Raw genomic sequence first — 113,630 nt, 5'->3', positions numbered from 1 at the left:
GCCCGGCCGGGCCTGGGAGCGGGTGCGTCAGGCGTGGGTGCGGATCGCGCTGGACGGGGCGACGGCGATCGCCGCCTTCGTCCTCGCCCAGCTGATCCTGCGCCAGCCCGCTCCCATCTTCGCGCCCATCGCCGCCGTCGTGTGCCTCACCGACGCTCCCGCCGCCCGCGGTCCGCGGGCGCTGCGGCTGCTCCTCGGGGTGGTGGCGGGAGTCGTGGTCGGCGAACTCGCCAAGGTCGTCCTCGGCAGCGGGTGGCTGCAGGTCGGGGCGGCGGTCGTCGTCGCGATGCTGGTGGTGTCCCTGGGCAGCATCAATCCGCTGGCGCTGCTGCAGTCCGGGATCGCCGCCCTGCTCGTCGTCGGGATCGGCTCGTCGCAGGCGGGCTGGACGCGCCTGGCGAGCGCCCTGATCGGCGGGGCGCTCGCCCTGGTCGTCAGCCAGGTCCTCGTCTCGCCGAGCCCGACCCGCCAGTTCGGCGACGCGGCCGCGACCGCCCTGCGCCGGCTCGCCGACGGCCTGCACGACGTCGGGTCCGGGCTGCGGTCGGGCTCCCCGGACGCGCTCCGGGAGGCCGCGGAGGGCCTGCGCGGCGGGCACGAGGACGTCGCCGCCCTCCTCGACGCCCGCACCACCTCCGACCGGCTGGCGCGCACCACGCTGCGCGGTCGCCGGGAGCGTCCGGCGCTCGCGGCGATGCAGCGTCGGTACGAGGGGCTGGAGTACGTCCACGCCGGGTCGGTGCTGCTCGCCCGGACCGCCGCGGAGGTCGTCGACCGCGGCGACGACGTCCCCGCGCGGCTGGTGGACGGGGTCGAGGAGATCGCCGCCGTGGTCGGCGCGCTGGCCGACCACCCGCGCGACGTCGACCCGCGCGCCGAGGAGGGCCCGCGGTCGGCGCACGAGGTCGCCGAGGGGCTCGCGGGGACCGACCCCGAGTCGTGGGACTCCGGCGCCGCCCGGCTCGCGACCCAGCTCCACCTGCTCGCGCAGGACGTCGACGCCCTCACCGATCCGCGGCGCTCGCACGTCGCCACCCGGGTGTCCTGACGGCGGGTGCCCGACCGGGCAGGATGCGGGCATGGCGGAGGAGGCCCCGGAGTTCGAGGACGCCGCGGACGAGCTCTACGGGCTGCACCCCGACCGCTTCGTCCCGCGGCGCACGGAGCTGGTGAAGGCCGCGAAGGTGGTCAAGGACAAGGAGACCGCGACCGCGATCGGCGCGCTGCGCAAGCCGTCGCTCGGGGCGTGGTTGGCGAACGTCCTGGCCCGGGAGTCACCCGACGAGGTCGGCGCACTGGAGGAGCTGGGCGGGCAGCTGCGGCAGGCCCAGGAGACGCTCTCGGGGGACGCGCTGCGGGCGTTGACCTCGCAGCGTCGGGAACTGGTCGGCGCCCTCGTGGCGCGGGCGCGCAAGCTCGCGCGGGAGGACGGCGAGAAGGTCGGCGACGCGGTCGCGCGCGACCTCGAGCAGACGATCGCCGCCGCGCTGGCCGATCCGGAGGCGGCGCGGGCGTTCGCGGCCGGACGGTTGACGACCGCGCTCGAACCCGGCGTGGGGTTCACCGGTGGGTCGACCGCGCGCGCGGCGGGCGGCACGACCCGCCGGCCCCCGCCGCGGGGAGCGTCCCAGACGCGCCCGGCACCCCGTCGTCGGGACCCCGGACCGGAACCGGAGCCCGACGGGCCGGACCCGGAGGAGGAGGAACGCGAGCGGGCACGGGAGGCGGCCGAGCGGGCCGTCGAGCGGGCTCGGGAGGAGCGCGACGACACCGCCCGGGCGGCCGAGCGGGCGCGGCACCGCGCCGAGCAGGCCGCCTCCGACCACGACGAGGCGGCCGCGGCGGCGCAGTCGTTGCGCGAGCGCCTCGCCCGCGCGGAGGCCGACGAGACCGCCGCGCGGGAGGCGCTCGACGCCGCGCGGCAGGCCGCCGAGGAGGCCGACACCGCCGCCGACGAGGCCCGCCGCGCGCTCGACCAGGCCGAGGCGGAGCGGGCGGACCTGGAGTAGCCCCTCTCCGGTGGCAGGAAAGCGTCGTTGCTGTCATCTGGTGGCAGCAACGACGCTTTCCTGCCGAGGGGGGCTGGGGGTCAGCCCGCCGCCGCGTACGGCATCAGCGGCGGCTCGGCGAACACCCGGGGATAGGTGGCGACCTGGTAGCCGGCGCCTGCGGCGTAGGTCGCGAACCGGGCGGGCCCGGTCACCGGGTCGACGCCGGGCTGGAACGGCTGCACGCACACGGTCTTCGGGATCCGCGCGGCCGAGGCGAGCCCGCCGTGGTCGAGGGCGTCGATGACGAGGGCGTAGGCGACCGGGTCGATCGAGCCCATCGACAGGTGGTCGGCGACGTGGCCCGGACAGACGTCGAACGTCGAGATGTTCGCCCGGCCGCCCGCGCCGGTGTTCAACCGCGAGCTCTCCGCCGGCGGGAGGTTGGGGAACACGACCTCGTCGGTCGGGGTCCACATCGAGGTGTAGTTGATGCCGGCGAAGGTCTCGCCCCCGGCGTTGAGCGCGCCGAGGAACCGCGAGAACGTCGCCTGCTGCCAGATCGACGGGGCGCAGCCGACGGTGCACACCGGATAGGAGTCGAGCGTGCCGTGGTTGGAGGGGTCGATCGCCACGTACTGGCCGACCTTCGACCGGGTGTCCGACCAGTACTTCAGCGCCCAGCGTCCGATCATCCCGCCCTGCGAGAAGCCGACGAGCGCGACCTTCTGCCCGCTGCGTGCCTGCACCGCGCGGATGGCGTTGACGACGTACTCGGCCGAGACCTGGATGTCGCTCATCGCGTGGTTCGGCAGTTCGACCGAGCAGTACGGCCGACCCGCGGCGCGGAACGCCCGGAAGTAGTTCCAGGAGAAGTTCTCCTCGGGCGTGAGGGTCGTGCCCGGGATGAACAGGGCGACCGGCCGCGACGTGTTCGTCGTGTTCGGCCCGCACGCGACGGCCGCGTCGAGCGTGCCCTGCGGCACCGTGAAGGCGGGACCGGCCGGGGCGGGATCGGCGGCGGCCGGGGCGGCGAGTCCGGCCGCGAGGGCCAGCCCGATCGCGCCGGCGGCGAGCGCCCGGGCCCAGCGGCCTGTCGTCGGGAACGGACGCATGTGTGTCTCCTGCCGACCGCGGTGTCGAGTCGCGGGAAGTAGACCTCACAGGTCGTTCACGACGACGGGCGGGGTACCTCCGGTCGGACGGCCCGCGGCGTCCGACTGGGGGTCGGCGCGCCGAGGGCCCGGGAGATGCCCCGGGCGGCCGCGCGGACGGCGGGGACGAGCGTCCGGGGCTCGATCCCGCCGGGCGACGAGGGGGAGGGGACGACCACCGAGATCGCGGCGACCACGGAGTCGGCCTCCCCGCGGACCGGGGCGGCGACCGACAGCGACGCGAGGTCGATCATCCCGTCGCAGACCGCCACCCCGTCGCGCCGGATGCCCGCGAGCGTGCGGCGCAGGACGGCGGGGTCGGTGATCGTCCGCGTGGTGAAGGACGTGAGCGGGGAGGCCAGCACCGACTCCTGGACCACGGGCGGCGCGAACGCGAGCAGCACCTGGCCGACACCGGTGCCGTGCAGCGGCCAGCGCCCGCCGACGCGGGAGAAGAGCCGGACGGCCTCGGGGTGGGCGAGCCGCTCGACGTAGACCCCCTCGTGGCCGTCGCGCACCGCGAGCTGGACGTTCTGCCGGGTCGCCTCGTAGAGGTCCTCGAGGAACGGCATGGCCCGTTCCCGCAGGCCGACGCTGCGCGGGGCGAGCGAGCCGACCTCCCAGAGCCGCAGCCCGATCCGGTAGGCGCCGTCGGGTCCGCGTTCGAGGGCCCCCCACGCCGCGAGCTCCCCGACGAGGCGGTGCGCGGTGGAGACCGGCAGCGACGCGGCCCGGGCGATCTCGGTGAGGGTCAGCGCGGAGTGGTCGTGGTCGAACACCTCGAGGATCGAGAACACCCGCCCGGTCACGGTCTCGCCGCCGGAGCGCCCGCTGCGGCGGGCGACGGAGGATGTGAGGCCGCTCCCGGTGGGCAGTCCCGGGCGGCGGGGGCGGCCGACCGGTCGGGCCGGGCCGGGCTGGGTGGCGTCCGTGGTCACCGGGGGCTCCTTTGCTTCCGGTGGGCGGAAGCCAGCCTCTCGCACGACGGGGATCCCCGCCACCCTGAGCCGCGTGAGCCCAGCAGCACCCGAGCGACGCCGCACGGAGCAGGACGAGGTCACCGACGCGATCCGCGCGGCCGCCGCCGTCGATCCGCAGCGCGGCGGACACCCCGACCGTGCGTACGCGCCCTACCGCTCGACGGGCCTGCGGGCCCCGTCCCAGCCGCTCGTCGTCGCGCCCGCGAGCCTCCTCGAGCAGACGGCGCCGGTGTTCGGTGCGAAGGACGTCCGCCCCACCGACGCCGACCTGACCGTGCACTCCACGGGGGAGCCGCTGGGGGAGCGCATCGTGGTCACCGGCCGCGTGCTCGACCGGGACGGCCGGCCGGTGCGCAACCAGCTCGTCGAGGTGTGGCAGGCGAACGCGTCCGGCCGCTACGCCCACGACGGCGACCGGCACCCGGCCCCGCTCGACCCGCACTTCACCGGTGGGGGTCGCTGCCTCACCGACGACGACGGCCGCTACCGCTTCGTGACGATCAAGCCGGGTGCCTACCCGTGGCGCAACCACCACAACGCCTGGCGCCCCGCGCACATCCACTTCTCGCTGTTCGGCACGGCGTTCACCCAGCGCCTCGTGACGCAGATGTACTTCCCCGGCGACCAGTTGTTCCATCTGGACCCGATCTTCTCCTCGGTCACCGACGAGAAGGCCCAGCAGCGGTTGATCGCCACCTACGACCACGACACGACCGTTGCCGAGTGGGCGCTGGGCTACCAGTGGGACATCGTCCTCGACGGCCCCGGCGCGACCCCGCCCGACCCGGACGAGGTGTGAGATGACCCTGGACCCCTCTCCGTCCCAGACCGTCGGACCGTTCTTCGCGTTCGGACTGCCCTTCGACGGCGGCGGCGACCTCGTCCCGCCCGGCACGGCCGGCGCGATCTCGCTGCACGGCACCGTCCGCGACGGCGCCGGCGCCCCGGTCCCCGACGCGCTGCTGGAGTTCTGGCAGGCCGGCCCCGACGGCCGCATCCCCTCCCGCGCGGGCTCGCTGGCGCGCGACGGGCGCTCCTTCACCGGCTTCGCCCGCGTGCCCACCGACCGCAGCGGCGACTACACCGTGCGCACCCTGCGGCCCGGGCCGATCGCGCACTCGCCGGAGGCGCCGCACCTCGCCGTCACGGTGTTCGCCCGCGGGCTGCTGCACCACCTGTTCACCCGCGTCTACTTCCCGAACCACGTCGAGGCGAACGCCGCCGACCCGCTGCTCTCGGCACTGCCCGAGGAGCGCGCGGCGACGTTGATGGCCGTGCCCGACGGCTGGTTCGGCGGCCCCGGCTACCGGTTCGACGTCCGCCTGCAGGGGCCGGGGGAGACGGTGTTCCTGGACCTGATCGGAGGGTCGGAATGACCGTTCCCGACCGCACGACCGTCGCGATCGTCGGCGGCGGCCCGGCCGGCCTGATGCTCGCCCACCTGCTGCGTCGCCGCGGGGTCGACTCGGTGGTGCTGGAGTCGCGGCCCCGCGAGCGGGTCGAGTCACGCCAGCGCGCGGGCATCCTCGAGCACGGCACCGTCGACGCGCTGCGCGAGGTCGGCGCGGACGCCCGGATGGACGAGTCGGGCCTGCCGCACGACGGATTCGCCTTCCACGTGAACGGCGAGCGCATCCACGTCGACATGCAGGCCCTCACGGGGCGCAACGTGATGATCTGGGCCCAGACCGAGGTCGTGAAGGACCTGATCGCGTTGCGCCTCGAGCAGGGCGGGCCGCTCCTGTTCGACGCGGAGGTCACCGCGGTCGCCAAGGTCGACGGACCGCTGTCCCGCGACGGCGAGGCCCTCGTGCGCTACACCCACGAGGGCGTCGAGCACGAGCTGCGCGCCGACGTCGTCGTCGGGGTCGACGGCTTCCACGGGGTGGCACGCCGGGCGATCCCGCCGGAGGCCGTGCGCACCTACGAGCGCGTCTACCCCTTCTCGTGGCTCGGGATCCTGGCCGACGCGCCGCCGTCGTCGGACGAGCTGATCTACGCCCGCCACGAGCGCGGGTTCGCGCTGCTGTCGATGCGCTCGCCCACCGTGACCCGCGCCTACATCCAGGTCCCGAACGACACCGACCCGTCGTCGTGGTCGGACGACGCGATCTGGGACGAGCTCGAGGCGCGGACGGCGCTCGGCGACGGCTCGTTCACGCTGAACCGCGGCACGATCACCGACAAGAGCGTGACCCCGATGCGCTCCTTCGTCGCCGAACCGATGCGCCACGGCCGGCTCTTCCTCGCCGGCGACGCCGCGCACATCGTGCCGCCGACCGGGGCGAAGGGGCTCAACCTCGCCGTCGCCGACGTCCGGGTGCTCGCGGAGGCGATCGCCGCGTGGGCCGCCGACGGCTCGCAGGAGCTGCTCGACGCCTACTCCGACACCGCGCTCGCGCGCGTCTGGCGGGGGGAGCACTTCAGCTGGACGATGACGACGATGCTGCACACCGTCCCGGACGCGGACCCGTTCGACGAGCAGCTCGCCCTCTCGCACCTGCGGCTGGTCGCGCAGTCCGAGGCGTACCGGACGACGATCGCCGAGAACTACCGCGGGGTGCCGTTGGCAGGTGAGCACTAATCCGTGCTGGAGCACGGATTAGTGCTCACGAGACCGGAGGTCACATGCTCGTGAACCGGTCCACCAGCCCCGACGTCGCGACCATCGTGGTGAACCGCGCGACGCCGGGGATCTGGGCGAGCGTGCGCCGCAGCAGCACGTCGAGGGCGTGCACGTCGGCCACGTCGATGCGCAGCAGGTAGTCGACGTCGCCGGTCACGTGGTGGCAGCTGACCAGGCCGTCGAGGTCGACGATCCAGCGCTCGAACCGGCCCACCGTGTCGGCCGTGTGGTCGACCAGCACCACCGACAGGTGGACCACGAGCGCGCGGCCGATCGCGTCCGGGTCCAGCACCGCCCGGTACCCGCGGATCACGCCCTCGGTCTCGAGGCGCCGCAGCCGTCGTTGGGCGGAGCTCGCCGAGACCGACACCGCCTCGGCGAGGTCGGCCAGGCTGGACCGCCCGTGGTCGACGAGGTGGGCCAGGATCAACCGGTCGATCCGGTCCAGCTGGGTGCTTCGCTCAGCGGTCGGGCTCGTCATGACGGAATGATGCACCCGGAGGGCCGGTGCTCGCCGAAGTCGCCCGGCATCGCCCACCATGATCGACGCACGATGGATCTCATGACGAGGAACGTGGCCCTGCTGGCGATGGTGGTCGCCGGTGCGGCGTGGGGAGCGGTGTTCGTGGCGCCCGGGTTGGCGCCGCTCGCCCCGGCCCTGCTGCTGGCGACCGGACGGTTCGTGGCGTTCGGGGCGGTCTCGCTGCCCCAGATCCGCCGGGTCCTGCACGCCGACGTCCCCTGGGGCCGCGTGATCGCCCACGCGTTGACCGGCTCGGTGCTCTACTACGCCCTCGTCGCCGTCTCCGTGCGCCTCGCGGGGCCGACCGTCGCCGTCGCCACCATCGGCCTCGTCCCCGTCGTCATGGCCCTGGTCTCGGCACGGGGCACCGGCCGGGTCGCCGGGCTCGTGCCCGCCCTCGGCCTCGTCGCGCTCGGGCAGGTGCTGCTGCACGTCGGGCCCGGGCAGGACTGGTCGCTCGAGTCCCTCGTCGGCCTCGGCCTCGCCGTCCTCGCGCTGGTCTCGTGGTCCTGGTACGGCCTGGACTCGCACAAGCTCCTGCACGAGCGGCCCGACATCGCCCCCGTCCTCGCGGCCGCCCAGGGCCTCGCCGCGGGCGCCCTCGCCCTGCCGGCCGCTGGCGCGCTGCTCCTGATCGACGGGGCGCCGGCCCAGCCGCTGCGCGCGCTCGCGGTCGTCCTGTTCCTCGGGCTCGTGTCGTCGTGGCTCGCGGTGCGGCTCTGGCACGCCGCCGCCGGGTACCTCTCGCCGGTCCTGGTCAGCCAGCTCATGGCGCTCGAGACGGCCTGGGGCTTCGTGTTCGCCGCGGTTGCCGACGGCGCCGTCCCCGCTCCGCTGCAGCTCGCCGGCGAGATCGCCCTCGTCGGTGGGGTGGTCCTCGCGGTCCTCGTGGACGCGAGCCGCTCCCGCCGGGCGGTCCCGGCTCCCGAGCCCGACGACGGGTCGGTGCCGGAGTGCGTGGGAGCCGCGCGCTCCTGACCGAGGACGGTCGGACTCCGGTGGCACGGGGTGGCCCGGGTGTACCCGGTGCCACTGCGAACCACCGGCACCGACCCGACGTCGGGAAGGCCTTTCTCGATCATCAGGATTCCTGTTAATGTCGCCGACATGAGCACGCCGACGCCGCCGTCGTTCGAGACCGTCGCGATCGAGCTCGGGGAGGGACCCGAGGAGGCCGGCATCGGCTGGCTCTTCTTCGACCGGCCCGACAAGCGCAACGCGATGAACCCGACCCTCAACCGCGAGATGATCGCGGCCCTGGACTGGCTCGAGGCGGCCGAGGAGGTGCGGGTCGTGGTGCTGACCGGCCGCGGCCAGGCGTGGTCGGCCGGCATGGACCTGCAGGAGTACTTCCGCGAGGTCGACGCCGGGCCGCCGAGCGTCGAGATCCGCGCGCGCCGCGACTCGGCGGAGTGGCAGTGGCGCCGCCTCATCCACTTCGCGAAGCCGACGATCGCGATGGTCAACGGCTGGTGCTTCGGCGGTGCGTTCACCCCGCTCGTGTGCTGCGACCTGGCGATCGCCGCCGAGGACGCGTCGTTCGGGCTCTCCGAGGTCAACTGGGGCATCCCGCCGGGGGGCCTGGTGTCCCGCGCGCTCGCCGAGACGATCCCGGCGCGCGACGCGCAGTGGTACGTGATGACCGGCGAGCGCTTCGACGGACGGCAGGCCTCGGCGATGCGGCTGGTCAACGAGGCCGTCCCGGGTGACCGGCTGCGCGCGCGCACCGTCGAGGTGGCGGGGAAGCTGGCCGGCATGAACACCCACGTGCTGCGCGCGGCGAAGGTCGGGGTGAAGAAGGTGCGGCAGATGTCGTGGGACGTCGCCGAGGACTACCTCTACGCCAAGCTCGACGCGGCCACCGGCCACGACCCCGAGCAGGGCAAGCAGCAGGGCCTCACCCAGTTCCTCGACGCCAAGACCTACCGCCCCGGCCTGGGGGCGTACGAGCGGTCATGACCCCGCCGCCCGGCCTCGGCACCTGGACCGCCCGCCGCGCCCGCAACTCCCCGGAGCGCGTGGCGCTGGTGGCCGGCCCGACCCGCGTCACCTACGCCCAGCTCGACGACCGCGTCCGCCGGCTCGCCGCCGGGCTGCGCGGCCTCGGGGTCGGCCCGGGCGACCGCGTCGCCTACCTCGGCCCCAACCACCCGGCGTTCGTCGAGACGATGTTCGCGACGACGGGTCTGGGCGCGGTCTTCGTGCCGCTCAACACCCGGCTCGCCGCCGCCGAGATCGCGTTCGCGCTGGCGGACACGACGCCGCGGGTGGTGGTCACCACCGATGGCAGGAAAGCGTCGTTGCTGCCATCCGACGACAGCAACGACGCTCTCCTGCCGCTCGAGGTGGGGGGCGACTACGACGACCTGATCACGACGAGCGACCCCGCCGACCTCGTCGACGCCGACCCCGACGCCCTCGCCGTCCTGATGTTCACCTCCGGCACCACGGGTCGGCCGAAGGCGGCGTGCCTGACCCACGCGAACCTGACGTGGAACGCCATCAACGTCGTGGTGGACGTCGACCTGCGCTCCGACGAGGTGTGCCTGCTCTCGGCGCCGCTGTTCCACGCCGCCGCCCTGGGCATGACGTGCCTGCCGGTGCTGCTCAAGGGCGGCACGCTCGTGCTGGAGCCGGCGTTCGACGTCGACCGCACGCTGGACCTCGTCGAGTCCGAACGGGTCACGGTCATGTTCGGGGTCCCGACGATGTTCGCGACGATCGCCCGCTCGCCCCGGTTCGCCGACGCCGACCTGTCGAGCGTCCGCTACCTGCTCTGCGGCGGCGCTCCCGTGCCCCCGGCCCTGCTCGAGGTCTACGCGGCGCGCGGCCCCGCGTTCCTCCAGGGCTACGGCATGACCGAGGCCGCGCCCGGTGTCCTGCTGCTCGACCCGGCGCACGCCCGCTCCAAGGTCGGGACGGCGGGCCGGCCGCACTTCTTCAGCGACGTCGCGCTCTCGGACGTGGGCGAGATCCTCGTGCGCGGGCCGCACGTGGTCGCGGGCTACTGGCAGCGCCCGGCCGAGACCGCCGCCGCGTTCGACGCCGGCTGGTTCCGCTCCGGGGACGTCGCCGAGGTCGACGACGACGGCTTCCACCGCATCGTCGACCGGGTCAAGGACCTCTACATCTCCGGCGGCGAGAACGTCTCGCCCGCGGAGGTCGAGGGCGTGCTCGGCGGCCATCCCGAGGTCGTCGACGTCGCCGTCGTCGGGGTCCCCGACGACCGATGGGGCGAGGTCGGGCACGCGTGGGTCGTCCTCGCGGACGGTGCGGCCAGCACGCCCGCGGACCTGGTGGGCTGGCTCGACGGCCGACTGGCCCGCTTCAAGACGCCCCGCACCGTCGAGGTCGTCGACGCGCTGCCCCGCAACCCGACCGGCAAGCTCGACAAGCCCGCGCTGCGTCGCTCACTCGGCCAGTGAGGCGCGCGCGGTGTTGAGGTAGGCGCGGAACCGCTCGCGGTCGTCGTCGTCGAGACCCCGCACCATCCGCTCCTCGATGTCGGCCACCGGCGCTGCGTACCGGGCGAGCAGGTCGTGGCCCGCCGGGGTCAGCGAGATGAGCAGCTGGCGGCGGTTGTGCGGGTTGCGGTGTCGCACGATGAGCTCGCCCCGCTCGAGCGCGGTGACGAGGTCGGCCATCGCCTGCGGCGTGACGAAGGAGTTCCGGGCCAGCTCCGCCGACGTGAGTCCGTCGCGGGTCGCGAGGACGGTGAGCGCGGTGTACTGCAGGGCGGTCACCCCGGACTCGCGCAGCAGCTCGTCGAGGCGCGCGCGGACGATGAGCTCGACCTGCTTCACCGCGTAGAGCAGCGACGGCCGCGGCTGCGCGGCGGGCACCTGGCTCATCCGGCGCATGATGGCACGTCCGGCGTCCGCGGGAGGTTCCGCGCGCGCCGGACACCGGTCGCGTGAGAATGTGCGGCGCTCCCCCACGGTGATCCGGAGGTCCGACGGTGCCCCTGCTGCGTGCGCTGCTCGACGGCGGCCTCGACGATCCCGACGCGGTCCGCATCGCCGACACCGCGTTCTCCGGCCCGGAGCTGCTGGGTGCGGCCGCCGTCGTCGCCGACGAGATCGCCGCCCGGAGCGCACCGTCCTCCCCGGTGGCCGTGGGGGCGACGCCGACCGCGGAGACCGTGGTGGCGGTCGTCGGGTGCCTGCTCGCGGGGGCGCCGGTGGTGCCGGTGCCGCCCGACTCCGGGCCCGCCGAGCGCGCCCACGTCCTCACCGACTCCGGCGCGACCACCTGGTTCGGCGAGAAGCCCCGGGACGTGACCCTGCCGGGACGTCGGGTCGACCTCTCGCGCCGCGCCGGGCACGCCGTCACCGAGGCGTCCGGGGACGGGCCCGCGCTGATCCTCTACACCTCCGGGACCACCGGTGCGCCCAAGGGCGTCCTGCTCTCCGCCGACGCGATGGCCACCGGGCTCGACGGCCTCGCCGACGCGTGGGCCTGGACCGACGCCGACACCCTCGCCCACGGCCTGCCGCTCTTCCACGTGCACGGCCTGGTGCTCGGGGTGTTCGGGGCGCTGCGGACGGGGTCGCGGCTGGTCCACACCGGTCGTCCGACGCCGGAGAACTACGCCGCGGCCGTCGCCGAGCACGGGGGCTCGCTGCTGTTCGGGGTGCCCACGGTGTGGTCGCGCATCGGGGACGACCCGACGTCGGCGGCCGCGCTGTCCGACGCCCGGTTGCTGGTCAGCGGTTCCGCGCCCCTGCCGGTGCCGGTGTTCGAGCGCATCCGGGAGCTGACCGGGCAGGCGCCGGTGGAGCGCTACGGCATGAGCGAGACCATGATCACGCTGGCCGTCCGCGCCGACGGAGAGCGCCGCGCGGGCTGGGTCGGTGTGCCCGTCGAGGGCGTGGAGGCGCGCCTGCGGGCGGTCACCGAGGACGAGTCGGGCGAGCCGGTCACCACCGACGAGGACGTGGCCGCCGACGGGGAGTCCATTGGCGAGCTGCAGGTCCGCGGCGCGTGCCTGTTCGACGGCTACCTGAACCGCCCCGAGGCGACCGCCGGGACCTGGACCGACGACGGGTGGTTCCGCACCGGCGACGCCGCGGTCGTCGACGCCGGCGGCTACCACCGCATCGTCGGGCGCCGGTCGGTCGACCTCATCAAGTCCGGCGGCTACCGCGTGGGCGCGGGCGAGGTGGAGACGGCGCTGCTGGCCTACGCGGGCATCAGCGAGGCCGCCGTGGTGGGAGAGCCCGACGACGACCTCGGGCAGCGCATCGTCGCGCACGTCGTCTGCCCCGACGGGGCCGTCGACCCGCAGGCCGTCATGGACTTCGTCGGCGAGCGCCTGTCGCGGCACAAGCGTCCCCGTGAGGTCGTCGTGGTCGACGAGCTGCCCCGCAACGCCATGGGCAAGGTGCAGAAGGCGCGGCTGCGGCGCTCCTGAGCCGGCGGGGGCGACCCCACGTCCAGCTCACGGGCGGGCGGCGCACACTGGAGACGTGTCCGACGAGGAGCTGATCGTCGCGTTCGCGCTGACGCGCCTCGACCACCCCGACCTCGATCTCGAGGAGATCGCGGCGCTGCTGGTCCGCCGGCTCGGTCCCGATCGCACGCTCGACATGGCGCAGCAGAACCTCGCCGACCGTGGTGAGCTGCGCGGATCGCTGTTCGCCGCCGCCGTCGAGCGCGTGATGCGGGTGGTGCTGAACCTCCGCGACGCGGCGCCCTAGCCGGCCGCCTCCGTCGCCCGCAGCTTCTCGAGGCGCTCGGGGCGCGGCCACCGGACGTTCCACGCCCAGCCGAGCTTCTCGAAGAGCCGGATCGTCTCCGCCGACAGGTCGAGCTCGAAGCGGCCCACGCCGTGGCGTGCCGACGTCGGGTCGGCGTGGTGGAGGTTGTGCCACGACTCGCCCATCGACAGCACCGCGAGCGGCCAGACGTTGGTCGACCGGTCCCGCGCCTTCCACGGGCGCTCGCCGACCATGTGGCAGATCGAGTTCGTCGACCAGGCGACGTGGTGGGACAGGCAGATCCGCACGAGCCCCGCCCAGAAGAACGCGGTGAACGCGCCCCACACCGACCAGGTGGCCAGCCCTCCGATCGCCGCCGGGACGAGGAACGACGCCGCGGTGATCCAGCCGAACGCCCTGCTCACCCGCACCACGTCGGGATCGGCCAGCAGGTCCGGGCAGTAGCGCTGCTGGTCGGTGAGCGAGCGCTCGAGGATCCAGCCCATGTGCGCGTGCCAGAAGCCCTTGGCCAGCGCCGCCGGGGAGGTGCCGTAGCGCCAGGGGGAGTGCGGGTCGCCCTCCTTGTCGGCGAAGGCGTGGTGGCGGCGGTGATCGGCCACCCAGTGCAGCACCGGGCCCTGGACGGAGAGCGAGCCCGCCACCGCGAGGGCGATCCGCAGGGCCCGTCCGCACCGGAACGCGCCGTGCGTGAAGTACCGGTGGAACCCGACGGTGACGCCGAGCATCGAGATCACGTAGAGCCCGACGGCGAGTCCGACGTCGAGCCAGGACAGGCCCCAGCCCCAGGCCAGCGGGACGGCCGCGAGCAGCGCGAGGAACGGCACGGTGACGACGAGGTAGGTCATCACGTGCGGGGCGAGCGGGCGGCGATGGACATGGATCGTCGTCGTCATCGGTTCCTCACGCTACGGGCGGCGGGTGGCCGGCGCGGGTCGCAGGCGGAGCATCCCGGGGGACGGGAAGTGACCCGCGTTTCCCGCTCGTGCTCGACGGCAAACGGCGTGCGACCGGTCCTCGACGTTCTACCGCACCGATTCGCCGTCCGAGGGGCAGGGCGGTCACCATCGGTCGATGACCGCCCGCACGGCGCCCCTCGTCCTGGCTCTCGTTGGGCTGATCGGCCTGTTCCTGGCGTCCGCCTGCTCCCCGGCCCCTGCGCCTGCCGTCGGGACCGTGACCTCCGTCGCAGCGACCGTTCCGGGGTCGGACTCCGGGCTGCCGGTGCGCCCGCTGTCCGACCTGCCCGCGCAGGCCGCGGACACGGTCCGGGCGATCCGACGGGGCGGCCCGTTCCCCTCGAGCCGGGACGGGATCGTCTTCGGCAACCGCGAGGGCCTCCTCCCGGCGCAGCGGAGCGGCTACTACCGCGAGTACACCGTCCCGACGCCGGGCTCGTCGGACCGCGGCGCCCGACGGATCGTCACGGGATCGCAGGGCGAGTACTACTACTCCAATGATCACTACGGGAGTTTCGTCGTCGTGGACGTGAGTCGATGACCGACCTGCACGCGGCCACCACGCGGGCCCGGGACCGGGCGCGGACGGTCGGCGTGGTCGCCGAGGCCGCCGACAAGCAGTCCACGCTCGCCGCCATCGGGCGGGCACTGCACTTCCCCGACTACGTCGCCCCGAACCTCGACGCCCTCGAGGAGAGCGTCCGCGACCTCTCCTGGCTGCCGGTGGGTCCGGTGGAGCTGGTCTGGGCCGACGGCCTGCTGCGCGCCGCCGACCCGCCGACCCACCGCGTCATCGGGGAGATCCTCGACGGGGCGAGCAGCACCGAGGGCGAGCGGCCCTTCCGCGTGACGCGTGTAGGGTGATCGTCGTGCAGCGCTGGTACCGGTTTACGTGCTCGGCCCGGGACGGGTCGGCGGGTAGACCGCTGCGCTAGACCCCGTCCGCGAGCCGATCCCGGCTCGCGTGTCACGACGGCGGGTCGGGCCGGCTCCTGTTCCTCCTGGAGCCCCGCCATGACCACCCTGGTCGACCACCGACCGCTCGACGGCGCCCGCACGGCGGCCGTCACCCCGCTGCCCTCGCCGGCGCTGCTGCGCCACGAGCTCCCCGCCTCCGACCGCGTCGCGGCCGCCGTACGCCGTGGCCGGGCCGGGGCCGAGGCGATCCTGCGCGGCGAGGACGACCGCCTGCTCGTCGTCGTCGGCCCGTGCTCCGTCCACGACGTCGACGCGGCCCGCGAGTACGGCGCGCGCCTGGCCGCGGAGGCGGAGCGCCACGCCGACCGGCTGCACGTCGTCATGCGCACCTACTTCGAGAAGCCGCGCTCGACGGTGGGGTGGAAGGGTCTGATCAACGACCCCGGCCTGGACGGGTCCTTCGACGTCGCCCGCGGGCTGCGTACGGCCCGCTCGCTGATGCTCGACCTCGCGGAGGAGGGCCTGGCGCTCGGCTGCGAGTTCCTCGACCCGATCACCCCGCAGTACCTCGCCGACCTCGTCTCGTGGGGGTCGATCGGGGCCCGGACCGCCGCGAGCCAGGTGCACCGCCAGCTCGCCAGCGGCCTGTCGATGCCGATCGGGATCAAGAACGGGACCGACGGCGACGTCGGGGTCGCGGTGGACGCGGTCGGGGCGGCGGGGGCGCCCCACGCGTTCATGGGCGTCACGCCGGAGGGCCTCGCCGGGCTCATCACGACGACGGGCAACCGCGACGCCCACCTCATCCTCCGCGGCGGATCGACCGGTCCCAACTTCGACGCGACCTCGGTGGCCGCCGCGTGCGCCGCGCTGACGGCGAAGGGGCACGGCGGCCGGGTCGTGGTCGACGCGAGCCACGGCAACTCCGGCAAGGACCACCGCCGCCAGCCCGCCGTCGTCGCCGACCTCGCCGCGCAGCGCGCGGCCGGGGGACCGGTCGCGGGCGTGATGATCGAGAGCTTCCTCGTCGAGGGCCGCCAGGAGATCGGCCCGGACATGGTCCGCGGGTGCAGCGTCACCGACGGCTGCGTCGGGTGGGACACGACGGTGTCGCTGCTCGACGAGCTCGCCTCGGTGTCAGCGGTGGCCCACCGCTGACACCGGACGTCAGCCGTGTGCCACCGCTGACGCCGGCGGCCCAGGTCTGCACCGATTCCGTGACGCAGGCCGTCGTGGGATGAGCCATCGGTGGGGAACCGGTCCGGGCTGACCGTTCTACGATCCCCGCCATGACAGCACCCGAGGCGCCCGAGCAGCTCGTGCTCGCGGGCGAGTTCGCGACGCCGACGCGCGACGCCTGGCGGGAACTCGTCGCGGGCGTGCTCGCCAAGTCGGGCCGTGAGGTCGACGCGGCCGAGGCCGAGCAGGCTCTCGCGACCGCCACCGACGACGGCTTCGCGATCGCCGCGCTCTACACCGCCGACGACGCCCCCGGTGTCCCCACCGGGGCGCCGGGGCTCCCGCCGTTCACGCGGGCGTCCCGGCCGGAGGGGCACGTCGCCGACGGCTGGTACCGCCGCCAGCGGCACGCCTTGACCGACCTCGACGGCGCCCACGACGTCGTCATGGCCGAGCTGGAGAACGGCGTCTCCTCGCTGTGGCTGGTGCTCGGCGAGGCCGGCGGTCCGCCGGTCGACTCGCTGCCGCGGCTCCTGGAGGGCGTGTTCCTCGACCTCGCCCCGATCGCGCTCGAGGCCGGCCGGGACACCCCCGACGCCGCCGCGGCCCTGCTCGCCCTCGCAGCCGAGCACGGCGTGACCAGCACCCTCGGCGGGTCGCTCGGCTACGACCCGCTCCTCGCCCGAACCAGGGGCGGGTCCCCGCTGACGGACTCCTATGGGGAGAAGCTCGTCGAGCACGCCCGGACCGCCGCCGAGAAGCACCCGCACCTCGCCACCGTCGTCGCCGACGGCCTGCCGTACCACGAGGCCGGTGGCTCCGACGGCCAGGAACTCGGCGCCGCCCTCGCCGCGGGCCTCCACGCGGTGCGCCTGCTCAACGACGCCGGGCTGTCGGTCGACGACGCCTTCGCCCGCGTTGAGTTCCGCCTCGCCGCGACCGCCGACCAGTTCGCCACCCTCGCGAAGCTGCGGGCCGCCCGCCGCTGCTGGGACCGCATCGGGTCGGTCGCCGGGGCGTCCGACCCCGCCCGCGCGATGCGCACCCACGCCGTGACCTCGCCCGCGATGCTCACGGGCCGCGACCCGTGGGTGAACATCCTGCGCACCACGGTCGCCGCGGTCGGGGCCGGGCTCGGTGGCGCGGACGCCGTCACGGTCCTCCCGTTCGACTCCGTCCTCGGCCTGCCCGACGACTTCTCCCGCCGCGTCGCCCGCAACACCCAGGCGCTCCTGCTCGAGGAGTCCCACCTCGCGCACGTCATCGACCCGGCGGGAGGCTCCTGGTACGTCGAGTCGCTGACCGACGCCCTCGCTAACGCCGCGTGGGACGTCTTCACTGGCATCGAGCGGGACGGGGGCATCGAGCAGGTTCTCGATGACGGCTCGCTCGCGTCGGCCCTCGAGGAGACCTGGACCGCGCGCGCCGACCGGATCGCGCACCGGAAGGACCCGATCACCGGCGTCAGCGAGTTCCCGAACCTGCACGAGACCCTGCCGACCCGCACCGCCCCCCTATCGGCGTACTCGGTTGCTCTGTCGGGAACGGGGGACGCCGAGGGCGGCCTGCCGCGGCGGCGCTACGCGCAGGTCTTCGAGGAGCTGCGTGATCGCGCCGACGCCGCGTCCACCCGGCCGACCGCCTTCCTCGCGACTCTCGGGGCGCTCGCGCAGTACACCGCGCGGGTCTCCTTCGCGACGAACCTGCTGCACGCCGGCGGCATCGACGTCACCGAGGGCCCGGGCGGCACCGACGTCGACGAGATCGTGTCCGCGTTCCGGTCGGCCGGGACATCCGTCGCCGTGATCGCCTCCTCGGACAAGGTCTACGCCGAGCACGCGACGCCACTCGCGCGGGCGCTGGCCGCGGCCGGGGCGACGCGGATCGTGCTGGCGGGGTCGCCGAAGACGCTGGAGGAGGACGCCCTGACCGGGTACCTGTACACCGGGTGCGACGCCGCGGCGCTGCTCACCGACCTGCTCGACGAGCTGGGAGCCTGAACCATGAGCATCGGATCGTTCGCCGACGTCGAGCTCGGCACGCCGTCCGGGGACGGGGACTGGACCGCAGCCCTGCAGGAGGCCACGGGCAAGGACGTCGACGACCTGCTCTGGGAGACCCCGGAGGGCATCGGCGTCAAGCCGCTCTACACCGCCGCCGACACCGAGGGCCTCGACTTTCTGGCGACCCTGCCCGGGCTCCCGCCGTTCCTGCGCGGGCCGTACCCGACGATGTACCGCACCCAGCCGTGGACGGTCCGCCAGTACGCCGGGTTCTCCACCGCCAAGGAGTCGAACGCCTTCTACCGGCGCAACCTCGCCGCCGGGCAGAAGGGCCTGTCGGTCGCGTTCGACCTGCCGACGCACCGCGGCTACGACTCGGACAACCCCCGCGTGTCGGGCGACGTCGGCATGGCCGGCGTGTCGATCGACTCGATCCTCGACATGCGGCAGCTCTTCGACGGCATCCCGCTGGACCGGATGTCGGTGTCGATGACCATGAACGGGGCCGTGCTGCCCGTGATGGCGCTCTACGTGGCCGCGGCGCAGGAGCAGGGCGTCGCGCCCGAGCAGCTCGCCGGGACCATCCAGAACGACATCCTCAAGGAGTTCATGGTCCGCAACACCTACATCTACCCGCCCAAGCCGTCGATGCAGATCATCTCGGACATCTTCGCGTTCACCTCGCAGAAGATGCCGAAGTTCAACTCGATCTCCATCTCCGGCTACCACATCCAGGAGGCCGGGGCCTCGGCCGACCTGGAGCTCGCGTACACCCTCGCCGACGGCGTGGAGTACCTGCGGGCCGGGCGGGACGCCGGGCTCGACGTCGACAAGTTCGCGCCGCGGCTGTCGTTCTTCTGGGGCATCGGCATGAACTACTTCATGGAGATCGCCAAGATGCGGGCCGCGCGCCTGCTCTGGGCGAAGCTCGTGAAGGGCTTCGGCGCGAAGAACGACAAGTCGCTGTCGCTGCGCACCCACTCGCAGACCTCGGGCTGGTCGCTGACCGCGCAGGACGTCTACAACAACGTCGTCCGCACCTGCATCGAGGCGATGGCCGCGACCCAGGGGCACACCCAGTCGCTGCACACCAACGCCCTCGACGAGGCGCTCGCGCTGCCGACCGACTTCTCCGCGCGGATCGCGCGCAACACCCAGCTGCTGCTCCAGCAGGAGTCGGGGACCACCCGGACCGTCGACCCGTGGGGAGGCTCGGCGTACGTCGAGCGGTTGACCCGGGAGCTGGCGGGCCGGGCGTGGGCGCACATCGAGGAGGTCGAGAACACCGGCGGCATGGCCAAGGCCATCGACGAGGGCCTGCCGAAGATGCGCATCGAGGAGGCCGCGGCCCGCACCCAGGCCCGCATCGACTCCGGCCGCCAGGCGCTGATCGGGGTCAACAAGTACCCGCTGCTCGGCGGCGAGGACGTCGAGGTGCTCAAGGTCGACAACGCCGACGTGCTCCGTCAGCAGGTCGCGCGGCTCGAACAGCTGCGTTCCGACCGGGACGCCTCGGACGTCGAGTCCGCGCTGAACGCCCTGACCAACGCCGCGCAGTCGGCGCAGGACGGTTCTCGCGGCTCCGACCTCGACGGCAACCTGCTCAAGCTCGCGATCGACGCCGCCCGGGTGCACGCCTCGGTCGGCGAGATCTCCGACGCGCTGGAGAAGGTCTACGGCCGGCACCGCTCGGACGTCCGGACGATCTCCGGGGTCTACCGTGACGAGGTGGGCGAGAACTCCGCGGTCGAGGCGGCGCGGTCGGCGGCCGCGGCGTTCGAGGAGGCCGAGGGCCGGCGCCCCCGCATCCTCGTCGCGAAGATGGGCCAGGACGGCCACGACCGCGGCCAGAAGGTCATCGCCACCGCCTTCGCCGACCTCGGCTTCGACGTCGACGTGGGCCCGCTGTTCCAGACCCCCGAGGAGGTCGCGCGCCAGGCCGTCGAGGCCGACGTGCACGTCGTCGGGGTGTCGTCGCTCGCCGCCGGGCACCTGACGCTGGTGCCGGCGCTGCGCGACGCGCTGGCCGAGCTGGGCGCGGAGGAGATCCTCATCGTGGCCGGCGGGGTCATCCCGCCCGGGGACTACGACGAGCTGTACGCGGGCGGCGCCGCAGCGATCTTCGGGCCGGGCACGGTGATCGCCGACGCCGCGACGGAGCTGTTGGGGTCGCTGCGCGAGAAGCTGGGGCACGCCTCGTCCTGATCCGGCGTGAGGGGAGCTCTCGTGCCACAAGAGCGCTCGAATCCTCCCCTGATGGCTATCAGACCGGCTGCTTTCCCCGACGGCGGGTCGGGCTGGACCGGTAACCACGGGGGGTACACCGGGTCAGTCAGTAACGGTCCTACTCCTCGCCGGCGGCCAGGCCCTCGTCGTCATGGGCCCCGGTCCAGCCCTTGTGTCGGGAACCCGAGGTTCGGGTTCAGGAACGCTAGGACTGTCCGACCTTCGAGTAGTCGGTGCGGTCCCATGCGTTGACGAACTCGGTCTCGCCGAGCCGGGTGTTCCACACCCGGCGCGTGCTCGGGCGGAGCTGGGTGATCCGATGGGGTTGGGTCGCGTCGAACCACGCGAACGTCTCGACCACAGCGCGCCCGAGGTCGAGCGCTTCATCGAGGGCGGGCGTGAGGTCGGTGTCGTGCGAGGCGAGGATGACGAGGTCGGTGTCGTCGCGCTGGGTCTCCCGCACGAGCGCGAGTGCGCACAGGACGTCGATGCCCTTTTCCTGCTTGCGCTCCAGGACCCGATTGCCGCTGCTGTCGAGGATCAGGGCACCCATGCGGTCGCGCCGCCAGCGGTACTTTAGCTGGCGGTGGTGGACGCTTACCCGCGCGTCCCGCTCCCATTGCGCCTGCTGAGCCTGGTTGCGGGCGTGCGGCACCGGATCGTGCGCCGGGGACGGCTGACCGCGGTAGACCAGGACCCGCCGCAGCGACGCCAACGGGAAACCGTCCTTCTGAGACCGGTTCCGAGCCTGGATCAGCTGGTTGGAGAAGTGCAGCGGGTCAACGAGCGACTCGTGCTGCAACAGGCCCCGGCTGGCCGCGAAGAGGTTGTGCGCCACAAGGTGCACGTTCTGGTAGTCGATGACCACCGTGGCGTGCAGGTCTGGCCGGTCACGCTGCTCGGACATGAAAAAGCCCCGCCAATCCCGGAGGACGGCGGGGAACTAGGGCTCCTAGTGTGCCACGCGCCGTCATGTCGGTCCACGTCAGGTCCAGGGCGGTCCGTTCGTCTCAACCCCGCGGAGAAGGTAGCAGACAAGGTGAACGCGGTCCAGTTGTCATCTCGCTGTACACACAAACCCTGTGTACTGTCACTGCATGCCTGATGCGCCCGAAGATCTCCTGACGTCGGCCGAGATCGCCCGTCGAGTCGGTGTCGGGCGCGCAGCAGTGACGAACTGGCGCACCCGCTTCCCGGACTTCCCCTCGCCCGTGACGTCCGGACCGAGCCCCCGCTTCACGTGGAGCGCCGTCGCACGGTGGATGGGCGAGAACGGCAAGAGCACCCTGCTGGCCGCGTACGAGCCGAGCAACGCCGAGGTCTCGGCGCGGGCGGCCGAGGACGAGACCACGCCAGCCAACGCGGTCGACGACCTTGAGGGTGGAGCTGTCGAGACCTTGGCTCGCGCGATGGTTTCGCTCCTGCGGGACTCTCCCGATCTGGAGGAGTACGAGGGTGCTGATGAAGCCGAGGACGAGCGCGGCTCCGGACAAGTTGCCGAGTTCGTGGACACCGACGAACCATGGGAGACCGATCGACCGATCGTCCTCGATCCGGCGTGCGGGGCCGGCGAGAGGTTGCTCGCCGCGGCGGATCGGTTCCGCGATGAGGTCGCCCTTATCGGTCGGGACGACGATGAGGAGTCGGTCGAGTTGGCACGCCGGGCGCTGCGGCTGCACCCGTTCGCGGAAGGCTACGACGTCGCGAGGACCCGACCTACGGCACGAGCTCAAGCGGTCGTCTGTCTCGCGGGCGATCGACCGCCGCGCGGAGCTGCTACCGAGGACGCCGTCGGCGCATGGGCCCTCCGGTGTCTCGAGCTGCTCCGACCCCACGGCACCGCAGTCGTGGCCGTCCCGGCCTACGCGGCCACGCGGTCGTCGGGAAGCGCCGTCCGCGCCGACCTGGTCCGGCGCGGTGCCCTCGACCGCGTCATCGGGCTGCCATCGATCCCCGGAGCCCCGAACCTCCACGTGTGGGTGCTGCGGCAGACTCCGCGGCGGGGGGAGGACGTCTGCATGGTCGATGTCTCGGCGGTGGCCGATCCCGCCGACCTACCGATGTCGCGGGAGGCGTGGGACCGGCTCGTCGACGACGCGGACCCGGCGCTGGTGCGTCGGGTCCCGCGCGTCGCGTTGCTCGACGGCGTCACCGAGCTCGATCCCGCCCGCCACGTCGGGGCAGACCCGGCATCGACCGCCCAGGGGCTCGCAGACCTGACCGCACGCCTGCGCGCGCTCTACGAGCAGGTCGGCGCCGTGCTGCATGCCCCGGTGACCGCAGCCACCCTCGGTGCCCGTGACCTCGTGGCCCTCTCGGAGCTCGAACGGCGCGGCGCACTGACGATCGTCCCGCGGAGGTCCGCCTCTCACGAGGAGAAGGGCCCCGCGATCCACAAGGGTGACGTGCTGGTGAGCGGCCGAGGACAATCGCCGTCGGTCGCACGCCATCGCGCGGATGCGGGCGCCGAGACAGCACATGTCCTGGCCATCAGCGCCGAGCACCTCGACGCGCACTTCGTCGCCCTGTTCCTGCGCCCCGAGGTGGCGGCGCTCCCGGCCGCGACCTTGCATGGCGGCCCGAGCCGCTCTGACCTGCGTCGATGCCGGATTCCCCGTCTCCCGCTGCGCGATCAACGGCGCTACGGCGACGCCTACCGGCGCCTCCTCGACCTCGATCAGCTCACGTCCCGGCTCGCCCGTACGACGGCGACCGTGCTCGACCAGACCGTCCACGGCCTGACGACGGGCGCGCTCCGCCCCGTTGGAGCGGCTCGGCCCCGAACCCAAGGAGAACCTGCGTGACGACGAGTGCCCCCAGCCACGCGTCAATGGCGGCGGCCATCTGGTCGGTCGCCGACCTGCTGCGCGGCGACTACAAGCGGCACGAGTACGGCGGCGTGATCCTGCCGTTCACGTTGCTGCGCCGCCTCGATGCGACTATGGCACCGACGCGCGAAAAGGTCCGCGACCGGGCCGAGAAGTTCAGCGAGGTGCAGAAGAAGGACCTGCTGCTCCGCAAGGCATCGGGCGTTCCGTACTACAACGTTTCGGACCAGGACTTCGCCTCGGTGGCCGGCGATTCCGGCAACGTCGCCAAGAACCTGCGCGACTACGTGTCCGGGTTTTCGCCCGACGTGCAGCGCATCTTGGGGAACTTCGAGTTCGACGCCGTCATCACCCGGCTGGTCGGCAATCGGCTCCTCTACAAGGTGGTCGCCCGGTTCCAGGAGATGACGGACCTGGAGAAGCTCTCGAACCACGACATGGGGTACGTGTTCGAGCACCTCATCCGGAAGTTCGCGGAGGACTCCAACGAGACCGCCGGTGAGCACTTCACCCCTCGCGAGGTCATCCGCCTCATGGTCCGATTGCTGCTCGACTCGGAGTCGCTCGCCGGTGAGGGCCAGGTGGTCAACATCCTCGACCCGGCCTGCGGGACCGGCGGCATGCTCGCGGCAGCTGACGACGCGATTAAGGAGGTCAACCCGAACGCCGAGGTCTACCTGTTCGGCCAGGAGGTTAACGCCGAGTCTTGGGCGGTCTGCCAGTCGGACATGCTCATGAGCAACCGGCGCGGCGAGATCGCCCACGGCAACTCGTTCAGTCACGACGCGTATGGCGGCCGGACCTTCGACTACATGCTGGCCAACCCCCCGTTCGGCGTGGAGTGGAAGAAGATTAAGAACGAGGTCGACGCTGAGGCCGAGCTCGGCTTCGCAGGGCGGTTCGGCGCAGGTCTGCCGCGGATCAACGACGGTTCGTTTCTCTTCCTCCAGCACATGATCTCGAAGATGGAACGCTCCGAAGAGCGCGGCTCCCGGCTCGCGATCGTCTTCAACGGCTCGCCACTGTTCACTGGGGCAGCGGGGTCGGGGGAGTCGCGCATCCGACAGTGGATCCTGGAGAACGACTACCTCGAGGGCATCGTCGCCCTGCCCGACCAACTGTTCTACAACACGGGCATCTCGACTTACTTCTGGATCCTCGCCAATCGCAAATCCGAGGCGCTGAAGGACCGCGTTATTCTGCTTGACGCCCGCGACCAGTGGGTGAAGATGCGTAAGTCGCTCGGCGACAAGCGCAAGGAGATCAGCGAAGAGCAGATCGCCCACATTGCCAGTGTCTACGACGACGCCGTGGCGATTGCTGCGGACGCCGACCACCCCGACCATGACAAGGTCAAGGTCTTCCGCACCCGCGACTTCGGCTACCACCGGATCACCGTCGAGCGCCCGCTTCGCCAGCGCTTCGAGATCACCGACGAGACCCTGGCCGCGCTGAAGGTCGCGAAGCCACTCGCGAGATGGGAGCCGCGCGACGCCTTCGTCGACGCGCTGCGTCCGCTCCTCGGGCAGGTGTGGTGGACGAAGAACGACGCCTTGACTGCATTGCGCGCTGCGGCGAAGGAGGTGGGCGTGCTGTGGCCGAGCAGTGCGCCGGTGCAGAAGGCTATCTGGGGGGCAGTGGCCGTCTCCGACTCAAATGGTGAGTTGCAGAAGTTCAAGGGCGCGCCACTGCCTGACGCTGACTTGCGCGACTACGAAAATGTCCCGCTCCACGAGGACATCGATGAGTACTTCCAGCGAGAGGTCGTGCCACATGTGCCAGACGCATGGATCGACGTCGCCAAGACCAAGGTTGGGTACGAAATTCCTTTGACGCGGTACTTCTTCCGTTACCAGCCGCCCCGCTCTCTGGTTGAGATCGACACTGAACTCAAAGACCTGGAAATGCAGATTCAGAAGCTCTTGAGCGAGGTGGCTCGATGAAGACCCTTCTTGGTTGGGCACCCCAAATTCCCAACCACTGGAGAGTCGTGCCACTAAATTCGGTCGCGAGAATGGGGACCGGACACACTCCAGACAGGTCGAACCCAGACTTCTGGAGACTTTGCAACATCCCATGGGTGACAATTCCTGACGGGGCGCGCTCCGCGAATACCCTGGAACCGCTGATCGACACAGAGCAGAAAGTGAGTGCTCTCGGTGTCGCCGGAAGTTCTGCCAAAGTCCATCCGGCGGGGACTGTAATGCTTTCGAGGACTGCGTCTGTTGGATACACCCTTCGGGTGGGTGTCGCTGCGGCGACAACACAGGACTTCGTTACGTGGACTTGTGGACCGTCGCTCAACTCGATTTACCTTCTCGGGGTCCTGCGGTCGATGGCCCCTGAATGGAGAAGATTAGCGTTCGGTTCGACTCATCGCACGATATATATGCCCGATCTAGACAGCATAAGAATCCCGCTCCCTCCCTGGAGCGAGCAGTGCAAGATAGCGGATGCGATTTTGTCCGAGTCTTGCCGTGCACAGAAAGCCGAGAAATCGTTAAGTCGTTTGTATTCTCTCGCGTCTGAGCGTGTAGATGCTCAGATTTTGCAATTGATCGGATTGGCTCGGCTCGATCGTGATGATAAGGACGGGGTTGTACCGATCAAGCGTGTGCTTCAGAAGGTGACCAGACCTGTCATGAATGAGGGTCAGGTCGTGACGGCGTTTCGGGACGGCCAAGTAACGGCCCGAAGCATGAGGGCCACTCGTGGTTATACTGAGAGTGCGAGCGCTAACCCTCAGGGACAGGGCGTTAGAGTGGCCGATGTCGTAATTCACGGACTTGATGGATTTGCTGGCGCGATAGGAGAGGCTGAGACGGATGGTAACTGCAGCTCGGTCTATCATGTCTGCACGGCAATCGGCGAGAATTCGGGGAAGTTTCACGCCAGACTTCTCCGAATTCTCGCCACAAACGACTACCTTCCATTGTTTGCTACGAGCACGCGAGAGAGGGCGGTGGACTTCAGGAACTGGGGTCTTTTTGGATCCATCCCTATTCCAGGTGTGGCGATCCGGACGCAGCTTGAGATAGCAGAACAGATAAGTGCACTTGCTCCCCTAAGTGCGTTGGTAAGCAAGTCCTCGTATCTGTTACGGGAACGCCAGCGCGCATTCGTAACGGCTGCTGTCACCGGGCAGATCGACGTCTCTACCGCGCACGGAGATGAGTCATGAGTCCTGGACTGCACACCGAGAAGGCGTTCGAGGATCGGGTAGAGCAGGAGCTCGTCGAGCACGGCTGGGAGAAGGCGTCACCTGGGTTCTTTCGGACGGACTTGGGGCTTGACACCGGCGCTCTTGTCGAGTTCATCGGCCGCACACAGCAGCAGGCGTGGGATCGGCTGATCGAGATCAACGGTAGCCAGGATCTCGCGCAGCGTCGATTCGTCGAGCGCGTGGCGGTGGAGATCGACGCTCGAGGAACGCTCGATGTCCTTCGGCACGGCGTGAAGGATCGCGGGGTCCAGGTCGACCTCGCCTACTTCCGGCCTGGCCACACGCTGGCGAAGGACGCGCTGCGCGAGTACGAGGGCAACGTCCTCACGGTCGCGCGCCAGCTGTACTACAGCGCGAAGGCGCCGAAGAACTCCCTCGACCTCGCGCTCTTGGTGAACGGTCTACCAACCGCGACGATCGAACTGAAGAACCCGATGACCGGGCAGGGTATCGAGCAGGCCAAGGAGCAGTACCGCAACCGCGACCAGCACGACCTGATGTTCGCCAAGCGCGCCGTGGTGCACTTCGCGGTCGACCCCGACGAGGCCGCGGTGACTACCCGGTTATCCGGCCGGGACACCCGGTTTCTGCCCTTCAACGTCGGGAGCAACGGCCCCGGGAAGAGCGGGGGCAAGGGCAACCCGCCCCCTGCCGACGGCTCGTACGCCGTCGACTACCTGTGGCGCGACATCTGGCAGCGTGATGCGTGGCTAGAGATCCTGCAGCGCTTCCTGCACGTGCAGGACGTCGACGCGAAGGGCAAGAAACTCAGCCCGCACTCGGCCGAGCGCATCTTTCCGCGCTACCACCAGTGGCACGCCGTGACGCGGATGGTCGAGCATGCCCGGCAGCACCGGGCCGGCCACAGCTACCTCGTCGAGCACTCGGCCGGTTCTGGAAAGTCGAACACGATTGCCTGGCTCGCCCACCGCTTGTCGAACCTGTTCGACATCGACAACCAGCCGGTGTTCCACAAGACGATCATCGTCACCGACCGCGTGGTCCTCGACCGTCAGCTCCAGCGCACGATCTACCAGTTCGACCACGAGCCCGGCGTCGTCCGGAAGATCGACGAGGACTCGAACCAGCTCGCGGCCGTGCTCACCGACTCCACATCGAAGATCGTCATCTCGACGATGCAGAAGTTCCCGTTCGTGCTCGACAAGATCGAGGGCAAGGGACTGGGCGACCGGCGCTACGCCGTCGTCATCGACGAGGCGCACACCTCTCAGGGCGGCGACGCGGCGCTGCGGATCAAACAGGCCGTCGGGGCCAACGCCGTCCGTGGGGAGGACGAGAGCGAGGCCGCCTATCTGATCCGGGCCCGCGGGCGGCAGCCCAACCTGTCGTACTTCGCCTTCACCGCGACGCCCACGTCGCCGACGCTGAAGCTGTTCGGCACCAAGGACCCCGCACGCGTGGACCAGCGCACGGGCGAGCCGGTCTACGAGCCGTTCCACGTCTACTCGATGCGCCAGGCGATCGACGAGGGCTTCATCCTCGACGTCCTCGCCAACTACCTCACCTACGAGACCAAGTGGCGGCTGCGCAACGCCGCCGTCGAGAACCAGGAGTCCGACACCGGCAACCCGGAGGTCGACGAGCGCAAGGCCAAGGCGAAGCTCGTCCGGCTCGCGCAGGCCCACCACGAGTCGCTCGGGCAGAAGGCCAAGTTGATCGTCGCGGACTTCGTCGAGAACATCGAGGAGCGCCTCGGCGGGCGGGCGAAGGCCATGGTGGTCACGGACGGCCGGCAGCGGGCGCTCGACCTCTACCAGGCGATTCACCGGCACCTTCACGACGACGTCGGTCGTCCGGACCTGGGCGCTCTGGTCGCCTTCTCCGGGACGCTCAAGGACGAGGCGACGGGCGTCGAGCGCAGCGAGGCGATGATCAACGGGTTCCCGGAGGTCGAACTGCCCCGCAAGTTCGCCTACACCAAGGCCGACGACCCCGACGCCACGAAGCGCGAGCAGACCGAGTTCCGCCTGCTCGTCGTGGCCGACAAGTACCAGACCGGGTTCGACCAGCCGCTGCTCTGCGCGATGTACGTGGACAAGGCCCTCACCGGCGTCGCGGCGGTCCAGACCCTGTCGCGGCTCAACCGCACCCATCCGCTCAAGGACCAGGACGACGTGCGCGTCCTCGACTTCGCGAACACCCCTGACGCCATCAAGAGCTCGTTCGCGCCCTGGTTCGAGACCACGCTGACCACCGAGGGTGACCCGAACCTGCTCTACCGCAAGCAGCGGGAGGTCATGGATTTCGGGTTGCTGCACCCCTCGGAGATGGAGTCGTTCATGCGGGTCCTCGAGGAGGCCCCGACCGGTCGGCAGGCACCCGCCGTCGAGAAGAAGCTCCACGCGAAGCTGCACGAGTACCTCACGCCGCCGATTGACCGCTTCGTCCAGCTCGAGGACGTCGACACCCGCGAGGACTTCCGGTCGAAGCTGCACGGCTACGTCCGTGCCTACGGGCTGCTCGCCCAGGTCCTCGACTGGGGAGACGAGGAGCTCGAGCGGCTCTACCAGTACGGCCGGCTCCTCCTGCTGCGCCTTCCGGGCCGCCCCACGGCGACCGTCGACATCGGCGACGCCGACCTCAGCCACTTCCGACTCCAGGAGACCGGTCGGCACGACCTCTCTCTCACACCCGACGGTGACCAGACCGTCCGCGGGCATGCCGCCGACGGCGGGGGTGTCCAGGAACCCGAGATGGCCCGGCTCGCCGACGTCATCGCGGAACTCAACGACCAGTTCGGCTTCGACCTCGGCACCTCCGACGAGATCCTCGTTTACCAGCAGGTCGTCGGACTCGTGGAGGACCCGGCGATGAACCAGATCGCCCTGGTGAACTCCGAGGAGCGCTTTGGGCAGGTCGCCGACGACAAGCTCGACGACATCGTCGCCGACAACGCCGAGCGCAACACCGAGTTCATGAAGCGCTACTTCGACAACGAGGAGTTCCAGAAGGCGATCAAGGCGGCTGCCCGTAAGCGGGCCTACCGGATCATCCGGGAGCCCGCCCGCGAGGAGGCGCTGGGCCGGCTGCGCGCGGAGATGCGGCGCGAGACCGAGGGGCATGGCACGCGGTGACCGAGTCTCGGGGCGAGATGGTCGTCTACCAGGCTCCCGACGGTGGGCCGCGCGTCCAGCTCCGCCCCGTCGCAGGGACGGTGTGGCTGTCGCAGGCCGAGATCGCGGAGCTCTACGGCACATCGGTGCAGAACATCGCGCAGATAGCCGGGCGCGTGCTCGCCGACGGCGAGGTGACGATGGCAACTGTCAACTCAGAGTTGAGAGTTGCTCAGGAAGGGCGGCGGCAGGTCCGACGGCAGGTCAAGGTCCACAACCTCGATATGGTCCTCGCGATCGGCTACCGGGTCTCGAGCCCGCGCGCGGTGCAGTTCCGGCAGTGGGCGACCACGGTGCTTCGCGAGTATCTGGTCAAGGGCTTCGCGCTTGACGACCCGCGCCTGCGCGACCCGGCGGCGGACTACTTCGACGAGCTGCTCGCGCGGATCCGGGACATCCGGGCGTCGGAGAAGCGCTTCTACCAAAAGGTGCGCGACCTGTTCGCCGTGGCCAGCGTGGACTACGACGGAACGTCTGAAACCGCACGGGCCTTCTTCGCGAAGATTCAGAACAAGCTCGTCTACGCGATCACCGGCCACACCGCTGCCGAGCTCGTGACGAAGCGCTGCGACCCGACGTCGCCCACGCTGGGCCTGACCACCTGGGCGGGCGAGCGCATCCGGAAGTCCGACGTCGTCATCTCGAAGAACTATCTTCACGAGGACGAGCTCGCGCAGCTCAATCGACTGGTCACTCGCTTCCTCGACTTCGCCGAGGACCGCGCGGAGCGACGGCAGACGATCCTCATGGACGAGTGGATCGCTCAGACCGACCGCTTCCTCGCCTTCGACGAGCGTGAGGTGCTCACCGGGCCGGGACGGGTGTCCGCCGAGCGAATGAAGATCGAGGTCGGCGAGCGGTACGTCGCGTGGGACGAGGGTCGTCGCGCCCGGGAAGCCGAGAAGGCCGCGGTCGAGGAGGCCGACGACCTGCGGGAACTGCTCGCGATCGAGCGTCCACCCGGGGACGACGAGCCGACGTGACGGAGGATCAGGCTCGGCGGATCGCCGGCCGCTACCGCATCGACAGCGTCCTCGGCCGCGGAGGCATGAGCGTCGTGTACGAGGGCTATGACGAGCACCTCGACCGGGCCGTGGCGATCAAGCTCCTCAACCCGCACCCGCCCGTCGGCGACGACGTTCCGGGCGCCCGGGACTTGCGGGACGCGCGAACTCGTGACCGTGAGCGCTTCCTGCGCGAGATCAGGACGACCGCACGGCTGGAGCTCGCCGGCGTCCCGTCCGTCTACGACGCGGGCAGCGACGGAGCTGCGGAGCTCTGGGTCGTGATGCAGCTCCTGCGAGGCTCGACCCTGCAGACGGTGCTGGACCGGACCGAGGCCACCGACCTCTCTGTCGCTCGTGCCGCTGCGGTCGCTGCCCAGATCGCTGCGGTGCTCGTCGACGTCCACCGGGTCGACGTGGTCCACCGCGACGTCAAGCCGGCGAACATCGTGGTGACGGACAGCGGGCTCGTGAAGGTGCTCGACTTCGGGATCGCGATCCTGCACGGCCAGGGTGCGTTGCCGCGGTTGACCCAGGTCGACTGCACCGACGGCTCCCCCGCCTACATGTCGCCGGAGCAACACCTCGGTCAGCCGGTGACCGCCGCCTCGGACGTCTACTCGCTCGGGTGCGTGCTCTGCGAGCTCCTGACCGGAGACCCGCCTTTCCACGACAGCGTCGAGATGCCGCTGCGGGCCCGCCACTTGCAGACCGCCCCGCCGTCCGTTCGAGACGCCGTCGCCGCTGTGCCAGTTGTGATCGACGAGCTCGTCCTGGCGATGCTGGCGAAGGCTCCTGGACTGCGCCCCAGCGCCGAGCAGGTCTACGCCGTGCTGGAGCCGTGGTGCACGGGCGACCAGCCCGAGACCGAGCAGGACCCAACTCGTCCCTTCCGCCGTCCTCTCCTCCCGCCCCGCACGTCGGCCAGCGAGCGCGATTCGGTGGGGCAGCCGTTGACCGAGGCGGAGGTCGACGCTCTGCGGGACGAAGCGCTCGGGCTCGTGCAGGAAGGGCGTGAGCACGAGGCCGTCCAGCTGGTCGAGGCCGCCGTTCGGCGAAAGGCCGAGGACGCCTTCGTCGAGGTGCGGCTGCGTCACTGCCTCGCCGACACACTGTTCGCCGCGGGCGAGTTCCGAGGCGCAGCACCGCTCTTCATTGCTGTGGGCCGCGAGTACCGACGCTTTCTCGGACCTACCAACCTGCTCTCCCTGGACTGCGATCACGACGCCGGCCTCGCTTACGCCGAGATCGGCGATCACGTGAGCGCATTGCCCCAGCTGCAGCGATTCGTAGACCACGCAGGTCCCGACGACGCACGCCTCTCCGAGGCGCGCGCCGTGCTGGCAGGGCTGCACCTCGCCAGGGGTGCGACCTCGACTGGCCTTGCGATTCTTCGTCAACTACGACGTCAGGTCGCGGCGACGGAGGGCGCCGATTCCCCTCAGGCTCGGGCGCTCGACCGCCGGCCGCGCCTGCTCGGAGAGGGCGAGGGGACCTGAGCTCTAGGAGGTTCGAGCCGGTCGCGGACCACCGACGATGGCCGGTGACCTACGGCGCCGGGACTCAAGTCATGAGATGAGCGCGCGGATGTCGTCGGCGGTCAGCGCGGCGGTGAACGACGCCCCGTCGTCCATCACCCCGGCCGTGAGCTCGGCCTTGCGCTGCGCGAGCGCCCGCACCTTCTCCTCGATGGTGTCCTGGCTGATCAGTCGGTAGACCATCACCGTGCGGTCCTGGCCGATGCGGTGCGTGCGGTCGACGGCCTGGGCCTCGGTCGCGGGGTTCCACCACGGGTCGAGCAAGAAGCAGTAGTCGGCCTCGGTCAGGTTCAGCCCGAACCCGCCCGCCTTGAGACTGATGAGGAACACCGGGGCGTCGCCGTCCTTGAACCCGGCGATCGCCGCCGCGCGGTCGCGGGTCGTCCCGTCGAGGTAGGCGTAGGCGATCCCGGCCGCCTCGAGCGCCTCCCGCACGTGGGCGAGGAAGCCGGTGAACTGGCTGAACACCAGGGCCCGGTGGCCGCCGCCGATCACGTCGCCGAGCTGCTCGACGAGCAGGTCGATCTTGGCGGAGCCACCCGCGCCCTCCTCCCCGATCAGCGCGGGGTGCAGGCTGAGCTGCCGCAGCGTGGTGATCGAGGCGAGGATCGCGATGCGGTTGTCGTCGACGTCGTCGAGCAGCTGCAGGATGCGCGCCCGCTCCCGCTGCAGCACCCGCTGGTAGAGGCGCTGGTGGGCCGGGGCCAGCTCGACGGGGAGCACCTGCTCCTGCTTCGGCGGCAGGTCGGGCGCGACCTGCTCCTTCGTCCGCCGCAGCACCAGCGGGCGGATCCGGCGACGCAGGCGCGCGAGCAGTTCCGCGTCGCCCTTCTCGATCGGCTTCGCGAACGTCTCCCGGAACTGCTCGGCATTCGGGAAGAGGCCGGGCGCGGTGATCGAGAGCAGCGACCACAGCTCCATCAGGTCGTTCTCCATCGGCGTGCCGGTGATCGCCAGCTTGACCGGCGCGGGAACGCGCCGCGCGCAGGAGTACACCTTGCTGCGCCGGTTCTTGAGGAACTGCGCCTCGTCGAACAGCACCGCCGACCAGCCGATGCCCTCGTGCGCCTCCACGTCGAGCCGGAAGAGCGTGTAGGAGGTGACCACCACGTCGGCGCCCGCGACCACCGACGCCAGGTCCTCGCCTCGCCGCCGCAGGGTGTCGGTCAGGACCGCCACGCGCAGCACGGGTGCGAACCGGGCGGCCTCGGCGGTCCAGTTCGGCACGACGCTGGTGGGCGCGACGATCAGCACCGGCCCGGCGGCCGGGTCGGCCTCCCGGGCGTGCGCGATCAGGGCCAGCGCCTGCACGGTCTTGCCCAGCCCCATGTCGTCGGCGAGCACGCCGCCGAGACGGTGCCGCCGCAGGAAGGCCAGCCACTCGAACCCGGCCCGCTGGTAGGGCCGCAGCTCCGCGCGCAGGGTCTCCGGGACCGGCGCGGGATCGAGGGCGCCGGCGGCGAGGAGCCCGCCGACCTGCTCCCGCCACGCCTCGGTCTCCCGCGCGACGACGCCGAGCTCGGCCAGCTCCTCCCACCAGCCCGCCTGGTACCGGCTGATACGGAGCGGGCCGCCGGGCCGCTCCTGCATCGCCCGGGCCTCCTCGATCAACGACCGCAGGGCCATCAGCTCGGGCTTCTCCAGCGAGAAGTACGCGCCGTCGGGCAGGAGGAGGTGCGAGCGACCCTTCGCGAGCGCGGTGAACACGTCGGCGAACGGGATCTCGCGCCCCTCGGCGCTGATCGTGATCCCGAGGTCGAACCAGTCGTGACCGGTCTCCGACCCCGACTCCGTCGTCGACACGCCGATCGTCAGCTCGTCGCCGACCTCGCGGTAGCGCGCCGGCTCCCCGCTCCGCTCCACCCGGACACCGGGGGTGTCCTCGAGGACCGGCAGCACCTCGGTCACGAACGCCGCCGTGCCGAGCTTGATCAGCCGGTGCGGACCCGGACCGTCGACCGGGCGGACCCGGAAGCGCCGCCAGTCCACCGGGAGGTCCGCGAGCCGGTCGAGCGTGGCCTGCTCGGCCGGCACGTCGCGGAACTCCTCGCCCGGGGCGGGCCGGTCGACCGCGGCGCGGACGTCGGTGCCCCCGACGTCGTACGACCACTCCCAGCGCAGCGCCACGGCGTGCTCGGCGCCGAAGGCCGCCTGCAGGACGAGGACCGGCGGGCCGACCCGGGGCGGGGTGAACGCGCCGTCCGAGGACGTGACGCCCCGGACCTCCGCGAGCCGGGTGCCGTATCGGGAGCGGAACCGGTCCACGGCGTCGGCCGGGACGGCGATGTCGGTCCCGTCGAGCGCGGCCTGCCAGACGGCCCGGCTCACCGGAGGGTCGAGGCGGGCCAGGCTCAGCCGGCAGGACACCGGGGCGAGGTTCTCGGCCGCCGAGACCGTGACGACGCCGTGCGCGACGTCGCCCCCGAGGAAGGCGACGGGCCGCGCGTCGGGGTCGGGTTCCCCGTCGAACCGCAGCACGGGGCGGATGGCGAGCGCCCCCCTGTCGGCGTGCTGTCCCGGTTCTCTGGGACCGGCGGTGACGTCGAGCTGCAGCGACGCGGAGCCGCGCCGCGTGACGGGCCCCAGCTTGTGCCGGGACGGCAGGATCGCGAGGTCGGCCTCCGCCGCCGCGTCGAGCAGGGGCCACAGGCGCGGGCTCGCGATCTCCGCGAGGTCGAGGATCTTCTCGTCGGCGCCGTAGCCGTAGTAGCGGTACGGCGAGAACCCGGAGCCCGCCTGCGCCGCGTGGTGGAGGAGGTAGAGCTCGCGCACGACCGCGAGCTGGTCGGGCCGGTGCTCGACTTCCGCCGCGCCCTGCAGCATCCGGTTCCACTGCAGCCCGCCGTAGACCCAGCCGCGGGCCCCCGGACGCATCAGGCGCGCCATGAGCCCCCCGGCGCCGTCGGGCGTCAGCTCGATCGCGAGCGTGCCCGTCGCGGCGCGGGCAGGTTCCGGCGTGGCGCCGAGCAGGGCGTCGAGCGCGAGCTCCCAGTCGGGCGTGCTCGGCGCGGCCGGGGCCTCCGGCACTGCCTGGAACGCCATCGCCGCCACGTGCTTGCACATCGTCCCGACGGGACACGAGCACTCGCCGTCGATCAGGTGCACGCCGCCGCGGGCGTCGGCGTCGAAGCGGACGATCGTGGAGTACACCTGCCCCTCGCCGCCGCGCACCACGCCCCGCAGCTGCAGCGTGCCCCGGTGCCACTCCGCGTACAGGACCGCGCCGTCCCGCGCGTACCGCCGCCCCCGCTCCGACACCACCGGGCCGAGCACCTCGGCCAGCTCCCCGGCGTCGAGCCCCTCGACCGTCACACGTTCCACCATGTGAGGCCCCCTCTCGATCTCTCGGGGACGACGGTAGAGCGGGGGTCCGACAGCCTCGTCCGAGGCCACCGTGGGCCGCGTGAGGGCTACACTTCGCTACAGCGTGCGACACCGGGAGGCCGCCATGACCGAGATCGCGTCCCGCGAGCTCCGCAACGACACCGCGGGCGTGCTCCGCCGCGTCGAGGCCGGCGAGACGCTGACGGTCACCTCGAACGGACGGCCGGTGGCGCAGCTCGTGCCGGTGCCACGACGGCGCCGGACGGGCATGTCCCGTGCCGAGCTGATCGACGCCGTGCGCCACGCCCAGGCGGACCCGGGTCTCCGCGACGACCTGCGGGAACTCGCCGGGGAGACGACCGACGACCTCGGCCCCATCCGGTGACGGCATCGACGGGTCGAGCTCCGCTGCGCTCCGTCTCCCCCGGACGGGCCGTCCTCGACACCAGCGTCCTCATCGCCACAGAGAAGGGGCGGTCGATCGACGAGTCGGCCCTCCCGGACGACCCGGTGCTGTCGGTCGTGACCCTCGCCGAACTGCAGGCCGGGGTGCTCGCCGCTGCCGACTCGGAGTCGCGGGCACGACGCATGTCCACGTTGGACCGGTACTCGCTGACCGAGGTCCTCGACGTGACGGAGTACGTCGCCGCCGAGTGGGCTCGTCTCCGGGTGCACCTGGCCGAACACCGGCGCCGGGTGAACGTGAACGACCTCTGGATCGCGGCGAGCGCCGTGGCGCACCGGCTGCCGATCGTGACCCAGGACGACGACTTCGACCCCCTCGACGGCGTCCGCGGGCTCGTCGTCGTGAAGGTGTAGGAAGGCCGCGATGGACCTGGAGAAGTACGTCGAGGGCGTCCGTTCGGGCTCACGCCTGTGGATCGGACGGGCGATCACGCTCGTCGAGTCGACGCGCGCCGACCACCGCGACGCCGCGCAGGAGCTCCTCGTGGAACTGCTGCCGCAGGCGGGAGGGGCGAGACGGATCGGGATCTCGGGCGTACCCGGCGTCGGGAAGTCGACGTTCATCGGAGCGCTCGGGTCGCAGCTGACCGCGGCCGGCAGCAAGGTCGCGGTGCTCGCCGTCGACCCCAGCTCGACCCGGTCCGGGGGGTCGATCCTCGGCGACAAGACGCGCATGGACGCGCTCGCCACCGACGACCACGCCTTCATCCGGCCGTCCCCGACGGCGGGCACGCTCGGCGGGGTCGCGAAGGCGACGCGCGAGACGATGGTGGTGATGGAGGCGGCGGGCTACGACGTCGTCATCGTCGAGACCGTCGGCGTCGGGCAGTCCGAGACCGCGGTCGCGGAGATGGTCGACTCGTTCCTCTTCCTCACCCTCGCCCGCACCGGCGACTCGCTGCAGGGCATCAAGCGCGGCATCCTCGAGATCGCCGACGTCATCGCCGTGAACAAGGCCGACGGCCCGCACGCCCGTGACGCCAAGCGCGCCGCCCGCGAGCTGGAGTCGGCGCTGAAGATGCTGCGCGGCGAGCGCGACCCGTGGACCGTGCCCGTGCTGACCTGCTCGGCGCAGGAGCGGACGGGTCTCGACGACGTCTGGTCGGCGCTGGTCTCCCACCAGGAGTTCCTCGACGAGCGCGGCGAGTTCGCCGCCAAGCGTGCCCGCCAGCAGGTGGACTGGACCTGGCAGATGGTCCGCGAACGCCTGCTGAGCCGGCTCAGGGACCACCCGCAGGTCAAGGAGATGCGCTCGGAGCTGGAGCGCGAGGTCCTCGACGGCGAGCTCACGCCGGCCCTCGCGGCCGACCGCATCCTGGAGGCGTTCGGGTCCTGAGCCGCCGTCGTCAGGCCGCCCGGCGGGACCGGAGCACGTCGAGCATGGCGGCGGTGGCGGGCGTCGGGTTCGGCAGCGTCAGCGCCTCGATGCGGCGCACCACCCGTGGCCGCAGGCGGCGCAGCACCACCCGGCGCCCCATCTGGTGCACGGCGAGGTCCGGTACCAGCGCGACCCCCACCCCCGACTCGACGAGCCCGCTGACCATCGGGAAGTCGTCGGAGTCGAACGCGATGTTCGGGGTGTAGCCGGCGCTCGCGCACATGTCGACGAGCTGCTCGCGGCACAGGCTGCCGGCGTCCCGGATCCAGGCCGCGTCGCGCAGCGTCGAGACGTCGAGCTCGTCGGCGGCGGTGAGCGTGTCGCCGAGCGCGGGGTGCCCGGCCGGGAGCGCCACGTTGACGGCGTCGTCGAACAGGAACGTGGCGGTGAGCCCGTCGGTGTCCGGCGCCGGGCCCGGCACGTAGCCGAAGGTGATGGCGAGGTCGAGGTCGCCGTCGCGCAACCGGTCCGGGCACTCGTCGGGCTCGGCCAGCTCCAGCGACAGCCGCACCGCCGGGTGGCGTCGCCGGAACTCGCCGATCGCGCCCGGCAGCAGCCGCGCTCCCGCGCTGGCGAACGAGGCGAGCCGCAGCCGCCCCGTGCGCAGGGCGGTGAGGTCGGCCACCTCCTCGGCGGCTCGGGCGAGGCGCCCGGCCACGACGTCGGCGTGCTCGACGAGCAGAGCACCGGCCTCGGTGGGCAGCACCCCCCGGGCGTGGCGCACCAGCAGCGGCGTCGCGGTCTCCCGTTCCAGGGCCGCGACCTGCTGCGACACCGCGGACGGGGTGTACCCGAGGTCCGCGGCCGCGGCGGTCATCGACCCTGCCCGCACCACCGCGCGGAACGTGAGGAGCCGTCGCGGGTCGAGCATGAAGCACAGCTTAAGCCCGACCCGGGGAGTCGTCGCTTCTCAGAACGACGGCGGGCTCGGAGCATGGTGGGTGTGAAGGCATGGAGCGGACTCGCCCGGTTCTGGGCGGAGCAGAAGGAGATGTCGGAGCGGCTGAGCCTCATGGAACGGCCGTGGGAGGAGCAGTACCTCCACTGGGCGTGGGAGGACGGCGAGATCGTGCTGCACGGCGAGCTCATGCCGTCGCGCCGACGCCGGATGTCGACCACCCGCGGGGGCTGGTGCCGGCGCGCGGCCGGGCGTCCGCTGCCGCGTCCGCACCGCTGATCCGTCCCGACCGCCGAGGATGCGTCGTTGCTGCCACTGGACGACAGCAACGACGCTTTCCTGCCGCGAGGATCAGGTGCTGCTCAACCCGGCCAGCAGGGCCACGAACGGCAGTCGGCACTCGCCGCGGACCCGCTCCCGGTCCTCCGGGGGCGTGCGGATGAGGAGCTGCCCGGCCGCGCCGAGCATCCCGAACGCGATGCTCGGCAGCGCCTCCCCGACGTGGGCGGGGATGCGCCCGGCGTCCGCGAGCGCGGTGAGCATGTCCGAGAGCAGCGCGTAGGAGTACTTCTCCTCGCAGCGCCGCCAGGCGTCCCAGCCGAGGGCGAGCGGCGCCTCGCGGAACACCAGCGCGCCGTACTCCGGCTCCGAGCAGGCCAGCAGGAACTGGTCGAGCGCGGCGAGCACGCCGAGCGCCGGGTCGGCCGCGGCCACGAACGCCGCCCGCGCGCGGTCGTTCTCCTGCTCCTCCACCTCGTCGAAGAGCACCTCGAACAGCCCGGTCTTGCTCGGGAAGTGGTGGTAGATCGCGCCCTTGGTCACCCGCGCGGCGGCGGCGACGTCGTCGAGCGAGGTCCGGGCGAACCCGCGCTCGGTGAACAGCCGGGCCGCGGCGTCGAGCAGGGCGCGCCGCGTCGCCTCGGTGTACTCCCCCCGACGACTCTTGACCTCGGCCACGGCTCGGGAGCATAGTCCCGGTCGGTCACATACCCTGAGTATGTTCCCGACGACGGGTCGGTGAGAGGTGGTCGGTATGGTCGCGTTCCTGGTCGACGGTGCCCGTGACGGGCTCCCGTCCACCCCTGCCCTGGCCGTCCGGTGGGGCCTGTCCCACGGGCTGCTGCGCCGCGCGCTCGCGGCGCGGGACCGGGCCGGCAACCGCGACGCGCGGCTCCTGCGCGATCCCGCGCTGCAGGCCGAGCCGTGGGAGCACTACCGCGAGCTGCGTCGTCACCGGCCGTTCGCGTCGGGGCCGATGGGGCGGGTGACCGCGCACCACGACATCACCACACAGGTCCTGCGCAGCGACGACTTCGGGGTCGCCGACCGCGATCAGGTCTTCCCCGCCCCCGTGCGCCTGGGGATGCGCCTCATCGGGCCGCGTCGCTACGCGAGCATCGACGACGCCCCCTCGATGCTCGCGGTCGACCCGCCCGACCACGCCCGCTACCGCCGGCTGGTCACCCGCGCGTTCACCGCGAAGGCCGTCGCCGCCCTGCGGACGCGGACGGAGGAGATCACCGCGGAGCTGCTCGACGGGCTCGAGGCCGAGATGCACCGCGGCCCGGTCGACCTCGTCGAGCGGTTCGCCGCGCAGGTCCCCGTCACCGTGATCGCCGAGATGCTCGGCGTGCCACCCGAGCGGCGGGACGACCTGCTCGTCTGGGGCGACGGCGGCGCCGCGACCCTCGATCTCGGGCTGCCGTGGTCGCGGTACGCCACCGCGGAGCGTTCGCTGGCCGCGTTCGACGGCTGGTTGCGCGAGCACCTGCGCACGCTGCGCTCGCACCCGGGCGACGACCTGTTGTCGAAGCTCGTCACGGTCGCCGACGACGACGGGTCGGGCCTGTCGGAGCAGGAACTGGTCGCCACCTCGATGCTGATCCTGGCCGCCGGGTTCGAGACGACGGTCAATCTCATCTCCAACGGCACGCAGCGGCTCTTCGAGCACCCCGACCAGCGGGCGCTGCTCGCCGAGCAGCCCGACCTGTGGTCGAACGCCGTCGACGAGGTGCTGCGCCACGACTCGCCGGTGCAGCGGACCGCCCGCCTGGCCCGTCGGGACACCGAGGTCGAGGGCGTGCCGATCCGACGCGGCGAGATCGTGGTGACCGTGCTCGGCGCGGCCAACCGCGACCCGGCCGTGTTCACCGACCCGGAGCGGTTCGACGTGACGCGGCCGAACGCCCGCGAGCACGTCGCGTTCTCCAGCGGCATCCACTACTGCCTCGGCGCCGCCCTCGCGCGGATGGAGGGCGAGGTGGCCCTGCGGGGCCTGTTCGACCGGTTCCCGGACCTGGCCCCCGCGGGGGTCGGGCAGCGCCGTCCGACGATCATCCTGCGGGGCTGGAGGAGCCTCCCGGTCCACAGCTGACGCACAGGGTTCGCCCAGCCGGGACGGACCGGACGGTGCCAGGGTGGACCCCATGAACGCAGCAGTGCGCGCCGAGCTCCGGCGGCCCGACGGCAGCCCGGTCCGTGCCCTCGTCGTCGACGACGAGCCGACGCTCGCCGACCTGCTCTCGATGGCGCTGCGCTACGAGGGCTGGGACGTCCGCAGCGCGGGGGACGGCCTCGCCGCGGTGACCTCGGGCCGGGAGTTCCGGCCCGACGTCGTCGTCCTCGACGTCATGCTGCCCGACATCGACGGCTTCGAGGTGCTGCGCCGGTTGCGCGCCGACAACCCCGACGTCCCGGTCCTGTTCCTCACCGCGCGGGACGCCGTCGAGGACCGGGTCGCCGGCATCACGGCGGGCGGCGACGACTACGTGACCAAGCCGTTCAGCCTGGAGGAGGTCGTCGCGCGCCTGCGGGGCCTGCTGCGGCGGGCCGCCGTGGCCACCGCCGTCCGGGGCGACGCGGGCCTCGTCGTCGGGGACCTGACGCTCGACGAGGACTCGCACGAGGTGTTCCGCGGCGGCGACCAGATCGACCTCACCGCGACCGAGTTCGAGCTGCTGCGCTTCCTCATGCGCAACCCGCGCCGGGTGCTCTCGAAGGCGCAGATCCTCGACCGGGTGTGGAACTACGACTTCGGCGGCCAGTCGAACATCGTCGAGCTCTACATCTCCTACCTGCGCAAGAAGATCGACGCCGGCCGTACCCCGATGATCCACACCGTGCGTGGGGCCGGGTACGTCCTCAAGCCCGCGGGCTGAGGGACGACCATGCGTGCCGTGCGTTCCCTCCAGGCGCGGATCGTCCTCACGACGATGGTGCTGCTGCTCGTCGTCTGCGCCGTGGTCGGCGTGGGCGCCGCGCTGTCGTTGCGGCACTACCTGACCCAGCAGCTCGACCAGGAGGTCACGCGCACCCTCGGGTTCGTGGCCAACCCGCCCGACGGAGCCGACGGGCGCCGCCCGCCGCCCCCGGACGCCGGCGGCGGCTTCGGCGGGGGCGATTCACCCACCAGCCGCATCGAGGTCCGCAGCGTGGACGGCCGCGTGGTGTCGGCGGTGGCGCTCGGCGGGTTCCGGTCCTCCGACCAGGCAATCGCGCTGGCCGACGTGGCGCCGGTCCTCGCGGTGACGCCCACCGGCAACGACCCAGGCGACCCCTCTGACCGGCCGCGGGTGGAGACGATCGACCTGCCCGGCCTGGCGTCGTCCTACCGGCTCTCGGCCCGCGAGGCCGACGACGGGTCGGTGGTCTACTACGGCATCTCCACGGGCCGCATGGACGCCACCGTGGGCAGCCTCGCGGTGTACGAGACGATCATCTTCGGGGGCGGCGTCCTCATCGCGGGTGTCATCGCGGCCTTCGCGACGCGGCGGACGCTGCGGCCCCTGCACCGGGTCTCGGCGACGGCCCGCCGCGTCTCCGAACTGCCGCTGGAGCGCGGCGAGGTGCGGCTGGAGGACCGCGTGCCCGAGGCCGACGCCGACCCGCGCACCGAGGTCGGGCAGGTCGGCGCGGCGCTCAACCGGATGCTCGAGCACGTCGCCCGCTCGCTCGCGGCGCGTCAGGAGTCCGAGACCCGGGTGCGGCAGTTCGTCGCCGACGCGTCGCACGAGCTGCGCACGCCGCTGGCCGCGATCCGCGGCTACTCCGAGCTCGCGCGCCGGCGGACCGGCGACGTGCCCGACGAGGTCGGGGCGATGCTCGAGCGGGTCGGGTCGCAGACCGAGCGGATGACCCTGCTCGTGGAGGACCTGCTGCTGCTCGCACGCCTCGACGCCGGCCGCCCGCTCGCCCGCCAACCGGTCGACCTGGCCCGGGTGGTCGTCGACGCGGTCAGCGACGCCCACGCGACCTCGCCGCAGCACCACTGGGCCCTGGACCTGCCCGCCGACGAGGGGGCCGAGGACGTCATGGTCATCGGCGATCCGGAGCGGCTGCACCAGGTGGTGGCGAACCTGCTCGCCAACGCCCGCACCCACACGCCGGGCGGGACGAACGTCGTCGTCGAGCTCTCCCGGGAGGGTCACGAGGTGCGCCTCGTCGTCCGCGACGACGGGCCGGGCATCGCCCCCGACCTGCTGCCGCACGTGCTCGAACGGTTCGCCCGCGGCGACGCCGGCCGGGCCCGGACGACCGGATCGACGGGACTCGGGCTCTCCATCGTCTCGGCGGTGGTCACCGAGCACGGTGGCACCGTCGAGGTGACCAGCGTGCCCGGCGACACCCGGACGTCCGTGAGACTCCCGGCCGCGCCGATCCGTGCGGAGCTGGCGCTGCGGTAGGTCCGGTCAGGACTGAGGCAGGCGCGCGAGCACCTGGTCGAGCTTGCCCTCCACCCGCTCCAGGCGCTGCCCCAGCTCGGTCATCGCGCGCCAGGCGTTGGCCTCGGTGTTGAGCACCGCGTCGAGCCCCGACATCCGCACCGGCGACCCCGGCACCCGTGAGCCGTGACGGTCGGGCTCGAGGACGGCGCAGTAGAGCTCGTTCACCCGGTAGTCGAGGAACGACAGGATGTCGCCCACCGACACCGCGCGGCCGTACTGGCTGCGCACGTGGTCGCGCAGCTCCATGCCCCGGTCGCGGGAGTACTCGTGGCGGACCTCGTGGTGATGCTGGTCGTGGGGACCGTGGTCGCCGAAGGGCGGCGCGGGGAGCCAGGAGTCGTCACTCACGACGATCACTCTAGGTCACTGATTCGAGGAGTGACTGCGCTCAACGGGTGGTCGAGGCATCGATCTGCCGCACGTTGGTGTCGATCGGTTAACGAGCGGCGCCAACTAGCGACTGAACCGGACAGTCGTGACGGGGGAGGATCATGCGGTCGCAGCGCGGGTGGGGTCGGTTCGGGGCGCTCGGGGTGCTGGTCGTGGTGGCGCTGGCCGGAGGGCCGGTCGTGGTCGCGGACGCAGCCCCGGCGGCACCCGGGATCGTGACGGCGGGAGATCCGCCGCCGCCGGCGCCGCTCCCGGCGGCGAGGGCCGTCGAGCCGAAGGTCGAACGGGAGGCCCTCGGGGCGCCGGCCCCGTCGCCGGACTCGACGGACGCCCGGCAGGCGTCCAGCCCCGACCCGCTGAAGCTCGTCGCGGTCAGCTGGACCGGTCCGCGGCCCGACCTCATCGAGCTGCGCAGCCGCCTCGCGAACGGGACCTTCGGGGCCTGGACGCGCGTCGACCCCGTCGACACCGAGCGCGACGGCCGCTCGGCGCCCGTCGCGAGCAGCGAGCCGGTGTGGGTCGCCGACAGTCGGGAGGTCCAGGTCCGGGCCGTCGACGACGGTGCCCCCGTCACGCAGCGGATGGCGCTGACCTCCATCGACCCGCAGACCACGAGCAACGACGCGCGCACGGCCGCCGCCTCCACCGCCGGCCCCGGCCGGCCGGCGGTGGTCACCCGGGCCCAGTGGGGCGCGGACGAGAAGCTGATGACCTGGCCGCCGGAGTACACGCCGACGGTGCGGGCCGTGACGATCCACCACACCGCGGGGACGAACGCCTACACCGCCGCCGACTCCGCCGCCATCGTGCGCGGCATCTACGCCTACCACGCCAGGACGCTGGGCTGGGGCGACATCGGCTACAACGTGCTGGTCGACCGCTTCGGCACCGTGTTCGAGGGGCGCCGGGGCGGGCTCGACCGGGCCGTGATCGCGGCCCACGCCGGCGGCTTCAACCGCGAGACGTTCGGCATCGGGATGATGGGCGACTTCACCTCCGTCGCCCCGCCCGCCGCGCAGATCGAGGCGACCGCGAAGCTCGCCGCCTACAAGCTCGGCGGGCTCTACCGTGACCCGCGGGCCACCGTCACGCTGACGAGCACCGGCGGCGGGACCTCGAAGTACCCCAAGGGTCGGGCGGTGACCCTGCCGACGGTGTTCGCCCACCGCGACGTCGGTGCGACCGAGTGCCCGGGCAACACCGGGATCCGGTCGATGCCGACGATCCGGGACCGGACGGCCGCCCTCGTCGGCGATCTCGCGGCCAACCCCATCCGCACGAAGTGGCTCGCGCTGCGGGGCCTGCTCGGGGAACCGTCGGTGGTGGAGAGCCCGACCGCCCGGAGCGCCCGGGTCACGCGGTTCTCCGGCTCGAACGGCGCGGTCTACTGGTCGTCGCCGACGGGGGCGTGGTCGGTGATCGGCGAGATCAACCGACGCTACGACGCGCTCGGCGCCGCGTCCTCGGCGATCGGGCTGCCCCGCACCGACGAGCGCACCACCCCCGACGGGCGCGGCCGCTACAACCAGTTCGTCTCGGGCTTCGTGTACTGGACGCCGCAGACCGGTGCCTGGCCGGTGCGCGGCGGCATCCTCTCGACCTGGGCGTCCGCGGGCTACGAGCGCTCGGGCTACGGCTACCCGCGGTCGGACCAGTACGCGGTCAGCGGCGGGGTGCGGCAGGACTTCGAGCGGGGCTCGCTGTTCCTCGCGGACGGCGCCTCGGCGGCACGCCGGGTGTGAGCGGCCGGTCCGTGAGGTGCACGTCAGGCAGATCCGGGCCGCTCGCAACCTGCCCCACGTGAGTCTCGCGAACCGGCCGCGCGACCCGCCGTCCGGAACGAGCGAAGGGCCCCCTCGGTCGAATAGATCGACCGGAGGGGCCCTTCGCTCAGGACGGGCGGCCCGCTCAGCGCTGGAACCGCTCCGCGATCTTCGCCGCGGTGTCGGCGACCGTGCGGGCCGCGCGGCCGGTGACGTCCTCCGCCGTCGCGCGGGCCTCGCCGGCCAGCTCCGTGGCCTTCTCGGACGCCTTCTCGGCGGCCTGGTCGAGCCGGTCGCGGACCGACGGCGGCTCGATCGTGGCGTCGGGGCCCGGCGTCAGGATGGTCTCGTCGCCGTTGTCGTAGCGGACGCGGTAGGGCGGACCGTCGGTGCCGAGGACCCCGACGATCGTGCCGGTGCGGTCGGGGGCGTCGACGGAGTTGGCGTGCAGGGTGATCCGGTCACCGACGTTGGCGCTCATGACGCGCTCCCTTCCCTGGTGCTTCGTCCGGTGGAGTACCCGGTGGGCTCCCGAAGATCACCGGACACACGAAAGGGCCCTCCGTGACGGAGGGCCCTCTCGTGGTGGATCAGCCCGTGAGCGAGGGGTGGTCGACCGTGAAGGTCAACCCGCCGTCGACCACGTCGACGCGCACCCGGTCACCGGCCGAGACCTCGTCGCCGAGCAGCATCGCCGAGAGCCGGTTGCCGACCTCGCGCTGGATCGTGCGCCGCAGCGGCCGGGCCCCGAACTCGGGCTGGTACCCGTGGTCGGAGAGCCAGTCGACGGCGGCGGTGGAGAACTCGACGGCGATGTCGAGCGACTCCAGCCGCTCCCGCGTCTCGGTGAGCAGCAGGTCGGTGATGGTCCGCAGCTGCGCGGCGTCGAGCCGCTTGAAGACGATCACCTCGTCGATCCGGTTGAGGAACTCCGGCCGGAACGACTCCCGCAGCCGCGGCATGAGCCGCTCCTGCAGGGACTGGTCCGGGTTCACGCCCGACGGCGCGAAGCCCAGGGCCTGCGTGTTGGTGGTGATGAGCTCCGAGCCCACGTTGCTGGTCATGATCAGCACCGTGTTCCGGAAGTCGACCGTGCGGCCCTGCGAGTCGGTCAGTCGCCCGTCGTCGAGCACCTGCAGCAGCGTGTTGAAGACGTCGGGGTGGGCCTTCTCCATCTCGTCGAGCAGCACCACCGAGTACGGCCGGCGGCGGATCTCCTCGGTCAGCTGCCCGGCCTCGCCGTAGCCGACGTACCCGGGGGGCGAACCCACCAGGCGCGACACGGTGTGCCGCTCGGAGTACTCGCTCATGTCGACGCGGACCATGCGGTCCTCGTCGCCGAACATCGCCGCCGCCAGGGCCTTGGCCAGCTCGGTCTTGCCGACCCCGGTCGGGCCGAGGAACAGGAAGCTGCCGATCGGCCGGTCGGGGTCGCCCAGACCGGCGCGCGAGCGGCGGACCGCCTCGGCGACGGCGCGGACGGCGTCGTCCTGGCCGACGACGCGCTCGTGGAGCTGCGCCTCCAGCCCGAGCAGCCGCGACCGCTCGGTCTCGGTCAGCTGCGCGACCGGGATGCCGGTCGAGCGGGAGACCACCTCGGCGATGTCCTCGACGTCCACGGTGAGCACACCGTCGTGACCGGACGTGCGCTCCTGACGGGCCTCCTCGAGGGCCTGCGTGGCCCGGGCGACCTCGTCGCGCAGGGCGCCCGCCCGCTCGTAGTCCTCGTCGGCCACGGCCTGGTCCTTGTCGCGCTGCAGCGACTCGAGCCGGCGCTCCAGCTCGCGGGTGTCGGTGTGCGGGCCCTTGGACCGCAGCCGCTTCCGCGCGCCGGCCTGGTCGACGAGGTCGATCGCCTTGTCGGGCAGGAACCGGTCGGTGACGTAGCGCTCGGAGAGTTCGGCGGCCGCCGTCAACGCCTCGTCGGTGAAGCGGACCTGGTGGTGCGCCTCGTAGCGGTCGCGCAGCCCGTGCAGGATCGCGATCGTGTCCGCGACGCTGGGCTCGGGAACCATCACCGGCTGGAACCGGCGCTCCAGCGCGGCGTCCTTCTCGATGGACTGCCGGTACTCGTCGAGCGTCGTGGCGCCGACGATGTGCAGCTCGCCACGGGCCAGGGCCGGCTTGAGGATGTTGCCGGCGTCCATGCCGCCACCCTCGCCGGAGCCGCCGGCCCCGACCATGGTGTGCAGCTCGTCGATGAAGACGATGAGCTCCTGCGAGTGCTCGCGGATCTCGGCGACCAGCTTGGTCATCCGCTCCTCGAAGTCACCGCGGTAGCGGGTGCCCGCGACCATGCCGGTGAGGTCGAGCTGGACGATGCGCTTGCCCTCGAGCTGCTCGGGGACGTCGCCGGCGACGATGCGCTGGGCGATGCCCTCGACGACGGCGGTCTTGCCGACGCCGGCCTCGCCGATCAGCACCGGGTTGTTCTTGGTGCGCCGGGAGAGGACCTCGAGGGTCTGGTCGACCTCGTCCTCGCGGCCGATGACGGGGTCCAGCTCGCCCGCCCGCGCCTTTGCGGTCAGGTCGACGCCGAACTGGTCGATCGTCGGGGTGTCGGAGTCGCCCTGCCCGCCGCCGCCCTGCGCCGCCGGACGTCCGCCCGTGGAGGCGCTGCGCTGCAGCGACTGCGGGTCGACGCCCCGGGACTGCATGGCCTTGCCGGTCGGCGAGTCGGGGTTCGCGGCGAGCGCGAGCACGATGTGCTCCGGGCCGATGTAGCTCGACCCGAGCGCCCGGGAGATCTGGTGGGCGTCGAGCAGGGTCCGCTTGGCGGTGGGGGTGAGGGCCGGCGGCTGGCCGGTGGCCTCGCCGCGCGGCAGCTGGCCGTCGGCGAAGCGGGCGAGCTCCTCGGTGTCGGCCCCGGTGCCGGCGATCAGGGCGCGCAGCGGCGGGACCTGGAGCCCGGCGAGCAGGAGGTGCCACGCGTCGAGGTCGGTGTTGCCCCGCTCGGCGGCCTGGGCCGCCGCGGTGCCGACGAGACCCCGGGCCTGCTCGGTCATGAGGGCGGTGATGTCGATGCGCTCGGCGCCGCGCGGCGAGCCGCCGAGGAAGCGCGCGAGGAAGTCGTCGAACTGGCCGGACCCGGGGCCGCCGGGACCGAATGCGCTGGTCATGCGTACCTTTCCTGGAGGGTCCTGCCGCCTGCGACCGGTGGTCTGCGGCGGCTGTCGTACCCGTCAGCAACGCGGGGTGCCGATTCATTCCTGAGTCGGTGCGACTCAGGTCTCGGGTCGTCCCGACGACGGGGTTGAGCGGCTCCGGATCAACCTCTCACCTGCGCTGAGGTGTTCCCGATCGCGGCCGCATGACACACGCCCGTCATGAGGGGTAACCGTCGAGGCATGACGACCGCACACGAGGTCCACCTGGCCCGCCGACCGCAGGGCTTCCCCACCCCCGACGACTTCGCCCTGGTCGAGCGTGAGCTCCCGACGCCGGGGTCCGGCGAGGTCGAGATCGCCAACCGGTACTTCTCGGTCGACCCCTACATGCGGGGCCGGATGAACGACGTGCCCTCCTACGTGCCCCCGTTCCGGTTGGACCAGCCCATGGACGGCCGCTCGGTCGGCGAGGTGACCGCGGTCGGCGACGACGTCACCGAGGTCGCCGTCGGCGACCTGGTGCTCGGCAACCTCGCCTGGCGCGACCACGGCATCTCGAAGGCGCGGCACCTGCAGAAGGTCCCGGAGGTCGACGGGGTCGACGCCAAGGCCTACCTCGGCGTCCTCGGCGCCCCCGGCCTGACGGCGTGGGTCGGCCTGCTCGACCACGCCGCGTTCAAGGCCGGCGACGCCGTCTTCGTCTCCGGCGCCGCGGGGGCCGTCGGGAGCCTCGTCGGGCAGATCGCGAAGCAGAAGGGTGCCTCGCGGGTGATCGGCAGCGCCGGGTCGGCCGCGAAGGTGTCCTGGCTGACCGGCGAGCTCGGCTTCGACGCCGCGTTCAACTACAAGGACGCCCCGGTGCGCGAGCAGCTGGAGAAGGCTGCCCCCGAGGGCATCGACGTCTACTTCGACAACGTGGGCGCCGACCACCTCGAGGCGGCGATCGCGGTGGCCAACGACTACGCCCGCGTCGCGGCGTGCGGGGCGATCGCGCACTACAACGACACCGACGGCGATGCGACCCCCGGGCCGGACAACCTCTTCCAGATCGTGAAGAAGCGGCTCTCGATCCAGGGCTTCATCGTGTCGGACTCCCTCGACCGCTTCCCGGCGTTCCTCTCCGAGGTCACGCCGTGGGTGGCCGACGGCCGCGTGCGGTTCGCCGAGAGCGTCACCGAGGGCATCGACCACGCGGTCGACGCCTTCCTCGGGCTCCTCCGGGGGGAGAACACGGGTAAGGCGCTGGTCAAGATCAGCTGATCTGTTCGTCGTCCCGCAGCGGTGCGTTCACCGGAGATCCACGCGCATCGCTGACGGTGGTCGGTGCCGCCACTCGGACGAGTGACGGCATCCACCACCTGGGAGTAGTCGTCATGACCGATGTGCAGGGACTGTCGCGCCGTGGCTTCCTGTCCCGCTCCGCCACCGTCGGCGCGGGCGTCCTGCTGGCCGGCAGCGTGGACGGGCTGCTGTCCGCCCCGAACGGGCTCGCGCAGCCCGGACCGGCGGGGCCCGGCGGACCGGGCTACGGACCCGTCGTCCCGGACCCCGCACGACGGCTGTCGCTGCCGCAGGGCTTCCGGTACACGATCGTCTCCGAGGCGGGCGTGACGAGGCTCGACAGCGGCGAGCCGAGCCCGACCAACTCCGACGGCATGGGTGCCTTCCGCGGCCCCGGGAACTCGACGCTGCTCGTGCAGAACCACGAGCTGCGCGGGGCCCGCGCCACGGCGGGGCCGCTCGTCGTCCCCACGCCCGCGGGCCTCACCTACGACCCGGCCGCCCCGGGCGGCACCACCACCGTCCGCGCCGACCGGGACGGACGACGGCAGGGCGAGGTCGTCTCGCTCGCGGGCACGTCGACGAACTGCGCCGGCGGGATCACGCCGTGGGACACCTGGCTCTCCTGCGAGGAGACCGAGGACCTGGCCGGCGTCAACGGGTTCACCAAGGACCACGGCTACGTCTTCGAGGTCGACCCTGTCGACCAGGCGGCCAACCGGGACCCGCAGCCGATCCGGGCCCTCGGCCGGTTCGCGCACGAGGCCGTCGCGGTCGACCCGCGCGAGGGGAGGATGTACCTCACCGAGGACGCCGCCGCCCCGAACGGCCTGCTCTACCGCTGGACCCCGCCCGCCCGGTTCCGGGGCGGGAAGCGGGCGCTGCGCACGCTCGGGGCGACCGACGGTGCCTTCGAGGCGATGCTGTGCCGGGACGCCGCCGGCAACCCGGTCGACGACCTGTCCCGCGCCACCCAGGTCGGCACCACCTACTCGGTGTCCTGGACCCCGGTGCCCGACCGCGACGCCCGGGTGCTGTCGACCCGCCGCCAGCTGAACCCGCCGCAGGTCACCCGCGGGCGCAAGCTCGAGGGCGCCTGGTGGGGCGACGGCGGGGCGTACGTCGTCACGAGCTTCGCCCGCGCCGAGAGCCCGGTGCCCCACGACGGGCAGGTGTGGTTCCACGACCCGCGCCGCGGGACCCTCACACTGCGCCTGCGCTTCGGGGTCAACGCGAACCCGGACCAGGACGGCACGAACTACGACGGCCCGGACAACATCACCGTCTCCCCGTGGGGCGGCGTGATCATCGCCGAGGACGGCGAGGGCGTGCAGCACCTCGTCGGCGCCACCGAGCGGGGCGAGACGTTCACGATGGCCCGCAACGACCTGAACACGAACGAGATGGCCGGCCCGGTGTTCTCCGCGGATCGACGCATCCTGTTCGCGAACCTCTACGAGCCCGGGATCCTCTACGCGATCACGGGGCCGTGGCGCCCTGTGCGCTGAGGCGCAGGTGAGCAGAAGAGGTCGCCATGGCGACCCTTTCTGCTCACCTGGCGTGAGCCACCTGCTGCTCCGTGGCGGGCAGGCCGACGTGGCGGTCGCGCGCCGCTCCGAGCCCGGCGATCGTCAGCGGGACCAGCAGGACGAGCAGCGTGACCACCGGCCAGGTCCAGCCACCGGTGGCGTCGCGGATGGCGCCGAGCGCGAAGGGGCCGGCAGCGGCGACGACGTAGCCCACCCCCTGGGCCATGCCGGAGAGCTCGGAGGTGTGGGCGGCGTCCGGGGAGCGGAGCGCGATCAGGGTCAGACCCAGCGAGATCCCGACCCCCTGCCCGAGTCCGATGAGCACCATCCACAGGGCCGCGGTCCCGTCCGGCGCGAGGAGCAGCCCGCCGTACCCGACGACCCAGAGCCCGACGAGGACCACCACGAGGTGGAACTGCGTCGGACGGCGGGTGGCGAGGACCGGGGTGATCGCGGACGTCACCAGCGACGCGAGCCCGGTGAGCGAGAGCAGCAGGCCCGCCTCCGCGGGCGTCCGTCCGCGCTCGACGAACAGCGTGGGCGCCCAGGCGGTGAACGCGTAGAACTGCAGCGACTGCAGGCCCATCAGCAACGTCACCTGCCACGCCAGCGGTGAACCCCACAGGCCCCGCACCGGGGCGGCGGGTGTCGCGGCCGGCGCCGCCGCGGCTGCCCGCCGGGCGCGCAGCACCCACGGCGTCCACAGCAGGATCGCCAGTCCGACGCCGATCGCCCAGAGCGCGAGGGCCGGGCGCCACCCGAACCCGGTCGCCTGCTCGATCGGCACCATCACCGCGGCCGACAGCGCGCCACCCGCGGAGATCATCGTCGAGTAGGCGCCGGTCATGGCCCCGGTGCGGTGCGGGAAGTCCCGCTTGACCACCACCGGCATGAGGGTGTTGCCGATCGCGATCGCCACCCCGGCGAGCAGGCTGCCCGCCAGCAGCGCCACCAGCGAGGGGGCCAGCCGGACGACGATCCCGACCGTCAGGACCAGCAGGGCGACCAGCAGCGTCGTCTCGAGCCCGACCCGTCGCGCGAGGCGCCCCGCCACCGGGGCGAGCAGCCCGAAGCAGAGCACCGGCAGCGTCGTCACCAGTCCGGCGACGGCGCTCGAGATCCCGAGGTCGGCGCGGATCTGGGCCACCAGCGGCGACACCGCCACCACGGCCGGGCGGAGGTTGAGCGCGATGAGCAGGACGGCGACGACGAGGAGGGCCGTCCGGGAGCGGGAGGTCGGCGTCGACACCCCGACATCCTTCCATCAGGCAACTATCCGTGCTGGTGCTTCCCCGTGCCGCCGTGTCTGGTGCCGGTGTGCTGGGTGGACGGCGGCGCCCCGACGGTGTCCGCGACGGTGCGCAGGTCGAACGAGAGGAAGTCCCGGCTCGAGGTCTGCAGGTAGTGCTGAGCACCGACCTGCTCGCCGGGGAAGAGCTGGAACGCGTCGGGCCGCGGGTTCCCGGTGGGGTGGAAGTACGCCCCCGAGACCCACGCCGGGTTGATGTCCAGCTCCATCCCGCGGACCACACCGGCGCTGCGGAGGATCTCGCCGAGCGTGCACACCGACAGGGCCGGACCGCCCACGTAGACCTCGGCGCCGGTCGCGGTCACGCCGAAGGCCGACCGGTTGATGTAGGCCGCCTGCCCGACGGTCGAGCCCCACTCCGCCGTGCCGCCGGTGGCGCACGTCGGGTTCACGACACCGCCGTCGACCAGCGGCACCAGGTTCTGGCGCACCGCGACGACGTCCGGGCCCATCGACACCTCGGTGCCCCACGCCCCGACGTCGGTGGTCCCGTTGCGGTGGATCACGAGGCTCGCGGCGCCCGGGACGAGCGGCCGGGCCTCCTTGCCGTCGAGGTACCAGCCGCCGTGGCTGTCGCCCTGCAGCCGGAAGCCCGCGGAGAACGCGGCGACGACCGTCCGCTGCTCGGTCGGGTCGATCGACGACGGCACCGACCAGGTCCCGCCCGGGTCCTCCGAGCCGGGGTGCAGTACCCCGCGGACCAGGGTCGGGTCCATCCACAGCACGCCGACGGTGAACGAGGTGTGCTGCGCGTCCGGGCGCACCGAGGCGACCCGCACGGCGTCCCCGCGCGGCGTCGCCACGACGGTCTGCCACTGCCCCTCCCCGGGCAGCGGCGAGAGCCCGGCGGGGGCAGGCAGGGGCGGCGGGGCCGGGCTGCCACCGGGCCGGTCGGCGACGGCGCCGTTCGCGTGCGGGATGCCCCCGGCGGGCGCGCCACCGGTCGGGGGCTGGTCGAGCTGGTACTGCGCCGACTCCAGCCACGTCACGACCGGCCCGAGCCCGTGGTCGCGGCCCCACTCGGCGAGGCGCGCCGCGACGGTGTCCGAGCCGGGCCGGGTGAGCGCGTGTACGAGCGACGGCGCCGCGACCGCCGCGACGACCACGAGGACGACGACGAGCGCGGCGAGCGTCCGGCGCAGCCACCGGGTGCGGGGGAGCAGCCGGAGGCGTCGCTTCCCGACAGAGCAACCGAGCACGCCGATAGGGGGTGCGGTCTCCTCGGGTGCCTCGGCGTCGGTGCCCCCGGCATCGGGGCGACCGGTCTCGACGGTCTCGTCGTCGGGACGCTCGATCCGGTCGGTCGGTCCGGTTCCGGTGCTGTCGAGAGCGGACGGGGGGTGCGGGGCCACGACCGGTCATCGTGCTCGCGACCTGCGGCGTCACCGTGAAGCCGGGTGTCCTGGGTGACACGTGTCGCGGGCAACCGGGCCGTGCTGTCCGGGTTCGTCCCGCGGTGTCCGGTCCTGTCCGCGGGTGTGACGTGGGGCAGGTCCGACGCGCTGCGGACCTGCCTGGTGTCCCCCTCGCGCACGGACCCCGGACGAGCGAAGGGCCCCTCCGGTCGATCTATCCGACCGGAGGGGCCCTTCGCTCGATCACGGGCGGGCAGGCCCTACGCGGGCCGCACCGTCAGCAGGAGGTGGTCCTTGCCCTTCTTCGACCGCAGGGCGGCGTCCCAGCCGTCCTTCGTCGCGGCCGTGTAGAGGAACGCCTTCGACGGGATGCGCAGCGGCGAGCGGAACACGGCGTCCACGGTCACCGCCCCGTCCGTGCGGCCGGCGAGGGCCGCGAGGACCCGGGCCTTCGACCACATGCCGTGCGCGATCATCCCCGGCATCCCGAACGCCTTGGCCGCGAGCCCGTTGACGTGGATCGGGTTCACGTCGCCGGACACCGCGGCGTAGCGCCGCCCGATGTCGCCGGGCACCGTCCAGACGCCGTGCGGGCGGTCCCCGACGTGGGGGTCCGGCTCCGGCGGGGCGGCCTCCGCGGCCTCCTCCGCCTTCGCGCCGCGCACGAAGTACGTCGAGCGCGAGTGCCAGACGGCCTCCTCGTCGGGGAGGCCGACCTCCGACACCAGGTCGACCTGCGCGCCCTTCGGGTGCGCGACCAGGCGTTCGGCGTGGACGCGCACCACCAGCGGGTCCCCGACGGCGAGCGGACGCTGCTGGGTGATGACGTTGCGCAGGTGCACCATGCCCGGGGCGGGCAGGGGGAACTCGCGGTCGGTCATCAGCCGCATCTGCAGCGGGAACGCGAGCATGTGCGGGTAGGTGATCGGCAGCTCGCCGCCCACCCGGAACCCGCAGACGTGGGCGTAGTCCGCCACCGCGTCGGGATCGATCGTCACGTTGACCAGCTCGAGCGTCCGGTCGGGCAGGGTGTGCCCGCCCGACCGCGCCGTCAGCAGCGCCCGGCCGTACAGCGCGCCCAGGGTGGGCGCGCTGTCGAGGGTCTCGGTCGGCATCAGGCCCCCAGGTAGTTCTGGCCGTCGACGCGCAGCACCTGGCCGTTGATCGCGTACGAGGCGCCCTGCGCGAACCAGGCGATCGTCTCGGCGACGTCGACCGGCAGCCCGCCCTGGGTGAGCGACGACAGCCGCCGGCCCGCCTCGCGGGTGCCGACCGGCATGGCCGCGGTCATCGCCGTCTCGATGAACCCGGGCGCGACGGCGTTGATCGTCGCGTCCTTGTCCGCGAGCAGCGGGGCCGTGGCCTCGACCAGGCCGATGACGCCGGCCTTCGATGCGCCGTACGCGGTCTGCCCGCGGTTGCCCGCGATGCCGGCCATCGACGACACGGTGACGATGCGGCCGCCCCGGTGGAAGCCGTCGTCGTCGCCCGAGGCGAGCAGCACGTCGTTGATCGCCAGCTGCGAGTTCAGGTTGACGTCGATGACCGAGTTCCAGCGGTCGGTGTCCTGGTTCGCGAGCAGCTTGTCGCGGGTGATGCCCGCGTTGTGCACGACGATGTCGATCCCGCCGTGCCGACGGCAGTGCTCGAGGATGGCCTCGCCCGCGCCCTCGCCGGTGATGTCGAGCTGCAGCGCGGTGCCGCCCACGTCGTTCGCGGTGTGCGCGAGGGCGTCGCCCGCCGCGGGGACGTCGACGGCCACGACGGTCGCGCCGTCGCGGGCCAGGGTCTGCGCCACGGTGCGCCCGATGCCGCGGGCCGCGCCGGTGACGACGGCGACCTTGCCGGTGACCGGGTGGTCCCAGTCGGTGCCGGCGGAGGACCCGGCGTATCCGGGCACGACGCCGACGTCGAGACGCTGTCCGTCGACGAACGCCGAGCGGGAGGAGAGGAAGAAGCGCAGCGTCGACTCGAGATCGTTCTCGGCCCCGTCGGCGACGTGGATCAGGTTGACCGTGGCGCCGTAGCGCGCCTCCTTGGCCGCCGAGCGGACCAGGCCCTCGAGGGAACGGCGGGCCGCGCGGACGGCGGGCCGCTCGGCCTGGGCCGGGACGTCGCCGAGCACGAGGATGCGGCCCGACGGGCCGACCCGGCGCATCACCGGCGTGAGGAACTGCTGCACCGCGGCGAGGTCGCGCGGGCTGGACAGCCCGGTGGCGTCGAGGACCGCCGCGGCGACCTTCGACGAGGACGACCCGCCGCCGATCGGGGCGGCCGGGTCCTCGTGGACCTCGACGTTCGCGTCGGCGAGGACGGCGCGGACGACCTTGGCCACGCGGCCGTCGGCGGTCGCGGTGCCGAGCAGGGCGGCACCGGAGAGCAGCGGCTGACCCGGCTCCCAGCGACGCAGCTTCGGTACCGGCGGCAGGCCGACGTTGCCCGCGACCGCCCGGCCGAAGCCCGAGTTGACGAAGTCGGAGTACCAGTCGTGCGACATGTTCCGTTCCCTTCTCAGGCCTCGAGGATGGCGACGACGCCCTGGCCGCCGGCGGCGCAGATGGAGATGAGTCCGCGACCCCCGCCGTTCTCGTGGATCGTCTTCGCGAGCGTCGGCACGATGCGGGCGCCGGTCGCGGCGAACGGGTGCCCGGCGGCCAGCGAGCTGCCGTGGACGTTGAGCTTGCCGCGGTCGATCGAGCCGAGCGGCGCGTCGAGGCCCAGGCGTTCCTTGCAGAACTGCGGGCTCTCCCAGGCGGCGAGCGTGGCGAGCACGGTGGAGGCGAACGCCTCGTGGATCTCGTAGAAGTCGAAGTCCTGCAACGTGAGGCCGTTGCGCTCGAGCAGGCGCGGCACGGCGTAGGCGGGCGCCATGAGCAGGCCCTCGTCGCCGTGCACGTAGTCCACCGCGGCGGTCTCGGCGTCGACGAGGTGCGCCAGCACCGGCAGGCCACGCTCGGCGGCCCACTCGTCGGAGGCGAGCAGCACCGTGGCCGCGCCGTCGGTCAGCGGCGTCGAGTTGCCCGCGGTCATGGTGGCCTCGGCCTTGTCGCCGCCCGCGGGGAAGAACACCGGCTTGAGCTTGCCGAGCTTCTCCACGGTCGAGTCGCCGCGCAGGTTGTTGTCCTTGGTGAGCCCGAGGAACGGGGTCATGAGGTCGTCGAAGAACCCGGCGTCGTAGGCCTTCGCCAGGTTCTGGTGCGACAGCGCGGTGAGCTCGTCCTGCGCGGTCCGCTCGATGCCCCAGTGGGCGGCGGTGATCGCGGCGTGCTCGCCCATCGCCATGCCGGTGCGCGGCTCCCGGTTGGCCGGGATCTCGGGCACGAGCTGGCCGGGCCGCAGCCCGGCGAGGGCCTTGACGACACCCGCGGTCGACTTCGCGCGGTTGGCCTCGAGGAGGACCTCGCGCAGGTCGTCGTTCACCGCGATCGGGGCATCGGAGGTGGTGTCGACCCCACCCGCGATGCCGACCTCGATCTGGCCGAGGGCGATCTTGTTGGAGATGAGGATCGCGGCCTCGAGGCCCGTGCCGCACGCCTGCTGCACGTCGTAGGTCGGGGTGGCCGCGGACAGCCGCGAGCCGAGGACGGCCTCACGGGTGAGGTTGAAGTCGCGGCTGTGCTTCAGCACGGCGCCCGCGACCACCTCGCCCATCCGCTCCTCGGTCAGCCCGAAGCGGGCGACGAGACCGTCGAGCGCCGCGGTGAGCATGTCCTGGTTCGAGGCGCGGGCGTAGGCACCGTTGGAGCGGGCGAACGGGATGCGGTTGGCGCCGACGACCGCCGCGCGACGGGGGCTGGCCATGGGATCCTCCAGGGGACTGGACTTGGTTACTCAAAAGTAGCAGGTACCGTGGGTGCCGTGAGTCGTCGTTCGCATCGTCACGAGGACGAGGGGTCGGCCCGTCAGGAACGACGGAGCCGGAGGACCTCATCGTCGGAAGGCGCTGTGACCGACGGCGCATCGGAGCAGGACACTGCCCCGCCGCCCCGCCGGGACAAACGTTCCAGCCGGTGGGACGAGCACCGGCGCGCCCGGCGGCAGGAACTGACCCTCGCGACCATCGTCGCCATCCGGCAGTTCGGACCCGACGTCGGCATGAGCCAGGTCGCGGCGCAGGCGCGGACCTCGAAGACCGTGGTCTACCGCCACTTCGCGGACAAGTTCGACCTCTACCAGGCCGTCTGCGAGCGCGTGGGTGCGGTGATCGTGGCGCAGGTCGCCGAGGCGATGCGCACGGCCGGTCCGCCGCAGCACATCCTGCGCCAGGGCATCGACGCCTATCTCGCGCTGATCGAGCGGGACCCGGACATCTACCGCTACGTGATGCGCCCGCCGGGGTCCGACCGGACGGCGACCGCGGGCGAGGGCGACTTCGTGGGCGACCTGACGTCGTTCATCGGTGACCACGTCGGCGAGATCATCACCACCGAGCTGCACCGCCAGGGGCGCGACCCGGCCCCCGCGGTGACGTGGGGTCACGCGGTCGTCGGGATGGTGCGGTCGGTCGGGGACCACTGGCTGACCGCGCGGCCCGAGGTGGCGCGCGAGGTCATCACCGACGAGGTCGCCGACCTCGCGTGGGGCGGCCTCGCCCGCACGGTGAACTCCGCCGCCGCGTCCGCCTGAGCGGGTGACGCGTCCCACCCGCGGGAGCGGGTACTTCAGGCACGCGGTACAACCGTGGTTACCGACCAGTAACAAGCTCTGAGGAGGCCTTCCCGATGGCCGCTCCGCTGTCCGTCCCGCCGTCGCCCTCCGACGTGTCGCCCGTCGCCGTCGACGCCGTCCGCCGGTCCCTCGACGGGCGCTGGTCGTGGCTGCGCGACGAGATCCGCGCCCGGGAGGACTTCGGCGAGCTGCACGTCGAGCCCGGCACCGACTCCGAGACCCACCGGCAACGCGTCTGGGAGATGCTCGGGCAGCTGGCCGCGGACGGCCACGCCGTGCACGGCTTCCCGACGGCGGTCGGCGGCCGCGGCGACATCGGCGGCTCGGTCGTGTCGTTCGAGATGCTGGCCTTCGCCGACCTGTCGCTGCAGGTCAAGAGCGGGGTGCAGTGGGGGCTGTTCGGCGGGGCCATCCAGGCCCTGGGCAGCCCCGAGCAGCAGGCGCGCTACCTGCCGTCGGTGATGGACCTGTCGCTGCCCGGCTGCTTCGGCATGACCGAGACCGGCCACGGCTCGGACGTGCAGTCGGTGCACACCACCGCCACCTACGACCCGGCCACCCAGGAGTTCGTGGTCGACACCCCCACGGAGTCGGCGAAGAAGGACTACATCGGCAACGCCGCCCGCGACGGCCGGATGGCCGCGGTCTTCGTGCAGCTCTGGTCGGCGCCGGCCGGCGAGGCGCCCGTGCGCCACGGCGTGCACGCCGTCCTCGTCCCGCTGCGCGACGACGACGGGAACGTCCTGCCCGGCGTCGAGATCACCGACGACGGGCACAAGGAGGGGCTCAACGGCGTCGACAACGGTCGCCTCGCCTTCCACGGCGTCCGCGTGCCGCGCGAGAACCTCCTCGAGCGCTACGGCACCGTCACCGCCGACGGCAGCTACTCGAGCTCCATCGAGAGCGAGAACCGGCGGTTCTTCACGATGCTCGGCGCGCTCGTGCGCGGGCGTATCAGCGTCTCCGGCTCGGCGGTCGGCGCGGCACAGCTCGCCCTGACGATCGCGCTCCGCTACGCCGAGGCCCGTCGTCAGTTCGCGGCCCCGGGCGGCGACGGGGAGATCGTGATCCTCGACTACCTCGCCCACCAGCGGAAGCTCCTGCCGCTGCTCGCGCGCACCTACGCGCTGCGGTTCGCCCAGAACGAGCTCGTCGAGATGCTCCACGACATCCAGACCGAGCGGGAGGCGGGCGGCTCGGTCGACGAGAAGCGCCAGCGCGAGCTCGAGTCCCGGGCGGCCGGCATCAAGGCGCTCTCGACCTGGAACGCGACCGAGGTGATCCAGGTCTGCCGCGAGGCGTGCGGCGGCCAGGGCTACCTCTCGGAGAACCGGCTCGGCACGCTGCGCGCCGACACCGACGTCTTCACCACCTTCGAGGGCGACAACACCGTCCTGCTCCAGCTCGTGGCCAAGGGCCTCATCTCGGGCTACGCCGACGACTTCGGCAACCTCGACACCCTGGGCACGATCCGCTTCGTCGCCGACCAGGTGCTCGACACGGTCGCCGAGCGCACCTCCCTGCACCAGCTCGCGGAGCGGCTGCGCGGCGCCGCGACGGGTGGCGACGACGAGGAGGTCCTCGACGCGTCCTGGCAGATCAAGCTGCTCGACGACCGCGAGGAGCACACCCTCGACGGGCTGGTCCGCCGGCTGCGGCCCGCGCGCGGCAAGGGGGTCACGCCCGACCGGGCGTTCGCCATCTTCAACCGCGCCCAGGACCACCTGCTGCACTCCGCCCGGGCCCACCTCGACGGGCTGGTGCTCGACGCGTTCAACCGCGCCTGCGAGGCCCAGACCGACCCGACGGCCCAGCGGCTCATGCGGTCGGTGTGCGACCTCTACGCCCTGAGCGTCATCGAGCAGGACAAGGGCTGGTTCCTCGAACACGGCCGCATCTCCGCCGCCCGGTCGAAGGCGGTGACGTCGGAGATCAACAAGCTCTGCCACACGCTGCGGCCCCACGCGCGGACGCTGATCGACGCGTTCGGCATCCCGGAGAGCTGGATCGACGCGCCCATCGCGACCGGCGCCGAGACCCGGCGTCAGGACGAGGCGATCGCCCACGCGACGTCGCTGCGCTGAGGTCGACCGGGCTGCCTCGTGTCCCTCTCGCGCGGCGTGCGCGACCCGGTGGACCGAACGACCCGTTCGTGCAGCTGGACGCCACGAACGCGTCGTTCGTCCGGTCGGGGCCGCCCGCGCAGCGGTGTGAAACCGGACTCGGCGGGTAGAAGGTGGGCACCCACCCCGAGCCGAGAGGACACCCGACGTGACCGAGCCCTACCCGCAGGGCCAGTGGGACACCGGCACCGCCACCCCGCCCCCGAAGCCGAAGAACGGCATGGGTGTCGCGGCGCTGGTGTTCGGGATCCTCGCGCTCCTGCTCATCTGGCTGCCGGTCGCCGGCCTGATCCTCGGACTGCTCGCGATCATCTTCGGGGTGATCGGGCGGGGCCGGGTGCGCAAGCAGCAGGCCACCAACGGCGGGGTCGCCCTCACCGGCCTGATCCTCGGCGTGCTCACGTTCCTGCTGAACCTGCTGCTGACGATCGCGGTCCTGCTCTTCGGCTTCGCGTTCTTCGGGCTCGGCGGTGGGGCGTCGGTCGATCAGGCCACGCAGTGCGTCCAGGTCGCCAACCAGCAGCCGACCCTGGCCGCCAAGCAGAGCGCACTCCAGCAGTGCGTGGACCAGTTCGGCTCCCAGATGCCCGATCTCGGCGGCGGACAGTAGGTCCCGGTACGACGACGGGCCCCGGCACCATCAGGTGCCGGGGCCCGTCGTCGCGATGAGGGTGTCCGAGCCGGGCGATGAGCCGCCTCGCGGCGCGTGGCACACCAGGGCTTCAGCCGAACGATCGTCCCTGGCGGCTCTTATTATTGAGACCCGGGGGCACATGGCGCCCGGCCCGGACACCCGATCCAACCACGCCGCCCCGCGCGCTGTTCCCGCCCCGGACGAAAAATCTCAGCCGGCGGGGACGACGGCGAGGCCGTCGGCCACGGCCCGCAGGGGCTTCGAGGACGGCGCGTTCGCGACGGCGAGCGCCCCTCCGGCCGGGCGGCGGACCATCTGGGTCGACCCGCCGCCGTCGAGGGCCACGGCCTGCGGGATACCGAGGTCGACGACCAGCCGCCCGAGCTCGGCGAGGGTCGCACCCACGCTCGCCTCCTGTCGCCCGTCGACCGCGATCAGCCACAGCGTGCGGCCGTCGGCCGACAGCCCGACCGCGGTGCGCGGTGCTCGTTCGGTGGTCTGCAGGCCGGGCCACGGCGCCCCGTCGCGGACCAGCGCGAGCGCGCCCAGCGCCGTCCGCAGCGGCGGGGTGTCCGGCGCGAGGGCGGTCCACCGGGCGTCGACCGGATCCCCGACGCGCAGGGCCCGCAGCGGCGCCGCGGCCCCGTCGCGGGCGACGAGGGCGACCTCACCGGCGGGCACCGCGGCGGTGCCGACCGCGCCGACGGCCACCGCCTTCCCCGCCTTCACCCGTACCTCGACCGCGTCCCCCGCGCACGGGGCCTTCGCGTCGGTGTCGGACCCGCAGACGGTGCGCGCCCGGGTCGTGCCGCCCCAGGTCGGGGTGAAGGCGGCGACCCCGCCGACCGGAACGGCGTAGAGGTTGAGGCCGGCCAGGGGGAGCTCCCGGCCGGCGAGGCGGACCGAGCCGGAGAAGAGCACGCGCCCGATCCGCCCGACGCCCTGGGTGTCGATGCCGATCACGGTGTCGGGGCTCGACCCGGGCGGGCCCGGCGGGGCCGGGCGCCGTCCGAGGACCACCGCGGACTTGATCAGGGCCTTGTTCTCGTACTCGACCCCGACCGACGCGCCGGTGCCGCCCTCGTCGAAGAAGTTGCCGTTGACCGCGCCGATCGCGCCCACGCGCGCGGCGAGGTCGGGGACCGTGCCGACCGCGCTCACGACGGCGGGCCGCAGCAGCCGGATCGCCACCGTCCGGTTGGCGAGATCGACCCGGATCAGGTGCCCGCGCACCCGGCCTGCGGCGGCCGTCGTCGTGAACTCGCGGTACTCGGTGCCGACGACGTCGCCGCCCCGCGGGGCGAACAGGGTGTCGAGGACCCGGTCCGGGGGAGGGGCGGGTGATGGCGGGGGTGGGGCGGCGAGCGCGGCCGGCGCGAGCGCGACCCCTGCGACCAGTACCGCGAGACCGACCCGACCAGCCGTCATGACCCTCCCGTCGCCATTTCGGAGCAGCAGCGTCGCCCGTGTGGGTCCGACTGAGGTGCGACGACGCGTGGGAGCGGGAAGAGTTCGCCGGGACGGGTGGCGTGTCCCGGCTCACGGGGTAAAGGGAACTCAAAGAAAGACCCATCCGTTGGGATGGGCAGTTCATCGGCTGGAGGAGGCTGGACGTGACCGTCCCGTTCTGGGTCTGGGCCGCGACGATCGGCGGCATCGTCGTCCTCGTGGCCATCGACATCTGGCACGCGCGGTCGCCACACGAGGTCAGCTTCCGTGAGGCGACCCTGTGGTCGGTCATCTACATCGTGGTCGCCCTGGTCTTCGGCGCCGGCGTCTGGCTCTTCATGGGCGCCCAGTCGGGCGTCGAGTACCTGTCGGGCTGGCTGGTCGAGAAGAGCCTCTCGGTCGACAACCTGTTCATCTTCGCGGTGATCCTGGCGCAGTTCGCGGTGCCGAAGCGCCACCAGCAGAAGGTGCTGCTCTGGGGCGTCGTCGGCGCGCTGGTGATGCGGGCGATCTTCATCCTCATCGGCGCGGCCGTGATCAACACGTTCAGCTTCGCCTTCGTGATCTTCGGGGCGTTCCTGCTCTACACCGCCTACGGGCTGATCCGCTCCCACGGCGACGAGCCGAAGGACATGAGCGACAACGTCGCGGTGCGCCTGACCCGCAAGCTGGTGACCGTCCACGAGGAGGACACGAAGCCGGGCGACAAGCACGACGGACAGCTCTGGCGCAAGGTCGGCGGCAAGCTCGGCGTCACCCCGCTGTTCATCACCGTCGCGGTGATCTTGTCGGTCGACCTCGTCTTCGCGCTCGACTCGATCCCGGCGATCTTCGGCATCACCCAGAACGCCTACATCGTGTTCACCGCGAACGCGTTCGCGCTGCTCGGCCTGCGCGCCCTGTACTTCCTGCTGGTGGGGCTGCTGGAGCGCCTGGTCCACCTGTCCTACGGCCTGGCGTTCATCCTGGCCTTCATCGGCGTGAAGCTGATCCTCCACTGGCTCCACGTCGACATCAACCCGGCCATCCCCGAGGTGCCGACCGCGCTGTCGCTGGCGGTCATCCTCGTGACCCTGACGGTCGTGACCGTCACGAGCCTGTACGCCACCCGGGGTCTGCCGCCGAAGGAGTCGTCGGAGGCGGGAGCGACGGGTCCGGACGACGACCACGACGGCTCGTCCGGGAGCGCCACGAACGGTGGGACGACGAACGGAGCCACGTCGGCGTCGGCGGAGGAGCCGGCCGACGCCTCCCGGCGGCGCTGATCCCGCGGCGCCGACCCGGCGTCCACCCCGCGAACGGGCCGTCCGTCACGGAAGACCGTGACGAACGGCCCGTTCGTGCGTGGGCCTCGTGGCGGTCCGGCGTGTCACCGTGGAGGCGTGACCTCACGTGCCGAACGCGACCGCGACGAGGCGGGCCGGGCCCGCAACGCCCGGCCCCGCGACGCCTCCGGCCGGCCCCTGCCGCCGGGCGCCGAAGGGGTCGAGCGGGTGGACGAGGACGTGGTCCTGCCGCCCGACGAGGCGTTGCGCGAGGCCCAGCGCCTGCTCGACGGCGGGTTCCCGTTCCACGCCCACGAGGTGCTCGAGGGGGCGTGGAAGTCCGGGGCCGACGACGAGCGCGCCTTCTGGCAGGGCCTCGCCCAGCTCGCGGTGGGCCTCACCCACGCCCAGCGCGGGAACCGCCGGGGCGCGATCTCGCTGCTGCGTCGCGGGGCGGAGAACCTGGGTTCCGGAGCGTCGGTGGCCGGGCGCCACGGCGTCGACGCCGAGGGGGTCGTCGCGTGGGCGCAGACCCGCGCGGACGCCGTCGAGGCCGGCGGGGAGCTGGAGTCGGGGAGCCCGCCGCGCCTGGTGCGCTGACCGTTTCGCGCGCACTCGGTCGTGGGCAACCCGTCGTGGAGAAAGACGATCTTCGATGGAGGAGCCCCGAATGGCGAACGAACTCTCCGGCAAGCGCGTCGCGATCCTCGCGGCCAGCGGCGTGGAGCAGGTCGAGCTGGAGCAGCCCCGCAAGGCGGCCGACGACGCCGGCGCGACCACCACGCTGATCTCGGTGGACACGGGCGAGATCCAGGCCATGAACGGCGACATCAACCCCGGCGACACGTTCTCCGTGGACCGGGCGATCGCCGACGTCTCGGCCGACGACTTCGACGCCCTCATCCTGCCCGGTGGCACCTGCAACCCGGACACGCTGCGCCAGAACGGCGACGTCATCGCCTTCGTGCAGGCGATCGCGGGGGCCGGCAAGCCGATCGCCGCGATCTGCCACGCGCCGTGGACCCTCGTCGAGGCCGACCTCGTGCGCGGCAAGCGCCTCACCTCCTTCCCGAGCGTGCGGACCGACATCCGCAACGCGGGCGGGAACGTCGTCGACGAGCAGGTCGTCGTCGACCAGGGGCTGATCACCAGCCGCAACCCGGACGACCTCGACGCGTTCTGCGCGACGTTCGTCAAGGAATTCGCCTGAGCGGAAGTTCCGTGGCGGGCCGGGGCGGCGCGCGCGGCATGATGCGCGCGTGATCGCGCCCGGTCTGTTCGACGAGATCCTCGCGCGCGGGGCCGCCCGGCAGGCGGTCTCCGATGACGCGTGGCTCGCCGCCCTGCTCGAGACGGAGGCGGCCCTCGCGGCCGCCGCGGCGGACGTCGGGATCGTCGACCGGGCGACCGCCGACGCGGTGGTGGGCGTCTGCGTCCCCGACCACGTCGACGTCGGGTCGCTGGCGACGGAGGCCGCCGCGTCCGGCAACCCGGTCGTGCCGCTGGTCGCCGCCCTCCGCGCGGCGCTGCGGGCGGACGGGGCCGACGAGGCGGCCGCCGCTGTGCACCGGGGCGCCACCAGCCAGGACGTCATGGACACGGCGGCGATGCTCGTCGCCGCCCGCGCGGTCGCCGCCCTGACGAGCGACCTGGCGGCCGCCGCCGACACGGCGGCGGCCCTGGCGCGGACCCACCGCGACACTCCCGCCGCGGGGCGCACACTGCTGCAGCAGGCGGCGCCGGTGACGGTCGGCCTGCGGGTCGCCGGGTGGGCCGCAGGGCTCGACGGGGCGGTCGCGGCGCTGCGCGCCTGGCGGCCGGCGGCCCAGCTCGGCGGCGCGGTCGGCACCCTCGCGGCGTTCGCCGGGGACGGCCGGGCGGTCCGGGCGGCCTTCGCACGGCGCCTCGGGCTCGAGGAGCCGGTGCTGGCGTGGCACACCGAGCGCGGGCGGATCGCGGAGCTCGCGGGGATCCTCGGACGGGCCGGGGCAGCGGTCGGCGCGGTGGCCACCGACCTCGTGCTGCTCGCCCAGACCGAGGTCGCCGAGGTCCGGGAGGACGTCCCCGGCCGGGGCGGGTCCTCGACGCTGCCCCACAAGCGCAACCCGGTCGGCGCCGTGTCCGCGCGGGCCGCGGCGGTCGCGGTGCCCGGCCTGGTGTGCGCGGTGCTCACCGCCGCCTCCGGGCACGAGTACGAGCGCGCGGCCGGCTCCTGGCACGCCGAGTGGGCGCCGCTGCGCGAGCTCCTCCGGACGACGGGGTCGGGCGCGGCGTGGCTCGCGGACTCGCTCGGACACCTCGTGGTCGAGCCCGCCGCCGTCCGGGCCGCCCTCGACGCGACCGGGGGCCTGCTGCTCGCCGAGAACGTCACCACCGCCCTGCGCGGGCGGGTGGCCGACCCGAAGACGCTGGTCACCGACGCCGCCTCGACCTCGCTCGACACCGGCCGCCCGTTCGCTCAGGTGCTCGTCGAGGCACTGGCGGGGACCGACGTGACCCGCGCCGAGATCGACGCCGCGCTCGACCCGGCGACGCACACCGGCGAGTCGGCGGCGCTCGTCGACGCCTTCCTCGCCGCCCGCACCCCCGTGGAGGAGCACCCGTGAGCAGTCTCGACCCCACCGACCTCGATCCCGCCGGCCTCGCCACCCGCCGGGAGGTGCTCGGCGACGAGCACGTCGACCGCGCCATCGCGAACACCGACGGGACCACGGCGGAGTTCCAGGCCTTCATCACCCGGTACGCCTGGGACGGCATCTGGAACCGGCCCGGGCTCGACCGGCGCCAGCGCAGCATCGTCACCCTCTCGGTCCTCGCCGCCCTCCACCACGACGGCGAGCTCGCGATGCACGTCCGCGCGGCGCTGCGCAACGGCCTCACCCGCGAGGAGATCCGCGAGGTGCTGCTGCAGGTGGGCGTGTACGCGGGGGTGCCCGCGGCCAACCGCGCGTTCGGGGTGGCGCAGAAGGTGCTCGCGGAGATCCCGGAGGACTGACCCGGCGCTCCCGACGCGGGACGCCGGTGGGTGCCGATACCGTGGTGGCCCGGGCGGTGCGGTCTGAGGGGACGAGGGTGCGGGGACGAATTCTGCGGGCCGCCATGGCGGCGGCCCTGGTGGTGCTCGCGGCGGCCTGCTCGTCGCAGGAACAGCTCGCGACGCCCGCGATCCCCACGTTCCCAGGCCCCGGCGCGGCGGCCCCGACCAGCGCCCCGCCCTCGCGGTCCACGCTGGTACCGACCGACTGCAACCAGATCCTGTCCAAGGACGAGCTGCCGAACCTGCTCGGGCTGCCGCTGGGCACGGTGGACGTGCGGGCGCTGCGGGACGTCCCCGCTCCCTCGGTGGGCCGCCTCGAGCGCGTGACGTGCACCTACACCTCGACCGGGGGTCCCGGCGCCGCCCCGGCGGGCGCGCAGGTCCTCAAGCTGCTCACCAGCGGCTACAACTCACCCGAGGCGGCGCTGGCGCAGGTCGCGGTGAACAACCAGGTGCTGCAGGGCGAGGGCGTCACCGGCGTGGCGACGCCGATCGGCGCCGCGCAGGGCACCTTCTTCTCCGATCCCGACGGGCCGATCCTCGTCGTCGCCTACCGGCAGGTCACGGTCAGCCTCACCCTGACCCGCGGCGGGAACATGTCGGCCGACCAGCAGCGCTCGCTGCTCGTCGACCTCGCCCAGCGGGTGCTGCCCGTGCTGGTCCCCGCCGGCTCCTGACCTCCTCGCCCGCGCTTCACGGGTCGACGCGCGGGTACAGTCTGTTTGCATAGGCTAACGACAGGGGGTCCCGGCGTGTCGACCGATCGCTACAAGTGGGTGGCGCTGTCCAACACCACCCTCGGCGTGCTGATCGTGACGATCAACATGTCGATCCTGCTCATCGCGCTGCCCGACATCTTCCGGGGCATCGACATCGACCCGCTCGCGCCGTCCAACATCAGCTACCTGCTGTGGCTGATCATGGGCTACCTCGTGGTGACGGCGGTCCTCGTCGTCAGCTTCGGGCGCATCGGCGACATGTACGGCCGCACCCGCATGTACAACCTCGGGTTCGCGGTCTTCACGCTCTTCTCGGTGCTGCTCGCCGTCACGTGGATGCACGGTGACGCGGGGGCGATCTGGCTGATCGTGATGCGCGTGCTGCAGGGCATCGGCGGCGCGCTGCTGCTCGCCAACTCCACGGCGATCCTCACCGACGCGTTCCCGACCCATCAGCGCGGCCTCGCGCTCGGCATCAACTCCGTCGCCGCGATCGCCGGCTCCTTCATCGGTCTCATCGTCGGCGGCGTCCTCGCCCCGCTCGCCTGGCACCTCGTGTTCGTGGTCAGCGTCCCGATCGGCGTCTTCGGCACGATCTGGGCCTACGTGAAGCTCCGCGAGGTGGGCGAGCGCCACGAGGCGCGGATCGACTGGTGGGGCAACGTCACCTTCGCCGTCGGCCTCATCGCCGTGCTCATGGGCATCACCTACGGCATCCAGCCCTACGGCGGGCACGTCATGGGCTGGACCTCCCCCCTGGTGCTCAGCTGCCTGATCGGCGGCGTCGTGGTGCTCGCCGCCTTCGCGGTGATCGAGACCCGGGTCGCCGAGCCCATGTTCCACCTGTCGTTGTTCCGCATCCGGGCCTTCACCGCCGGGAACATCGCGAGCCTGCTCGCCGCCCTGGGCCGCGGCGGACTGCAGTTCATCCTCATCATCTGGCTGCAGGGCATCTGGCTGCCCCAGCACGGCTACGACTACGAGTCGACCCCGCTCTGGGCGGGCATCTACATGGTGCCGCTGACCATCGGGTTCCTCATCGCCGGACCGGTCTCGGGCATCCTCTCCGACCGCCACGGCGCCCGCGCGTACGCGACCGTCGGCATGCTCGGGGCGGCGGTCAGCTTCCTGCTCCTGAAGTTCCTGCCCGTCGACTTCTCCTACGTCGGGTTCGCGATCATCCTCGCGGTCAACGGGCTCTCGATGGGCCTGTTCTCCTCGCCCAACCGGGCCGCGATCATGAACAGCGTCCCGCCGCGGCAGCGCGGCGCGGCCGCCGGCATGACCTCCACGTTCCAGAACGGAGCGACGGTCCTGTCGATCGGCATCTTCTTCTCGATGCTGATCCTCGGGCTCTCCCGGACCCTGCCGACGGCCCTGCACGACGGGCTCGTCGCGCACGGGGTGCCCGCCGACGCCGCGCAGCGCATCTCCGAGCTCCCGCCCGTCTCGACGCTGTTCGCCGCGCTCCTCGGCTACAACCCGATGCAGACGCTGCTGGGCCCGCAGGTCCTCGCGCAGGTCGGCCCGGAGCAGGCGGGCTTCCTCACGGGTCGCTCGTTCTTCCCGCAGCTGATCTCGGGGCCCTTCGCCGACGGCCTCACCTTCGCCCTCGTCTTCGCCGCCGTCTGCTGCGTCGTGGCCGCCTTCGCCTCCCTGCTGCGCGGCGGGAAGTACGCCTACACCGAGCCGGCCGAGCCGGCCGCCGACGGGGCCGACGAGCTGGACGGCGCGGCGGTCACCGAGGCCGTCCAGCCGGGCTACGACGACGGCGACGGGGCGCTGGTGGGTGCCCCGAGCGGTGGCCGGGTCCTGCGCGGCCGGGTGACCGGCCCCGACGACGCCCCCGCACCCGCCGTCGTGACCCTCGTGGACCACGCCGGACGGCAGGCGGGCCGGGCGGTGGCCGACGACCAGGGGTGGTTCCGGATCGAGCCGCCGTCCTCGGGCGACTTCCTCGTGATCGCGACCCCGCAGGACGCCGCCCACGCGGCGGCGCCACGGGCGACCCAGGTCTCGGTGAACGGCGGCCCCGTCGACGTGGACCTGGTGCTCGGCCGGCGCTGAGCGGGTTGCGCCCTACTCCATGACGCTCGTCACGGCCGTAGGTAACCCGTTGGTAAAGAGCATTCGGGACCGTCATGAACCGTGACCGGATTCGACCATCCAGAGCGCATGCCTCGCCTGCTCGGCACCGTCACGGTGGTGCTGACGGCGGCGGCCGGGGCCATCGACGTCGTGACGTTCTTCGCCTTCAACCAGGTCTTCGCCTCCACCATGACGGGCAACCTGGTCCTCCTCGGTCTCGGGGTGGGCCAGGGCGAGTGGTCCCAGGTGATCGACAACGTCTGTGCCATGGGCGGCTACTGCGGCGGGCTCGTCGTCGGGACCCTGGTCTGCGGGGTGGCGATGCGCCGGTTGCCGTGGCGCAACGCGGTCGGCATCGCCCTCACCGTGGAGCTCGCGCTGCTCATCGCCGTCGGGATCTTCTGGTGGGGCGTCGACGACGACGCGGCGATCGCGCAGTGGCGGGTCATCGTGCTCGTCGTCGGGTCGGGGCTCGCGATGGGGATCCAGGCGGCGGCGATGCGCTACATCGGTCCGGCCGGCACGCCGACGAGCTTCCTCTCGGGCACGGTCACCAACTGGGTGTCGAGCCTCGTGGAGCTGCACAAGCCGTTCAGGTGGGGTTGGAACTCGCCGCTGCGGATCGCCGCGATCGTGGTGGCCGCGGCGGGCAACGCCGTGATCCAGGCCCAGGTGCCCGATCTGGCGTTCGCCGTTCCCGTGCTGCTCGTCCTCGTCGCCATCGTCGGGATGGCGGTGGTGACCCGGGCGAACCACGGCGGGCTGGTGGCCGGCGAGCCCGAGTTCGCCCCGGACCCGCGGACCGAGGTGCCCGACGCCGACGCACCCGCCGACGAGGCTCCGGCGGACGAGCAGCTCGAGGCGATCGGCCGGGTCAGTGGCCGGGTGATGGACCCGGCAGGAGCGGCGAGCCCGGCCGCCGTGACGCTGGTCGACATGGAGGGCCGTCAGGTGACGCGGGTGCACACCGAGCCCGACGGCCGGTTCGACGTCCAGCCCCCGGAGGCCGGCGAGTTCGTCCTGATCTGTACGCCGCACCGGATGGGCGGGCGCGCCGCCCGCCCGCGGGCGGTCGTGGTGGCCGTGGACGGCAGCCCGGTCACCCACGACGTCGTGGTCGGGGCCCAGGCCTGAGTGGTCCACCTGGTCCGGTCGTGCGCAATGCAATGATGCTCGTCACGGTCTGACGCGATCTGGAGGGGCGCCGTCCGGGGAATGGAACCGGTATGACCGGTTTCGACCATCCGGAGCGACGGCCTGGGCTGCTCAGCGCGGTCACCATCGTGCTGACGGCCGCAGCAGGCGCCATCGACGTCGTCACGTTCTTCGCGTTCAACGAGGTCTTCGCCTCGACCATGACCGGCAACCTCGTCCTCCTGGGACTCGGGGTCGGCCAGGGGGACTGGTACCAGGCCCTCGACAACGTCGTCGCGATCACGGGGTACTGCAGCGGCCTGGTCGTCGGGACCCTGGTGTGCGGCGTGGCGATGCGCCGGTTGCCGTGGCGCAACGCCGTCGGGGTCGCGTTGACGGTCGAGCTCGCGCTGCTCGTCGCGGTGGGCGCCTTCTTCTACACCGTCGACGACGAGGCGCTCGCCCAGCCGCGCGTGGTGATCCTGGTCCTCGGGGCCGGCCTCGCGATGGGCATCCAGGCCGCGGCGATGCGCTACGTCGGCCCGGCCGGGACGCCGACCAGCTTCCTGTCCGGAACCGTCACGAACTGGGTGTCCAGCCTCGTCGAGCTGCACAAGCCCTTCACCTGGAACTGGAACTCGCCGCTGCGCATCGCGATCATCGTGGTGGCCGCCGCGGGCAACGGCGTGGTCGCCCGGGTGGAGCCCGACCTCGCGTTCGTCGTGCCGGTCCTGCTCGTGGCGCTCGCCATCGGGCTGATGGCGCTGGTCACCCGGGCCAACCACGGCGGGCTGGTCGCGGGGGAGCCGGAGTTCGCGCCGGACCCGCAGACCGAGGTGCCCGACGCGGAGGCCACCGTCGAGGAGCACCACGTCGTCGACGAGGCGCCGGCGGACGGGATCGGACGGCTCACGGGGCGGGTCGTCGACGGGACGGGCGGCCCGAGCCCCGCGGTCGTCGCCCTGGTCGACATGGAGGGGCGGCAGGTCGCCCGTGTGCACACCGAGCCGGACGGGACGTTCGACCTGCGCCCAACCGAGGCCGGGGAGTTCGTCCTCATCTGCACTCCGCACCGCACGGGCGGGGACACCGCCCGGCCGCGCGCCGTGGTCGTGACGGTGGCGGGGGAGTCGGTCGAGCACGACGTGGTCCTGGCGTAGGGGCGCACCTCGTCCGGGCACCTCGTGTGCCTTGTCGCGGTCTTCCGGCGTCCCCTCCTGGACTTGTCGTTCTGATCCACAACGACAAGGGCGGCCCGGATCGGAAGCGGGCCGCGACAAGCCGGCACGCTGGTCACGCCCCGATCGCGCCGCGGACCGTGCGGAGGTACTGCGCGCGTCGTCGGAAGACGTCGAACCAGGAGAACCGGTAGATCGTCAGGTCCCGCAGGAGGATCTGGTTCTCACGGTCGCGGTCCTCGAAGACGGCCATCTCCATCCCGTGCTCGGAGCGCCCGTCGAACTCGAAGCCCTGGCGTTGACGGCGATAGGCGAGGTCGACGTAGGCGTTCTTGCCGTCGGCGCGAGTGACCGGCATCTGGACCTCGGGTTCCTCAAGTCCGTCCTCGACGAGGGCGAGCCGTCCGGCGGTCTCGAGCGGCGAACCGGACAGCGGTCGCGCGGCCGCGACCAGACGGCGGGCCCGGAGGACACCCGGCGTGCCACGGCAGCGCCGGATCGCGTCGTCCAGTTCCTCCCGCGTGACGCGGCTGCGGAACAGAGCGCGCTCCATCGCCCACACGGCCCGGTACTCCTCCTCCGTGCGAGCCAGGTCGACGAGCGTGCGCGCGACGGTCGTGACCCGGAGCCCGTCCAGGTCGAGGACGTCCTCCGCGGCGAGGACCGAGGTGTGGAACCGCAGATCGGCGCGGTGCGGGCGGCGTTCGCAGCGGGGGATCGTCACCTCGTCGGGGCCGCCCGCGGGCACCTCGAGGCCGAGGACGCGTGCCGCCGTCCGGTGGCTCGCAACGGCCACGCAGCCGCCGACGGTCGCGCACGCGGCCCACGCGCGTTCCCGGTCGTCGGGCGGTTCGCCCTCCTTGTAGATCCCGCGGTGCACGCGGACGACCTGCTTCCGACGGAGGGCCTTGTCGACGAGGGTGGGGTCCTCGACGCGGATCAGCGCGCTGCGACGGAGGAGCCCGCCGTCGCCGGGCCGGGGTTCGAACCAGGACATGGCGCCGAGGATGTCGACGAGTTCCGTCGCGCGGCCACGTCCCGGGGTGCCGATGTGGACAACCCGCTCTCTCGCGCGCGGATGTGGACAACCGACCGTCCGAACGGCCCAGCGAGCAGTCGAGGGACCTTGTCGCGGGGAGCCCACCCGTGGCATCGGCCCTGTCGTTGTGAATCAGAACGACAAGGCAGACCGGAGTGGGCAGGAGGCCGCGACAAGGCGGACCCGGGTCGGGTCTGGTGGGCAGGACGCCGCGACACGACGGACCCGGGTCGGCCCGGGCGGTCCGCGTCGGCCCGGGCGGTCCGGCCGGGGGGCCCGGGTCGGCCCGGGCGGTCCGTGCGCCCGTGACCGGCCGTCAGGTCACCCTGTCGCGGGGAATCCACCCGGACCGTCCGCCCTGTCGTTGTGAATCAGAACGACAAGGCAGACCGGGGTGGGCAGGAGGCCGCGACAAGGCAGACCGGGGTGGGCAGGAGGCCGCGACAAGGCACACCGGGGTGGGCAGGAGGCCGCGACAAGACGGACCCGGGCCGGGCCCGGGGCCGGCGCGACCTAGCTGACCCGGACCGCCTCGATGTCGATCTCGATCCGCAGGGTGCGGCCGATCGCGAAGATGCCGGCGATCACCGACTGGTTCCACGAGATGTCGAAGTCGTCCCGGGAGAGCTGGGTGGTCGCCGAGAACCCGGCGCGTTCGCCGCCCCAGAGGTCGGGACCGGCCCCGTGGTAGATGACGTCGAGGGCGACGCGACTCCGGACGCCCTTGAGCTCGAGGTCGCCCACCATCGTCCAGTGGTCGGCCGTGTGCCGGAGGATCTCCGTCGAGGAGAAGCGGATCTCGCCGAAGCGCAGGACGTCGAGGAAGTCGGCCGCGCGCAGGTGCTCGTCGCGCTGCTCGTCGTCGGTGTCGACGCTGCCGGACTCGATCGCCGCCGTGACCCGCGAGCTCTCGAGGGTCGGACCCATGTCGATCGCGCCGGTGAAGCGGCGCAACCGGCCGTGCACCTTCGTGATCCCCAGGTGGAACGCCGAGGCCGCGATGCGGGAGTGCACCGGGTCGATCTCCCAGCGCCCGGGGGCCGGGAGTTCCAGGGCGCCGGTGCGGGTGAGCACCACCCGGCCGAGGCTCCCCGACGCCGGCCCGGCGACCGGACGAGCAGAGGGGGTGTGGCCGACTGCGGAGGTGATCACGGTGCAGGGGCCGGCGGGTAGGCCGTCGAGCGCGAACCGTCCGTCGTCGTCCACCGTCGTGCCGCCGATCTGCTGACCGGCGGCGTCGATCACGGTGACGACGGCGAAGGGCACCGGCCAGCCGTCACTGGTGACGGCGACCCCCGCCACCCGCTGGGTCCCCGACCGCGTGGCGGTCACGGCCGCCCGCCGTCGGCGTCGAAGCCGCGGTCGGAGTAGAGGTCGCCGGTGGCGTGCCGCCCGTTGTGGCCGTTCGAGTAGGCCCCCGCGGGCACGGCGTCGGCGCCGAAGTCCTCCCCGGAGAACGACCGGGTGGTCTCGGCGGGGCCGTCGTCGTCGGGGCCGAGCGCGGGCGGGGTGAGCGTGAGGGTGACCTCGGAGGGCTGCCCGGCCCCGACCTCGATCTCGCTGGCGACGGGGGCGTACCCGCTGGCCGTGATCGTGTAGGTCCCGGGGGCGACCTCCGGGAAGTCGAAGCTGCCGTCCTCGCCGGTGACGGCGGCGCCCACGACGTTGCCGTCGGCCCCGACCAGGGTGGCCAGCGCCTCGGCGACCGGGCGGCCGCCCGAGGCCGAGCGCACGACGCCGGACAGCCGGAGTTGGCTGACCAGGGCGATGTCGCGGGTGACGCGGCCCTCGCCCGGGATCTGCACGGTCTCGGCGACCGGCGTGGTGTCGGGTGCGGCGGCGGTCAGCGTGTAGGTGCCCTCGTCCAGGTCGGCGAACCGGTAGCCGCCGTCGGCGTTCGACCGGGCGACGGCGACGACGGTGCCGCGCACGTCCGTCAGCGTCAGCACCACCCCGGCGGAACCGGCGAGCGCGCCGTCCCGCGAGGCCCCCACGGTGCCCTCGAGGGACGCGCCGCCCCCGGAGAGCGACACGTCGTGGCGCAGCGGGCGGTCGGACACCGCGACCAGCGAGGCCTTCGGCTGGTGCGTCGACGACGAGCAGATGACGAGGTAGGTGCCGCCGTTCGACGGCGTGAGGCGGTAGTCGCCGGCGTCGTCGGCCACCGTGCGGTCGAGCTGGTCACCCGCGAGATCGCACAGGGTCAGCGCCGCACCCGGGAGGGGCCCGCCGTCACCGCGGGTGATCCGTCCGAAGATCATGATCGGCTGCTGTCCGTCCACCGTCGTACTCCTCAACCGCTCGAGACTCGGCGCCCTGGGTCACGCGGAGGGCGAACCGAACCACTGTCACCGAGCCGATACCCGCCCGGCCACCCGAATCCCCGCGGACCACCCGAGATTTCACTTTCATCGTACAAGCATCTAGCGGGGGACGCTCGGGTGATCACCGATGGTGTGCACCACCGATCGTCTGGCGCGCACGCAGGACCGGGAGCAGGCTGATCGGCATGGCTGCGCCCACCGACGACCGCACCTCGATCGCCCCGGCCACCGCCGACGAGGCCGGCATGCACGGAGACCCGTTCGCGGACCTGCCCCGCCCCCACCTCGAGCTCGACCCCGAGGCGGAGCACGTCGCCGACTTCTACTCCTACGGCGAGCTGCTGACCGACGACGAGCGGGACATCCTGCGCCGGCTGCGCGGCTACCTGGCCAGCGACGTCGCACCGGTGGTGAACGCGGCGTGGGAGGCGGCGGAGTTCCCGGAGCAGTTCCGCCGCGGCTTCGCCGCCCTCGACCTCGCCGGGCTGCCCTACGGCCTGTCCAAGCTCTCCCCGCAGCCCGCACGGCGCGTGCTCATGGGCTTCGTGCACGCCGAGATCGCCCGGATCGACGCCTCGACGAACAGCTTCTTCGGCGTCCAGAGCGGCCTCGCGATGGGCTCGATCGACGCCTGCGGCACGCCGGAGCAGCGGGAGCGCTGGCTGCCCCCGATGGCGCGGATGGACCTGATCGGCGCCTTCGGCCTCACCGAGCCGCACGGCGGGTCCGACGTCGCGGGCGGGATGGAGACCACCGCGCGCCGCGAGGGCGACGAGTGGGTCATCGACGGTCACAAGCGCTGGATCGGCAACGGCACGTTCGCCGACGTCCTGGTGATCTGGGCCCGGGACGGCGAGGCGGTGCGCGGCTTCGTCGTCGACCGGGAGACCCCCGGCGTGACCACCCGGAAGATCGAGGGCAAGACGGCGCTGCGGATCACGCAGAACGCCGACATCACCCTCGAGGGCGTCCGGGTGGGCGAGGACCGGCGGCTCTCCGGCGGGAACGGCACGTTCGCCGACACCGGCGGAGTGCTGCGCCGTACCCGCGGCAACGCGTCGTGGGCGTGCGTCGGCGTGCAGATGGCGGCCTACGAGCTCGCGCTGAGCTACGCCCAGCAGCGGGTGCAGTTCGGCCGCCCGATCGCCGGGTTCCAGATGATCCAGGACGCCCTGGTGCAGATGCTCGGCAACACGACCGCGTCGCTCGGGATGGCGTCGCGCAACGCGCAGCTGATCGACGGCGGGGGCGGCTCGGACGCGCACTCGGCGCTGGCCAAGCAGTTCTGCGCCGACCGGATGCGCGAGACCGTCGCGCTCGGCCGCCAGATCGTCGGGGGCAACGGCACGATCCTGGAGAACGGGATCGCGCGGTACTTCAACGACGCCGAGGCGCTCTACTCCTACGAGGGCACGCGCGAGATGAACACCCTCATCGTCGGGAAGAAGATCACCGGCCACAGCGCCTTCGTGCGGTAGCGATCACCCTTCCCGACGCCGGGTCGCGAGGCCCACGAGGTCGGCCGCCGGTCCCGCGAGGGGGCGGCCGCGCGGCCAGACGGCGGCGAGCCGTCGGTCGAGGTCGAGGCCGACGACGTGCACCGCCACGAGCGTCCCGACCGCGAGCTCGCCCGCCACGGCGAGCGAACTAAGGACGGCGGGCGCGACGCCCGCGGCGACCGCGCCCTTGATGGCGGTCGTGGACGCGAGCTCCAGGGCGGGCTCGGCGAGGGCTCCGACGGAGTGCTCGAGGAACGCCCGCGTCCCCGAGCCGTGCTCCCGGGCCACCAGCGGGGTGGCGCGGAGCCGCTCGGCGTCGATCCCCCGTCGTCGGGACGCCCACGCGTGGCCGGGCGCGACGACGAGCGTGAGCCGGTCGCGGGCGACGACCTGGGCGTCGAGGTCGTCGGACACCGCCGGCCCCTCGACGAAGCCGAGGTCCGCCGCGCCGGCGAGGACGTCCGCCGCCACGTCCGTGGAGTTGCGCGAGGACAGTGACACCGACGTCTCCGGGTGCTCGGTGCGCAGCGCGACCAGCCAGCGGGGGAGCAGGTACTCGGCGACGGTGAGGCTCGCCGCCACCCGCAGCCGGGCGGCCTGCTCGCTGCGGATCGACGTGACCCCGGCGTCGAGGGCCTCGGCCGCGTCGACGGCGACCCGCGCCCAGTCCGCCACCAGTGCCCCGTGCGGGGTGAGCCGGGTCCCGCGCGGTGACCGCTCCAGCAGCGTCACCCCGAGGGCACCCTCCAGCGAACGGATGCGGGCACTGACCGCCGCCTGGGTGACCCCGTGCCGCTCGGCGGCCCGCCCCATGCTGCCCAGCTCGGCCACCGAGAGGAGGACGTCGTAGGGACCGAGGTCGACCACACGGGGACTCAGGGGCACAAGCGCAGCTTATGACCCCACGAGGTCGGACCGCCTACTCGATCACTTCGCCGCGGACCAGTCTCGGAGCCATGACATTGATCGACGAGCGCGAGACGACGACCGGTCCCGCCACCGAGAAGGCGACGGGACGCCACGAGGCGGTGCCGGCCCACGGGTTCGCCCGCATCGGCCTGCTCCGGGACCTCGAGCGGCCCCGCGAGATGTTCGCGAACCTCGGGCCGAACTGGTACTCGTCGATCATGGGCACCGGCATCGTCGGCGGTGCCGCCGCCACGCTGCCCATCCAGTTCCCGGGTCTGCGGGTCTTCGGCACGGTCGTGTGGGGCCTCGCAGCCGTGCTGCTGGTGCTGCTCACCACGGCGTGGGCCGTGCACTGGATCCGGCACACCGAGACCGCCCGCGGGCACGCCGCGAACCCGGTGATGGGGCAGTTCTGGGGTGCGGTCGCGATGGGGGTCATGACCGTCGGCGCCGGGGCCGGGTCGCTCGGCGGCGCCGTCCTCGGGACCTCGACGGCGATCACGGTCGACTGGGTGCTCTGGAGCGTCGGGACCGCCATCGGGCTCGTGACGACGGCGGCGATCCCCTACCTCATGATCACGCGTGGGAACGTGGCGGCTGACGGGGCCTTCGGCGGCTGGCTGATGCCCGTCGTGCCCCCGATGGTCTCGGCCGCGAACGGTGCGCTGCTCGTCGGGCACCTCCCGGCCGGCACCGGCAAGGAGACGATGCTCCTGGCCTGCTACGCGATGTTCGGGGTCAGCCTCTTCGCGACCCTGGCGATCCTGCCCCAGATCTGGAACAAGCTCGTCGTGCACGGCACCGGGCCGGCGGCGACCGTCCCGACGATGTGGATCGTCCTCGGCCCGCTCGGGCAGTCGGTGACGGCGGCGAACCTGCTCGGCAACCAGGCCCGGGGTGTGCTGCCCGAGCCCTACGCCACCGGGGCCGAGGTGTTCGGCCTGCTCTACGGCGTGCCGACCTGGGGTTTCGCGATGGTGTGGATGGCGCTGGCCGCCGCGGTCACGATCCGCACGGCCCGTCGGAAGCTGCCGTTCGCGTTGACCTGGTGGAGCTTCACCTTCCCCGTCGGCACCGTCGTGACGGGCACCAGCGCCCTCGCCGCCCGCATGCACCTGCCGGCCTTCGCCTGGGGTGCCCTGGCGCTCTACGTCCTGTTGGTCGGGGCCTGGGCCGTGGTCGCGGCCCGCACCGCGCACGGCAGCGTCGTCCGTGGGCATCTGTTCGCCTGATCGGAGACGCAGCGCAGCGGAGCTCGACCATCGACGCCGCCGCACCTACTTCTGGACCCCAAGGTCGAACCTTGGGGTCCAGACGTACGAGACGGGGAAGGAACCGGGCATGACCGACACGCAGGCCGCGCCCGATCACCGGCGCCTGCTCCTCCGTGACCTGGAACAGCCGCGCGACCTCTTCGCCAACATCGGGCCGAACTGGTACGCGTCGGTGATGGGCACCGGCATCGTCGGTGGCGCCGCCGCGACCCTGCCGATCCAGTTCCCCGGTCTGCGGGGCTGGGGGACCGCGATCTGGGGCCTGGCGACGGTGTGGCTCGTCGTCCTCACCGCCGCCTGGGCCGTGCACTGGGTACGGCACACGGAGCGGGCCAAGGGTCATGCGACGAACCCGACGATGGCCCAGTTCTGGGGCGCCCCCGCCATGGGGCTGATGACGATCGGGCTCGGCTTCGCCCAGTTCGGGCCATCGCTCATCGGCGCCACGACCGCCCTCGCCGCGAGTTGGGTCCTCTGGAGCCTCGGCACGGCCCTCGGCCTGTTCACCACCGCGTGGATCCCGTACATGATGATCACCAGACACGAGATCGGGCAGCACCACGCCTTCGGCGGCTGGCTGATGCCGGTGGTCCCGCCGATGGTTTCCGCGGCGAACGGCTCCCTGCTGATCGGCCACCTGCCGCCCGGAGCCGGACGGGAGACGATGCTGCTCGCCTGTTATGCGATGTTCGGGGTCAGCCTGTTCGCGACGCTCGCGATCCTGCCCCAGATCTGGAACCGGCTCGTCGTGCACGGCGAGGGAGCCGCGTCGGCGGTGCCGACGATGTGGATCGTGCTGGGCCCGCTCGGCCAGTCGGTGACGGCGACGAACCTGCTCGCGAACCAGGCCCGCGGGACGCTGGGTGAGCCGTACGCGAGCGGCGCCGAGGTGTTCGGCCTCTTCTACGGGTTCGCCACCTGGGGCTTCGCGATGATCTGGATCGCCCTCGCCGCGGCCGTCACGATCCGGACCGTCCGCCGGAAGATGCCGTTCGCGCTGACCTCCTGGTGGAGCTTCACGTTCCCCGTCGGCACCTGCGTCACCGGGACCAGCGCGCTGGCGGCCCGGACCCACGTCCCTGCCCTCGCCTGGTGGGCGATGGGCCTCTACGCCCTCCTCGTCGCCGCCTGGCTCGTCGTCGCGGTGCGTACCGCGCACCGCAGCGTCGTCCGTGGCGACATCCTCGCCCCCGCCTGAAGGAGAATCCCGTGTCACCCGTCACCGTCACCATCACCGGCGCCGCCGGCCAGATCGCCTACTCGCTGATCTTCCGCGTCGCCTCCGGCCAGCTCCTCGGCCCGGACGTGCCCGTCCGGCTGCGTCTCCTGGAGATCCCCTCGGCGACCTCGGCCGCCGAGGGGGTCGCCATGGAACTCGACGACTGTGCCTTCTCCCTGCTGCGGGGGGTGGAGGTCACCGACGACCCGAAGGTCGCGTTCGACGGCACGAACGTCGGCCTGCTGGTCGGTGCGCGTCCGCGCGGGAAGGGGATGGAGCGCTCCGATCTGCTCGAGGCCAACGGCGGGATCTTCGGCCCGCAGGGCGCGGCGATCAACGCCCACGCCGCGGACGACGTCCGCGTGCTCGTCGTCGGGAACCCCGCGAACACGAACGCGCTGATCACCCGCGCGCACGCGCCCGACGTCCCCGCGGAGCGCTTCACCTCGATGATGCGCCTGGACCACAACCGCGCGATCGCGCAGCTCGCGAAGCGGGTCGGCGCGGAGAACGACGACGTGCGGCGCATGGTCGTGTGGGGCAACCACTCCTCGACCCAGTACCCCGACCTCACCCACGCGGAGGTCTCCGGCCGTCCGGCGACCGAGCTGGTCGACGACGCCTGGGTGCGCGACGACTTCGTCCCGACGGTCGCGAAGCGCGGCGCCGCGATCATCGACGCGCGAGGCGCCTCGTCCGCGGCGTCCGCGGCGCACGCCGCCATCGACCAGGTCCGCGACTGGATCCACGGCACCCCGGAGGACGACTACACCTCGGCCGGGGTGGTCTCCGACGGCTCCTACGGCGTGTCGGAAGGGCTGGTCTGCTCGGTCCCGCTGCGCGCCGTCGGCGGGCGCTACGAGGTCGTGGAGGGACTCGAGGTCGACGCCTTCTCCCGGGAGCGGATCGACGCGACGGTCGCCGAGCTGACCGCGGAGCGGGACACCGTCGCCGGCCTCGGGCTGATCTAGGGTGGGTGGCCGTCCCTCGGTGGACGACGCGGCGGCTCCCGCCCCCACGTCCTGCGCGAGTACGCCTTGCTCGCCGACGGCGAGCGGGGCGCGCTCGTCGCTCACCGAGGATTTCGACGTGACCGAGCGACAGCCGCGCGGCAACCTGCCGCAGGCGTTCGTGCACGCCCTCCTGCTCGAGTGCGCGGCCACGCTGCCCCCGCTCGAGGCGCCGGGGGCGCGGACGTGATCCGCCTCGACGTGTCCCGGCGCCTGCTGCTCGGGCTGCGCTTCGCGGCCCTCGCCGGCGTGCTCGTCGCCGCGGTCGGGCTCGCCGGTTGGTTCGCCCGGGATACCCCGCTGGGGGGCACGTGGCTCACGACGACGCTGGGCCCCACGGCGTACGTGGTGATCGCGCACCCGCGGAGCGCGATGAGCCGGCTGCGCAACGGGGTGATCGGGCACGCGACGGCGATCGCCGTGGGTCTCACCACCCTCGCGGCCTTCGGGCTCTGGAACGCCCCGTCGGTCGCCGAGACGCACGTCGAACGCCCGGCCCAGGTCGTCGCCCAGGCGGTCGCGCTCGGCGTGACGCTGCTGGTGCTCACGCTGGCGCGGGCACACCACCCGCCCTCCGGGGCCACGGCGCTGCTGATCGCCAGCGGCATCGCGGCCCCGGGGTCTCCGCTGCTCGGCCTCGTGGTCGGCCTCGTGATCGTCCTCGCCGCCGCACCCCTGCTCGCCCGCCTCCCCGGGGAGCGGGACGACACCGCCGATCTCGCGGGATCGGAGACGCCGATGGGATGAGGCAGGCCGCGTCAGGAGGCGGACGGGTCCGAGCCGAGCTCGCCGGGCTCGAGAATGCCGGCGGCGAACACGTACGCACCGATGAAGCCGAGGATGAACAGCACCCCGTGCAGGAGGCTGTCCAGCCCGTTCAGGTCCAGGAACGTCGGCGCGAACGCGAGCCCGAACGCGCCGACGAAGAGGTAGACGACGGTCTGCACCGCGAGGACCGTGCGGATCACCTTCTGCGAGGCGAACACCGCCCCGCCGACCACGCCGGCGGTGACGAGCAGCAGGACCGCGTGCGGGACATTGAGTCGTAGGCCCAGGAAGGTCCCACCCGCGACGACGAGGCCGGCGATCCCGACGGCCAGCAGGACCGCCGACTGGACCGCGAACACGACCCGGCCGATGCGCTCCCCGACGACCTCTCCGGGGACGGCCCACGCCGGAGCCCGGTCGAAGAGCTCGTCGTCGTCCCAACCACCGTGGACCGTGGTCGCCTTGCGACGTCCGTCGTTCGTCATGGTCGTTCGCCTCTTCCTGTCGTGGACGTCGACGACGCTAGGGCCGGCCTGTGTCCACCGGGACCCGCCTCCGCCTCGTGGGGTCCCAAGCGCTCCTTGTGAGCAGGTGTCGACCGGGGCCGTCGCGGGGAACGTGACGACCATGTCCCGGCACCGGATCGTGATCGTCGGAGGCGGCTTCGCCGGTGCGGCCGTCGCCCGTCGCCTGGAACGGCTCGTGCCCGACGCGGACGTCCGGCTCGTCTGCCCCGACGACCACTCCCTCTACCTGCCCCTGCTCCCCCAGGTGGCGGCCGGGGTGATCCCGCCGCGAGCCGCTGTCATCGGGCTGTCGCGCTCGCTGCGGCGCACGACCCTCGTCCCCGGTCGGGCCGTCGGCGCCGATCTCGACGCCCGTCGTCTGATCGTGGAGGCGATCACCGGCGAGCGCGACGTGCTGGCCTACGACCGACTCGTGCTCGCGCCCGGCAGCGTCACGAAGGTCATGGACATCCCGGGCCTGCGCGAGTTCGGCCGGGGGTGCAAGACCCTCGCGGAGGCCGACTTCCTGCGTGACCACGTGCTCTCCCAGCTCGAGCTCGCGAACGCCTCCTCGGATCCGGACGAGCGGGCGCGGCGCTGCCGGTTCGTCGTCGTGGGCGGTGGCTACGCGGGGGTCGAGACCGCCGCGAACCTCCAGCTCATGACGACGGCCGCCGCCCGCCGATCGCGCGACCTCACCGCCGACGACGTCCGCTGGCACGTGGTGCAACACGCCGACGAGCTGATGCCGGGCCTCGGCCGCCGACTCGGCGAGGACACGAAGGACGTCCTGGAGAGCCGCGGGGTGCAGGTCGACCTCTCGACGAGCCTCACCGCGGCCGACGACGACTCGGTGACCCTCTCCGACGGCCGGACCCTGGCGACGAACACGCTCATCTGGACCGCCGGCGTCGCGCCCAGCCCGTTGATGGAGCGACTGGGGGCCGACACGACGAAGGGGCGACTGGTGGTGGGCGCGGACCTCGCGGTGCCGGGCCGACCCGAGGTCTTCGCGCTCGGCGACGCCGCCACCGTGCCCGACCTGGTGAGCGGGGGCGACGCCGTCTGTCCCCCGACCGCGCAGCACGCGACGCGGCAGGCTCCGGTCGCTGCGGCCAACGTCGCCGCCTCGCTCCGCGGCGCTCGAGGGCAGGACTACCGCCACCACGACCTCGGTCTCGTCGTCGATCTCGGCGGCCGCGAGGCCGTCGCGAAGCCGCTCGGAGTCGCCCTCGCCGGACTGCCCGCCCAGGCGGTGACGCGCGGCTACCACCTCTGGGCGCTGCGATCGCCGGGTGCCGTCGCGCGGGTCGCCACGAACTGGGCGCTGCACGGTCTCGGCGCGAGCCACGCGGTGCGCATGGGCTTTCTGACGAACGCGAGCGGCCGCCTCGCCGAGTTCGAGCAGACCGACGACTACCTCACCCTCGACCAGGCACGGGCCGCCGCCGCGGCCCCGTGAACGGCGTCGCGATCCTGCTCGCCGCCGTCGCGGCCACCTGCAACGCCGCGGGCGACCTGCTGCAACGTCGCTCGGCGCGCAGCGAGACCAGTGACCTGCGGGGCTCGTTGTCCCTCGTAGGACGGCTGCTGCGGCAGAAGGCGTGGCTCGCCGGGTCGTCGTGAGCCTGGCGGGGCTGGGCATCCACATCACTGCGCTCTCGCTCGGGGAGCTCGCCACCGTGCAGCCGGTGCTGGTCGCGGAGCTCCCCGCGCCGTGCTGGGCTCGGCGTTCTTCTTCGGCCGGCGCCTCGCGCGGCGCGACTGGGTGGCGGTGGCTGCGCTCGCGGTCGGTCTCGTGCTGTTCGTGGTCTTCCTGCAGCCGACCGGCGGGGCGCCGCTGCAGGTGTCCGGTCCGCAGTGGGCGCTCGGGCTCGGCGTCGTCGTCGTGCTGATGGCGCTGCTGGTGACGGCGGGGTGGCGGGCGGAGAACGACCTGCGTGGTGGCCTCCTCAGCGCGGCCGCCGGGGCCGGCTACGGGCTCACCGGTGTGCTGTTCTCCGTGGCCGGCAGGGCCCTGAGCGCCGACGGCCTCGCCGGCGCCCTCACCACCTGGCGGACCTACGCCGCCGTCGCCGCCGGGAGCATCTCCTTCTACCTGCTTCAGAACGCCCTGGTGGCGGGCAAGCTGGTCGCGGTCGAACCCGGTTTGACGCTCGCGAACCCGATCGTCGCCGTCACCTGGGGGCTCGTCGTGTTCGGGGAGCAGGCCCGCGGCGGCGCCGCCGTCGGGAGCGCGATCGGCGGAGTGCTCCTGGCCGTGGGCGTGGTCCTGCTGGCCCGGTCGCCCGTCCTCGAGAACCACCACCGTGATGCGCGGGACGAGCCGTCACCGGTCGGTCCGTGACCACGGGAAGAAGGATCACGCCGGAGCGGTGACGACGAGACCGTGCGCCCGCGCGTGCTCGGCGAGTCGACGGTCGTAGGTCACGAACGCCTGGAGAGCCGGACCTGCGATCACAGCGGCAGTGGCGAGATGGATCGCATCCAGGCTCCGGAGCGGGTCGCCGGGGAGAGCGGCGGCCGTGGCGCGGACGACCTCGTCGAGCTCACAGCGGTGGAGACGTGCCAGCAGGGCCGGGACGGCGCTGAGAGCGGCCGGGGCGCTCCGCCGCAGTGCGCGGGCGAGTTCGACCTCCGCGATGACCGACGTCAGCCAAGGGACGGACATCCGCTCGGCGAGCCAGTCGCTCAGGGCGTCGGACTCCTGTTCCCGGTGCACCAGCTTCACGAGGGCCGCGGTGTCCAGGTAGAGCATCAGAAGCGCTCGTCCTCGCGCGCGGCCTCGACGAGTGCACCGGCGTCGTCCGACGAGACCGGACCCGACGGACGGGGCACCGGGCCCGCGAGCGTCGGCGGGTGGACCCGCCCGGCCGCGATGAGCTCGGCGAGCTCCGGCGGAGCGACGGGCGAGAGGTGTGCGATCACCCGCCCTCGCTCGGTGACCGCGAGGTGTTCTCCGGCCTTCACCCGGGCCAACACACCGGAGGTGTCCTGATTGAGCGCGCGGACGGGGACCTCGTTCACGCCAGCACAGTACTACATTGGTACTACTTCCGGCGTGCGTCCACCTGCCCGCGCTCCGGGTCGGGGGCGAGTGGATCGGGGGCGCCGGGCAGGTCGTCCTCGAGTCCGGCCGTGTACGTCGAGCGCCGCTCGAGGAGCCGGGCCACCAGGGTGCCCAGCGTGGCGGCCAGCGCGAGCGGGACGAGCATCCCCTGGCCGACATGGGTCAGCTCGAGGAGCAGCACGACCGTCGAGAGCGGCGCCTGCAGCGAGGCGGCGAGGAAGGCCGCGCCGCCGACCAGCGCGTAGGCGCCCAGCGGGCTGCCCGCCCACACCAGCACCCAGAGGTGGCCCAGGACTGCTCCCAGCAGGGCACCGGTCGCGAGGGTCGGCGTGAAGAGGCCTCCGGTCGCCCCGCTGCGCAGTGAGGCGGCCGTGATGAGCGGCTTGAGCAGGGCGAGCACGACGAGGAGCCCCAGCGATCCCCCGCCGTCGAGTACCAACTGCACCGGGCCCTTCCCGTTACCGAGGAGTTCCGGGAACGGGATCGCCAGCGCTCCGATCGCGGTGAACACGGCGGTCGTGGCGAGCGGCAGGCGCCAGGCGGTCGGCCGACCACGTCGGGCCCACCCGACGAGATGCACGAATCCGACCGCGGCGACGGCCGCGACCGGGGCGACCAGGACCGCGAAGACGATCACCGAGCCACTCGTCGGCAGCGACGCGAACAGGTAGACCGGCCGGTCGCCGATGACGATCCAGGCGCACACCGCGGCCAGGACGGACGTGACGATCGCCGGCAGCACCATCGGGAGCGCGAGCGACCCGAGCAGCACCTCGAGCGTGAACAGCGCGCCGCCGAAGGGCACGTTGTAGACCGCCGCCAGACCGGCACCGGCGCCGCAGGCGATGATCGTCCGTTGCTGCGCCGAGGACAGCCCGGCGAGCTCGGAGAGCCCGGACCCCAGCGCGGCGGCGACCTCCCGCGGCGCGCCCTCGCGGCCGAGCGACGCCCCCATCCCGACGATGACGATCTGCAGGACCGCGTCGAGCGCCGTCCGGATGAACCCCATCCGGCCCCGCTCGGACCACACCGATTCCGAGACCCCGGAGGAACGTCCCAGTCGTCGGCTCACCGGCCCGCGCAGCAGCCACCACCCGAGGCCCGCGACGAGGCCGGCCAGGGCGAGGACCCCGAGGCGCCGCCACCACGGCGCCTGCTCGACGCCCTGGAGGAAGCTCTCCTCGGTATAGCCGAAGGCGGTGTGCTGGACGAGGTAGAGCAGCAGCGTCAGCGCGCCACCCGCGAAGCCCGCCCCGACCCCGGTCAGCAGCACCACGACCCAGAACCGGGGGCCCAACGTGATCAGACCCCGGTGGCCCTCCGGGGCGTTCGGCTGCTGCACGGTGCCCTCCTAGACGATCAGCGCGACACCGCTGAGGACGGCCAGCAGCGCCACGGACCACCCGAGCAGCGGCACGGCCCGCGACGGCGCGAGCGGGACCGGGAGCGGGGAGTGGCGCAGCGCCCGCGTCCGACGCCGTCCGTAAATCGCGGTCGCGACGGCGATGACCAGGGCGAGGGAGGCGGGGATCAGCGCGAGGGTCAGCTGGGCGTGCTGCAGTTCCCGGATCGCGAGCAGCGCCGCATTGCCCGCCACCCCGAGGGAGGTCCGGCTCCACGCCAGCCCGGTCCGCTCGGCCTGCAGCCCGGCGTCGGACGGAGAGGTCACGTCGCGCCCCGGAGCACGATCAGCACCAGCCCGAAGAGCGCGAGCACCACGAGGCCGGCCGCGAGCACCCAGGGAATGCGCTGTGCGGGCAGTGGACGGTCGCGTCGGATGGCGGTCTCGACGCTGCGCCAGCGCAGCACGCCGGAGGCCGCCGCGACGACGGCCAGCGCCGCCAGCAGACCGCCGGTCACCGCGCGGGCCCCCGGGATGGTGAACGCCGGGACGAGCTGGACGATCGCGACGCCGGCCGCGAGCAATGACAACGACGTCCGCAGCCAGGCGAGGAAGGTGCGCTCGTTGGCGAGCGTGAACCGGTAGTCGGGCTCGCGCTCGTCGTCCGGCCCGCCGGAGTGCTCCTCCTCCGGGGGTGCCGCTCCGGCATCCGCCATGCGCTCTCCTCCCGCTTGCCTCCCGATGAGTGTTCACCATCGCGGGCTGTCGATCACTCCAGGACCAAGCACGGTGCATGTGGTCCCCAAGCCCGAGACCGGTGTCATCTTGCACGCGACCGTGCAGGGCCGGCAGGAACGACGCGAAGGGCATCACGGCGGTGCCGGCATAGCGCAGGACCGGCCCTCCCGGCCCACGTGTTGGGTCGGGCGCCCGCGAGGAGCCCACGGTGACCCCGTCGCGAACGAGGTCCGGCCCGACGAGGCGGGTCCGGGTCCGGGTCCGGGTCCGGTGTCCGGGTCTACGGTCCGCCGACATGACGCACGATGTCGAGACCGTGGACACCGGATCGCGACGGGTGACCCGTCGGATGACCGTGGAGACGACCCCGTCGGAGATCTTCGCTCTGCTCGCCGACCCGCACCGACACGGCGAGCTCGACGGATCGGGCACCGTGCGCGACGCGGTGTCCGGCCCGCACCGGGTGGCGCTCGGTGATCGCTTCGCGGTGAACATGCGCCAGCTCGGTATCCCGTACCGCATCACGAGCACTGTGGTGGAGGACGAGGAGGACCGGCTCATCGCATGGCGCCACCCGGTCGGCCACGTGTGGCGCTGGGAGCTGGAGCCCGACCCGGAGGGCACCGTCGTGACCGAGACGTTCGACTACTCCACGACGCTCGCGGCGCCGATGTTCGAGCTCTCCGGCCGGCCTGCCCGCAACGCCGGGGGGATCGAGGAGACCCTGCGGCGTCTCGGCGCGCGTTTCGCCGGTCACGGGGGTTGACCCGGCTCACTCCTCGTCGTCCCCGTCGGGACTGCGCTCGACCGCGACCGCGAGGACGTCGCGCAGGACCGGGGAGTGGCGGCGACCGCTCGGCCAGACCGCTCGGAGCTCACGCCGGACCTGCAGTCCGTCGACCTCGATGCGGCGGAGCCGACCGAGCGCGATCTCCCCGGCGACCGCGAGCGAGCTGAGGACGGCGGGTCCGACCCCGTCCTCCACGGCGGCCTTGATCGCAGTCATCGACGACAGCTCGACGACCGGTTCCGCAAGGCGTCCCTGGTCGGCCAGCGCCGCTTCCAGCGCGTGTCGCGTGCCCGACCCCGGCTCGCGGGCGACGAGGCCGACCCCGAGCAGCTCCTCGATCGTCATCGCTCTCCGGCGTCGGGCCCAGGTGCTGCCCGGCCCGACGACGAGGACCAGCTCGTCCCGGGCGATCGTGCGCGCCTCGAGCCCGTCCGGGAGTTCCGGGCCCTCGAGGAATCCCAGGTCGACCTCGCCCTCCAGGACGAGGCGGGCGACCTCGGAGGAGTTCACCGCGCGCAGGGAGATCGCGGCGTCGGGACGTCGGGCCCGCAGGGCGAGGAGCCAGTGCGGGGCGAGGTACTCCGAGACCGTGAGGCTGGCGCCGAGGCGGATGCGTCCCTCGGTGCGCGTCCGCAGTGCGTCGAGGCCCGCGTCCAGCGAGTTGGCGGCGCCGACGACCTCGCGGGCCCAGTCGGCGACGAGTGCCCCCTCGGTCGTCAGCCGGGAGCCCAGGGCCGACCGTTCGATGAGGGGCTGGCCGACGAGGTTCTCCAGGTGCCGGATCCGGGAGCCGGCGGCCGGCTGGGTGATGCCGTGCTCCGCAGCGGCCCGCCCGAGACTGCCCAGCCTGGCCACGCTCAGCAGCAGGTCGAGGGCCCGGAGATCGGGCACTCGGGGTGAGAGCGGCATGGCGGCGGACGATAGCGGCTCCCGTACTCCAAGAATCGTTGACGGAGTGCCCGACCCGTTGCCACGTACCGCGGGACGAGGACCGAGGGGACACTCCGCAACGATGGTTGATCTCGATCCCGGCCTCGACGACCTGGCAGCGCGCATCTCGCGGTGCACGGCCTGCCCGCGGCTCGTCGCCGCCCGCGAGGCCGCGGCGGGACAGGGGTACTGGGCACGGCCGGTGCCGGGGTTCGGTGACCGGGACGCCCGCATCCACGTCCTCGGCCTGGCGACCGCCCCGCACGGGGGCAACCGCCACGGGCGTGCGTTCACGGGCAATCGTTCGGCCGACACCCTCGTTGCGGCGATGTACCGCGCCGGCCTCGCCAATCAGCCCACGTCCCGCCATCCCGACGACGGGTTGTGCCTGCATCGCGCGTGGATGGCGTCGGCGGTGCGCTGTCCTCCACCCGAGCACCGGCCCACCCGCGCCGAGCGCGACGCCTGCCTGGGCTGGCTGAGCGCCGAGGTCGCCGCCCTGCGCGAGCTGCGGGTCATGGTGTGCCTGGGCCGCACCGCCTGGGAGGCGGCCTGCGACTGGGCCGGAGTCCGTCCGCGGCCCCGCTTCGCCCACGGGGCCGAGCACCGCACGGACGGCGGGCTGCTGCTCCTCGGCTGCTACCACCCGAGCCCGCAGAACACCCACAGCGGCCGGCTGACCCCGGCGATGCTCGACGACGTCCTCCTGCGGGCCCGCGACCGGGCCGGGCTCGGCCCTCTCGACACCGACCTCGAGGAGTCCGCGTGACCGCCGTCGCTCCGACGCCGGTCACCACCGAGCCGTGTCCGGCGCGGGAGACGAAGCGCGGTTCCTTGATCGGCCGGATGCTGAGGACGACGGACCCGGAGGACAACGCGATCCTCTGCGACGCCGTGCTCCCCGTCCCGGTCATCCGGCGAGGTGAGCGATGGCCTTGTCCGGGTCGGGCGCACCGCGCCGGTTGTGGGGCAGGAGGGTCAGGACCCGGGCCATCCCGCACGTGTCGGTGACGGCGGAGAAGGTCAGGCCGGCGCCGATGGCCCCGGCCAGGGCGACCGCCGGCCGGTAGCGGAGCCTGCCGATCACCCCGGCGAGGACGAGGGATGCGGCCGTGAGCCGGACCTGCCGCTCCATGGACCAGGCGCCCGCACTGCCGTGGACGTCGTGTCCGGCCTGCTCCCGGGCGGTGACGCCGCCGAGCACCTCGACCCGCGCGAGACCGGCGTCGGCGAGCTCCTTCCGGGCATGCGCGGCGCGGGTGCCCGAGGCGCAGAGCAGGACGAGCCCACTGGCGCGAGCGTCGAGGTCACGCCGGTGTAGCCCGACAGGCCGATGCCGGAGCAGGCACCGTGAATACCCCATCTCTGCCCCCGACCGCGCCGAGGAGCAGACCGACCACGAGGCCGATCGCCACGGCGAGCAGGATCGTCACGGCCGCCTCAGCCCGCAGCCAGGCCGAGCTCGACGGCCCGGTCGTAGGCGTCGTCGACCAGGACGACGTCGTGGCCGGCCCGGTCGAGCAGGCTCGCGGCCACGCTCGCCCGGAAGCCGGAGGCGCAGTGCACCCAGAGACGTCCGGTCGGGAGCTCGTCGAGCCGCGTGAGGAGGTCGGACAGCGGCACGTGGGTCGCACCTGGGATCCCGCCGAGGGCGCGCTCGTCGTCGCGACGGACGTCGAGCACCGGCTCGTCCGCGGCGCGCGCCGCGAGGTCGGTGAACGTCGCGGTCGGGTAGGAGCTCCGGTCCGCCGCATCCGTGGAGCTACCCGTCGCGGCCCCGGCCGGCCGGTCGATGCCGATCCGCGTGAGCTGGCGCTGCGCCTCCGCGACCGCCTCCGCGTCGTCGGCGACGAGGGTCACGGGCGTCCCCCACGGGATCAGCCAGCCCAGATAGGTCGCGAACTGGTCGCCCAGCTCGATGCCGATGCTCCCGCGGAGGTGGTCGGCGGCGAACGCGGTGCGGGCGTGCAGGTCGACGACCCACTCGCCGTCGGCGATGCGCTTCGTCAGCTCCGCCGGGTCGACCTCGTCGACGGGGCGGAGGTCGGACTCCGTCGGGCCCGCGAGGTTGGCCGGCGCCATGTGCGCGTAGTAGCGGGGGTAGGCGGTGAGGTTCGCGACGAGGGTCTCGACGTAGTCGTCCTCGTCGGAGGCGAGCAGGGCGTCGTTCCCGGCCCGCTCCTGCCCGATCGTCGACGACTCGGCCCCGCTCGCGCCGCCCGAGGAGCAGAAGCTGCCGAAGCCGTGGGTCGGGTAGACGAGGGTGTCGTCCGCGAGCAGGTCGGCCAGGCGGTGCGCCGAGCGGAACTGGGCGGCGGTGAGCTCGTGGGTGCGGGCCGCGTCGACCAGGTCGGTGCGCCCCACGCTGCCGAACAGCAGGGAGCCGCCGGTAAACACGGCGGCCGGCTCGTCGTGCGCCGCGGTGTCGTCCACGACGTAGGCGAGGTGGGTCACGGTGTGGCCGGGGGTCGCGACCACCTGCACCGACAGGGAGCCGACGGTCAGGACGTCGCCGTCGGACACGGCGCGGCGCGGGAACGCGACCGGGTCGGCGGCGTTCACCACGTAGTCCGCGCCGGTCTCGGCGGCCAGGGCGTGCCCGCCGGTCACGTAGTCGTTGTGGATGTGGGTCTCGGCGACCAGTCCCACGCGCAGGCCGCGCTCGCCGAGGACGCGGCGGACCCGGTCGAGGTCGCGCTGCGGGTCGACGACGAGGGCGTCGCGCCCGTCGTGCACGACGTAGCTGCGGTCTCCGAGGGACGTGGTGGCGAGGACGTCGACCTGCATGTCGGTCTCCTGCGGTGGCGGACGGTCGGACGTCCACGAACCTAGGAGGGGCCGGCACGCGTGCCGAGTAAATGTCGTGACATTTGAAAAGTGGTCAGCTGGTCCCGACGGTGACGTGGTAGCCCGTCGCGGAGAAACCGGCGCGGAGCACGAAGCGGTCACCGCGCACGACCGTCGTCCGCCACTCCACGCGCCGCTCTCCGTCGCGCCCGAGTCGGTCGATCGCGAACACGGCGGCATGGGGCGGCACCTCGAGCACGGCGCGCTCCACCCGCCCCGGCATGAGCGCCCGGATGCGCTCCTCGCCCTCGATCGGACGGACCCCGGTGCGGGCGGCGAGCTCGTCGTACACCGAGGTGTGCGAGAAGTCGACGTCCAGCGGTGGCGCGGCCAGGGCCGCGGGCAGCCAGACCCGGTCGAGGGCCAGCGGCTCCTCCCCGGCGAGGCGGAGACGTTCGAGATGGACCAGGGGCGTCGACTCCTCCAGCCCGAGCCGGGCGGCGACGACACCGTCGGCCCGTCGGTCGAGTCGGCGCACGATACTGCGCTGGCTCAGCCCGGCCGCCCGGACCGAGGCGAACAGGCTGTAGAGGGCTCCGACCGGCTGGGTCAGGGAGCGGTCGGTCACGACCCGGGAGGGTCGGCCGCGTTCGGCGGTGACGACGCCCTCGGCGCGCAGCGCGCGCAACGCCTCCCGCACCGTGGTCCGGCTGACGTCGTACTGCGCCGTGAGTTCCAGCTCCCCGGGGAAGACCTCGGGGAACTCACCGTCCTCGGCCCGACGCCGGAGGTCCGCGCGCACCTGCGCCCAGAGGGGAGGACCGCCGACCCTCTCGATGGCTCCCGGTGGCACGGCCGTCCCTTTCCGCTCGGAGGGCCAGTGTGGTCCGCCCGCGCCGCGGGGTCGACGTACCGTCGTCGGTGGACAGGGACGACGACACGGAGACGGGAGGGCCCGGCCGCTCGTGAGACCGCCATCGGCCGTCGAGGCGCACCCGGTCCTCGCGATCGGGCTCGCACTCTGCTCCGCCTTCCTCTACGCGCTCGCGGCCGCCCTGCAGCGCCTCGCCGCCGGCCGGACCGGGGACCGCTCGCACGACGGGCGAGCCTTCTTCGGCGCCCTGGTCCGCCAGCCCGTCTGGTGGGGCGGGGTCGGGTCGATGGCGGCCGGGGCGGGCGTGCACGTGGTCGCCCTCGGCCTGGGCTCGGTGACGCTCGTCCAGCCGCTGGGGGTGCTCGCGCTCGTGCTCGCCCTCCCGCTCGACGCCCGCTTCGAGCGGCGGGTGGTGACGCGGGCCGAGTGGGCGGCCGCGGCCGTCCTCGTTGCGGGCCTCGGCGGCCTGCTCGCCCTCGCCCCGCACCACGGCGAGGGCGGGGCGGCGCCGCCGACGGGCCTCGTCGCCGTGGTGGTCGCGGCCGCGGTGGTCCTCGCGCTGCTCGTCACGACGAGCGCCCGCCTGCGCACGGCCTCCCGGGCGGTCTGCCGGGCCGCCGGCGCCGGGCTCTGCGCCGGGACGACGTCGGGCCTGGTCCGGCCGGTGCTCCACGGGCTGCACCGCGGCCCGTTCGACGCCGGGCTCGTGACGGCGGGCGTGGCGGTCCTCGTCCTGCCGGTGCTCGGACTGCTCCTGCTCCAGACCGCCTACCGCGACGGCGGGCTCGACGCGGGCCTCGCCACGCAGACCACGATCGACCCGGTGGTGGCCGGGACGATCGGGATCGCGGTGCTCGGCGAGCGGTTCACCGGGGGCCCGGGCGGCGCCGTGCTCGCCGCGGCCTGCGCGGTCGTCACCGTCGCGGGGCTGGTGTGGCTGATCCGGTCGGGGCCCGGCGCCGTCACGTCCCGTGCAGCCGCAGCCGGGCCCACGAGTTGTTGACGTAGCCCTTCGGGTTCCACACCTGTTCCGGCCGCTCCGGCTGCAGCGCCGCCGAGGAGTCCCAGGCCCGGGCCAGCAGCTCGGTCTCGCCGCGCGGCAGGTCGACCGTGCTCGACCAGTGGCGCCAGGCCCACGGACTCACCTGTTCCTCGAGATCGGCCTGGGACCAGGAGGTGCCGCCGTCGGTGGAGACGTCGACGCGGGCGACCGTGCGGTCGCCGCCGGCGAAGGCGTAGCCGGTGACGGTCAGCGGACCGGCCGGGTGGGACGACCCGTCGTCCGGGGAGAGGAAGTCGCTGTTCACGGCCACGAGCCCGAGGGCGACACCCTCGCCGGGAGCCCTCGTGACCTCGGCGTCAGCCGGTAGGAGCCGGTAGGTCGACGCCTGGAAGAAGTTGGGGGACGGCGCGTCGGCCACCCGGACGCGCTGCACCCACTTCACGCTGCGCGCCCCGATGTAGCCGGGGACCACGACCCGCAGCGGCGCCCCGTGGATGGGCGGCAGGGGCTCGTCGTTCATGGCCCAGGCGAGGAGCACCTCGGGCATCCCGGCCTTGCGCAGCGGGACCGAGCCGCCGAACACGTCCGGTGGCTGCGGCTCGTCGCTCAGGTCGGCGCCGAGGAACTCCACGTCGGTCGCGCCGTCGACGACGCCCGCGGCGGCCAGGACGTCGGCCAGCCGGACGCCCGTCCAGGTCGCCGTGGCGGTGGCCGTGGGGCCCCACGGCGCCTCGCCCGGGATGTCGCGCACGGCGACCAGTCCCTCCCGGCGGTTGCCCGCGCACTGCAGCGTCGCGGTCTCCGTGGCCTCCGGGAACCGGGCGCGCAGGTCGTCGAGGGAGAGCGCCAACGGCGTCTCGACGAGCCCGTCGACCACGAGCCGCCAGGACGCGGCGTCGCCCTCGGGAACCGGGCCGTGGTTGCGTGAGTAGAAGGCGTCGAGCGGTGTCAGCGTCGCCCCCACGAGGGCGGCCCGCGGTGGCTCGGCGTTGAAGGGTTGGTCGGAGTGGACGGTCATGTCAGGCCGTTTGCCGTGCACAGGCGCCTCTCGTGACACAGAGTGTCGAATAGGTCACAAAGTTCGTCCGTTGGCGTGGACTCGTCGGTGACCGATCAACTCTCCGGGTCCGGACAGGCGGCTCGGCACCCCCACACGAGGCCGTATGCCCTGGTCAGCGGGGTCATAAACGCCGCTTCCGTGTGGGCGGGGCCGACCGGTTCGCCCTGTGTGACCGTCGTAGGGTCTGGCGCCATGACCCAGACGCCGATTTACGACGAAGTCAGGCGTTCGCTCGGACGGGCCGACCGCGTGGAGCGGCGGTCCTTCCGCGGGGAGGACGGTGCGGCCGGACCGGAACGCGTGTCGCGGCCCGTCATGCTCCGTGGCTCCGGGGGCCGTCATCGACGCTCGGGGGACTGAGCCCCGGTCGGGACCCCCGTCGGGACCGCCGCCTCCCGACGAGTCCGCGACGGTCCTGCTGAGCGGGACCACCCGACGTCGGGAGACCCCGGAGGACCCCGCGCCGCCCGGTCGCATCTCGGGCGTGCGTGTCACCGGGCACGCGCTCGCCGCCACCACGACGGCCGCCGTCGGCGGCTTGATCGGGGGCGCGACCGGCACCGTGGTGGGCGCCGCGTTCGCCTCCGTGGTGACGACCGTCGGTGAGGCCGTCTACCAGCGCTCCCTGGAGCGCACCCGCGACCACGTCCGCAGCCGGCTGGACGCCCGCCGTCGGCCGGCCCCGGCGCCGACGGCGGTGCTGCCCGACGGGCCGCCCGCCGACGACTCGCCGACCGTGCACCTGCGACCCGTGGCCGCCGGTGGCTCGCGGAGCCGCGCGAAGATCGCCGCGCTCGTCGCGTCCGGGCTGCTCGTGTTCCTCGTCGCGATGGTGGTCGTCACCGGCATCGAACGCGTGAAGGGCTCGCCGCTGTCCGGTGGCACCGGGACGAGCGTGGGCGAGGTGATCGGCACCCGGCCCTCGGACGACGCCACCACCACCGAGCCCCCGGACACCACCGCGGACGACCCCACGACGACCACCGGGCCGGAGGCGACCACCACGACGCGGTCCGCGTCACGCACGACCACGTCCCGGTCGCGCGAACCGGCGGTGACCACGACGCTGGAGCAGCCCGCCAACTGATCACCGCAGGAGGACCCGCGCCGTGCGCACCGACTTCGACCCCCACGAGCTCGGCCCGGGCGCGTTCTACCAGCTCCTGAACTCGGTGGTCGTGCCCCGCCCGATCGCCTGGGTGGCGACGACGTCCGCGGACGGGGTGGACAACCTCGCGCCCCACTCGTTCTTCACCGTCGCCTGCGTGGACCCGCCCGTCGTGCAGTTCACCTCCGTCGGCCGCAAGGACTCGCTGGCCAACGTCGAGGCGACCCGGGAGATGACGATCTCGCTCACCCCGGAGTGGCTGTTCGAGGAGGTCAACGCCACCGGCACGAACTTCTCCCACGACCAGGACGAGTTCGCCGAGGTCGGCCTCGAGCGCGAGCCCTCCACCCACGTCCGGCCGCCGCGCGTGGCGCGCTCGCCCGTGGCGCTGGAGTGCGTCCTGCACTCGACGGTGTGCCTGGGCAACTCCACGGTGGTCTTCGGTCGCGTGGTGCACGCCGCGGTCGACGAGGACGTGCTCGTGGACGGCCGCCCGCAGATCGACCGGCTCAGGCCGCTGGCCCGCCTCGGGGGCAACCAGTGGTCGACGATCGGCGAGATCCTGGAGAAGCGGCGGATCGACGTCGCGGACTGGCCGCAGGGTTACGAACCCTCGGGCGGCTGAAGCACCGCGTCGAACGCGGCGGGATCTCCTGCGACCGCACGCAGCCGCCCGTAGGGGTCGGCCACCAACCGTCGCGTGTTGTGGTCGAGCAGGCCCATCACGCCGGTGATCGTGGCGGCGGTGGCGCCGTCGCGCGTGCGGATCAGCTCCGCGTCCATCCGGAAGCTCTTCCCGGCGCCGAACGTCGTCGTCATGACGATCTCGACCACGTCGCCGACGACGAGCTCGGCGAGGAAGCGCGCGGTCGTCTCCAGGATGACGGGGCCGATGCCGTCCGCGGAGAGCTCCGCGATGCCGACCGAGGCGGCGCGGAAGGTCTCCTCGCGGCCGTGCTCGCCGTAGCGGTGGTACTCGGCGTGGTTGAGGTGCCGGTTGGCGTCGGTCTCGTAGCCGCGGACGGTGACGGTCTCGCGATGTCCGGGAGTGCTCACGAGGGCGTGATCGTGGCAGGCTCCGTCCTCGTGCGCATCGGGATGGGGATCAATTACGCCGGCGGGTTCGAGGAGACGGTCGCCGAGCTGGCCGAGCACGAGAAGGCCGGTCTCGACATCGTCTTCGTGCCGGAGGCGTACAGCTTCGACGCGGTGAGCCAGCTCGGCTTCATCGCCGCCCGCACGGAGCGGGTCGAGATCGCGTCCGGGATCCTGCAGATCTACACGCGGACCCCGACGCTGACCGCGATGACGGCGGCCGGCCTGGACTACGTCTCCGGCGGCCGCTTCACGCTCGGGATCGGGGCCTCCGGCCCGCAGGTCATCGAGGGGTTCCACGGCGTGCCCTACGACGCCCCCCTCGGGCGGACCCGCGAGATCATGGACATCTGCCGGCAGGTGTGGCGGCGCGAGCGCCTCGAGCACACCGGGAAGCACTACTCGATCCCGCTGCCCGAGGGGCAGGGCACGGGACTGGGCAAGCCGCTCAAGCTGATCAACCACCCGGTGCGCTCGTCGATCCCGATCCTCGTCGCCGCCCTCGGGCCGAAGAACGTCACGCTCGTCGCCGAGAAGGCCGACGGCTGGCAGCCGATCTTCTTCGTGCCGGAGAAGGCGCACGAGGTGTGGGGCTCCTCGCTCGAGGCCGGGAGGGCGAAGCGCGACCCGTCGTTGGGACCCCTGCAGGTCTTCCTGCAGACCTCGTTCTTCGTCACCGAGGACGACCACGTCGCCGGGCAGATGCTCGACGGGATGCGCAACATGGTCGCGCTCTACGTCGGCGGCATGGGCGCGAAGGGGAAGAACTTCTACAACGACGTCGCCCGCCGCTACGGCTACGACGACGAGGCGGAGACCATCCAGGACCTGTACCTGGACGGGAAGAAGGACGAGGCGGCCCGCGCGGTCCCCGAGGAGCTGCTGCGCGCCATCTCGCTGATCGGCCCGCGGTCCTACGTCGCCGAGCGCATGGCCGCCTTCGCCGAGGCCGGCGTGACGACGTTGAACATCACTCCGCTCGGGGGCACGACGGCGGAGCGGGTCGCGTTGACGGGGCAGGCCAAGGAGATCGCGACCGCCCTGTAGGACGAGTCCAGCCACGAGCGAGGAGCAGCATGCGGAAGTTCGCCGACGTCGAGGAACTGCGCGCCGCGGTGGGGGAGGACCTCGGGACCAGCGACTGGGTCCTCGTGGACCAGGAGCGCATCAACGTCTTCGCCGACGCCACCGACGACCACCAGTGGATCCACACCGAGCCCGAGCAGGCCGCGAACGGGCCCTTCGGGAAGACCGTCGCGCACGGGTTCCTCACCGTCGCGCTGATGCCGAAGTTCGGCTGGGACACGTTCCAGGTCAGCGGGGTCTCGATGACGGTGAACTACGGGCTGAACAAGGTCCGGTTCCCCGCGCCGGTGCCGGTCGGCAGCCGCATCCGGGGGCACTGCAGGCTCGTCGACGTCACCGACGTGAAGGGCGGCGTCCAGGCCACCATCGGCGGCACCGTGGAGATCGAGGGCTGGCCGAAGCCGGCGTGCGTCGCCGAGGTGATCCTGCGATATGTGCTGTAGCTCGTGAGCACTGTTCCGTGCCAGGACACCGAACAGTGCTCGCGGGCCGCAGGCACCTTCCGTTGTGCGGGATCGCACGGACCGGCCCGACCCGTCGTCGGGAAGGATGGCCGCCGTGGGCGACGCCGTGATCTGTGAGCCGATCCGTACTCCCGTCGGTGGTTTCGGGGGGTCGCTGCGCGACGTCCCGGTCCAGGAGCTGGGCGCCACCGTGATCCGCGAGCTGGTCCGCCGCACCGGCGTGACCGCCGAGCAGATCGACGACGTCGTCTTCGGGCACTGCTACCCGACGATGGACGCGCCGGCGATCGGGCGAGTCGCGGCGCTGGACGCCGGGCTCGACGTGACGGTGCCCGGCATCCAGATCGACCGGCGCTGCGGCTCGGGTCTGCAGGCCGTGCTGTACGCGGCGATGGCCGTCGCCTCGGGGGCGAACGACCTGGTGCTGGCCGGGGGCGCGGAGTCGATGTCCGGCGCCTCGTACTTCACCGACAAGGTCCGCTGGGGCACCAAGGCCGGCGGGTTCGAGATGAAGGACTCCCTCGCCCAGGGTCGCGTGCACGCCGGCGGGGTGAACCACCCGGTGCCCGGCGGGATGATCGAGACCGCGGAGAACGTCCGCAAGAAGTACTCGATCCCGCGTGAGGAGCAGGACCGCCTCGCCGTCCGCAGCCACGAGAAGGCGACCGCCGCGGTCAAGGAGGGGCGCTACGCCGACGAGCTCGTGCCCGTGACGATCCACGGCCGCAAGGGCGACACCGTGGTCGACCAGGACGAGCACATCCGCCCGGACGCGAACCTGGAGTCGCTGGCGAAGCTGCGCCCGATCATGGGCAGGCAGGACCCGGACGCGACCGTGACCGCGGGAAACGCCTCGGGTCAGAACGACGGCGCCGCGGTGTGCATCGTGACCACCCCGGAGAAGGCGGCCGAGCTGGGGCTGCGGCCGCTCGCGCGGCTCGTGTCGTGGGGCGTGGCCGGGTGCGGGCCGGAGATCATGGGGATCGGGCCGGTGCCGGCGACGGAGAAGGCCCTGGGGCAGGCCGGGCTGACGCTCGCCGACCTGGACGTCATCGAGCTGAACGAGGCGTTCGCCGCCCAGGCGCTCGGGGTCGGGCGGGAGTGGGGGATCGACCTCATCACCGACGAGCGGGTCAACCCGAACGGCTCCGGCATCTCGCTCGGGCACCCCGTCGGCGCCACGGGCGTCCGCATCCTGACGACGATGCTGCGCGAGATGGACCGCCGTGAGGCGCGCTACGGGCTCGAGACGATGTGCATCGGCGGTGGTCAGGGCCTCGCGGCGGTGTTCGAGCGGCTGTCGTAGGTCCTCCGGGTGTCAGCGGTGGCACACGGCTGACACCCGACGTCAGGAACGGGACACGCTCGGGTCCCGACGACGGGTCAGCGGCCCTGCCAGCGCGGGGTGCGCTTCTCCCGCGCGGCGAGCCCGCCCTCCTTCGCGTCCTCGGTCGACCCGGCGACGCGGCGCATCGTCTCGCCGAAGCGGATGGCGTCGGTCTGCGACATCTCCGGGCCCCGGCGGGCGACCTCCTTGATCGCGCGCTGGGCCAGCGGCGCACCGGCGAGGAGGCGCTGCGCGAACGCGTCGACGGCGGGTCCGAGTTCGTCGTGCGGGACGACCTGCAGGGCGAGGCCGATCTCCCTCGCCCGCGCGGCGGAGATCGTCTCGCCGGTCAGGAGCAGCTCCATCGCCGGCTGCCAGCCGATCCGCCCGGGCAGCCGCAGGGCCCCGACGATCGTCGGGACGCCGAGCTTCACCTCCGGGAACCCGAAGGTCGCGCGGTCCGAGGCGATGACGATGTCGCACCACGTGACGAGCGTGAGCCCGTAACCGAGACACAGACCGTTGACCGCCGCGATCACCGGCTTGTGGATCTCCCAGCCCGACTCGAACGAGTTCACCGTCGGGCGCTCCCAGTACGAGCCCGGGAACTCGCCGGCCGGGTTGCGCTCGGAGGTGAAGTCCGCGCCCGCGCAGAACGCGCGGCCCTCGCCCGTCACCACGCCGACCCAGGCCTCGTCGTCCCCGCGGAGGCGGTCGAACGCTCCGTTGAGCCCGTCGCGCATGGCGCCGTCGATGGCGTTGAGCTTGTCGGGCCGGTCGTAGGTGATGGTCGCGACGTGGCCGGTGCGCTCGTAGCGGACACGGTCGTGGAAACGCTCGGCGACGTCGGGCACCCGGGCACGGTAGCGGCGTCCGCCCGCTGACAGGAAAGCGTCGTCGCTGCCACGGGACGACAGCAACGACGCTTCTCTGCCACCGGGACGGCTGACTCCCACATCACACCGCCCCGACCGGGTAGCCCCGTTGGCGCCCGGGCGAGCGCAGGTGCATAGTTGTACCGACCAAGCGATTGTACGGAGCACGCAATGAACGCAGCAGTCGGCGAACGGACGCCGCTCACGGTCCCCGAGGGGGTCGACGAGCGCTGGGTGACCTCGGACCGGATCGGCCTGCAGCTGATCCGTCTGATCCGCCTCATCGAACGGCAGCGGGTCGTCAAGGCGAAGAAGGACAAGGACGGCGTCGAACGCGCGGCCTACGTCCTGCTCGCCCGGCTGGTCATCGACGGGCCGCACCGGTCGAACGCGCTGGCCGAGGCGGTGCACTCCGACCCGTCGACGGTGAGCCGCCAGATCGCCGCGCTGGTCAGGATCGGCTACGTCGAGCGCCGGCCCGACCCGGCCGACGGCCGGGCGTGCCTGCTGGCCGCCACGGACGAGGGCCACCGCGTCTTCGCCGCGAACCGCGACCTGCGCAACCGCTGGATCTCCGACGTCACGAGCGACTGGGACGACGCCGACCGCGAGCGGCTCGTGGAGCTGATGGACCGCTTCACCACCGCGCTCGAGAACCACCACGAGTCCGGCGCCACGGGCGCCGAGGAGGACCGATGAGCACGACCACCGCCTCGCCGCCGGCGAGCGCGGCGAAGACGTCCGGCACGGGCGCCTTCACGCACCGCCAGATCCTGACGATCCTGTCCGGGCTCATGCTCGGCATGTTCCTGGCCGCGCTCGACCAGAACATCGTCTCCACGTCGATCCGCACGATCGCCGACGACCTCAACGGCCTGAACCTGCAGGCGTGGGCGACGACGGCGTACCTGATCACGGCGACGATCTCGACGCCGCTCTACGGCAAGCTCTCCGACCTCTACGGACGCAAGCCGTTCTTCCTCTTCGCCATCGGCGTCTTCATCATCGGGTCGGTGCTCTGCACGATCTCGACGTCGATGTACGAGCTGGCGATCTTCCGGGCGATCCAGGGTGCCGGCGCCGGTGGTCTGATGAGCCTCGCGCTCACGATCATCGGCGACATCGTCCCCCCGCGGGAGAGGGCCCGGTACCAGGGCTACTTCCTCGCGGTGTTCGGCACGTCGAGCGTGATCGGCCCGGTGGTCGGCGGCTTCCTCGCCGGCACCGACTCGATCATCGGCATCACCGGCTGGCGCTGGGTCTTCCTCGTCAACGTGCCGATCGGGATCGTCGCCTTCACCGTCGTGTGGCGGGTGCTGAACCTGCCGCACTCGCGGCGTGAGCGGCGCATCGACTGGCCCGGGGCCTCCGCGCTGGCGATCGCCCTCGTCCCGCTGCTGATCGTCGCCGAGCAGGGCCAGACCTGGGGCTGGGGCTCGGCCTGGGCGATCACCTGCTACGTCATCGGCGTCGTCGGGATCATCGGCTTCATCCTGGCCGAGCGGGCCTACGGCGACGACGCGCTGCTGCCGCTGCGCCTGTTCCGCAACGGCGTCTTCTCGCTCACCACGGTCATCGCCGTCATCACCGGCATCGGCATGTTCGGCGGGATCGCGATCGTCCCGCAGTACCTGCAGATCGTCGGCGGCTCGAGCCCGACCAAGGCCGGCCTCGAGATGATCCCGCTCGTCGGCGGCATCATGGTCGCCTCGATCGTCTCCGGTCAGCTGACCAGCCGCACCGGCCGCTACAAGGTCTTCCCCGTCATCGGCCTCGGCCTGATGACCCTCGGGATGGTCCTGTTCCACTTCCTGCTGCACGCCGACACGCCCTACTGGCAGGTCGCGGTGCTGATGGTCGTGTTCGGCCTCGGGCTCGGCAACTGCATGCAGACCCTGGTGCTGGCGGTGCAGAACGCGGTGCCGGCGAGCGACATGGGCGTCGCGACCGCCTCGGCCACCTTCTTCCGCCAGATGGGCGGCACGGTCGGCGTCTCGGTCTTCCTGTCGATCCTGTTCTCCACGCTGGGCGGCAACATCACCTCGGCGTTCCGCACGGCGACGGGCGACCCGGGCTTCCGGGCCGCGCTCGCCGACCCGGCGGTGGCGGCGAACCCCGCGAACGCGGTCGCGCTCAACCCTGCGGTCGGCGCCGCCCGCGTCACCGAGGACTCCTCGGTGCTCCAGCAGATGGACCCGCGCCTGGCGCGGCCGTTCTTCGAGGGCTTCGCCTCGTCGATGGACCTGGTCTTCCTCGTCGCCGCCTGCGTCATCGCCGTCGGCTTCGTGCTGATCTGGTTCCTCAAGGAGGTCCCGCTGCGCACGACGTCGGGCATCCAGGCCCGGCAGGCCGAGGAGGCCGGCCAGGGCGCGGGCCCGGGCAGCGTCGACTCGGCCGCCGAGGTCGACGGCCCCGCCCGCGGTGCGCTCGACGTCCCGACCTCCACGCCGCCGGTCGGCGCGGCCGGGGCCGCCGGGACCGAGCGGGTGCTCCGGCCCTCGCCCGTGCCCCGACCTTACGGACGCCACGAGGCATCCGCGCAGGGCGGCGATTCGGTCGTCCTCGGGCAGCTCTCCGACGGTCCCCTCCACGACGCCGGGTCGGTGCGGTTCTCCGACGACGTCGCCGGGGTGCCGATGGCCCTCCACGCGCTCGACGGGACGGTCGTCGACCGCACGTTCTCGGCCGCCGACGGCTCGTTCCGCCTGCACGCCCCGCTGCCCGGCAACTACGTGGTGGTCGCGAACCCCAGCACCTTCAAGCCGCACGCCGAGCTCGTGACCCTCGACGGCGTGCCGGTGCACCGCCCGCTGGCGCTGCGTCGGGCCACCCCGGTCGGCGGGTCGGTCCGCGACGTCGCCGACACCCCGGTGGTGGGGGCGACGGTGACCGTCACCGACGCGAGCGGCGGCGTCCGCGCCGTGCGCCGCACCGGGGCCGACGGCTCGTGGGAGTGCCCGGAGCTCGACCCCGGCACCTACACCGTCGCCGTCCTCGCCCCCGGGCGGGAGCCGGTCGCGGAGCGGCTCGTCGTCGCCGAGGCGTCCCCGGCGGGGCGGCGCAGCACCCGGCACGACGTCCGGGTCCCGGTGGCCCGCCACGGGGTGCGCGGCCAGGTGCGCTCGACCTCCGGCGCCGTCGTACCCGAGTCGCTCGTCGTGCTCATGGGCGCCGACGGCCGGGTCGTCGCCTCGACGGTGACCGACGCCTCCGGGCACTTCGCCGTCGAGGACCTCGCCGAGGGCCGGTACCTGCTCACGGCGAGCGGGTTCGCCCCGGTCTCCGATCAGGTGGACGTGGCCCCCGGCCAGGAGGCGGCGGTCGAGCTGACCGTCGAGCCGCCGCGGCCGGTGGCTCCGTCGGTGCAGGCCGACCCGGAGACCGCGCCGCTGCCGGTGGTGCGCTGACCGCCACCCCGCCGTACCGACGGCACCCTCGCGACGTCGCGAGGGTGCCGTTCGTGCGTGCGGGCCCGGACGGTCGGCGTCGCGCCCGCGGCCACGTGCTCCTCGGGTTCCTGACGACGGTCGTCGGTCGCCGGACGGCCATGACTTGCGGTCCGCGGATCGACCTCGGACCGTCCGCTCGACGAATCTCTCTCGCACCGACGACCTCGCCGCCCCGGCGTCCCGGGGCCACGACGGCGTGAGAGGGAGCGAGCCGGTTCGATGAAGCCCGACGACGACCTGGTCGCGCACCGTGCTGCGAGCCGGCACGGACCCGCCGACCGCGTCCGGGTGCTCCGGGCCCGCCCCACGGTCGACGCCACCGCCGCGGCGGAGCTGCGGCGCGAGGCGCGGGTCCTGCTCGCCCGCTCGACCGAACCGATCGTGATCGACCTCACCGACGTCCGCGACGTCGAGCCCACCCACGTCTTCGGCGTCTTCCGCGACCTGGCTTCCGAGGCCGGGGAGGCGGACGTCGACCTGCGCGTCGTCCGTGGTCCGCGAGCCACCCGGGCGACCCGGACCCTGCTCGGGGACGAGGACCTGTTCGAGATCTACCCGACGCTCGTCGCGGCGCTGCAGGGCCGCGACGACGACGCGCCGCGGTCCACCCGGCCCGGTCCGGCCCCGGCCTCCGTCGGCGAGCGGCCACCGCGGGCCGGGACGCCCGGGCCGATGCTGGGCGACCTGGTCGAGCGTGCGAGCGACGCGCGCAACGCCGCGACCCGGCTGGTCGAGCAGGCCGCCCGGGCCCGGCGGTGCAGCAGCGCGGTCGTCGCCGGCCTGGCGTCGCGGGTCGCGCCGTAGCCGACCGGTCCCGACGCCACGTCGACGGCCGTGGCGTGGACGGACCTGGCGCGCCCTCCCGGGACCGCGTGGTCGCCGCCCCCGCTCCGGGCTTCCTGGAACCGACGACGGCCGCCTCCAGCCGCGGGACGACCCGCGGCTGGAGGACGTCAGCGGTCGCCCCGACGGCGGACGCGTGCCCGGAGCCGCTGCGCGGTGCGGCGCACGGCGCCGACGGCGGCGTCACGCGCGGCGCCCGCGGCGAGTCCGAGCCGGCGGCCGAGGGTGACCTCGGAGACCGAGCCGGTCTCGGCGGCCTCGTCCACGCCCGCCGCGAACTGCTCGAACAGCCGACGGGACACGTCGCCGGCCAGCGCGCGGCCGAACTGCGCGACCCGCCCCGAGAGGTGCACGTCGGCGTGGGCGGTGAGCTCCGTGCCGCCGTCGGGGGTGGGCGAGGCGACGAGGACGACGTCGGCGGACGTCGCGCTGCCGCCGGTGTCCTTGCCCTGGCCGTGGAAGCGGAGCCGGTGGGCGTCCGGGTCCCGCTCGACGACCTGGGCGAGCCCCTCGAACGACAGCTTCACGGGACCGAGCGCCACGGTGGCGCGGCCGCGGTGGCGGTCCTCATCGAGGGACTCGACGAGCCGGGCGCCGGGCAGACAGCGGGCGAGCAGGTCGAAGTCGGTGAGCACGCCCCAGACCCGGTCGACCGGCGAGGTGAGCGGCGAGGTCACGTCGACGACGGCCGAGGGCGGGCCGGAGGGCAGCCGCACCTCGGTGAGCTGCGGAGCGGCCGTCCCGGCGTCCTCGGGAGCCTGGCCGGCTCCGCTCGACGTCCGGCCGACCAGCATGCGCGGGGCGCACCCGCGAGGTTCCGGGACGCCGTCGGGGTAGGTCCCGGCGACGTCGGAGACCGCGGCGAGGATGCCGCGGTACCCGGTGCAGCGGCACAGGACGCCCGACATCGCCTCGGGCAGGTTCTCCGCGGCCTCCTCCGGGGCGTTGGCGAGCAGGTCGTAGCTGCTCATCAACATGCCGGGGGTGCAGAACCCGCACTGCAGGGCGTGGTGGGCGGAGAACGCCTGCTGCAACGGGTGCTGGTCGTCGGGGGAGCCGAGGCCCTCCACGGTGACGATCTCCGCGCCCTCGCACTGCACGGCGAACAGCAGGCATGCCCGGGCGGCCTCGCCGTCGAGGAGCACGGTGCACATGCCGCACACCCCGTGCTCGCAGCCGAGGTGGGTGCCGGTGAGTCCCAGCCGCTCGCGCAGGACGTCACCCAGGTGCGCGCGGGGCGGCACCTCGACGGTGGTCTCGGTGCCGTTCACGGTGAAGGTCACCGCGGCGGTCTCGTGGGCCGCGACCCGGGCGACGGGCGCGGGCAGCCGGCGGGCGCCGGTGTCGGGACGGGCGGGGGTGTCGGGTGCGGCGGTCATGTGGTGGTCCTCCCCTCGCGGGCGCGGCGCAGCGCCCGGGCCAGCTCGCGGGCGGCGAGGACGGCGAACAGCCGTCGTCGGTACCCGGTGGAGCCGTGCGTGTCGCCGCCGGTGTCGACCATCTCGGCGGCCAGCTCGATGGTGGCGGGCCGGAGGTCCTCCTCGCGCTCGCCGGTCGCGAGCAGCGCGGCGACGTCGCGGGTGACCGCCCGGTCGGAGATCCCGAAGCCGGTGAGCACGGCGGAGTCCACCGCGCCGGAGCCGGTGACGTGCACCCGGCACACCACGCCGGCCAGGGCGAAGTCGCCGTGGCGGCGGGCGATCTCGGCGAACCCGAACCCGTCGCCGGGACCCGCCGTCGGGAAGGTGACCGCGGTGAGGACGTCCTCGGGGCCCGCCGTCGTCGTCATGGCCCCGGTGACGAACTCCTGCGCGGACACGGTCCGCGCCCCGCCGGGGCCGGACACCTCGACCTGCGCGTCCAGGCAGCAGGCCACGGCGGGCAGCTCCGCGGCCGGGTCGGCGTGGGCGAGGCTGCCGCACACGGTGCCGCGGCTGCGCAGCTCCCGGTGCCCGACGAACGGCATCGCCATCGGGATGAGGGGCACGTCCTGCGCGGCGGGGTCACGCTCCACGACCCGCTGGCGGACCGCCGCCGCGACCCGGTACCCGGAGCGCCCGGTCGGCCCGTGCTCGGTGAGTTCGGGGACGGCCGTGACGTCGATCAGGGTGGCGGGCCGCCCGAGCCGCATCGCGAGCACGGGAACCAGCGACTGTCCGCCCGCCAGGACCTTGCCGTCGCCGCCGGCGAGCTCGGCGAGCACGTCGTCGAGGGTCGGGGGCCGGACGTAGGCGAAGGGTGCTGCTTTCACCGGGTCACCGCCCGGTGAAGACGGGGGCGCGCTTCTCGCCGAACGCCTTCACGCCCTCGGCGAAGTCCTGGGTGGCGCGCAGCATCGAGTAGGCCTTCCGCTCCAGCTCGATGCCGGTGTAGAGCGGCCCGTCGACGCCGCGGTCGAGGACCTCCTTCGCCGTGCGCAGCGCGGCCGGGGACAGGCCCGCCATCTTCTGCGCCAGCGCGTCGACGGCGGCGTACAGCGCGTCGCGGTCGGTGTGGAGCTCGCCGGACAGGATCCCCCAGTCCAGCGCCTGCTGCGCCTGGATCCGGGTGGCGGAGAGGATGTGGAACTTCGCCCGGGACAGGCCGATCAGGCGGGCGAGGCGCTGGGTGCCGCCCGAGCCGGGGATCATGCCGAGGTTCATCTCGGGCAGCGCCAGCTGGGTCCGCCCGGTGCCGAGCCGGATGTCGCAGGACAGCACCATCTCGAGCCCGACCCCGAAGCAGTACCCGTCGATCGCCGCGATGACGGGCTTGGGGCTGTGGGCCGCGGCGGTGACGTCGTGCCCGAGGTCGGTGAGGTCGATCGGGTCGACCTCCATGAACCCCGCGATGTCGCCGCCGGAGGTGAAGTGCTCGCCGTCGCTGCGCACGACCACGACCCGCACCTCGGGGTCCCGGTCGATCTCGGCGAACCGCTCGGCCACGAGCCGACGCATCTCCATCGTCACGACCGTGTACCTGCCGTGGGAGAGCGTCACGTAGGCGACGTGGCCGTCGCGCTCCAGGGTGACGTCGCCGCCGGTGAGAGACATGTCAGGCGTCCTTTCGATCGTGCAACAGCTGGTGGAGCACCTCGCCGTGCAGCGGCAGGGAGGTGATGTCGATGCCGAGCGGCGCGAGGGCGTCGGCGACGGCGTTGGCGTAGGCCACGGGGAAGCTCATCGAGGAGCCCTCGCCGCAGCCCTTGGCCCCGAGCGGGGTGAGCGGCGACGGGGACACCACGTGGTCGGTGAGCAGCTCGAAGCCCGCCTCGGCCGAGGTGGGGCACAGGTAGTCCAGGAACGTCGCCGCGGTCGGCTGACCGGACGGGGCGTGGGTGAACTCCTCGTACGCGGCGCCGCCGAGCCCGTGGACCAGCGCCCCGTACACCTGCCCGTCGAGCAGGGTCTGGTCGAGGACCGTGCCGGCGTCGTGCACCGACGACACCCGGTCGACGGAGATCTCGAGGGTGTCCGGGTCGATCCGGACCGCCACGATCTCGGCGACGAACCCGTAGCAGAGCGACGAGTTGATCCGGTCGTCCGCCGTGGCGGCCCGGGTCTCGCGCGGCGAGAACTCGGCCTCGGCGTAGAGCCGCGCCGGGACCCCCGGAGGTAGGGCGGCGGGGTCCCAGTGCACGACGCCGGCGGCGTGGCGGAACTTCACCCCCCGGCCGTCGGGGGTGCGGACCTCGCCGTCGGCGAGGACCAGCGTGTCGGGGTCGACGTCGTCGAGCAGCGTCGACGCGGCGGCCCGCACGGTCGTCGCGACGGTGTCGGCGGCCGCGACGACCGCGCTGGTCACCAGCGGGGCGAAGCGGGAGGAGTAGCTGCCCGAGGTCACCGTCCACGGCGTCGTCGCGGTGTCCATGTCGATCACGCAGCGGACCTGCTCGAGCGGCAGCCCGAGGCGCTGCGCGGCGACCTTGCGCGCGACCGTGGCGTGTCCCTGGCCCTGGGGGACCGAGCCGAGCATCACCGTGACGACGCCCTGGGGGTCGACCGACATCCGCACGTGCTCGGTCGACCCGGACTTGTCCCGGCCCGGGGTCCGCTGCTCGGCCGGGGTCGCGAGCCCGACGTAGCCGATGTTGGTGCCGGACGGGTCGACCACGAGCGCGGTCCCGATGCCGTAGTGGGCGCCGGCCGCGCGGGCCTCCTCGCGTCGCCGCTCCAGCTCGGGCAGGTCGGCGTTCTTCGTCGCGAGGTCCAGCGCGGCGAGGTAGTCCCCGGAGTCGTAGACCCCGCCGGTGGCGGTCTCGTGCGGGAAGGACGTGATGAGGTTGCGTCGCCGCAGTTCGACGGCGTCGAGGCCGAGCTCGGCGGCGACGTCGTCGAGCAGCCGCTCCAGCCCGAAGTAGAGCTGCTGGCCGCCGAAGCCGCGGTTCAGCCCGGTCGGCATGGTGTTCGTGACGACGGCGCGGGCCCGGATGCCGACGGCGTCGATCCGGTAGGGCCCGGTGATGTTGCCGAAGCAGCGGTAGAGCGTCGACGGTTCCGGGGGCCGCAGGTAGGCGCCGACGTTGTCGACGAGGTCGGCGCGCAGCGCGGTGATCGTGCCCTCGGCGTCGAGCGCCGCCGAGAACTCCATCGCCCGGTCCGCGCCCGACGAGCTCGCCGTGAGGTGCTCGACGCGGTCCTCGGTCCAGCGCACCGGCGTCCCCGCGTGCTTCGAGGCCAGGGCGAGCAGCACCACGTAGGGGTAGATGCCGGCCTTGATCCCGAAGCTGCCGCCGATGTCGGCCGGCACGTGCAGGCGCAGCCGCGAGGTCGGGATCCGAAGGGCGCCCGCCATCACCGGCACCATCGAGAACGGCCCGTGGAAGTTCGCCCAGGCCTCGACGAACGGCCCGCCGTCCTGCTCGGTCCAGTGCGCGATGACGGAGTAGCACTCCATGGGCACCGAGGAGTAGCGCGGGAACTCGTAGCGGCGGGTCACCACGTGCGCGGCCGCCGCGAACCGCTCGTCCAGGTCGCCGAAGGAGAAGGTGCGGTCGGTGGCGACGTTGGACCCGGCGTCGTCGTGCAGCAGCGGGGCATCGTCGGCCAGACCGGAGCGGGCGGTGCTGACGGCGGGCAGGTCCTCGTAGTCCACGGCGACCAGCTCGGCCGCGTCCTCGGCGACGTAGCGGTCGGTCGCGACGACGACGGCGATCGGTTCGCCGACGAAGCGGACCTTGTCCACGCCGGTCGGCAGGTAGGGCATCGCCGCCCCCGTGGACAGGGGGAACGGGCGCAGGGCGGCCCGCACCTCGTCGGGCCCGATCACCGCGGCGACGCCGGGATGGGCCCGCGCCCGCGACAGGTCCACGGAGAGCAGCCGGGCGTGCGGCCGGGTGGAGCGCACCACGGCGGCCACCAGCGTCCCGGGCAGCGGGTCGAGGTCGTCGAGGAACCGGCCACGGCCGGCGACCAGCGCCGCGTCCTCGTCGCGGGACGGGGTCCACCGCGGCGGTGCCGCCTCTGCGGTCATGTCAGACACGGGCCTCTCCTGTCGCGGTGTACTCCCCGGCGACCAGCGTCCGGCGCAGGGTCTTGCCGACCCCGGAGCGCGGGATCGCGTCGACGGCGATCACCTGCTTCGGTCGCTTGAGCGAGGGCAGGTGCTCCCGGGCGTGGGCGAGCGTCCGGGCGGCCGCGACGACGGGGTCGACGCCGGCGGCGGGCACGACGAAGGCGCTCACGGCGTGGCCCCACCGGTCGTCCGGCAGTCCGACCACGCAGACGTCGTCGATGGCGGGGCAGCGGATGAGCACCGCCTCGATCTCGTCCGGGTAGATGTTCTCCCCGCCCGAGTTGATCATGTCGTCGGTGCGGCCGGAGACCCAGAGGTCGCCGTCGTCGTCGGCGATCGCGAGGTCGCCGGTGTGGTACCAGCCGTCGCGGATCGCCTTCGCGTTCGCGTCGGGCCGGTTCCAGTAGCCGCCGAACGCCTCGGCCGAGGCCATCGACACGATGACCTGGCCCTGCTCGCCGGGCCCGACCTCCTCGTCGACCGGGGCGCCCTGGTCGGGGGCGATCAGGCGGACCCGGCTGAACAGCCCGGCCCGCCCGACGCACCCGGGCTTCGCGGCGACGTCCGCGCCGATGGTGAAGGTGTAGATCTCGGTCGATCCGAAGTGGTTGACGAACGACCGCGGCCGCACCTCGGAGACCAGCGCCTCGGCCAACGACGGGGTCATCGACGCCCCCGCGTAGGCCAGGTTGTCCAGCCTCCGGGCCGCTCCGAGTCTGCCGGTACGCAGCAGTGACCAGTAGATCGTCGGGACCAGGTACAGCGATCCGATGCCCTCGTCGCAGATGAGGGCCGCGGACTCCTCGGCGTCGAACGAGGGCTGGGCGACCCAGGTCCCGCCGACCACGATCGAGGCCAGCAGCGTGCGCAGCCCCATCGTGTGGAAGAGCGGCATCACGCCGAGCGTGGCGACGCCCGGGCGCTGCCCGGTCTGCATCACGTGCGCGACGGCGGCGGCGTGCTCCGCGCGGTGCGTCCGCGGCACGCCCTTCGGCTTCCCGGTGGTCCCGGAGGTGTAGAGCATCACGCTCACCGCGGAGTCGTCCGGAGCCGGCCTCGGTCCGCCGGTCGCGACGACCTCCGCGGCCGCGTCGACCTCGGCGACGTCGCGGACGGGGACCTCGCCCGCGGCGGCCTCCACCCGGGACGCGTGCGCCGGGTCGGTCACGACGAGGACCGAGCCCGCGTCGTCGAGGCAGTAGGCGAGCTCGTCGACCCCGAACCGCGTCGACAGCGGCACCGACACGGCGCCGAGCTTCTGTGCGGCCAGGTGCAGGCTCGCCAGCGGCTCGCCGCCGTGCATCACCAGCGCGACGCGGTCCCCGCTGCGCACGCCCCAGTGGCCCAGCGCGGCCGCGAGGCGGTCCGTGCGCTCGTCCCACTCGCGGTAGGTCAGCCGACGGCCCTGGCCGGACACCGCCCGGCGGTGCGGGTGGCGTTCGGCGGCCCACCGCAGCGTCGTCGCGAGATCCATGAGCGGCACCTCCCTTGGTGTGGAACGAACCATACGTTTCGTACGGTCGTAGGGGAAGTCCGGGCTTGGCTAGAGTCGGGATGCCGATCTCCTCGGGACCGGCAGGGATCGGCAGGGACCGCCGGGAACCGGAACGGACGAGGCACGGAGGGGAGGGGCCGGATGCGCCTGTCGACCACCTCGTACCTGGTGCTGGGCATGGTGGCGCTGCGCGGGCCGTCCACCCCCTACGACCTCAAGCGGGCGACGAGCCGGTCCGTCGGCTACTTCTGGAACTTCCCGCACACGCAGCTGTACTCGGAGCCGGAGCGGCTGGCGGCGGCCGGGCTGCTCGCCGTCGACCTGGAGGACAGCGGGCGGCGACGCAAGACCTACTCGCTCACCGCCGAGGGTCGCGCGGCCCTGCAGGAGTGGCTGGCGGCGCCCACGGCCGAGCACTTCGAGATGCGCGACGTCGCCGAGCTCAAGCTCTTCTTCAACGAGGCGGGCTCACCCGACGACGACGTCCCGAAGCTCGCGCAGGAGCAGATCCGCCAGCACGAGGAGCGGATCGCCGTCTACGAGGAGATGGTGGCCCGCCACGGCGAGGAGGGCTGGGCGCGGCCCCGCATGATCACCCTCGAGCTCGGCCTCGAGATGGAGCATGCCGCGCTGCGCTTCTGGACGGCGCTCGCCGCCGACCGGATCGACGACCTCCGCCGTGAGCGGGAGGAGCGCGACCCGCGCTGACCGGCGCGCCCTCCCCCGTCCGCGGGTGGCAGGAAAGCGTCGTTGCTGTCGTCCGGTGGCAGGGATGCCCCGTCGTCGCCGGCCCGGTCAGCCGTCCCGGAGTCGCGCCGCCAGGTCCGTGTGCCCGCCGTGGTCGGCCCAGTCGGCGGCGGTGGCACCGAACCGGGCGTCCCGGACCGACGTCGACGCCCCGAGCGCGAGCAGGTCCTCGACCATCGGCCCGTCGCCGCGGACGGCCGCGTGGTGCAGCGCGGTCTCCCACGGGTCGGTCCGGTCGGGGACGTCGCCGCGGCCGAGCGTGTCCACGTCGACGCCGAGGTCGACCAACCGGCGGACCGCGTCCCGCCGCCCCGTCGCGGCGGCCCACACCAGCAGCGCCGGCCTCTCGACGGCGAGCCGTGCGGCCAGGTCGGAGGCGGGTGTCACCTCCTCCCCGCCGAGCACCGCCGCCACGAGCGCGTCCGACGGCTCCAGGGTCGGGAGGGTTAGGCCGTGGGCTGCCAGCACGTCGACCACGGCACGGTGGCCGAGCCGGGCCGCGTCGGCAGCCAGGTCCGGCGTCGCCACCGCACCGTGGTCCAGCAGCAGCGCCACCCGACCGGGGAGATCGTGGGTCACGGCCCACGCCAGTTGCCCGGTGAGGAGCTCCGCGGGGGAGGGCCCGCCGAGCCGGACCCGCCACGGCCCGCCGTCCCCGCGCCCGAGCCCGTGCTCCAGCAGCAGCCGC

105 protein-coding genes (2 of these 105 cut by a window edge) are annotated in these 113,630 nt (G+C 73.0%); 63 read left to right on the top strand and 42 right to left on the bottom strand.

Features of this window, described 5'->3' with window-relative positions; translation table 11 throughout:
- Positions 1 to 1,048, top strand: partial view of an FUSC family protein gene (locus QSK00_RS18865; protein ID WP_285592874.1) — the 3' portion only. 14 nt of this gene lie to the left of the window's left edge; 1,048 of the gene's 1,062 nt are visible here — the last part of the coding sequence; its start codon lies beyond the left edge, outside the window; the stop codon is at positions 1,046 to 1,048.
- Between the two features lie 31 nt (positions 1,049 to 1,079).
- The gene (locus QSK00_RS18860; protein ID WP_285592872.1) at positions 1,080 to 2,009 is read left to right on the top strand and encodes a hypothetical protein; all 930 of its coding nucleotides are present in this window, start codon (positions 1,080 to 1,082) and stop codon (positions 2,007 to 2,009) included.
- A gap of 80 nt (positions 2,010 to 2,089) precedes the next feature.
- Here QSK00_RS18860 and QSK00_RS18855 read toward each other — a convergent pair whose 3' ends face one another.
- Together QSK00_RS18855 and QSK00_RS18850 are read right to left on the bottom strand one after the other, a co-directional pair.
- Positions 2,090 to 3,103 (bottom strand): esterase/lipase family protein, encoded by a 1,014-nt coding sequence (locus QSK00_RS18855; RefSeq protein WP_285592870.1) that lies wholly within the window; start codon positions 3,101 to 3,103, stop codon positions 2,090 to 2,092.
- Between the two features lie 56 nt (positions 3,104 to 3,159).
- On the bottom strand, positions 3,160 to 4,080 hold the full coding sequence (locus QSK00_RS18850; RefSeq protein WP_285592868.1) for an IclR family transcriptional regulator: 921 nt from the start codon (positions 4,078 to 4,080) through the stop codon (positions 3,160 to 3,162).
- Positions 4,081 to 4,210: 130 nt separating this feature from the next.
- Between QSK00_RS18850 and pcaH the strand changes: the two genes are divergently transcribed.
- Genes pcaH through QSK00_RS18835 form a run of 3 tightly spaced genes read left to right on the top strand, consistent with a single transcriptional unit; the run spans position 4,211 to position 6,706 of the window.
- Entirely contained in the window at positions 4,211 to 4,921 is a 711-nt protein-coding gene (gene pcaH, locus QSK00_RS18845) for a protocatechuate 3,4-dioxygenase subunit beta (RefSeq protein ID WP_285593048.1), read from the top strand.
- A 1-nt stretch (position 4,922) separates the two neighbouring features.
- The gene (pcaG, locus tag QSK00_RS18840) at positions 4,923 to 5,498 is read left to right on the top strand and encodes a protocatechuate 3,4-dioxygenase subunit alpha (protein WP_285592866.1); all 576 of its coding nucleotides are present in this window, start codon (positions 4,923 to 4,925) and stop codon (positions 5,496 to 5,498) included.
- Entirely contained in the window at positions 5,495 to 6,706 is a 1,212-nt protein-coding gene (locus QSK00_RS18835) for a 4-hydroxybenzoate 3-monooxygenase (protein ID WP_285592864.1), read from the top strand. Before pcaG ends, QSK00_RS18835 begins: the two co-directional genes overlap by 4 nt.
- 40 nt (positions 6,707 to 6,746) lie before the next feature.
- Here QSK00_RS18835 and QSK00_RS18830 read toward each other — a convergent pair whose 3' ends face one another.
- A complete protein-coding gene (locus tag QSK00_RS18830; RefSeq protein ID WP_285592862.1) occupies positions 6,747 to 7,229 on the bottom strand; it encodes an Lrp/AsnC family transcriptional regulator in 483 nt (160 codons plus the stop codon).
- Positions 7,230 to 7,310: 81 nt separating this feature from the next.
- Here QSK00_RS18830 and QSK00_RS18825 point away from each other — a divergent pair, with 81 nt between their 5' ends.
- The 3 genes from QSK00_RS18825 to QSK00_RS18815 all read left to right on the top strand — a co-directional run bounded on the left by QSK00_RS18825 (position 7,311) and on the right by QSK00_RS18815 (position 10,696).
- Positions 7,311 to 8,249: an EamA family transporter gene (locus QSK00_RS18825; protein ID WP_285592860.1), complete on the top strand. Its 939-nt coding sequence runs from the start codon at positions 7,311 to 7,313 to the stop codon at positions 8,247 to 8,249.
- Between the two features lie 129 nt (positions 8,250 to 8,378).
- Positions 8,379 to 9,230, top strand: coding sequence for a p-hydroxycinnamoyl CoA hydratase/lyase (locus QSK00_RS18820; RefSeq protein ID WP_285592858.1), 852 nt, complete (start codon positions 8,379 to 8,381; stop codon positions 9,228 to 9,230).
- The gene (locus tag QSK00_RS18815) at positions 9,227 to 10,696 is read left to right on the top strand and encodes an acyl-CoA synthetase (protein WP_285592855.1); all 1,470 of its coding nucleotides are present in this window, start codon (positions 9,227 to 9,229) and stop codon (positions 10,694 to 10,696) included. The genes QSK00_RS18820 and QSK00_RS18815 overlap by 4 nt, the downstream gene beginning before the upstream one ends.
- On the opposite strand, the gene QSK00_RS18810 is transcribed toward QSK00_RS18815, so the two are convergent.
- A complete protein-coding gene (locus tag QSK00_RS18810; protein WP_285592854.1) occupies positions 10,682 to 11,122 on the bottom strand; it encodes a MarR family winged helix-turn-helix transcriptional regulator in 441 nt (146 codons plus the stop codon). The genes QSK00_RS18815 and QSK00_RS18810 overlap by 15 nt on opposite strands.
- A gap of 107 nt (positions 11,123 to 11,229) precedes the next feature.
- Here QSK00_RS18810 and QSK00_RS18805 point away from each other — a divergent pair, with 107 nt between their 5' ends.
- On the top strand, positions 11,230 to 12,684 hold the full coding sequence (locus tag QSK00_RS18805; protein ID WP_285592851.1) for an acyl-CoA synthetase: 1,455 nt from the start codon (positions 11,230 to 11,232) through the stop codon (positions 12,682 to 12,684).
- A 55-nt stretch (positions 12,685 to 12,739) separates the two neighbouring features.
- The gene (locus tag QSK00_RS18800; protein ID WP_285592849.1) at positions 12,740 to 12,970 is read left to right on the top strand and encodes a hypothetical protein; all 231 of its coding nucleotides are present in this window, start codon (positions 12,740 to 12,742) and stop codon (positions 12,968 to 12,970) included.
- On the opposite strand, the gene QSK00_RS18795 is transcribed toward QSK00_RS18800, so the two are convergent.
- On the bottom strand, positions 12,967 to 13,884 hold the full coding sequence (locus QSK00_RS18795; RefSeq protein WP_285592847.1) for an acyl-CoA desaturase: 918 nt from the start codon (positions 13,882 to 13,884) through the stop codon (positions 12,967 to 12,969). The two genes, QSK00_RS18800 and QSK00_RS18795, sit on opposite strands and share 4 nt — an antisense overlap.
- A gap of 178 nt (positions 13,885 to 14,062) precedes the next feature.
- On the opposite strand from QSK00_RS18795, the gene QSK00_RS18790 reads away from it, so the two are divergent.
- The 5 genes from QSK00_RS18790 (at position 14,063) to scpA (ending at position 20,252) form a co-directional block, all read left to right on the top strand.
- A complete protein-coding gene (locus QSK00_RS18790) occupies positions 14,063 to 14,488 on the top strand; it encodes a guanyl-specific ribonuclease (RefSeq protein ID WP_285592845.1) in 426 nt (141 codons plus the stop codon).
- Positions 14,485 to 14,811, top strand: a complete 327-nt coding sequence (locus QSK00_RS18785) for a barstar family protein (protein WP_285592843.1) — start codon at positions 14,485 to 14,487, stop codon at positions 14,809 to 14,811. The genes QSK00_RS18790 and QSK00_RS18785 overlap by 4 nt, the downstream gene beginning before the upstream one ends.
- A 150-nt stretch (positions 14,812 to 14,961) precedes the next feature.
- Positions 14,962 to 16,023: a 3-deoxy-7-phosphoheptulonate synthase gene (locus QSK00_RS18780; RefSeq protein ID WP_285592841.1), complete on the top strand. Its 1,062-nt coding sequence runs from the start codon at positions 14,962 to 14,964 to the stop codon at positions 16,021 to 16,023.
- Between the two features lie 131 nt (positions 16,024 to 16,154).
- Entirely contained in the window at positions 16,155 to 18,044 is a 1,890-nt protein-coding gene (locus QSK00_RS18775) for a methylmalonyl-CoA mutase family protein (RefSeq protein WP_285592839.1), read from the top strand.
- 3 nt (positions 18,045 to 18,047) lie between these two features.
- Positions 18,048 to 20,252 (top strand): methylmalonyl-CoA mutase, encoded by a 2,205-nt coding sequence (gene scpA / locus QSK00_RS18770; RefSeq protein WP_285592837.1) that lies wholly within the window; start codon positions 18,048 to 18,050, stop codon positions 20,250 to 20,252.
- A gap of 226 nt (positions 20,253 to 20,478) precedes the next feature.
- Here scpA and QSK00_RS18765 read toward each other — a convergent pair whose 3' ends face one another.
- On the bottom strand, positions 20,479 to 21,180 hold the full coding sequence (locus QSK00_RS18765) for a PIN domain-containing protein (RefSeq protein ID WP_285592835.1): 702 nt from the start codon (positions 21,178 to 21,180) through the stop codon (positions 20,479 to 20,481).
- 355 nt (positions 21,181 to 21,535) lie between these two features.
- On the opposite strand from QSK00_RS18765, the gene QSK00_RS18760 reads away from it, so the two are divergent.
- The 3 genes from QSK00_RS18760 to QSK00_RS30420 are packed head-to-tail and all read left to right on the top strand — an operon-like array spanning position 21,536 to position 26,282.
- Positions 21,536 to 23,077: a DNA methyltransferase family protein gene (locus QSK00_RS18760; RefSeq protein ID WP_285592833.1), complete on the top strand. Its 1,542-nt coding sequence runs from the start codon at positions 21,536 to 21,538 to the stop codon at positions 23,075 to 23,077.
- Positions 23,074 to 25,044 carry a type I restriction-modification system subunit M gene (locus QSK00_RS18755; protein WP_502872054.1) on the top strand — a complete coding sequence of 657 codons (1,971 nt, stop codon included), beginning with the start codon at positions 23,074 to 23,076 and terminating at the stop codon, positions 25,042 to 25,044. Before QSK00_RS18760 ends, QSK00_RS18755 begins: the two co-directional genes overlap by 4 nt.
- Positions 25,041 to 26,282 carry a restriction endonuclease subunit S gene (locus tag QSK00_RS30420; RefSeq protein ID WP_352231152.1) on the top strand — a complete coding sequence of 414 codons (1,242 nt, stop codon included), beginning with the start codon at positions 25,041 to 25,043 and terminating at the stop codon, positions 26,280 to 26,282. Before QSK00_RS18755 ends, QSK00_RS30420 begins: the two co-directional genes overlap by 4 nt.
- A gap of 77 nt (positions 26,283 to 26,359) precedes the next feature.
- On the opposite strand, the gene QSK00_RS18750 is transcribed toward QSK00_RS30420, so the two are convergent.
- Complete coding sequence (locus QSK00_RS18750) at positions 26,360 to 26,551, bottom strand: hypothetical protein (RefSeq protein WP_285592831.1); 192 nt, start codon at positions 26,549 to 26,551, stop codon at positions 26,360 to 26,362.
- A 3-nt stretch (positions 26,552 to 26,554) separates the two neighbouring features.
- Between QSK00_RS18750 and QSK00_RS18745 the strand changes: the two genes are divergently transcribed.
- The 3 genes from QSK00_RS18745 to QSK00_RS18735 all read left to right on the top strand — a co-directional run bounded on the left by QSK00_RS18745 (position 26,555) and on the right by QSK00_RS18735 (position 31,961).
- Positions 26,555 to 29,419 (top strand): type I restriction endonuclease subunit R, encoded by a 2,865-nt coding sequence (locus QSK00_RS18745; protein ID WP_285592829.1) that lies wholly within the window; start codon positions 26,555 to 26,557, stop codon positions 29,417 to 29,419.
- Between the two features lie 80 nt (positions 29,420 to 29,499).
- Entirely contained in the window at positions 29,500 to 30,441 is a 942-nt protein-coding gene (locus QSK00_RS18740; protein ID WP_285592827.1) for a virulence RhuM family protein, read from the top strand.
- Positions 30,438 to 31,961 (top strand): serine/threonine-protein kinase, encoded by a 1,524-nt coding sequence (locus QSK00_RS18735; protein ID WP_285592825.1) that lies wholly within the window; start codon positions 30,438 to 30,440, stop codon positions 31,959 to 31,961. Before QSK00_RS18740 ends, QSK00_RS18735 begins: the two co-directional genes overlap by 4 nt.
- 69 nt (positions 31,962 to 32,030) lie before the next feature.
- Here QSK00_RS18735 and QSK00_RS18730 read toward each other — a convergent pair whose 3' ends face one another.
- Positions 32,031 to 35,312, bottom strand: a complete 3,282-nt coding sequence (locus QSK00_RS18730; RefSeq protein ID WP_285592822.1) for a DEAD/DEAH box helicase — start codon at positions 35,310 to 35,312, stop codon at positions 32,031 to 32,033.
- Between the two features lie 136 nt (positions 35,313 to 35,448).
- Between QSK00_RS18730 and QSK00_RS18725 the strand changes: the two genes are divergently transcribed.
- Genes QSK00_RS18725 through meaB form a run of 3 tightly spaced genes read left to right on the top strand, consistent with a single transcriptional unit; the run spans position 35,449 to position 37,125 of the window.
- Entirely contained in the window at positions 35,449 to 35,709 is a 261-nt protein-coding gene (locus tag QSK00_RS18725) for a type II toxin-antitoxin system Phd/YefM family antitoxin (protein WP_285592820.1), read from the top strand.
- The gene (locus tag QSK00_RS18720; protein WP_285592818.1) at positions 35,706 to 36,143 is read left to right on the top strand and encodes a PIN domain-containing protein; all 438 of its coding nucleotides are present in this window, start codon (positions 35,706 to 35,708) and stop codon (positions 36,141 to 36,143) included. The genes QSK00_RS18725 and QSK00_RS18720 overlap by 4 nt, the downstream gene beginning before the upstream one ends.
- A gap of 10 nt (positions 36,144 to 36,153) precedes the next feature.
- Complete coding sequence (gene meaB, locus QSK00_RS18715; RefSeq protein ID WP_285592817.1) at positions 36,154 to 37,125, top strand: methylmalonyl Co-A mutase-associated GTPase MeaB; 972 nt, start codon at positions 36,154 to 36,156, stop codon at positions 37,123 to 37,125.
- A gap of 10 nt (positions 37,126 to 37,135) precedes the next feature.
- Here meaB and QSK00_RS18710 read toward each other — a convergent pair whose 3' ends face one another.
- On the bottom strand, positions 37,136 to 38,038 hold the full coding sequence (locus QSK00_RS18710; RefSeq protein WP_285592815.1) for a LysR family transcriptional regulator: 903 nt from the start codon (positions 38,036 to 38,038) through the stop codon (positions 37,136 to 37,138).
- Between the two features lie 72 nt (positions 38,039 to 38,110).
- Between QSK00_RS18710 and QSK00_RS18705 the strand changes: the two genes are divergently transcribed.
- The gene (locus tag QSK00_RS18705; RefSeq protein WP_285592813.1) at positions 38,111 to 38,344 is read left to right on the top strand and encodes a hypothetical protein; all 234 of its coding nucleotides are present in this window, start codon (positions 38,111 to 38,113) and stop codon (positions 38,342 to 38,344) included.
- 72 nt (positions 38,345 to 38,416) lie between these two features.
- Here the strand turns inward: QSK00_RS18705 and QSK00_RS18700 are convergent, their stop codons facing one another.
- On the bottom strand, positions 38,417 to 39,022 hold the full coding sequence (locus tag QSK00_RS18700; RefSeq protein WP_285592811.1) for a TetR/AcrR family transcriptional regulator: 606 nt from the start codon (positions 39,020 to 39,022) through the stop codon (positions 38,417 to 38,419).
- A gap of 76 nt (positions 39,023 to 39,098) precedes the next feature.
- Between QSK00_RS18700 and QSK00_RS18695 the strand changes: the two genes are divergently transcribed.
- The 3 genes from QSK00_RS18695 to QSK00_RS18685 are packed head-to-tail and all read left to right on the top strand — an operon-like array spanning position 39,099 to position 42,747.
- Complete coding sequence (locus tag QSK00_RS18695) at positions 39,099 to 40,439, top strand: cytochrome P450 (RefSeq protein ID WP_285592809.1); 1,341 nt, start codon at positions 39,099 to 39,101, stop codon at positions 40,437 to 40,439.
- Positions 40,440 to 40,491: 52 nt separating this feature from the next.
- Positions 40,492 to 41,223: a response regulator transcription factor gene (locus tag QSK00_RS18690; RefSeq protein WP_179796417.1), complete on the top strand. Its 732-nt coding sequence runs from the start codon at positions 40,492 to 40,494 to the stop codon at positions 41,221 to 41,223.
- 18 nt (positions 41,224 to 41,241) lie between these two features.
- On the top strand, positions 41,242 to 42,747 hold the full coding sequence (locus tag QSK00_RS18685; RefSeq protein ID WP_285592806.1) for a sensor histidine kinase: 1,506 nt from the start codon (positions 41,242 to 41,244) through the stop codon (positions 42,745 to 42,747).
- A 6-nt stretch (positions 42,748 to 42,753) separates the two neighbouring features.
- On the opposite strand, the gene QSK00_RS18680 is transcribed toward QSK00_RS18685, so the two are convergent.
- A complete protein-coding gene (locus QSK00_RS18680) occupies positions 42,754 to 43,137 on the bottom strand; it encodes a hypothetical protein (RefSeq protein ID WP_285592804.1) in 384 nt (127 codons plus the stop codon).
- 143 nt (positions 43,138 to 43,280) lie between these two features.
- Here QSK00_RS18680 and QSK00_RS18675 point away from each other — a divergent pair, with 143 nt between their 5' ends.
- Complete coding sequence (locus QSK00_RS18675) at positions 43,281 to 44,921, top strand: N-acetylmuramoyl-L-alanine amidase (RefSeq protein ID WP_285592802.1); 1,641 nt, start codon at positions 43,281 to 43,283, stop codon at positions 44,919 to 44,921.
- A gap of 166 nt (positions 44,922 to 45,087) precedes the next feature.
- On the opposite strand, the gene QSK00_RS18670 is transcribed toward QSK00_RS18675, so the two are convergent.
- Together QSK00_RS18670 and QSK00_RS18665 are read right to left on the bottom strand one after the other, a co-directional pair.
- Positions 45,088 to 45,423, bottom strand: coding sequence for a DUF1918 domain-containing protein (locus QSK00_RS18670; RefSeq protein ID WP_285592800.1), 336 nt, complete (start codon positions 45,421 to 45,423; stop codon positions 45,088 to 45,090).
- 109 nt (positions 45,424 to 45,532) lie between these two features.
- Positions 45,533 to 48,061 (bottom strand): ATP-dependent Clp protease ATP-binding subunit, encoded by a 2,529-nt coding sequence (locus QSK00_RS18665; RefSeq protein ID WP_285592798.1) that lies wholly within the window; start codon positions 48,059 to 48,061, stop codon positions 45,533 to 45,535.
- 228 nt (positions 48,062 to 48,289) lie between these two features.
- Here QSK00_RS18665 and QSK00_RS18660 point away from each other — a divergent pair, with 228 nt between their 5' ends.
- Entirely contained in the window at positions 48,290 to 49,309 is a 1,020-nt protein-coding gene (locus QSK00_RS18660) for an NADP-dependent oxidoreductase (RefSeq protein WP_285592796.1), read from the top strand.
- A 113-nt stretch (positions 49,310 to 49,422) separates the two neighbouring features.
- On the top strand, positions 49,423 to 50,838 hold the full coding sequence (locus QSK00_RS18655; RefSeq protein ID WP_285592795.1) for an alkaline phosphatase PhoX: 1,416 nt from the start codon (positions 49,423 to 49,425) through the stop codon (positions 50,836 to 50,838).
- Positions 50,839 to 50,881: 43 nt separating this feature from the next.
- On the opposite strand, the gene QSK00_RS18650 is transcribed toward QSK00_RS18655, so the two are convergent.
- The 5 genes from QSK00_RS18650 to QSK00_RS18630 form a co-directional block, all read right to left on the bottom strand.
- Positions 50,882 to 52,108 carry a CynX/NimT family MFS transporter gene (locus tag QSK00_RS18650; protein ID WP_285592793.1) on the bottom strand — a complete coding sequence of 409 codons (1,227 nt, stop codon included), beginning with the start codon at positions 52,106 to 52,108 and terminating at the stop codon, positions 50,882 to 50,884.
- Between the two features lie 23 nt (positions 52,109 to 52,131).
- Positions 52,132 to 53,520: a hypothetical protein gene (locus QSK00_RS18645; RefSeq protein WP_285592791.1), complete on the bottom strand. Its 1,389-nt coding sequence runs from the start codon at positions 53,518 to 53,520 to the stop codon at positions 52,132 to 52,134.
- Positions 53,521 to 53,783: 263 nt separating this feature from the next.
- Positions 53,784 to 54,638 carry a MaoC family dehydratase gene (locus tag QSK00_RS18640; protein ID WP_285592788.1) on the bottom strand — a complete coding sequence of 285 codons (855 nt, stop codon included), beginning with the start codon at positions 54,636 to 54,638 and terminating at the stop codon, positions 53,784 to 53,786.
- Positions 54,638 to 56,020 carry a 3-oxoacyl-ACP reductase gene (locus tag QSK00_RS18635; protein ID WP_285592786.1) on the bottom strand — a complete coding sequence of 461 codons (1,383 nt, stop codon included), beginning with the start codon at positions 56,018 to 56,020 and terminating at the stop codon, positions 54,638 to 54,640. Before QSK00_RS18635 ends, QSK00_RS18640 begins: the two co-directional genes overlap by 1 nt.
- Positions 56,021 to 56,034: 14 nt before the next feature.
- Entirely contained in the window at positions 56,035 to 57,324 is a 1,290-nt protein-coding gene (locus QSK00_RS18630; RefSeq protein ID WP_285592784.1) for an acetyl-CoA C-acetyltransferase, read from the bottom strand.
- Positions 57,325 to 57,468: 144 nt separating this feature from the next.
- Here QSK00_RS18630 and QSK00_RS18625 point away from each other — a divergent pair, with 144 nt between their 5' ends.
- The 3 genes from QSK00_RS18625 (at position 57,469) to QSK00_RS18615 (ending at position 60,924) form a co-directional block, all read left to right on the top strand.
- Positions 57,469 to 58,149 carry a TetR family transcriptional regulator gene (locus QSK00_RS18625; protein WP_285592782.1) on the top strand — a complete coding sequence of 227 codons (681 nt, stop codon included), beginning with the start codon at positions 57,469 to 57,471 and terminating at the stop codon, positions 58,147 to 58,149.
- A 95-nt stretch (positions 58,150 to 58,244) separates the two neighbouring features.
- Positions 58,245 to 60,275: an acyl-CoA dehydrogenase family protein gene (locus QSK00_RS18620; RefSeq protein ID WP_285592780.1), complete on the top strand. Its 2,031-nt coding sequence runs from the start codon at positions 58,245 to 58,247 to the stop codon at positions 60,273 to 60,275.
- A 187-nt stretch (positions 60,276 to 60,462) separates the two neighbouring features.
- Positions 60,463 to 60,924: a DUF4190 domain-containing protein gene (locus QSK00_RS18615; RefSeq protein WP_285592778.1), complete on the top strand. Its 462-nt coding sequence runs from the start codon at positions 60,463 to 60,465 to the stop codon at positions 60,922 to 60,924.
- Between the two features lie 234 nt (positions 60,925 to 61,158).
- On the opposite strand, the gene QSK00_RS18610 is transcribed toward QSK00_RS18615, so the two are convergent.
- Positions 61,159 to 62,376 carry a phosphodiester glycosidase family protein gene (locus QSK00_RS18610; protein WP_285592775.1) on the bottom strand — a complete coding sequence of 406 codons (1,218 nt, stop codon included), beginning with the start codon at positions 62,374 to 62,376 and terminating at the stop codon, positions 61,159 to 61,161.
- A gap of 185 nt (positions 62,377 to 62,561) precedes the next feature.
- Between QSK00_RS18610 and QSK00_RS18605 the strand changes: the two genes are divergently transcribed.
- The 9 genes from QSK00_RS18605 (at position 62,562) to QSK00_RS18565 (ending at position 71,800) form a co-directional block, all read left to right on the top strand.
- The gene (locus QSK00_RS18605) at positions 62,562 to 63,662 is read left to right on the top strand and encodes a TerC family protein (protein ID WP_285592773.1); all 1,101 of its coding nucleotides are present in this window, start codon (positions 62,562 to 62,564) and stop codon (positions 63,660 to 63,662) included.
- Positions 63,663 to 63,779: 117 nt separating this feature from the next.
- Positions 63,780 to 64,262, top strand: a complete 483-nt coding sequence (locus tag QSK00_RS18600) for a DUF309 domain-containing protein (RefSeq protein ID WP_285592771.1) — start codon at positions 63,780 to 63,782, stop codon at positions 64,260 to 64,262.
- Positions 64,263 to 64,332: 70 nt separating this feature from the next.
- Positions 64,333 to 64,872: a type 1 glutamine amidotransferase domain-containing protein gene (locus QSK00_RS18595; RefSeq protein WP_285592769.1), complete on the top strand. Its 540-nt coding sequence runs from the start codon at positions 64,333 to 64,335 to the stop codon at positions 64,870 to 64,872.
- Positions 64,873 to 64,921: 49 nt separating this feature from the next.
- A complete protein-coding gene (locus QSK00_RS18590; RefSeq protein WP_285592767.1) occupies positions 64,922 to 66,268 on the top strand; it encodes a lyase family protein in 1,347 nt (448 codons plus the stop codon).
- Positions 66,265 to 66,657: a 4-carboxymuconolactone decarboxylase gene (gene pcaC / locus QSK00_RS18585; RefSeq protein ID WP_285592765.1), complete on the top strand. Its 393-nt coding sequence runs from the start codon at positions 66,265 to 66,267 to the stop codon at positions 66,655 to 66,657. The genes QSK00_RS18590 and pcaC overlap by 4 nt, the downstream gene beginning before the upstream one ends.
- 77 nt (positions 66,658 to 66,734) lie before the next feature.
- Positions 66,735 to 67,376, top strand: a complete 642-nt coding sequence (locus tag QSK00_RS18580; RefSeq protein ID WP_285592763.1) for a hypothetical protein — start codon at positions 66,735 to 66,737, stop codon at positions 67,374 to 67,376.
- Between the two features lie 75 nt (positions 67,377 to 67,451).
- A complete protein-coding gene (locus QSK00_RS18575; RefSeq protein ID WP_285592761.1) occupies positions 67,452 to 69,485 on the top strand; it encodes an MFS transporter in 2,034 nt (677 codons plus the stop codon).
- Between the two features lie 108 nt (positions 69,486 to 69,593).
- Positions 69,594 to 70,640 carry a DUF1275 family protein gene (locus QSK00_RS18570; protein WP_285592759.1) on the top strand — a complete coding sequence of 349 codons (1,047 nt, stop codon included), beginning with the start codon at positions 69,594 to 69,596 and terminating at the stop codon, positions 70,638 to 70,640.
- Between the two features lie 92 nt (positions 70,641 to 70,732).
- Positions 70,733 to 71,800 carry a DUF1275 family protein gene (locus QSK00_RS18565; protein WP_285592758.1) on the top strand — a complete coding sequence of 356 codons (1,068 nt, stop codon included), beginning with the start codon at positions 70,733 to 70,735 and terminating at the stop codon, positions 71,798 to 71,800.
- Between the two features lie 133 nt (positions 71,801 to 71,933).
- Here the strand turns inward: QSK00_RS18565 and QSK00_RS18560 are convergent, their stop codons facing one another.
- The 3 genes from QSK00_RS18560 to QSK00_RS18550 form a co-directional block, all read right to left on the bottom strand.
- The gene (locus QSK00_RS18560) at positions 71,934 to 72,815 is read right to left on the bottom strand and encodes a type IV toxin-antitoxin system AbiEi family antitoxin (protein ID WP_285592756.1); all 882 of its coding nucleotides are present in this window, start codon (positions 72,813 to 72,815) and stop codon (positions 71,934 to 71,936) included.
- 555 nt (positions 72,816 to 73,370) lie between these two features.
- The gene (locus QSK00_RS18555; RefSeq protein WP_285592754.1) at positions 73,371 to 74,189 is read right to left on the bottom strand and encodes a YceI family protein; all 819 of its coding nucleotides are present in this window, start codon (positions 74,187 to 74,189) and stop codon (positions 73,371 to 73,373) included.
- On the bottom strand, positions 74,186 to 75,139 hold the full coding sequence (locus tag QSK00_RS18550; protein WP_285592752.1) for an MSCRAMM family protein: 954 nt from the start codon (positions 75,137 to 75,139) through the stop codon (positions 74,186 to 74,188). Before QSK00_RS18550 ends, QSK00_RS18555 begins: the two co-directional genes overlap by 4 nt.
- Positions 75,140 to 75,366: 227 nt before the next feature.
- Here QSK00_RS18550 and QSK00_RS18545 point away from each other — a divergent pair, with 227 nt between their 5' ends.
- Positions 75,367 to 76,659: an acyl-CoA dehydrogenase family protein gene (locus QSK00_RS18545; protein WP_285592750.1), complete on the top strand. Its 1,293-nt coding sequence runs from the start codon at positions 75,367 to 75,369 to the stop codon at positions 76,657 to 76,659.
- A gap of 3 nt (positions 76,660 to 76,662) precedes the next feature.
- On the opposite strand, the gene QSK00_RS18540 is transcribed toward QSK00_RS18545, so the two are convergent.
- Complete coding sequence (locus tag QSK00_RS18540) at positions 76,663 to 77,565, bottom strand: LysR family transcriptional regulator (protein ID WP_285592748.1); 903 nt, start codon at positions 77,563 to 77,565, stop codon at positions 76,663 to 76,665.
- 71 nt (positions 77,566 to 77,636) lie between these two features.
- Here QSK00_RS18540 and QSK00_RS18535 point away from each other — a divergent pair, with 71 nt between their 5' ends.
- The 4 genes from QSK00_RS18535 to QSK00_RS18520 all read left to right on the top strand — a co-directional run bounded on the left by QSK00_RS18535 (position 77,637) and on the right by QSK00_RS18520 (position 81,839).
- A complete protein-coding gene (locus tag QSK00_RS18535; protein WP_285592745.1) occupies positions 77,637 to 78,821 on the top strand; it encodes a TDT family transporter in 1,185 nt (394 codons plus the stop codon).
- A 109-nt stretch (positions 78,822 to 78,930) separates the two neighbouring features.
- On the top strand, positions 78,931 to 80,061 hold the full coding sequence (locus QSK00_RS18530) for a TDT family transporter (protein WP_285592743.1): 1,131 nt from the start codon (positions 78,931 to 78,933) through the stop codon (positions 80,059 to 80,061).
- An 11-nt stretch (positions 80,062 to 80,072) separates the two neighbouring features.
- Positions 80,073 to 81,053, top strand: a complete 981-nt coding sequence (locus tag QSK00_RS18525; protein ID WP_285592741.1) for a malate dehydrogenase — start codon at positions 80,073 to 80,075, stop codon at positions 81,051 to 81,053.
- 225 nt (positions 81,054 to 81,278) lie between these two features.
- Positions 81,279 to 81,839: an HPP family protein gene (locus QSK00_RS18520; protein ID WP_285592739.1), complete on the top strand. Its 561-nt coding sequence runs from the start codon at positions 81,279 to 81,281 to the stop codon at positions 81,837 to 81,839.
- An 11-nt stretch (positions 81,840 to 81,850) separates the two neighbouring features.
- Here QSK00_RS18520 and QSK00_RS18515 read toward each other — a convergent pair whose 3' ends face one another.
- The gene (locus tag QSK00_RS18515) at positions 81,851 to 82,345 is read right to left on the bottom strand and encodes a hypothetical protein (RefSeq protein ID WP_285592737.1); all 495 of its coding nucleotides are present in this window, start codon (positions 82,343 to 82,345) and stop codon (positions 81,851 to 81,853) included.
- Positions 82,346 to 82,487: 142 nt separating this feature from the next.
- Between QSK00_RS18515 and QSK00_RS18510 the strand changes: the two genes are divergently transcribed.
- From QSK00_RS18510 to QSK00_RS18500, 3 genes are all read left to right on the top strand, one after another.
- Complete coding sequence (locus QSK00_RS18510) at positions 82,488 to 83,828, top strand: NAD(P)/FAD-dependent oxidoreductase (RefSeq protein ID WP_285592735.1); 1,341 nt, start codon at positions 82,488 to 82,490, stop codon at positions 83,826 to 83,828.
- A complete protein-coding gene (locus tag QSK00_RS18505) occupies positions 83,825 to 83,992 on the top strand; it encodes a hypothetical protein (RefSeq protein WP_285592732.1) in 168 nt (55 codons plus the stop codon). The genes QSK00_RS18510 and QSK00_RS18505 overlap by 4 nt, the downstream gene beginning before the upstream one ends.
- 91 nt (positions 83,993 to 84,083) lie before the next feature.
- Positions 84,084 to 84,713 (top strand): DMT family protein, encoded by a 630-nt coding sequence (locus QSK00_RS18500; RefSeq protein ID WP_285592730.1) that lies wholly within the window; start codon positions 84,084 to 84,086, stop codon positions 84,711 to 84,713.
- Positions 84,714 to 84,728: 15 nt separating this feature from the next.
- On the opposite strand, the gene QSK00_RS18495 is transcribed toward QSK00_RS18500, so the two are convergent.
- From QSK00_RS18495 to QSK00_RS18475, 5 genes are read right to left on the bottom strand one after another with little or no spacing between them, the layout of a single operon-like run.
- Positions 84,729 to 85,124, bottom strand: a complete 396-nt coding sequence (locus QSK00_RS18495; RefSeq protein ID WP_285592728.1) for a type II toxin-antitoxin system VapC family toxin — start codon at positions 85,122 to 85,124, stop codon at positions 84,729 to 84,731.
- Positions 85,124 to 85,393: a type II toxin-antitoxin system Phd/YefM family antitoxin gene (locus tag QSK00_RS18490; RefSeq protein ID WP_285592725.1), complete on the bottom strand. Its 270-nt coding sequence runs from the start codon at positions 85,391 to 85,393 to the stop codon at positions 85,124 to 85,126. Before QSK00_RS18490 ends, QSK00_RS18495 begins: the two co-directional genes overlap by 1 nt.
- 23 nt (positions 85,394 to 85,416) lie before the next feature.
- Complete coding sequence (locus tag QSK00_RS18485) at positions 85,417 to 86,778, bottom strand: chloride channel protein (RefSeq protein ID WP_285592723.1); 1,362 nt, start codon at positions 86,776 to 86,778, stop codon at positions 85,417 to 85,419.
- Between the two features lie 9 nt (positions 86,779 to 86,787).
- Positions 86,788 to 87,105 (bottom strand): DUF202 domain-containing protein, encoded by a 318-nt coding sequence (locus QSK00_RS18480; RefSeq protein ID WP_285592721.1) that lies wholly within the window; start codon positions 87,103 to 87,105, stop codon positions 86,788 to 86,790.
- Positions 87,102 to 87,494, bottom strand: coding sequence for a YidH family protein (locus QSK00_RS18475; protein WP_285592719.1), 393 nt, complete (start codon positions 87,492 to 87,494; stop codon positions 87,102 to 87,104). Before QSK00_RS18475 ends, QSK00_RS18480 begins: the two co-directional genes overlap by 4 nt.
- 317 nt (positions 87,495 to 87,811) lie before the next feature.
- On the opposite strand from QSK00_RS18475, the gene QSK00_RS18470 reads away from it, so the two are divergent.
- Positions 87,812 to 88,282 carry an SRPBCC family protein gene (locus QSK00_RS18470; protein WP_285592717.1) on the top strand — a complete coding sequence of 157 codons (471 nt, stop codon included), beginning with the start codon at positions 87,812 to 87,814 and terminating at the stop codon, positions 88,280 to 88,282.
- Between the two features lie 6 nt (positions 88,283 to 88,288).
- On the opposite strand, the gene QSK00_RS18465 is transcribed toward QSK00_RS18470, so the two are convergent.
- Positions 88,289 to 89,215, bottom strand: coding sequence for a LysR family transcriptional regulator (locus tag QSK00_RS18465; RefSeq protein WP_285592715.1), 927 nt, complete (start codon positions 89,213 to 89,215; stop codon positions 88,289 to 88,291).
- 103 nt (positions 89,216 to 89,318) lie between these two features.
- On the opposite strand from QSK00_RS18465, the gene QSK00_RS18460 reads away from it, so the two are divergent.
- Entirely contained in the window at positions 89,319 to 90,005 is a 687-nt protein-coding gene (locus QSK00_RS18460; RefSeq protein WP_285592714.1) for a uracil-DNA glycosylase, read from the top strand.
- A 141-nt stretch (positions 90,006 to 90,146) separates the two neighbouring features.
- Here QSK00_RS18460 and QSK00_RS18455 read toward each other — a convergent pair whose 3' ends face one another.
- The 3 genes from QSK00_RS18455 to QSK00_RS18445 all read right to left on the bottom strand — a co-directional run bounded on the left by QSK00_RS18455 (position 90,147) and on the right by QSK00_RS18445 (position 92,825).
- Complete coding sequence (locus QSK00_RS18455; protein ID WP_285592712.1) at positions 90,147 to 90,599, bottom strand: YgaP-like transmembrane domain; 453 nt, start codon at positions 90,597 to 90,599, stop codon at positions 90,147 to 90,149.
- A 77-nt stretch (positions 90,600 to 90,676) separates the two neighbouring features.
- Positions 90,677 to 92,023, bottom strand: coding sequence for an MBL fold metallo-hydrolase (locus tag QSK00_RS18450; protein ID WP_285592710.1), 1,347 nt, complete (start codon positions 92,021 to 92,023; stop codon positions 90,677 to 90,679).
- Between the two features lie 94 nt (positions 92,024 to 92,117).
- Positions 92,118 to 92,825, bottom strand: a complete 708-nt coding sequence (locus tag QSK00_RS18445) for a GntR family transcriptional regulator (RefSeq protein WP_285592708.1) — start codon at positions 92,823 to 92,825, stop codon at positions 92,118 to 92,120.
- Positions 92,826 to 92,988: 163 nt separating this feature from the next.
- On the opposite strand from QSK00_RS18445, the gene QSK00_RS18440 reads away from it, so the two are divergent.
- Positions 92,989 to 93,900, top strand: coding sequence for a DMT family transporter (locus QSK00_RS18440; protein ID WP_285592706.1), 912 nt, complete (start codon positions 92,989 to 92,991; stop codon positions 93,898 to 93,900).
- On the opposite strand, the gene QSK00_RS18435 is transcribed toward QSK00_RS18440, so the two are convergent.
- A complete protein-coding gene (locus tag QSK00_RS18435; protein ID WP_285592704.1) occupies positions 93,860 to 94,918 on the bottom strand; it encodes a sulfite oxidase in 1,059 nt (352 codons plus the stop codon). The two genes, QSK00_RS18440 and QSK00_RS18435, sit on opposite strands and share 41 nt — an antisense overlap.
- A 526-nt stretch (positions 94,919 to 95,444) precedes the next feature.
- Here QSK00_RS18435 and QSK00_RS18430 point away from each other — a divergent pair.
- Together QSK00_RS18430 and QSK00_RS18425 are read left to right on the top strand one after the other, a co-directional pair.
- A complete protein-coding gene (locus QSK00_RS18430; RefSeq protein WP_285592702.1) occupies positions 95,445 to 96,047 on the top strand; it encodes a hypothetical protein in 603 nt (200 codons plus the stop codon).
- A 22-nt stretch (positions 96,048 to 96,069) separates the two neighbouring features.
- A complete protein-coding gene (locus tag QSK00_RS18425; protein ID WP_285592700.1) occupies positions 96,070 to 96,693 on the top strand; it encodes a flavin reductase family protein in 624 nt (207 codons plus the stop codon).
- Here the strand turns inward: QSK00_RS18425 and QSK00_RS18420 are convergent.
- Positions 96,672 to 97,124: an acyl-CoA thioesterase gene (locus QSK00_RS18420; protein WP_285592698.1), complete on the bottom strand. Its 453-nt coding sequence runs from the start codon at positions 97,122 to 97,124 to the stop codon at positions 96,672 to 96,674. The two genes, QSK00_RS18425 and QSK00_RS18420, sit on opposite strands and share 22 nt — an antisense overlap.
- A gap of 30 nt (positions 97,125 to 97,154) precedes the next feature.
- Between QSK00_RS18420 and QSK00_RS18415 the strand changes: the two genes are divergently transcribed.
- The 3 genes from QSK00_RS18415 to QSK00_RS18405 all read left to right on the top strand — a co-directional run bounded on the left by QSK00_RS18415 (position 97,155) and on the right by QSK00_RS18405 (position 100,019).
- Positions 97,155 to 98,210, top strand: coding sequence for an LLM class F420-dependent oxidoreductase (locus QSK00_RS18415; RefSeq protein WP_285593044.1), 1,056 nt, complete (start codon positions 97,155 to 97,157; stop codon positions 98,208 to 98,210).
- Positions 98,211 to 98,239: 29 nt separating this feature from the next.
- Positions 98,240 to 98,692 (top strand): MaoC family dehydratase, encoded by a 453-nt coding sequence (locus tag QSK00_RS18410; protein WP_285592696.1) that lies wholly within the window; start codon positions 98,240 to 98,242, stop codon positions 98,690 to 98,692.
- Between the two features lie 115 nt (positions 98,693 to 98,807).
- Complete coding sequence (locus QSK00_RS18405; RefSeq protein WP_285592694.1) at positions 98,808 to 100,019, top strand: acetyl-CoA C-acetyltransferase; 1,212 nt, start codon at positions 98,808 to 98,810, stop codon at positions 100,017 to 100,019.
- 77 nt (positions 100,020 to 100,096) lie between these two features.
- Here the strand turns inward: QSK00_RS18405 and QSK00_RS18400 are convergent, their stop codons facing one another.
- A complete protein-coding gene (locus tag QSK00_RS18400; RefSeq protein WP_285592692.1) occupies positions 100,097 to 100,894 on the bottom strand; it encodes an enoyl-CoA hydratase/isomerase family protein in 798 nt (265 codons plus the stop codon).
- Positions 100,895 to 101,086: 192 nt separating this feature from the next.
- On the opposite strand from QSK00_RS18400, the gene QSK00_RS18395 reads away from it, so the two are divergent.
- From QSK00_RS18395 to QSK00_RS18385, 3 genes are all read left to right on the top strand, one after another.
- On the top strand, positions 101,087 to 101,614 hold the full coding sequence (locus tag QSK00_RS18395; RefSeq protein ID WP_285592690.1) for a MarR family winged helix-turn-helix transcriptional regulator: 528 nt from the start codon (positions 101,087 to 101,089) through the stop codon (positions 101,612 to 101,614).
- Positions 101,611 to 104,322 (top strand): MFS transporter, encoded by a 2,712-nt coding sequence (locus QSK00_RS18390; protein WP_285592688.1) that lies wholly within the window; start codon positions 101,611 to 101,613, stop codon positions 104,320 to 104,322. Before QSK00_RS18395 ends, QSK00_RS18390 begins: the two co-directional genes overlap by 4 nt.
- Before the next feature lie 261 nt (positions 104,323 to 104,583).
- Entirely contained in the window at positions 104,584 to 105,168 is a 585-nt protein-coding gene (locus QSK00_RS18385; protein ID WP_285592686.1) for an STAS domain-containing protein, read from the top strand.
- A 149-nt stretch (positions 105,169 to 105,317) separates the two neighbouring features.
- Here the strand turns inward: QSK00_RS18385 and QSK00_RS18380 are convergent, their stop codons facing one another.
- The 5 genes from QSK00_RS18380 to QSK00_RS18360 are packed head-to-tail and all read right to left on the bottom strand — an operon-like array spanning position 105,318 to position 112,174.
- On the bottom strand, positions 105,318 to 106,586 hold the full coding sequence (locus tag QSK00_RS18380; RefSeq protein ID WP_285592685.1) for a xanthine dehydrogenase family Fe-S subunit: 1,269 nt from the start codon (positions 106,584 to 106,586) through the stop codon (positions 105,318 to 105,320).
- Entirely contained in the window at positions 106,583 to 107,458 is an 876-nt protein-coding gene (locus QSK00_RS18375; RefSeq protein WP_285592683.1) for an FAD binding domain-containing protein, read from the bottom strand. The genes QSK00_RS18380 and QSK00_RS18375 overlap by 4 nt, the downstream gene beginning before the upstream one ends.
- 4 nt (positions 107,459 to 107,462) lie before the next feature.
- Complete coding sequence (locus QSK00_RS18370) at positions 107,463 to 108,239, bottom strand: enoyl-CoA hydratase/isomerase family protein (protein ID WP_285592681.1); 777 nt, start codon at positions 108,237 to 108,239, stop codon at positions 107,463 to 107,465.
- Between the two features lies 1 nt (position 108,240).
- The gene (locus QSK00_RS18365) at positions 108,241 to 110,658 is read right to left on the bottom strand and encodes a xanthine dehydrogenase family protein molybdopterin-binding subunit (RefSeq protein ID WP_285593042.1); all 2,418 of its coding nucleotides are present in this window, start codon (positions 110,656 to 110,658) and stop codon (positions 108,241 to 108,243) included.
- 1 nt (position 110,659) lies between these two features.
- Positions 110,660 to 112,174 carry a class I adenylate-forming enzyme family protein gene (locus tag QSK00_RS18360; protein ID WP_285592679.1) on the bottom strand — a complete coding sequence of 505 codons (1,515 nt, stop codon included), beginning with the start codon at positions 112,172 to 112,174 and terminating at the stop codon, positions 110,660 to 110,662.
- Between the two features lie 162 nt (positions 112,175 to 112,336).
- Between QSK00_RS18360 and QSK00_RS18355 the strand changes: the two genes are divergently transcribed.
- On the top strand, positions 112,337 to 112,903 hold the full coding sequence (locus QSK00_RS18355; protein WP_285592677.1) for a PadR family transcriptional regulator: 567 nt from the start codon (positions 112,337 to 112,339) through the stop codon (positions 112,901 to 112,903).
- An 87-nt stretch (positions 112,904 to 112,990) separates the two neighbouring features.
- Here the strand turns inward: QSK00_RS18355 and QSK00_RS18350 are convergent, their stop codons facing one another.
- Positions 112,991 to 113,630, bottom strand: partial view of an ankyrin repeat domain-containing protein gene (locus QSK00_RS18350; protein WP_285592675.1) — the final stretch only. 713 nt of this gene lie beyond the right edge of the window; 640 of the gene's 1,353 nt are visible here — the last part of the coding sequence; its start codon lies off the right edge, out of view; it ends in the stop codon at positions 112,991 to 112,993.

The sequence above is a fragment of the Actinomycetospora sp. NBRC 106378 genome, assembly GCF_030269685.1.
Classification (GTDB): Bacteria; Actinomycetota; Actinomycetes; order Mycobacteriales; family Pseudonocardiaceae; genus Actinomycetospora.
This window is presented reverse-complemented; position numbering and strand designations above follow the sequence as displayed.

Bases quoted from the DNA above. Each gene is read 5' to 3' on its own strand.
- QSK00_RS18380 (WP_285592685.1), bottom strand. From the start codon at position 106,586: ATGACCGCCGCACCCGACACCCCCGCCCGTCCCGACACCGGCGCCCGC.
- QSK00_RS18570 (WP_285592759.1), top strand. From the start codon at position 69,594: ATGCCTCGCCTGCTCGGCACCGTCACGGTGGTGCTGACGGCGGCGGCC.
- QSK00_RS18435 (WP_285592704.1), bottom strand. From the start codon at position 94,918: ATGACCGTCCACTCCGACCAACCCTTCAACGCCGAGCCACCGCGGGCC.
- QSK00_RS18610 (WP_285592775.1), bottom strand. From the start codon at position 62,376: ATGACGGCTGGTCGGGTCGGTCTCGCGGTACTGGTCGCAGGGGTCGCG.
- QSK00_RS18450 (WP_285592710.1), bottom strand. From the start codon at position 92,023: ATGCAGGTCGACGTCCTCGCCACCACGTCCCTCGGAGACCGCAGCTAC.
- QSK00_RS18465 (WP_285592715.1), bottom strand. From the start codon at position 89,215: ATGCCGCTCTCACCCCGAGTGCCCGATCTCCGGGCCCTCGACCTGCTG.
- QSK00_RS18655 (WP_285592795.1), top strand. From the start codon at position 49,423: ATGACCGATGTGCAGGGACTGTCGCGCCGTGGCTTCCTGTCCCGCTCC.
- QSK00_RS18635 (WP_285592786.1), bottom strand. From the start codon at position 56,020: ATGTCGCACGACTGGTACTCCGACTTCGTCAACTCGGGCTTCGGCCGG.
- QSK00_RS18475 (WP_285592719.1), bottom strand. From the start codon at position 87,494: ATGGCGGATGCCGGAGCGGCACCCCCGGAGGAGGAGCACTCCGGCGGG.
- scpA (WP_285592837.1), top strand. From the start codon at position 18,048: ATGAGCATCGGATCGTTCGCCGACGTCGAGCTCGGCACGCCGTCCGGG.
- QSK00_RS18395 (WP_285592690.1), top strand. From the start codon at position 101,087: ATGAACGCAGCAGTCGGCGAACGGACGCCGCTCACGGTCCCCGAGGGG.
- QSK00_RS18560 (WP_285592756.1), bottom strand. From the start codon at position 72,815: ATGTCCTGGTTCGAACCCCGGCCCGGCGACGGCGGGCTCCTCCGTCGC.
- QSK00_RS18410 (WP_285592696.1), top strand. From the start codon at position 98,240: ATGCGGAAGTTCGCCGACGTCGAGGAACTGCGCGCCGCGGTGGGGGAG.
- QSK00_RS18660 (WP_285592796.1), top strand. From the start codon at position 48,290: ATGACGACCGCACACGAGGTCCACCTGGCCCGCCGACCGCAGGGCTTC.
- QSK00_RS18725 (WP_285592820.1), top strand. From the start codon at position 35,449: ATGACCGAGATCGCGTCCCGCGAGCTCCGCAACGACACCGCGGGCGTG.
- QSK00_RS18530 (WP_285592743.1), top strand. From the start codon at position 78,931: ATGACCGACACGCAGGCCGCGCCCGATCACCGGCGCCTGCTCCTCCGT.
- QSK00_RS18820 (WP_285592858.1), top strand. From the start codon at position 8,379: ATGAGCACGCCGACGCCGCCGTCGTTCGAGACCGTCGCGATCGAGCTC.
- QSK00_RS18565 (WP_285592758.1), top strand. From the start codon at position 70,733: ATGACCGGTTTCGACCATCCGGAGCGACGGCCTGGGCTGCTCAGCGCG.
- QSK00_RS18810 (WP_285592854.1), bottom strand. From the start codon at position 11,122: ATGAGCCAGGTGCCCGCCGCGCAGCCGCGGCCGTCGCTGCTCTACGCG.
- QSK00_RS18470 (WP_285592717.1), top strand. From the start codon at position 87,812: ATGACGCACGATGTCGAGACCGTGGACACCGGATCGCGACGGGTGACC.
- QSK00_RS18630 (WP_285592784.1), bottom strand. From the start codon at position 57,324: ATGGCCAGCCCCCGTCGCGCGGCGGTCGTCGGCGCCAACCGCATCCCG.
- QSK00_RS18595 (WP_285592769.1), top strand. From the start codon at position 64,333: ATGGCGAACGAACTCTCCGGCAAGCGCGTCGCGATCCTCGCGGCCAGC.
- QSK00_RS18670 (WP_285592800.1), bottom strand. From the start codon at position 45,423: ATGAGCGCCAACGTCGGTGACCGGATCACCCTGCACGCCAACTCCGTC.
- QSK00_RS18760 (WP_285592833.1), top strand. From the start codon at position 21,536: ATGGGCGAGAACGGCAAGAGCACCCTGCTGGCCGCGTACGAGCCGAGC.
- QSK00_RS18765 (WP_285592835.1), bottom strand. From the start codon at position 21,180: ATGTCCGAGCAGCGTGACCGGCCAGACCTGCACGCCACGGTGGTCATC.
- QSK00_RS18795 (WP_285592847.1), bottom strand. From the start codon at position 13,884: ATGACGACGACGATCCATGTCCATCGCCGCCCGCTCGCCCCGCACGTG.
- QSK00_RS18790 (WP_285592845.1), top strand. From the start codon at position 14,063: ATGACCGCCCGCACGGCGCCCCTCGTCCTGGCTCTCGTTGGGCTGATC.
- QSK00_RS18815 (WP_285592855.1), top strand. From the start codon at position 9,227: ATGACCCCGCCGCCCGGCCTCGGCACCTGGACCGCCCGCCGCGCCCGC.
- QSK00_RS18780 (WP_285592841.1), top strand. From the start codon at position 14,962: ATGACCACCCTGGTCGACCACCGACCGCTCGACGGCGCCCGCACGGCG.
- QSK00_RS18365 (WP_285593042.1), bottom strand. From the start codon at position 110,658: ATGACCGCAGAGGCGGCACCGCCGCGGTGGACCCCGTCCCGCGACGAG.
- QSK00_RS18455 (WP_285592712.1), bottom strand. From the start codon at position 90,599: ATGGGGTATTCACGGTGCCTGCTCCGGCATCGGCCTGTCGGGCTACAC.
- QSK00_RS18710 (WP_285592815.1), bottom strand. From the start codon at position 38,038: ATGCTCGACCCGCGACGGCTCCTCACGTTCCGCGCGGTGGTGCGGGCA.
- QSK00_RS18360 (WP_285592679.1), bottom strand. From the start codon at position 112,174: ATGGATCTCGCGACGACGCTGCGGTGGGCCGCCGAACGCCACCCGCAC.
- QSK00_RS18665 (WP_285592798.1), bottom strand. From the start codon at position 48,061: ATGACCAGCGCATTCGGTCCCGGCGGCCCCGGGTCCGGCCAGTTCGAC.
- QSK00_RS18385 (WP_285592686.1), top strand. From the start codon at position 104,584: ATGAAGCCCGACGACGACCTGGTCGCGCACCGTGCTGCGAGCCGGCAC.
- QSK00_RS18495 (WP_285592728.1), bottom strand. From the start codon at position 85,124: ATGCTCTACCTGGACACCGCGGCCCTCGTGAAGCTGGTGCACCGGGAA.
- QSK00_RS30420 (WP_352231152.1), top strand. From the start codon at position 25,041: ATGAAGACCCTTCTTGGTTGGGCACCCCAAATTCCCAACCACTGGAGA.
- QSK00_RS18620 (WP_285592780.1), top strand. From the start codon at position 58,245: ATGGCCGCTCCGCTGTCCGTCCCGCCGTCGCCCTCCGACGTGTCGCCC.
- QSK00_RS18545 (WP_285592750.1), top strand. From the start codon at position 75,367: ATGGCTGCGCCCACCGACGACCGCACCTCGATCGCCCCGGCCACCGCC.
- QSK00_RS18355 (WP_285592677.1), top strand. From the start codon at position 112,337: ATGCGCCTGTCGACCACCTCGTACCTGGTGCTGGGCATGGTGGCGCTG.
- QSK00_RS18695 (WP_285592809.1), top strand. From the start codon at position 39,099: ATGGTCGCGTTCCTGGTCGACGGTGCCCGTGACGGGCTCCCGTCCACC.
- QSK00_RS18860 (WP_285592872.1), top strand. From the start codon at position 1,080: ATGGCGGAGGAGGCCCCGGAGTTCGAGGACGCCGCGGACGAGCTCTAC.
- QSK00_RS18855 (WP_285592870.1), bottom strand. From the start codon at position 3,103: ATGCGTCCGTTCCCGACGACAGGCCGCTGGGCCCGGGCGCTCGCCGCC.
- QSK00_RS18460 (WP_285592714.1), top strand. From the start codon at position 89,319: ATGGTTGATCTCGATCCCGGCCTCGACGACCTGGCAGCGCGCATCTCG.
- QSK00_RS18825 (WP_285592860.1), top strand. From the start codon at position 7,311: ATGACGAGGAACGTGGCCCTGCTGGCGATGGTGGTCGCCGGTGCGGCG.
- QSK00_RS18370 (WP_285592681.1), bottom strand. From the start codon at position 108,239: ATGTCTCTCACCGGCGGCGACGTCACCCTGGAGCGCGACGGCCACGTC.
- QSK00_RS18785 (WP_285592843.1), top strand. From the start codon at position 14,485: ATGACCGACCTGCACGCGGCCACCACGCGGGCCCGGGACCGGGCGCGG.
- QSK00_RS18640 (WP_285592788.1), bottom strand. From the start codon at position 54,638: ATGCCGACCGAGACCCTCGACAGCGCGCCCACCCTGGGCGCGCTGTAC.
- pcaG (WP_285592866.1), top strand. From the start codon at position 4,923: ATGACCCTGGACCCCTCTCCGTCCCAGACCGTCGGACCGTTCTTCGCG.
- QSK00_RS18835 (WP_285592864.1), top strand. From the start codon at position 5,495: ATGACCGTTCCCGACCGCACGACCGTCGCGATCGTCGGCGGCGGCCCG.
- QSK00_RS18775 (WP_285592839.1), top strand. From the start codon at position 16,155: ATGACAGCACCCGAGGCGCCCGAGCAGCTCGTGCTCGCGGGCGAGTTC.
- QSK00_RS18690 (WP_179796417.1), top strand. From the start codon at position 40,492: ATGAACGCAGCAGTGCGCGCCGAGCTCCGGCGGCCCGACGGCAGCCCG.
- meaB (WP_285592817.1), top strand. From the start codon at position 36,154: ATGGACCTGGAGAAGTACGTCGAGGGCGTCCGTTCGGGCTCACGCCTG.
- QSK00_RS18535 (WP_285592745.1), top strand. From the start codon at position 77,637: ATGACATTGATCGACGAGCGCGAGACGACGACCGGTCCCGCCACCGAG.
- QSK00_RS18510 (WP_285592735.1), top strand. From the start codon at position 82,488: ATGTCCCGGCACCGGATCGTGATCGTCGGAGGCGGCTTCGCCGGTGCG.
- QSK00_RS18390 (WP_285592688.1), top strand. From the start codon at position 101,611: ATGAGCACGACCACCGCCTCGCCGCCGGCGAGCGCGGCGAAGACGTCC.
- QSK00_RS18515 (WP_285592737.1), bottom strand. From the start codon at position 82,345: ATGACGAACGACGGACGTCGCAAGGCGACCACGGTCCACGGTGGTTGG.
- QSK00_RS18675 (WP_285592802.1), top strand. From the start codon at position 43,281: ATGCGGTCGCAGCGCGGGTGGGGTCGGTTCGGGGCGCTCGGGGTGCTG.
- QSK00_RS18830 (WP_285592862.1), bottom strand. From the start codon at position 7,229: ATGACGAGCCCGACCGCTGAGCGAAGCACCCAGCTGGACCGGATCGAC.